The organism is Cellulosimicrobium funkei, assembly GCF_900155925.1.
GTDB lineage: Bacteria > Actinomycetota > Actinomycetes > Actinomycetales > Cellulomonadaceae > Cellulosimicrobium > Cellulosimicrobium funkei.
The window spans coordinates 739476-854818 of sequence record NZ_FTMI01000001.1 but is presented as its reverse complement, the minus strand read 5'-3'; the positions used below and the strand labels follow the sequence as shown (position 1 = coordinate 854818).

The 115343-nt window shown below is 75.3% G+C and carries 90 protein-coding genes and 2 pseudogenes (2 of these 92 cut by a window edge); 62 read left to right on the top strand and 30 right to left on the bottom strand.

Annotated features, from left to right (window positions below):
- Together lysX and BXA05_RS03685 are read left to right on the top strand one after the other, a co-directional pair.
- Positions 1-1334, top strand: partial view of a bifunctional lysylphosphatidylglycerol synthetase/lysine--tRNA ligase LysX gene (gene lysX / locus BXA05_RS03690; RefSeq protein WP_083711354.1) — the end only. The gene continues 2008 nt to the left of window position 1, outside the view; only the last 1334 of its 3342 coding nucleotides appear in the window; the start codon falls outside the window, past its left edge; its stop codon occupies positions 1332-1334.
- Between the two features lie 2 nt (positions 1335-1336).
- Complete coding sequence (locus BXA05_RS03685; RefSeq protein WP_076403938.1) at positions 1337-2527, top strand: alpha/beta hydrolase; 1191 nt, start codon at positions 1337-1339, stop codon at positions 2525-2527.
- Positions 2528-2534: 7 nt separating this feature from the next.
- Here BXA05_RS03685 and BXA05_RS19545 read toward each other — a convergent pair whose 3' ends face one another.
- The 3 genes from BXA05_RS19545 to BXA05_RS03670 all read right to left on the bottom strand — a co-directional run bounded on the left by BXA05_RS19545 (position 2535) and on the right by BXA05_RS03670 (position 5875).
- Positions 2535-2957: a hypothetical protein gene (locus tag BXA05_RS19545; RefSeq protein ID WP_076403937.1), complete on the bottom strand. Its 423-nt coding sequence runs from the start codon at positions 2955-2957 to the stop codon at positions 2535-2537.
- A 50-nt stretch (positions 2958-3007) separates the two neighbouring features.
- Positions 3008-4522 carry a glutamine/gamma-aminobutyrate antiporter GadC gene (gene gadC, locus BXA05_RS03675; RefSeq protein ID WP_076403936.1) on the bottom strand — a complete coding sequence of 505 codons (1515 nt, stop codon included), beginning with the start codon at positions 4520-4522 and terminating at the stop codon, positions 3008-3010.
- 78 nt (positions 4523-4600) lie between these two features.
- Positions 4601-5875, bottom strand: coding sequence for an amidohydrolase (locus BXA05_RS03670; protein WP_076403935.1), 1275 nt, complete (start codon positions 5873-5875; stop codon positions 4601-4603).
- Positions 5876-6420: 545 nt separating this feature from the next.
- Here BXA05_RS03670 and BXA05_RS03665 point away from each other — a divergent pair.
- The 8 genes from BXA05_RS03665 to BXA05_RS03630 all read left to right on the top strand — a co-directional run bounded on the left by BXA05_RS03665 (position 6421) and on the right by BXA05_RS03630 (position 12857).
- Positions 6421-6624 carry a cold-shock protein gene (locus BXA05_RS03665; protein WP_076404113.1) on the top strand — a complete coding sequence of 68 codons (204 nt, stop codon included), beginning with the start codon at positions 6421-6423 and terminating at the stop codon, positions 6622-6624.
- Positions 6625-6808: 184 nt separating this feature from the next.
- Positions 6809-7495 (top strand): Pr6Pr family membrane protein, encoded by a 687-nt coding sequence (locus BXA05_RS03660; protein WP_076403934.1) that lies wholly within the window; start codon positions 6809-6811, stop codon positions 7493-7495.
- A 10-nt stretch (positions 7496-7505) separates the two neighbouring features.
- Entirely contained in the window at positions 7506-8177 is a 672-nt protein-coding gene (locus BXA05_RS03655) for a hypothetical protein (protein WP_076404112.1), read from the top strand.
- Positions 8178-8266: 89 nt separating this feature from the next.
- Positions 8267-8974 carry a copper resistance CopC family protein gene (locus BXA05_RS03650; protein WP_076403933.1) on the top strand — a complete coding sequence of 236 codons (708 nt, stop codon included), beginning with the start codon at positions 8267-8269 and terminating at the stop codon, positions 8972-8974.
- An 88-nt stretch (positions 8975-9062) separates the two neighbouring features.
- Complete coding sequence (locus BXA05_RS03645) at positions 9063-9599, top strand: hypothetical protein (protein WP_137279932.1); 537 nt, start codon at positions 9063-9065, stop codon at positions 9597-9599.
- A 181-nt stretch (positions 9600-9780) separates the two neighbouring features.
- A complete protein-coding gene (locus tag BXA05_RS03640) occupies positions 9781-10515 on the top strand; it encodes a YcnI family copper-binding membrane protein (RefSeq protein ID WP_076404111.1) in 735 nt (244 codons plus the stop codon).
- Positions 10516-10518: 3 nt separating this feature from the next.
- The gene (locus BXA05_RS03635; RefSeq protein WP_083711348.1) at positions 10519-12231 is read left to right on the top strand and encodes a copper resistance CopC/CopD family protein; all 1713 of its coding nucleotides are present in this window, start codon (positions 10519-10521) and stop codon (positions 12229-12231) included.
- Complete coding sequence (locus BXA05_RS03630) at positions 12228-12857, top strand: YcnI family protein (protein ID WP_076403930.1); 630 nt, start codon at positions 12228-12230, stop codon at positions 12855-12857. The genes BXA05_RS03635 and BXA05_RS03630 overlap by 4 nt, the downstream gene beginning before the upstream one ends.
- A gap of 27 nt (positions 12858-12884) precedes the next feature.
- On the opposite strand, the gene BXA05_RS03625 is transcribed toward BXA05_RS03630, so the two are convergent.
- The 3 genes from BXA05_RS03625 to BXA05_RS03615 form a co-directional block, all read right to left on the bottom strand.
- Positions 12885-14813: a sigma-70 family RNA polymerase sigma factor gene (locus BXA05_RS03625; protein ID WP_076403929.1), complete on the bottom strand. Its 1929-nt coding sequence runs from the start codon at positions 14811-14813 to the stop codon at positions 12885-12887.
- A gap of 167 nt (positions 14814-14980) precedes the next feature.
- Positions 14981-22321, bottom strand: coding sequence for a DUF5979 domain-containing protein (locus BXA05_RS03620; protein WP_076403928.1), 7341 nt, complete (start codon positions 22319-22321; stop codon positions 14981-14983).
- A 322-nt stretch (positions 22322-22643) separates the two neighbouring features.
- Positions 22644-23756, bottom strand: a complete 1113-nt coding sequence (locus BXA05_RS03615) for a CobW family GTP-binding protein (RefSeq protein ID WP_244550370.1) — start codon at positions 23754-23756, stop codon at positions 22644-22646.
- Between the two features lie 281 nt (positions 23757-24037).
- On the opposite strand from BXA05_RS03615, the gene rpmB reads away from it, so the two are divergent.
- The 7 genes from rpmB to BXA05_RS03580 all read left to right on the top strand — a co-directional run bounded on the left by rpmB (position 24038) and on the right by BXA05_RS03580 (position 27155).
- Complete coding sequence (rpmB, locus tag BXA05_RS03610) at positions 24038-24274, top strand: 50S ribosomal protein L28 (protein ID WP_021483267.1); 237 nt, start codon at positions 24038-24040, stop codon at positions 24272-24274.
- Positions 24274-24441: a 50S ribosomal protein L33 gene (gene rpmG / locus BXA05_RS03605; RefSeq protein ID WP_021483268.1), complete on the top strand. Its 168-nt coding sequence runs from the start codon at positions 24274-24276 to the stop codon at positions 24439-24441. The genes rpmB and rpmG overlap by 1 nt, the downstream gene beginning before the upstream one ends.
- Complete coding sequence (gene rpsN / locus BXA05_RS03600) at positions 24441-24746, top strand: 30S ribosomal protein S14 (protein WP_076403927.1); 306 nt, start codon at positions 24441-24443, stop codon at positions 24744-24746. The genes rpmG and rpsN overlap by 1 nt, the downstream gene beginning before the upstream one ends.
- Positions 24747-24793: 47 nt before the next feature.
- A complete protein-coding gene (locus BXA05_RS03595) occupies positions 24794-25093 on the top strand; it encodes a type B 50S ribosomal protein L31 (protein WP_021483270.1) in 300 nt (99 codons plus the stop codon).
- Complete coding sequence (gene ykgO / locus BXA05_RS03590; protein ID WP_021483271.1) at positions 25090-25212, top strand: type B 50S ribosomal protein L36; 123 nt, start codon at positions 25090-25092, stop codon at positions 25210-25212. The genes BXA05_RS03595 and ykgO overlap by 4 nt, the downstream gene beginning before the upstream one ends.
- Before the next feature lie 112 nt (positions 25213-25324).
- Positions 25325-26719, top strand: a complete 1395-nt coding sequence (gene aztD / locus BXA05_RS03585; RefSeq protein ID WP_076404109.1) for a zinc metallochaperone AztD — start codon at positions 25325-25327, stop codon at positions 26717-26719.
- Between the two features lie 154 nt (positions 26720-26873).
- Positions 26874-27155: an HU family DNA-binding protein gene (locus tag BXA05_RS03580; protein WP_021482680.1), complete on the top strand. Its 282-nt coding sequence runs from the start codon at positions 26874-26876 to the stop codon at positions 27153-27155.
- Positions 27156-27249: 94 nt separating this feature from the next.
- Here BXA05_RS03580 and BXA05_RS03575 read toward each other — a convergent pair whose 3' ends face one another.
- A complete protein-coding gene (locus tag BXA05_RS03575; RefSeq protein WP_021482679.1) occupies positions 27250-27621 on the bottom strand; it encodes a hypothetical protein in 372 nt (123 codons plus the stop codon).
- Between the two features lie 167 nt (positions 27622-27788).
- Between BXA05_RS03575 and rpmF the strand changes: the two genes are divergently transcribed.
- From rpmF to BXA05_RS03560, 3 genes are all read left to right on the top strand, one after another.
- The gene (rpmF, locus tag BXA05_RS03570; protein ID WP_009864893.1) at positions 27789-27959 is read left to right on the top strand and encodes a 50S ribosomal protein L32; all 171 of its coding nucleotides are present in this window, start codon (positions 27789-27791) and stop codon (positions 27957-27959) included.
- Between the two features lie 94 nt (positions 27960-28053).
- Complete coding sequence (locus tag BXA05_RS03565; RefSeq protein ID WP_244550369.1) at positions 28054-29364, top strand: YibE/F family protein; 1311 nt, start codon at positions 28054-28056, stop codon at positions 29362-29364.
- A 67-nt stretch (positions 29365-29431) separates the two neighbouring features.
- Positions 29432-30349: a ketopantoate reductase family protein gene (locus BXA05_RS03560; protein WP_211435813.1), complete on the top strand. Its 918-nt coding sequence runs from the start codon at positions 29432-29434 to the stop codon at positions 30347-30349.
- 34 nt (positions 30350-30383) lie between these two features.
- On the opposite strand, the gene BXA05_RS03555 is transcribed toward BXA05_RS03560, so the two are convergent.
- A complete protein-coding gene (locus tag BXA05_RS03555; protein WP_076404106.1) occupies positions 30384-31244 on the bottom strand; it encodes an SDR family NAD(P)-dependent oxidoreductase in 861 nt (286 codons plus the stop codon).
- 114 nt (positions 31245-31358) lie between these two features.
- On the opposite strand from BXA05_RS03555, the gene BXA05_RS03550 reads away from it, so the two are divergent.
- The 10 genes from BXA05_RS03550 to BXA05_RS03505 all read left to right on the top strand — a co-directional run bounded on the left by BXA05_RS03550 (position 31359) and on the right by BXA05_RS03505 (position 49469).
- Entirely contained in the window at positions 31359-31952 is a 594-nt protein-coding gene (locus BXA05_RS03550; protein WP_061267078.1) for a TetR/AcrR family transcriptional regulator, read from the top strand.
- A 634-nt stretch (positions 31953-32586) separates the two neighbouring features.
- Complete coding sequence (locus BXA05_RS03545; protein ID WP_143311021.1) at positions 32587-36285, top strand: SCO7613 C-terminal domain-containing membrane protein; 3699 nt, start codon at positions 32587-32589, stop codon at positions 36283-36285.
- Positions 36286-36459: 174 nt separating this feature from the next.
- The gene (locus tag BXA05_RS03540) at positions 36460-37173 is read left to right on the top strand and encodes a LytR/AlgR family response regulator transcription factor (RefSeq protein WP_031317155.1); all 714 of its coding nucleotides are present in this window, start codon (positions 36460-36462) and stop codon (positions 37171-37173) included.
- Entirely contained in the window at positions 37170-38552 is a 1383-nt protein-coding gene (locus BXA05_RS03535; protein WP_043658016.1) for an ATP-binding protein, read from the top strand. The genes BXA05_RS03540 and BXA05_RS03535 overlap by 4 nt, the downstream gene beginning before the upstream one ends.
- 344 nt (positions 38553-38896) lie before the next feature.
- Positions 38897-41296, top strand: coding sequence for a glycoside hydrolase family 3 N-terminal domain-containing protein (locus BXA05_RS03530; RefSeq protein ID WP_076403925.1), 2400 nt, complete (start codon positions 38897-38899; stop codon positions 41294-41296).
- 128 nt (positions 41297-41424) lie between these two features.
- Positions 41425-41841 carry a hypothetical protein gene (locus tag BXA05_RS03525; RefSeq protein WP_021482261.1) on the top strand — a complete coding sequence of 139 codons (417 nt, stop codon included), beginning with the start codon at positions 41425-41427 and terminating at the stop codon, positions 41839-41841.
- Positions 41842-42039: 198 nt separating this feature from the next.
- Positions 42040-45033 carry a glycoside hydrolase family 3 C-terminal domain-containing protein gene (locus BXA05_RS03520; protein ID WP_076403924.1) on the top strand — a complete coding sequence of 998 codons (2994 nt, stop codon included), beginning with the start codon at positions 42040-42042 and terminating at the stop codon, positions 45031-45033.
- A 246-nt stretch (positions 45034-45279) separates the two neighbouring features.
- Entirely contained in the window at positions 45280-47769 is a 2490-nt protein-coding gene (locus BXA05_RS03515) for a glycoside hydrolase family 3 C-terminal domain-containing protein (protein WP_083711342.1), read from the top strand.
- Positions 47770-47790: 21 nt separating this feature from the next.
- Positions 47791-48429: a hypothetical protein gene (locus tag BXA05_RS03510; RefSeq protein WP_076403923.1), complete on the top strand. Its 639-nt coding sequence runs from the start codon at positions 47791-47793 to the stop codon at positions 48427-48429.
- Positions 48426-49469, top strand: a complete 1044-nt coding sequence (locus tag BXA05_RS03505) for a glycosyltransferase family 2 protein (protein ID WP_076403922.1) — start codon at positions 48426-48428, stop codon at positions 49467-49469. Before BXA05_RS03510 ends, BXA05_RS03505 begins: the two co-directional genes overlap by 4 nt.
- A gap of 15 nt (positions 49470-49484) precedes the next feature.
- Here BXA05_RS03505 and BXA05_RS03500 read toward each other — a convergent pair whose 3' ends face one another.
- Positions 49485-49961, bottom strand: coding sequence for an Lrp/AsnC family transcriptional regulator (locus BXA05_RS03500; protein ID WP_021482549.1), 477 nt, complete (start codon positions 49959-49961; stop codon positions 49485-49487).
- 142 nt (positions 49962-50103) lie between these two features.
- Between BXA05_RS03500 and BXA05_RS03495 the strand changes: the two genes are divergently transcribed.
- From BXA05_RS03495 to BXA05_RS03455, 9 genes and pseudogenes are all read left to right on the top strand, one after another.
- Positions 50104-51417, top strand: coding sequence for a thiamine pyrophosphate-dependent dehydrogenase E1 component subunit alpha (locus BXA05_RS03495; protein WP_083711441.1), 1314 nt, complete (start codon positions 50104-50106; stop codon positions 51415-51417).
- Positions 51414-52442 (top strand): alpha-ketoacid dehydrogenase subunit beta, encoded by a 1029-nt coding sequence (locus tag BXA05_RS03490; protein WP_021483500.1) that lies wholly within the window; start codon positions 51414-51416, stop codon positions 52440-52442. The genes BXA05_RS03495 and BXA05_RS03490 overlap by 4 nt, the downstream gene beginning before the upstream one ends.
- On the top strand, positions 52439-54028 hold the full coding sequence (locus tag BXA05_RS03485) for a dihydrolipoamide acetyltransferase family protein (protein ID WP_076403921.1): 1590 nt from the start codon (positions 52439-52441) through the stop codon (positions 54026-54028). The genes BXA05_RS03490 and BXA05_RS03485 overlap by 4 nt, the downstream gene beginning before the upstream one ends.
- Positions 54025-55665: a carboxyl transferase domain-containing protein gene (locus BXA05_RS03480; protein WP_076403920.1), complete on the top strand. Its 1641-nt coding sequence runs from the start codon at positions 54025-54027 to the stop codon at positions 55663-55665. The genes BXA05_RS03485 and BXA05_RS03480 overlap by 4 nt, the downstream gene beginning before the upstream one ends.
- Positions 55666-55669: 4 nt before the next feature.
- Positions 55670-57928 (top strand): ATP-binding protein, encoded by a 2259-nt coding sequence (locus BXA05_RS03475; RefSeq protein WP_076403919.1) that lies wholly within the window; start codon positions 55670-55672, stop codon positions 57926-57928.
- Positions 57925-59100: an acyl-CoA dehydrogenase family protein gene (locus BXA05_RS03470; RefSeq protein WP_076403917.1), complete on the top strand. Its 1176-nt coding sequence runs from the start codon at positions 57925-57927 to the stop codon at positions 59098-59100. The genes BXA05_RS03475 and BXA05_RS03470 overlap by 4 nt, the downstream gene beginning before the upstream one ends.
- A gap of 42 nt (positions 59101-59142) precedes the next feature.
- A pseudogene (locus tag BXA05_RS03465) lies at positions 59143-59616 on the top strand (MaoC family dehydratase); the annotation flags it as partial.
- A gap of 191 nt (positions 59617-59807) precedes the next feature.
- Entirely contained in the window at positions 59808-60710 is a 903-nt protein-coding gene (locus BXA05_RS03460) for an HpcH/HpaI aldolase/citrate lyase family protein (protein WP_280174296.1), read from the top strand.
- 115 nt (positions 60711-60825) lie between these two features.
- Entirely contained in the window at positions 60826-61413 is a 588-nt protein-coding gene (locus BXA05_RS03455) for a hypothetical protein (protein ID WP_051028391.1), read from the top strand.
- Between the two features lie 52 nt (positions 61414-61465).
- On the opposite strand, the gene pntB is transcribed toward BXA05_RS03455, so the two are convergent.
- From pntB to BXA05_RS03440, 3 genes are all read right to left on the bottom strand, one after another.
- The gene (gene pntB, locus BXA05_RS03450; protein WP_076403913.1) at positions 61466-62875 is read right to left on the bottom strand and encodes a Re/Si-specific NAD(P)(+) transhydrogenase subunit beta; all 1410 of its coding nucleotides are present in this window, start codon (positions 62873-62875) and stop codon (positions 61466-61468) included.
- On the bottom strand, positions 62872-64470 hold the full coding sequence (locus BXA05_RS03445; RefSeq protein WP_076404102.1) for a Re/Si-specific NAD(P)(+) transhydrogenase subunit alpha: 1599 nt from the start codon (positions 64468-64470) through the stop codon (positions 62872-62874). The genes pntB and BXA05_RS03445 overlap by 4 nt, the downstream gene beginning before the upstream one ends.
- A 171-nt stretch (positions 64471-64641) precedes the next feature.
- Entirely contained in the window at positions 64642-67440 is a 2799-nt protein-coding gene (locus tag BXA05_RS03440) for a flippase-like domain-containing protein (protein WP_083711338.1), read from the bottom strand.
- Between the two features lie 170 nt (positions 67441-67610).
- Between BXA05_RS03440 and BXA05_RS03435 the strand changes: the two genes are divergently transcribed.
- From BXA05_RS03435 to BXA05_RS03410, 6 genes and pseudogenes are all read left to right on the top strand, one after another.
- Positions 67611-68513, top strand: coding sequence for an HdeD family acid-resistance protein (locus BXA05_RS03435; RefSeq protein ID WP_076403911.1), 903 nt, complete (start codon positions 67611-67613; stop codon positions 68511-68513).
- A 294-nt stretch (positions 68514-68807) separates the two neighbouring features.
- Complete coding sequence (locus BXA05_RS03430; RefSeq protein ID WP_076403909.1) at positions 68808-70454, top strand: ABC transporter substrate-binding protein; 1647 nt, start codon at positions 68808-68810, stop codon at positions 70452-70454.
- Positions 70455-70568: 114 nt separating this feature from the next.
- Positions 70569-71690, top strand: a complete 1122-nt coding sequence (locus tag BXA05_RS03425) for an ABC transporter permease (RefSeq protein WP_083711336.1) — start codon at positions 70569-70571, stop codon at positions 71688-71690.
- Between the two features lie 145 nt (positions 71691-71835).
- Positions 71836-72691, top strand: a pseudogene (locus BXA05_RS03420) (ABC transporter permease); the annotation flags it as partial.
- A gap of 262 nt (positions 72692-72953) precedes the next feature.
- Positions 72954-74684, top strand: coding sequence for a dipeptide ABC transporter ATP-binding protein (locus BXA05_RS03415; protein WP_076403907.1), 1731 nt, complete (start codon positions 72954-72956; stop codon positions 74682-74684).
- Between the two features lie 103 nt (positions 74685-74787).
- Entirely contained in the window at positions 74788-75636 is an 849-nt protein-coding gene (locus tag BXA05_RS03410) for a hypothetical protein (RefSeq protein WP_076403905.1), read from the top strand.
- A gap of 26 nt (positions 75637-75662) precedes the next feature.
- On the opposite strand, the gene BXA05_RS03405 is transcribed toward BXA05_RS03410, so the two are convergent.
- The 3 genes from BXA05_RS03405 to BXA05_RS03395 form a co-directional block, all read right to left on the bottom strand.
- Positions 75663-76532: a CPBP family intramembrane glutamic endopeptidase gene (locus BXA05_RS03405; protein ID WP_425291911.1), complete on the bottom strand. Its 870-nt coding sequence runs from the start codon at positions 76530-76532 to the stop codon at positions 75663-75665.
- A 180-nt stretch (positions 76533-76712) separates the two neighbouring features.
- A complete protein-coding gene (locus BXA05_RS19540) occupies positions 76713-77123 on the bottom strand; it encodes a type II toxin-antitoxin system antitoxin (protein WP_143311020.1) in 411 nt (136 codons plus the stop codon).
- Positions 77120-78088, bottom strand: coding sequence for an SPFH domain-containing protein (locus BXA05_RS03395; RefSeq protein WP_021482834.1), 969 nt, complete (start codon positions 78086-78088; stop codon positions 77120-77122). Before BXA05_RS03395 ends, BXA05_RS19540 begins: the two co-directional genes overlap by 4 nt.
- A 181-nt stretch (positions 78089-78269) precedes the next feature.
- Between BXA05_RS03395 and BXA05_RS03390 the strand changes: the two genes are divergently transcribed.
- Genes BXA05_RS03390 through BXA05_RS03375 form a run of 4 tightly spaced genes read left to right on the top strand, consistent with a single transcriptional unit; the run spans position 78270 to position 81115 of the window.
- A complete protein-coding gene (locus tag BXA05_RS03390) occupies positions 78270-79040 on the top strand; it encodes a hypothetical protein (protein ID WP_076403903.1) in 771 nt (256 codons plus the stop codon).
- A complete protein-coding gene (locus BXA05_RS03385) occupies positions 79033-79338 on the top strand; it encodes a transcriptional regulator (protein ID WP_021482836.1) in 306 nt (101 codons plus the stop codon). The genes BXA05_RS03390 and BXA05_RS03385 overlap by 8 nt, the downstream gene beginning before the upstream one ends.
- Positions 79335-80327 carry an ABC transporter ATP-binding protein gene (locus tag BXA05_RS03380; RefSeq protein ID WP_083711332.1) on the top strand — a complete coding sequence of 331 codons (993 nt, stop codon included), beginning with the start codon at positions 79335-79337 and terminating at the stop codon, positions 80325-80327. Before BXA05_RS03385 ends, BXA05_RS03380 begins: the two co-directional genes overlap by 4 nt.
- Positions 80324-81115, top strand: a complete 792-nt coding sequence (locus tag BXA05_RS03375; protein ID WP_061267065.1) for an ABC transporter permease — start codon at positions 80324-80326, stop codon at positions 81113-81115. Before BXA05_RS03380 ends, BXA05_RS03375 begins: the two co-directional genes overlap by 4 nt.
- 109 nt (positions 81116-81224) lie before the next feature.
- Here BXA05_RS03375 and BXA05_RS03370 read toward each other — a convergent pair whose 3' ends face one another.
- The 3 genes from BXA05_RS03370 to BXA05_RS03360 all read right to left on the bottom strand — a co-directional run bounded on the left by BXA05_RS03370 (position 81225) and on the right by BXA05_RS03360 (position 84818).
- A complete protein-coding gene (locus tag BXA05_RS03370; protein WP_076403901.1) occupies positions 81225-83867 on the bottom strand; it encodes a heavy metal translocating P-type ATPase in 2643 nt (880 codons plus the stop codon).
- A 213-nt stretch (positions 83868-84080) separates the two neighbouring features.
- The gene (locus tag BXA05_RS03365) at positions 84081-84455 is read right to left on the bottom strand and encodes a heavy-metal-associated domain-containing protein (protein WP_076403899.1); all 375 of its coding nucleotides are present in this window, start codon (positions 84453-84455) and stop codon (positions 84081-84083) included.
- Positions 84456-84479: 24 nt separating this feature from the next.
- Complete coding sequence (locus BXA05_RS03360; protein ID WP_021483344.1) at positions 84480-84818, bottom strand: metal-sensitive transcriptional regulator; 339 nt, start codon at positions 84816-84818, stop codon at positions 84480-84482.
- A gap of 247 nt (positions 84819-85065) precedes the next feature.
- Here BXA05_RS03360 and BXA05_RS03355 point away from each other — a divergent pair, with 247 nt between their 5' ends.
- The 4 genes from BXA05_RS03355 to BXA05_RS03340 all read left to right on the top strand — a co-directional run bounded on the left by BXA05_RS03355 (position 85066) and on the right by BXA05_RS03340 (position 88506).
- Complete coding sequence (locus tag BXA05_RS03355) at positions 85066-85548, top strand: hypothetical protein (RefSeq protein WP_076403897.1); 483 nt, start codon at positions 85066-85068, stop codon at positions 85546-85548.
- 84 nt (positions 85549-85632) lie between these two features.
- Positions 85633-86730 (top strand): DUF2330 domain-containing protein, encoded by a 1098-nt coding sequence (locus tag BXA05_RS03350; protein ID WP_083711330.1) that lies wholly within the window; start codon positions 85633-85635, stop codon positions 86728-86730.
- Between the two features lie 159 nt (positions 86731-86889).
- The gene (locus BXA05_RS03345) at positions 86890-87492 is read left to right on the top strand and encodes an HdeD family acid-resistance protein (protein ID WP_061267059.1); all 603 of its coding nucleotides are present in this window, start codon (positions 86890-86892) and stop codon (positions 87490-87492) included.
- Between the two features lie 426 nt (positions 87493-87918).
- A complete protein-coding gene (locus tag BXA05_RS03340) occupies positions 87919-88506 on the top strand; it encodes an Abi family protein (protein ID WP_076403896.1) in 588 nt (195 codons plus the stop codon).
- Between the two features lie 121 nt (positions 88507-88627).
- Here BXA05_RS03340 and hemL read toward each other — a convergent pair whose 3' ends face one another.
- From hemL to hemE, 6 genes are all read right to left on the bottom strand, one after another.
- Positions 88628-90043, bottom strand: coding sequence for a glutamate-1-semialdehyde 2,1-aminomutase (gene hemL, locus BXA05_RS03335; RefSeq protein ID WP_083711326.1), 1416 nt, complete (start codon positions 90041-90043; stop codon positions 88628-88630).
- Positions 90040-91074 (bottom strand): porphobilinogen synthase, encoded by a 1035-nt coding sequence (gene hemB / locus BXA05_RS03330; RefSeq protein WP_076403894.1) that lies wholly within the window; start codon positions 91072-91074, stop codon positions 90040-90042. The genes hemL and hemB overlap by 4 nt, the downstream gene beginning before the upstream one ends.
- Positions 91071-92087 carry a uroporphyrinogen-III synthase gene (locus tag BXA05_RS03325; RefSeq protein WP_170963124.1) on the bottom strand — a complete coding sequence of 339 codons (1017 nt, stop codon included), beginning with the start codon at positions 92085-92087 and terminating at the stop codon, positions 91071-91073. Before BXA05_RS03325 ends, hemB begins: the two co-directional genes overlap by 4 nt.
- Before the next feature lie 98 nt (positions 92088-92185).
- Positions 92186-93313, bottom strand: coding sequence for a hydroxymethylbilane synthase (gene hemC / locus BXA05_RS03320; RefSeq protein ID WP_083711322.1), 1128 nt, complete (start codon positions 93311-93313; stop codon positions 92186-92188).
- A 148-nt stretch (positions 93314-93461) separates the two neighbouring features.
- Positions 93462-94934 carry a protoporphyrinogen/coproporphyrinogen oxidase gene (locus tag BXA05_RS03315; RefSeq protein WP_076403890.1) on the bottom strand — a complete coding sequence of 491 codons (1473 nt, stop codon included), beginning with the start codon at positions 94932-94934 and terminating at the stop codon, positions 93462-93464.
- A complete protein-coding gene (gene hemE, locus BXA05_RS03310; protein ID WP_425291909.1) occupies positions 94931-95971 on the bottom strand; it encodes a uroporphyrinogen decarboxylase in 1041 nt (346 codons plus the stop codon). The genes BXA05_RS03315 and hemE overlap by 4 nt, the downstream gene beginning before the upstream one ends.
- Positions 95972-96147: 176 nt before the next feature.
- Here hemE and BXA05_RS03305 point away from each other — a divergent pair, with 176 nt between their 5' ends.
- The 3 genes from BXA05_RS03305 to BXA05_RS03295 all read left to right on the top strand — a co-directional run bounded on the left by BXA05_RS03305 (position 96148) and on the right by BXA05_RS03295 (position 101457).
- Positions 96148-97521, top strand: coding sequence for a glutamyl-tRNA reductase (locus BXA05_RS03305; RefSeq protein ID WP_076403886.1), 1374 nt, complete (start codon positions 96148-96150; stop codon positions 97519-97521).
- Positions 97522-97720: 199 nt separating this feature from the next.
- Positions 97721-100423, top strand: coding sequence for a GH92 family glycosyl hydrolase (locus tag BXA05_RS03300; protein WP_076403884.1), 2703 nt, complete (start codon positions 97721-97723; stop codon positions 100421-100423).
- A gap of 98 nt (positions 100424-100521) precedes the next feature.
- A complete protein-coding gene (locus tag BXA05_RS03295) occupies positions 100522-101457 on the top strand; it encodes a Ppx/GppA phosphatase family protein (protein WP_076403882.1) in 936 nt (311 codons plus the stop codon).
- A gap of 15 nt (positions 101458-101472) precedes the next feature.
- Here the strand turns inward: BXA05_RS03295 and BXA05_RS03290 are convergent, their stop codons facing one another.
- Positions 101473-102837 carry a CoA transferase gene (locus tag BXA05_RS03290; RefSeq protein WP_076403880.1) on the bottom strand — a complete coding sequence of 455 codons (1365 nt, stop codon included), beginning with the start codon at positions 102835-102837 and terminating at the stop codon, positions 101473-101475.
- A 145-nt stretch (positions 102838-102982) separates the two neighbouring features.
- Here BXA05_RS03290 and BXA05_RS03285 point away from each other — a divergent pair, with 145 nt between their 5' ends.
- Positions 102983-104275: an SH3 domain-containing M23 family metallopeptidase gene (locus tag BXA05_RS03285; protein WP_170963123.1), complete on the top strand. Its 1293-nt coding sequence runs from the start codon at positions 102983-102985 to the stop codon at positions 104273-104275.
- A gap of 37 nt (positions 104276-104312) precedes the next feature.
- Here BXA05_RS03285 and BXA05_RS03280 read toward each other — a convergent pair whose 3' ends face one another.
- The 3 genes from BXA05_RS03280 to BXA05_RS03270 all read right to left on the bottom strand — a co-directional run bounded on the left by BXA05_RS03280 (position 104313) and on the right by BXA05_RS03270 (position 108494).
- The gene (locus BXA05_RS03280; RefSeq protein ID WP_076403876.1) at positions 104313-106106 is read right to left on the bottom strand and encodes a WXG100 family type VII secretion target; all 1794 of its coding nucleotides are present in this window, start codon (positions 106104-106106) and stop codon (positions 104313-104315) included.
- 126 nt (positions 106107-106232) lie between these two features.
- The gene (locus tag BXA05_RS03275) at positions 106233-106700 is read right to left on the bottom strand and encodes an NUDIX hydrolase (protein WP_076403874.1); all 468 of its coding nucleotides are present in this window, start codon (positions 106698-106700) and stop codon (positions 106233-106235) included.
- Positions 106701-106856: 156 nt separating this feature from the next.
- Complete coding sequence (locus BXA05_RS03270; protein WP_076403872.1) at positions 106857-108494, bottom strand: glycoside hydrolase family 10-like protein; 1638 nt, start codon at positions 108492-108494, stop codon at positions 106857-106859.
- A 265-nt stretch (positions 108495-108759) separates the two neighbouring features.
- Between BXA05_RS03270 and BXA05_RS03265 the strand changes: the two genes are divergently transcribed.
- From BXA05_RS03265 to BXA05_RS03255, 3 genes are read left to right on the top strand one after another with little or no spacing between them, the layout of a single operon-like run.
- Positions 108760-109173, top strand: a complete 414-nt coding sequence (locus BXA05_RS03265) for a PadR family transcriptional regulator (RefSeq protein WP_009862297.1) — start codon at positions 108760-108762, stop codon at positions 109171-109173.
- On the top strand, positions 109170-110279 hold the full coding sequence (locus BXA05_RS03260; protein ID WP_076403870.1) for a hypothetical protein: 1110 nt from the start codon (positions 109170-109172) through the stop codon (positions 110277-110279). Before BXA05_RS03265 ends, BXA05_RS03260 begins: the two co-directional genes overlap by 4 nt.
- Before the next feature lie 5 nt (positions 110280-110284).
- Positions 110285-111379 (top strand): hypothetical protein, encoded by a 1095-nt coding sequence (locus tag BXA05_RS03255; RefSeq protein WP_143311019.1) that lies wholly within the window; start codon positions 110285-110287, stop codon positions 111377-111379.
- A gap of 101 nt (positions 111380-111480) precedes the next feature.
- On the opposite strand, the gene purB is transcribed toward BXA05_RS03255, so the two are convergent.
- Positions 111481-112968 carry an adenylosuccinate lyase gene (gene purB / locus BXA05_RS03250; protein WP_076403866.1) on the bottom strand — a complete coding sequence of 496 codons (1488 nt, stop codon included), beginning with the start codon at positions 112966-112968 and terminating at the stop codon, positions 111481-111483.
- Positions 112969-113138: 170 nt separating this feature from the next.
- Between purB and BXA05_RS03245 the strand changes: the two genes are divergently transcribed.
- On the top strand, positions 113139-113453 hold the full coding sequence (locus BXA05_RS03245) for a hypothetical protein (RefSeq protein ID WP_061267047.1): 315 nt from the start codon (positions 113139-113141) through the stop codon (positions 113451-113453).
- Positions 113453-115144, top strand: coding sequence for a PGAP1-like alpha/beta domain-containing protein (locus BXA05_RS03240; protein WP_076403864.1), 1692 nt, complete (start codon positions 113453-113455; stop codon positions 115142-115144). The genes BXA05_RS03245 and BXA05_RS03240 overlap by 1 nt, the downstream gene beginning before the upstream one ends.
- Positions 115145-115214: 70 nt before the next feature.
- Here the strand turns inward: BXA05_RS03240 and BXA05_RS03235 are convergent, their stop codons facing one another.
- Positions 115215-115343: the end of a phage holin family protein gene (locus BXA05_RS03235; protein WP_021483630.1), read on the bottom strand. 261 nt of this gene lie beyond the right edge of the window; 129 of the gene's 390 nt are visible here — the last part of the coding sequence; the start codon falls outside the window, past its right edge; it ends in the stop codon at positions 115215-115217.

Genomic DNA, 115343 nt, shown 5'->3' with positions numbered 1-115343 from the left:
ACCTGCTGCTCGGGCACGAGGTGTCCGTCTCGGGGCGCGTCGTGCGGCTCCGGGACCTCGGGGGCGTCGTCTTCGCCGTCCTGCGCGAGGAGAACCACGAGCGCCAGGTGATGCTCACCGCCGACGGCGCCGCCGACCTCGCGCTCTGGCGCCGCGTCGTCGACCTCGCGGACCAGGTGAGCGTCACGGGGACCGTCTCGCGCAGCCGGACGGGGGAGCTGTCCGTGCACGCGGCGTCGTGGGTCATGGCGTCGAAGTCGCTCAAGGCGCCGCCGGACAAGTTCCGCGGGCTCGCCGACCCGGAGACGCGCATGCGCCTGCGCCACGTCGACCTCGCGCTCGACACGCGGTCGTCCGTGACGCTCCGCGGCCGCTCCGCCGCCGTGCACTCGCTGCGCTCGTCGCTCGTCGAGCGCGGCTTCATCGAGGTCGAGACGCCGATCCTGCAACGCGTGCACGGGGGAGCCAACGCGCGCCCGTTCCGCACGCACATCAACGCGTACGACATGGACCTGTACCTGCGCATCGCCCCGGAGCTGTTCCTCAAGCAGCTCGCGATCGGCGGCATCGAGCGCGTCTTCGAGCTGGGCCGCAACTTCCGCAACGAGGGCGCCGACGCGACGCACAACCCGGAGTTCACGTCGCTCGAGGCGTACCAGGCGTTCGGCGACTACACGACGATGCGGCACCTCACGCGCGAGCTCGTCGTCGCGGCCGCGGTCGCGGTGCACGGCGACGCCGTGTCGCGCCGGCCCGACGGCAGCGAGGTCCGGCTCGACGGCGAGTGGCCCGTCGTCACCGTGCACGACGCCGTCTCGCGCGCCGTCGGCGCCGAGGTCACCCCGGACACCCCCGACGCGGAGCTGCACGCCCTGTGCGCCCGGCTCGGCATCGAGGTCGGCGAGGACGAGACGCACGGCGCGGTGGTCAACGAGATGTACGACCGCCTCGTCGAGGGCCAGACGGTCGAGCCGACGTTCTACACCGACTTCCCGGTCGAGACGTCGCCGCTCACCCGCGTGCACCGCCGCGACCCGCGCCTCGCGGAGCGCTGGGACCTCGTCGCGTTCGGCGCCGAGCTCGGCACCGCGTACTCGGAGCTCATCGACCCGATCGACCAGCGCGAGCGGTTCACGCAGCAGTCGCTCCTGGCGGCCGCGGGCGACCCGGAGGCCATGGAGATCGACGAGAACTTCCTCTCGGCGCTCGAGTTCGCGATGCCGCCCACCGGCGGGCTCGGCCTCGGTGTCGACCGCATCTACATGACGATCATCGGGGCGTCGATCCGCGAGACGCTCGCCTTCCCGTTCGTGAAGCCGCAGCGCCGGTCCTGACCGTGGCGACCGGCCTCCCCGTCCCCGACACCGACCCGGCCCTGCCCGCGGCCGTGCTGCGCGAGCTGCAGCCCGCCGAGACGTACCTGACGAGCTACCCGGTCGCCGTCGTGCTGACGGTGCTCGGGGCGGGAGCGGTGGCGTGGGCCGTGGTGCGCGCACGGCGCGGCGCCCGGGCGCGGCGCGCGCGGCGGGCCCGGGGCGAGGACCCGCGCCGACCGTGGCGTTCGCGCGTCGCGACGGCGTCCCTCGCGACGCTCGGCGCGCTGTCCCTCGTGCTGGGCCTGGCGGTCGGCGCCAACGCCTACTCCGGCTACGTCCCGACGTGGGGGGCCGCCCGGGTGCAGCTCGTCGCGCTGGGTCTGACGGACCTGTCGGCCGACGCGCCGGGCGGCGCGCACCGGGGCCAGGTGCGGACGCTCGCGATCCCGGGGACGGCCGCCGAGCAGATCGCGGACGAGGACGCCTGGGTGTACCTCCCGCCGGGGTTCGACCCCGAGGGCTCGACCCGCTACCCGGTCGTGTACCTGATCCACGGGTCGCCCGACGACCCGAGCAGCTGGTTCGCCGCCGGGCGGGTGCCCCGCACGATGGACGTGCTCATCCGGCGCGGGCTCGTCGACCCGATGATCGTCGTCGCCCCCACGGTGAACGGCACGGGGCCGGGCGGGCTCGACACCGAGTGCCTCGACTCGACGACGGGCGGCGAGCAGGTCGAGACGTACCTGACGACGACCGTCGTCGACACCGTCGACGCGACGTACCCGACGGTCGCGGACCGCGAGCACCGCGTCCTCGGCGGCATGTCGTCCGGCGGGTTCTGCGCGCTCAACGTGGGTCTGCGGAACCTCGACCTGTACGGGGCGATCCTCGCGATCGAGCCCTACGGGAACCCGGGCCCCGGGCCGGAACGGACGATGCTCTCGACGCAGGCGGAGATCGACGCGAACACCCCGACGACGTACCTGCCCACGATGACGTTCACGCACCCGATGCCGGTCTTCCTCGACTCCGGGCAGGACGCGCCGCGGGAGGCGCTCACCACGGTGCGGCGGATGGCGCAGGACCTCGAGGACCAGGGGCAGACCGTCGAGCTCCGCGAGGAGCCCGGTCAGACGCACACGTGGGCCATGGCCGCGACCGCGCTCCCGTACGGGCTCGTGTTCGCGCAGCGGCAGATGGCGGGCGGCTGACGCCGCGTCACTCGTCGGTGAGGAACTGCCCGCCGATGCCCGCCTGGGTCTCGAGCAGGTCGCCGGTGTCGCCGAGCACGACCCAGTTCGGCCCGGCGAGCGCGGCCTCGCCCTCCTCGGTGGGCTGACGCGGCAGGAGCGCGAGGAACTCGTCCTCGGCGATCCCATCGGCGAACACGGCGAGGAGCGTCGTGTCGTCGCACGCGCCCAGCTCGACGTCCTCGCTGTCCGTGCTCTCGGTCGTGAACGACAGGCACGTGAGGCCGGCGGACGTGGCGGCGCGGTGGAGCGCGTCGAGCGAGTCGTACTCGACGTCCTTGTCGCCCGGGCCGGGGCCGGAGCAGGCGGCGAGCGCCCCGACGAGGACGACGAGACCGACGACCGGGCCGGTCGCGGCGCTGCGAGGGCGGGGAGCGGGTCGGGTAGGCATGTTCCGATGGTCCGCCGCCGCGCGGGTTCGCGCCACGGGAACCTCGCCCGTCATCCCGGCGGGCCGGGACCGCCCCGGTCGGGTTCGGCGTCCGCGGACTGCCGGGTGAAGGGCGCGAACGTCGACGAGTCGTCCCGCCAGGCCGGTGTGCGGGCGCGGTACAGGAGCAGCGGGAGGGCCACGAAGACGAGGGCGAGCGCGACGAGCAGCACGACGTACGTCGTCGGGCTGCCGACCGCGACCTGGCCGGGCGGGGCGAAGCTCGTGACGAGCGCGAGCAGCGACGCGACGAACCCGAGCCCGCCGACCGCCCAGACCCCGACGCGGCCCCCCGGCACCCGGTAGGGGCGCGGCCGGTCGGGCTGCGTGCGGCGCAGCACGACGACCGCGGCGAACATCAGGAGGTAGGCGACGAGGTAGAGGATCACGGTGAGCTGGCTGAGGAGCTGGTACGCGGACTGCACGGAGGGCATGACGACGAACAGCACCGACAGCACGGTCACGACCAGCGCCTGGACGAGGAGGATGTTCGTCGCCATGCCGCGGTCGTTCGTCCGGTGGAACCACCGCGGGAGGAACCCTGCTCGCGCGACGGCGTGCAGGCCCGTGGCGGGCCCGGCGACCCACGTCGTGACGCCGGCGAGGACGCCGACGGCGAGCATCGCCGCGACGACCGGCCCGGCCCAGCCGATCCCCGCCCAGGCGAGCAGGTGGTCGAACGCCTGGAGCAGGCTCGTCGTGAGGCTGATGTCCTGCTGCGGCACGACGACCGCGATCGTCAGCGTGCCGAGGGTCAGCACGACGACGGCCACGAGCGCGGCGACGAGGATCGCGAGCGGGTAGGTGCGCTCCGGCCGCCGGATCGAGCGCACGTGGACCGCGTTGACCTCGATGCCCGCGTAGAAGAGGAAGATCCCGGCGGCGAGCACGATGTTGTCGAGACGCGTGAGGTCCGGGACGAACGCGCCCCAGGAGAGCGTGGTCCGGGACGGCTCGCCGCGAAGGAGGTAGGCACAGCCGAGCCCGACGAGCAGCGCGGCGGGGACGAGCGTCCCGACGATCCCGCCCCAGCGCGCGGTGCGGGCGAACGCGGACGCGCCGCGCAGGGCGATGAGCGTCGCGGCCCAGAACACGACGAGCACGATCGCGAGGACGAAGAGCCGGTCGTCGGCGACCCGTTCGTCGAACCGCGCGTCGGGCCCGGTGTAGGCGAGCGTGACGGCGGCGAACGTGAGGACGGTCGGGAACCAGATGCAGCCCTCGACGAACACCATCGCGATCGCGAGGAAGCCCCACCTGCTCCCGAACGCCTCGCCGACCCAGCGGAACATGCCGCCCTCCTCGGGCCACGTGGACGCGAGCTCGGCCGCGACGACGGCGACGGGTGCGAGGAAGCAGACGGCGGCGAGCAGGTAGTAGAACGCGGAGGAGAGCCCGTACTCCGCCTCGGCGGGCAGACCGCGCAGGCTGACCACCGCGGCGACGTTGAGCATGACCAGCGACGTGGCCGTGATGGTCGCCGCGGCGGGCCGGGCGGGGTGCTGCGAGGTGGCGGTCCGGGCCATGGCGTCCCCCTCCGCGGGCGCGACGGCCCTCGGGGGAACGCTAGCGACGCCGCGCGCGACCGGCGAGCGGGGCCGGCGTCAGGCCCGGAAGCGCTCGCCGCGCTCGACGACTCGGCCCGCGCCGCGCCCGTCGGCCGCCGTCGCGTCCCACGTGTAGACCTCGGTGCCGGTGATCAGCACGTGCTCCGCGCGCGACGTCACGTCGAGCGGGTCGCCCGACCACACGACGACGTCCCCGTCGAGGCCGGGCGCGAGCGCGCCGACGCGGTCGTCGAGACCGAGGAAGGCCGCGGGGTTCACGGTGAGGGCGCGCAGCGCGGTGTCGCGGTCGAGGCCCTCCTTGACCGCGAGCGACGCCTGGTGCACGAGGAAGTTGATCGGCACGACGGGGTGGTCGGTCGTGATGGCGACGCGCACGCCCGCGCGGGCGAGCGCCCCGAGGTTCGCGATGTCGCGGTTGCGCAGCTCGATCTTCGAGCGCGACGTGAACAGCGGGCCGAAGATCACCGGCACGTCGCGCTCGGCGAGGACGTCCGCGACGGCCGCGCCGTCGGTGCCGTGGTTGACGACGAGCCGGTAACCGAACTCGTCCGCGAGGCGCAGCGCGGTCGCGATGTCGTCGGCGCGGTGCGTGTGCTGGTCCCAGTACAGCTCGCCCGCGAGGACGCGCGCGAGGGTCTCCTTCGCGAGGTCGCGGTCGAACGGCTCGCCCTTCGCCTCGGCCGCGTCACGCCGTGCGGCGTAGTTCTGCGCGTCGACGAACGCGGCACGGATGACCTTCGCGACGCCGAGGCGCGTCGAGGGCGTCTTCTTCTGGTCCCCGTACACGCGCTTGGGGTTCTCGCCGAGCGCCGACTTCACGGAGACCGCCTCGCGGATCACCTGCTCGTCGACGGTGCGGCCGCCCCACGTCTTGATCGCGACGGTCTGCCCGCCGATGGGGTTGCCCGAGCCCGGCTTCACGACGGCGCTCGTCACGCCGCCGACCAGCGCGTCGCGGAAGCCCTCGTCCTCGACGTTGATCGCGTCGATCGCACGCAGCGCCGCGCCGTTCGGGTCGGTCATCTCGTTCGTGTCGTTGCCGGCCCAGCCCTCGGCCTCCTCCATGACGCCCATGTGGGCGTGCGCCTCGACGAAGCCGGGCAGCACCCAGCGGCCGCGCGCGTCGAGGGTCGGGACGCCGTCGGGCACGACGACGTCCGCGCCGACCGCGGTGATGACCCCGTCCTCGACGAGGACGGTCCCGTTCTCGATCGGGTCGGACGCGACGGGCACGAGGTAGCCGTTCACGACGGCGACGCTGCGGCGCGCGGTGCGAGGGGCGGTGCGGGCGGGGGTGGAGGAGGTCGTCATGCCCCCATCATCGCCCGGGGCGACCGTCCGCCACACGCCATGGTGTAGCGTGAGGGCTGCGCCCAGGTCGCGAGCAGGGTCTCGCGACGATCTTCGGTCCTCGGCATCGAAGCACGACCGCGGGCGCCGGGCAGCAGACGCTGCCGACGACGATCTCCGCCCCAGAAGCGCGCGGAGCGAGAGCAGAGAAACACATCACTTCTTCCACCATCCTTGACCGCCCGGCGACCGCTCCTGCGGCCGCGGGCACGCCCGGACCAGACCTCGTGCTGCGCCGCGCCGACGACGACCTGTGGGTCGCGACGGCCGACGGCGAGTACGCCGGGATGGTCACCCGACGCCCGGACGGCTTCCACGTCCACGACCGCTTCACGCGGCCCGTGACCGTCGTCGCCGCCCTGGAGCACGCGCGGCGCCATCTGAGCGCCCCGCCCGGTCGCCCGGCGGGCTCCCGCCGCGACCACACCCCGAACTGCCGGCGCCCTGCAGGGCGCGGTACCCGGACCCGCGCACGTGGGCCGGTCGTCTCGACGAAGGAAAACACCATGGCTACAGGCACCGTGAAGTGGTTCAACTCGGAGAAGGGCTTCGGCTTCATCGCCCCCTCCGACGGCACCGCGGACGTGTTCGCCCACTACAGCGAGATCCAGTCGAGCGGCTACCGCTCGCTCGAGGAGAACCAGAGCGTCTCCTTCGATGTCACGCAGGGCCCCAAGGGCCCGCAGGCGACGAACATCCAGGCACTCTGATCCCGCTCCCGCCCGGCGCCTCGCGCCGGCGGGGGTGACGATCTCCACCGGAGGGCCGCGCCTCGTGCGCGGCCCTTCGGCGTGCCCGGACCTCGACGCGCGCGGCGGTGCCCGACGGCGGTCGTGCCCCGGCCGCGAGGACTAGGCTCTCGACCGGAGCCACACCGCGCGCGAAGGAGCCCGCATGCACGTCGTCGTCGGACTGTTCCGGCTGTTCCTCGTCGTCCTCGCCCTCGTCGGGACGCGCGCGATCTGGCGCGACGGGGACATCGAGGGCCTCGTCTACTTCACGAACCAGACGGGCTTCCTCATCGCGGTCGTCTTCGCCTGGGCGGGCCTCGCGTCCCTCCTGCGCCGCCGGCAGCCGCCGGGGTGGCTGAAGGGCGGCGTGACGCTGTTCGCCGCGATCACGGGCCTCGTGTCGTGGCTCGTGCTCGCGCCCGAGGACCCGGGCGCGCCCGCCGTCTTCCTCGGGCTCACCGACGGCCAGATCGAGCACGAGGTGCTCCCGCTCGCCGTGGTCGCCGACTTCCTCCTGCTCGACGCGCACCGGCGCCTGCGCGGCCTCGACGCCGCGCGCTGGCTCCTGTACCCGCTCGCGTACTTCGCGTTCACGACGATCCGCGGGTTCGTCAGCCCGGGCAGCGAGTACCCGTACGGGTTCGTCGACCTCGACGCGCTCGGCTGGACCGGGCTGCTCGTCAACGTCGTGCTCTACGGGGCGGGCTTCCTCGTGCTCGGGCTCGTGATCGTCGGGCTCGACCGGCTCCTGCCCACCGGCCCCGCGATCGGCCGGTACGCGGAGCGTCGGCCCGCCCCGGCCCCCGCGTCGCAGCGGTCCCGGGCCGAGGGCGTGGACACCTCGCGCTAGGGTGGCCGTCGTGCCCTCCCCGGTCGTCGGTCCGCTGCGCGTCGCCCGCGCCGCGCTCGTGGCGACCCTCGTGCTCGCGCTGACGGCGCTCGCGCACCGCGTCGCCGGGGGCGCGCTCCCGGACCCGCTGGTCCTCGCGGCGCTCGCCGCGTTCACGCTCGCCGGCACGACGGCGGCCGCCCGCCTGCGCTTCACGCCCGCCCGGCTCGTCGTGCTCCTCGGGGGTGCGCAGCTCGCGCTCCACCAGGCGCTCACCGTCCTGACCCCGGGGTCGTGCCACGCCGTCGGCGGGGGAGCCGGGCACGCTGCGCACCTCGCGGCGTCGTCGGGCGCGGTCGTGTGCGCGGTGCCGTCGGCCGACGGCGCGGCGTCCCCGCTGCACCCGGAGCACCTCGCGGCGTCGGGCGCGTGGATGGTCGCCGCCCACGCCGCCGCGACGGTCGTGCTCGCCCTCGTGCTGGCGCACGGCGAGCGCGCGCTCGAGCGGTTCCTCACCTGGGTGACCCCGCGCGCCGCGCTCCCGCTCCCGGCCCGTGCGGCGGTCCTCGGCCGCCGCGGCGTCGTCCCCGCGCGCCTGGTGCGCGTCGTCGGCGTGTGGCGGTCGCTCCGGGCGCCGACGCGCGGACCGCCGCGGGCGCACGGTCCGTCGGGAGCACTGCTGCGCCCCCTCGCCGCGTCCTGACGCGGCCCCCGACGAGGCCGACCCGGCGACGGCCGGGCCCCGGGGCACCACCGTGCGGCCACCGGCCGCGCCTCGGACGGAAGAACCTCATGACCCTCTCCCTGCGCCGACCGCTGTCGGCCCTGCCCACCCTGCTCGCCCTCCTCGCCGCCGCGGCCCTGACGCTCGGCCTCACCGCGACCGTCACGACGCTCACGGCCGGCCCGGCGTCCGCGCACGACCGGCTCCTCACCTCCGACCCGGCCGACGGTGCACAGCTCGAGGCCCCGCCCGCGGCGATCACGCTGACGTTCAACACCGAGCCGCTCCCCGTCGAGCCGCAGGTCGTCGTCTCCGACTCGGCCGGCACGGTCGTCACGCAGGGTGCGCCCACGATCGACGGCAGCACCGCGACCTACGCGCTCGACCCGGCCGTCGCGCTCGGCGGCGACACGTACACCGTCGCGTGGCGCGTCGTCTCGTCCGACGGGCACCCGATCGAGGGCACGTTCGCGTTCGCCGTCGCAGCCCAGCCGGAGGCGCCCGCGACGGACGACCCCGCGACGGACACGGCGACGCCGGAGGAGACCGCGACCGAGGAGCCGACGACCGGCACCACGACCGAGCCCTCCGCGACCACGACGACCGACGCCGCCGAGACCGCGGACGACGGCACCTCGTCGCTGCTGCCGGTGCTCGTGGGGCTCGGCGCGCTCGTCGTCGCCGCGGCGGTCGTCGTCGTGGTCGTGCTGCGCCGTCGGGGCCCCGGCCCGGACGCCGGCACCGACGACGGCGCCCCGCACGACCCGCAGGGCTGACCGTGCCGGCGCACGCCGCCCTCTCCCGCGCGGAGAGGGCGGCGCCGGCCCCTGCCGCCGGAGCCCCTTCTCCCGCTAGGGTGCGTCCGTGACGTCGCCCGGAGCAGGGGTGCTCCGCGGGGTGCGGGTGCTGCTGCTCGCCGCCGCGGTCGTCGGGCTGTCCGTCGTCGCGCACGGCCTCGCCGGAGGTACCGACCCCGGGGCGGTCCCGCTCGGGGTCCTCGCGGTCCTCACCGCCGTCGCCGTGCGACCCCTCACCCGGCGCGAGGTCGGGCTGCCGCGGCTGCTCGGCCTGCTCGGCGCGGGCCAGCTCGTGCTCCACGTCGTCTTCGACCGCTGCGCCGCGCTGTCCCCGGCCGACGCCGCCGCGCACGCGCACTCCTCCTCGCCGCTCGCGATGCTCGGCGCGCACGCCGTCGCGACGCTCGCCGTCGCGCTCGTGCTGCGGTACGGCGACGCCGTGCTGTGGCGCCTGTGGACGTGGCTCGCAGGACGCCGGGTCCCCGGCCGCCCGCGGCCCGTCGTCGTCCTCGCGGCCCCTCCCGCCGTCGGCGCGCTGCCGACGGTGCGCGACCTGCTCGTGCGCGGCGCCGCGCCCGGGCGTGGGCCGCCCCTTCCCGCCTGACCTCTCCCGGACGCCCCCGCGGACGCCGTCGCCCGACGGAGTCTGCGGCGTCCCGCTCCCGCGCGCCCGCGCGACCGCTCACCCGCCGCCGGCCGGCTCCGCCGACCCGTGGCGCGGCGCGCCGTCGTGCCCGCCGGAGCAGCGTCGCCTCTCCCCGCACCTCTCCCCGAAAGGCACCACCATGCGAAAGACCCTGCGCGCCGTCGGCGCCGCCGCACTGACCACCGGGCTCGTCGTGACCGGCACGGCCGCCGCGTCCGCCCACGTCACCGTCACCCCCGACACGACCGAGGCGGGCTCCTACGCCCTCCTGACGTTCGGCGTCCCGCACGGCTGCGGCGACTCCCCGACGACGAAGGTCTCCGTCCAGGTCCCCGAGCAGGTCGTCACCGTGACCCCCACGGTCAACCCCGGCTGGGACGTCGAGAAGGTCATGGAGGACCTCGCCGAGCCCGTCGACGACGGGCACGGCGGCCAGTACACCGAGCGCGTCGCGGAGGTCGTGTACACCGCGAAGGCGCCGCTGCCCGACGGCTACCGCGACGCGTTCGTGCTGTCGCTCAAGCTGCCCGACGCGGCGGGCGAGACCCTCGTCTTCCCGACCGTGCAGGAGTGCGCCGAGGGCGAGAGCGCCTGGGTGCAGGTCCCGGCGGACGGCGAGGACGGCGAGGAGCTCGACCTGCCCGCCCCGCTGTTCGAGCTGACGGCCGCGTCCGGCGGCGACGCGCACGGCACCCAGGACGCCGCGGCGGACGCGACCGCCGAGCCGGCCGCCGCGGACGGCGAGACGACGGAGGCCGCCGCGAGCACGTCGAGCGGACCGGCCCCCGCGGTCACGTGGACGGCGCTCGTCCTCGCGGCGGCCGGCCTCGTGCTCGGGCTGCTCGGGTTCGTGCGCTCGCGCCCGCGGGCCTGACCCGTGGGCCGCCCCCTGGCGCTGCGCCGGGCGGTGGCCGTCGTCGTCGGTGCCGCGGCCGCGGTCCTGCTCGCGATCCTCGCGAGCGGCCCGGCCGCGGCCCACGCCGTCCTCGTGGGCACCGACCCGCAGGACGGCACCGTCCTCGACGCGCCGCCCGACGCGCTGACCCTCACCTTCAACGAGCCCGTCCAGGTCGTCCCCGGCGGCACGACCGTCCTCGCGGCCGACGGCACCCCCGTCGACGTGGACGTCGCCGCGGTCGACGACGCGCTCGTCGTCACGCCCGGCACCGCCCTCGGCGACGGCACGTACGTCGTCAGCTGGCGCGTCGTGTCGCTCGACACGCACCCCGTGGCGGGGGCGTTCACGTTCTCCGTCGGCGCGCCGAGCACGACCGCGGTCGAGGCGCGTGTGGCCGAGCCGACGGCGGCGCTCGTCGCCGTCCGGGCGCTCGACCAGGCCGCCGTCTACGCCGGGACGTTCCTCGTCGCGGGGCTCGTCGTCTTCGAGCTCCTCGTGCTGCACGTCTCGCCCGGCGCGGCCCCCGTGTTGCGGCGGCGGCTCCAGTGCGTCCGGCGCGGGGCGCTCGGCGTCGCGGCCGTCGGGACCGTGCTCGCGGTCCCGCTCACGCCCGCCTGGCAGGCGGGCGGCGGGCTGGGCGCGCTCGCGGACCCGGCGACGTGGTCCGCGGGCCTCGCCTCCGACACCACCGTCGCGGGCGCGCTCGGGCTCGCGGGTCTCGTCGTCGCGACGCTGCTCGCGCCCCGGGCCGCGCGCGAGACCCGGGCCGCGTGGCCCGCGGGCACGGTGCTCGGCGCCGCCGCGCTCGCGCTGGGGTCGCTCGTGCTCGTGGGCCACACGCGGACCTTCGGGCCGCCGTGGCTCGTCGTCACGGCGGACGCGCTGCACGTCGCGGCCGGGGCGGTGTGGCTCGGCGGCGTCGTCGGGCTCGGGCTCGTGCTCGCGCCGTCCGCCCACGTGGACGCCCGCCGCGCGGGCGTGACCGTGGCGCGGTTCTCCGCGCTCGGCGCGTGGGTCGTCCTCGCGCTCGCGGTCACCGGGACCGTCCTCGGGTGGCGCATCCTCGGGACCTTCGACGCGCTCGTCTCGACGACGTACGGCCGGACGCTGCTCGTCAAGGTCGGCGTCGCGCTCGTGCTCGTCGGCATCGCGGCGTGGAACCGGTACCGGCTCGTCCCCGAGGTCGCCGGGCCGGGAGGTGCCGCTGCGGCGGGCGGCACGACCGCGACGACGGCGCGCCGTCGGCTCGGCCGGACCGTCGCGGTCGAGGCCGCGCTGCTCGTGCTCGTGCTCGCCGCGACGGGCGTGCTCGTCTCGCGCAGCCCGGTCGTCCCGGCGGCGCCGTCCGCGCAGGACGGCGTGACCTCCGGCGTCGAGGTGGTCGAGGAGCTCGGGGACGGCACGCTCCGCGCGCGCGTCACGCCGGGGCGCGTGGGCGTCAACGCGCTCGAGATCGAGCTGCTCGACGCCGACGGAGCGCCGTTCGAGCCCGTCGCGGTGCCGGAGCTGGCGACGACGCTCGCCGACCCGGCGCTGGGCCCGTTCTCGCGGCCGCTCACGCGCACGGGGCCGGGCGCGTACGAGGCGACGCTCGACCTGCCGATGCCCGGCTCCTGGACGCTCGAGGTGAGCGTGCGGACGTCCAAGTACGAGAACCCGATCGTCCGCGTCCCCGTGGAGGTGACCTCATGACCCCCGACCGACGGCCGCTCGGGCCGCACCGCGGTGCGCACCGCGGTGCGCGCGCCCTCGTCGCCCTGGCCGCCGCCGGGGCGCTCGCTCTGCTCACGGTCGCACCCGCGGCCGCGCACGTGCTCATCGAGACGGTCGAGCCGCGCGGCGACGGCACGTCGCGGCTCACGTTCACGTTCGACCACGGGTGCGACGGCGAGCCCACCGACGCCCTGCGCGTCACCCTGCCCGCGGGCGTCGAGGCGCTGGACGCGGGCCAGCCGGCCGGCTGGACCGCCGAGGTGACGGACGACGCCGTCGCGTGGGCGGGCGCGCCCGTGCCCGACGGCGAGCGCGCGGCCTTCACGCTCGACGTCCGCGTGACGGGCGAGCCTGGGCAGGCGTTCGTCTTCCCGGCGGTGCAGGAGTGCCCGTCCGGGGCGTCGTACGCGTGGACGGACACCGACCCGGCGGGCGCCCGTCCGGCACCCACGTTCGTCGCGACGGCGGCGTCGCTCGCCCCCGCGCCCGTCGCGCCTGGCGCTTCCCCGACGCCGACCGGCCCGCTCGTCGGGGCGGTCGTGCTCGGGGCGGGCGTCGTCGGCGTCGCGGGCGGGGCGTGGTCCCGGCGGCGCGTGCGGGGGTGACGCCCGCAGCCGTCGCGGGTCCCGTGCTCAGGGGCCCGCGACGGTGAAGCCGACGCTCACGGTCGGCCCGAACCCGGCGGCGTCCGACGCCGGCTCGACGAACCGGATCCCGAACGTGTGCGGCCCGGGCGCGAGGCCGTGCACCTGGCGCACCGCGGGCTCGTCGCCGAGCTCGTGGAGGTTGCCGGTCGAGCGTCCGTCGACGAACGCCTCGACGACCAGGCCCGCGGCGCCCGCGAAGGTCACGAGGACGGAGAAGCGCGGGTCCTCCCACGGCGCGGTCTCGCGCGCGCCGAGGACGGTCTCGCCGGGGCCCGGCGACAGCACGCGCGGGAGGTCGAACACGTAGGGGCCGAGCGGCGCGGCGGACGCGGAGACGACGCCGTCGACGTCCTGGACGACGTCGAGCACGTGCTCCCCGGCGGCACCGAGCCCGGTCGCGACGAGCGCCCAGCGGCCGTCGGACGCGACGGTCGTCGTGCCGACGACCGCTCCCGTCGCGTCGAGCGCCCGCACGCTCGCCCCGGGCTCCCCGCTGCCGCGCAGGGCGGGGTAGACGGTGAGCGTCCCGGCCGGGGGCGCCTCGTCGACGACGGGTGCCGGAGGCGCGGGTTCCTCGGGCCCGGGCTCTTCGGGCGCGGGTTGCTCCGGACCGGGCTGCTCGGGCTCCGGCGGGGCCGGCGTGGCCGGCTCGACCGACGGCGGGGCCGGCTCGGGCACGGTCTCGCCGGCTCCGGGCGCGTCCTGCCCGTCCGGACGGGGGGCGGGCGGGGCGTCGACGCCTGCGGCGGGCGGCTCGGGGCGGTCGCCCGCCCCGCCGGGGGCGTCCGGCTCGGTCGCGAGCGGCACGTCGTCCGCGCCGTTCTCCGCCGGGTCGCCGTCCGGCAGGACGGGGAGCGGCGCGGCGAGACCGGGTGCGGACGACTGCTGCCCGGCCGCGGCGGCGGGCGGCTCGGCGGCGGACCACGGCCGCGCCACGGCCAGCACGCCGACGACGGCCGCCACGACCACCGCGGCGAGCGCGCCGACGAGGACACCGGGGACCGCGGCCCCCGAGGCGGCGGCTCTCGCCCCGGTGCCGGGCGCCGGCCAGGCGGGCCCGCCCCCGGTCGCGCCGGTCGCCGGGCCCGTCGTGGCGCCGGTCGCCGGGCCCGTCGTGCCGGGCGCGGCGGCCGTCGCCGCGAGCGCGCCCGTGGCGGCGTCGACCGCGGCCGGGAGGCCGAGGACGAGCGGCAGGAGGACGATGCGCAGGCGCGAGGCGACGTCGTCGACCTCCTCCGCGAGGATCGAGCACGACAGGCACCCGGTGAGGTGCTCCTCGACGCGGTCCTGCGCCGCGCGCGACAGCGTCCCGCGCGCGTGGTCGCCCAGGCGCTCGACCGTCCAGCGGCACTCGGGGGCCACCGCGTCGCTGCTCACGTGGGCCTGGAGCCACTCGCGGCGCAGGCCCTCGCGGGCGCGGTAGGAGAGCGCGGCGGTCGCGCTCGCCGAGAGCCCGAGCAGGGGCGCCGCCTCGCGCGGCTCCATCCCCTCGACCTCGGTGTACCAGAGCACGGCCTGCCACCGCTCCGGCAGGCGGCGGAACGCGCGGACCGTCACCGAGCGCTCGAGGACCTCGGTCGACAGGTCGCGCGGATCGACGACCTCGGGCACGTCCTCGACGGGCGTCGGGTCCGGCGTGCGGGCCCAGCTCGCCGCGACGCTGCGCAGCGTCGTGTAGAGGTAGGGCCGGAACGGGCCGGTCGGCCCGTGGCCGGACTGCAGCGCGCCGAGCACGCGCAGGTATGCCTCCTGGACGAGGTCGTCCGGGTCGTACGTCGCCGTGAGGCGGCGGGCCGCCGCGCGTCCGGCGTCCGCGTGCCGCTCCCAGAGCACGGCGAACGCCTCCGCGCGGCCCGCGCGCACCGCGTCGGCGAGCTGCTCGTCGCCGAGCTCCGTCAGGTCCTGCGTGTGCACGCCGCTCCCGTCCCGGCCGCCTCCGTCCGGCGGCCCTCAGGGAGGAAGACGCTCCAGGGCCGCGATCATGACGCGGTTCCGGGCTTGAGGTACGCCTCGCCCACGGTCCCGGAGCGGGAGACGGCTCGGCCCCGGACCGCGTGGCGGTCCGGGGCCGAGCGGCCGCGTCAGGCGACGGGGCCCCTGCGCCGTCGCGTGACCACGAGCGCCGCGCCGCCGAGGGCGAGGAGCAGCGCGAGCGCGGCCACCGCCCCGAGACGTGCCCCCGTCGTCGCCAGCCCGTTCCCGGCGCCGTCCGTCGTGCCGCCGGGCGTCCCGGCGGGCGCGTCGAACGTGTTCGTCACGACGACTGCCGCGCCCGGCCGGACCGTGAGGTCCGCCGACGCGCCGTCGACCGTCGTCCCGGGCTCGCCGGGCGTGGTGACCGCGACCTGCGTGGCCGCGGCCCCGCCGGTCGCCGACTCCTCGACGGCGCAGGACGCGTCGAGCGGGAGGTCGGCGTACGTGACCGTCTCGTCCGCGCCGAGGTGGCGCACGCCGCCCCCGGGCACGTCGAGGGCGACCGACTCGCCGTCGACCTCGCGCGTGCAGGCCAGGCGGACCGTGAACGGCCCCTCGGCGCCCGGCGCGTCCGTCGCGCCCTCGACCCGCTTGGTGACGTCCAGCGACGCCACGTCGAACGTGTTCGTCAGCGTCACGACGGCGGGCTCGTCGCCACCCACCACGACGGCGCCGTCCGCGCTGATGGCGGTGGCGTTCGCCCCGCTGGTGCGCGTCTCGGTCACGACGCACCCCGCCCCGGCGGGCAGGTCGCGCAACGCGGCACGGTAGCCGCCGGCGGCCGTCAGGGCCAGGCGGCCCTCGGCCGGGAGCGCGAGGGTGCGCGTCTCGCCGTCGACGTCCCAGGTGCACACGGCCTGGGCCTCGAACGGGCCGGCGCCCCAGAGCTCGGCGCCCGCGCCCTCGACGGACTTGACGACCTCGAGGTCCGCGACGTCGAACGTGTTGGTCGCCGTGACGACCGCCTCGGGAACCGTCCCCGCCTCGGCGGGACCGTCCACGACGACCCGCCCGTCGGCCGGGGCGAGCGTCGAGCGCGTCGCCCCGCCCGCCGTCGTCTCCTCGACGACGCACTCCGTCCCGGCGACGAACGTCCCGAAGGTCCGGCTGCCGCCCGCGCCGAGGTCGAACGACTCCTCCAGCACCGTGCGTCCGTCCCGCGTGCAGACGATGTCGAACCCGAACGGCCCGACGCCGTACGCGGCGGCGCCCGCCCCGTCGACCTCCTTGGCCACGCGGACGACGCCCGCGTCGTACCCGTTGTGGACGACGACCTCGGCCGGGGTCGTGCCGACGAGCACGTCCGCGCTCCCGTTCCCGTGGTCGGTCACGCCGTCGCCCGTGACGACGACGCGCTGCGGCGCGTCCGTGGTCGTCTCGGTGACGACGCACGTGGCGCGCGCCGGGATCGTGCCCTCCGGCGCGGTGAACGTCTCCCCGGCCCCGATCGTGAACCGCAGCTCGGTCGAGCCGGCGGCGTCGAACGTGACGGGCGCGCCGGTGGCCGCCGTGCAGACGAGCGTGAAGTCGAACGGCCCCAGCTCCTCCTGCGTGGCCTCGGTGTCGACCTGCTTGGTGACGGACAGGCCCGAGAACGCGTAGTCGTTGCCGACCGTGACGACCTGGGTGGCCGGCACGTCGGACTCCGGGGACGTCGCGACGTCGACCGCGACGGTCGCCGGCGAACCGGTGCGCGTCGTCTCGCCGTGCTCGCCGAGGGCCCCGCCCTCGGACACGGTGCACTCCGCCCCCACCGGGAGGCCGTCGACGCGGGCCGTGAGCCCGCCCTCGACGGTCAGGGAGAGCCGTGCGGCGTCACCGAGGTCGAGCGTCACGCCGTCGACGGTGCACACGACGTCGACCGGGTAGGCGCCGGGCGCGTAGCCCGCGGCGTCGCCGGTGACCTGCTTGTCGACGCGGAGGGCGCCCGTCGGGAGCGCGACGCCGACCTGGCTCGGCGCGAACCGCTCGAACGTCGTCTCGCCCGTGTAGCGCCACTTGACGCCGAACTGGTTCCACGCGACGTCCGGGCCCGACGGGGCGACGGGCGCGATCCCGCCCGGCGTCGCGTCGGACGCCATGCGGTTGACCGTCGAGTAGGTGACGTCGACGACCTCACCGCTGTCGAGGCGTCCGCTCGCGGTCGTGCGGAAGTCGAGCGAGACGCGCAGACCCGTCACGGCGGACCAGTCGGTCGCGTCGTCGGCGGGGGCCCACGTCTCGCCGTTCTGCTCGCACACCGCCTGCGTCGTGAGGTCGCGCCACGTGCCCGCGCACACGTCCGGGCTCGTCGTCACCTCGACGACGGCGGTCGTGCCGTCGGGTGCCGTGAGGCCCGGCTTGCCGGTGAGGACCGGGCGGTAGGTCGACCCGCGCGACGCGCCGGTCAGGAGCATGCGGTCGCCCGCGGTGGGGAGCTGCTCGAACAGGACCATCTCCTCGACCGGGGTCGTGCCCGCGTTGACGACGTGCAGGACCCAGTCGTCCGTCCCGCCGACGACGCTGTTCGCGACGCACGGCGTGCGGTACCAGGAGCCGTCGGCCGCCTCGAGCGTCGGACGGCACGCGGTGCCCGGGGCGGACGGGTTCGTCGCACCGTCCACCGCGCCCCGCACGCCCTTGACGCTGTAGAGGTTCGGCCCGTCGACGGGGGCGACGAAGTCCGTCGTCCCGCACGTGCGCGGGTCGCTGCCCCAGGCCGGGGTCGTCGCGGCACCGTCGAGGCCCGAGCAGGTGTCGAGCGCCTCGTCGGTCCGCACCGTCATCTGGTTCGTCGCGCGCTGGCCCGAGGCGAGCCCCGGCTGGAGCTCGAGGAACAGCCGCACGCGGAACGTCTCGCCCGGAGCCATGACGCGGCCGTCCTCGGGCCACGTGAGGACCAGGTCCCGCCCGTCGACGGCGAGGGAGACGTCCGTGGACAGCAGCCCGCCCTCGGACGTCGCGTACGACGGCGCCGGGTCGCCCGGGTGCACGAGCGTGGTCGGCAGGGTGTCGCGCAGCTCGGTGAGCGTGAGGTAGCCCGTGCCCGTGTTGGTGAACGACAGGTCCCACGGGACGGCAGCGCCGACCGAGACCGTCCGGCTCCCCTCGTTGGCGACCTTGCGGACCGCGAGCTCGCGCGTCCCGGGAGACAGGGAGACGGTCGCGCTCGTGCTGCGCTCGGCCGACGCCTCGCCGTCCAGGCGCTCGCTGCGCACCGTCACGGTGTTGTCGACGGACCCGTCCAGGACGACCGGGTCGCCCGACGACCGGGAGGTGTCGCGCAGCACGACCGTGAACGCGGCCCGGGCGTCCCAGGCCGGCGCGGGGACGTCCGGGCTGAAGAAGCCGCCGTCGGCGCGCGAGAAGGTGATGCGCACGCCCTGGACGTCGGGGTACGCCTCGGCTCCCACGGGGACCACCGGTGCGTCCACGGCAGCCGGTGCACCCTGCGCCCAGGCGAGCGCGCCGTCCGTGCCGAACGGCCCGTAGACGTCGACCGCGACGCGGTCGGCGCCGTGCGGTGCGGTGAGCGCACCGAGCCCGGTGAAGCTGAACGTGTCCCAGAACTCCGGGGACGACGCGACGTCGTCGCGCAGCCAGACCGTGGCCGGCGCGAGCGTGCTCACGGGCCGGGTGCCGGAGGACGCGCCGAGCGTGACGGTCACCGGCGTGCGGCGCGACGGCTCGGTGAGCGCCGCGGGAGACACGGACTTGGTCGGCGCCACGTCGATGTCGCCGCCCGTGAGCACGACGCGCACGTCGTCGAGGTCGCCCGTCGCCGTGCCGGGCGCGAGCACCGGGTCGGACGACTGCGCGAACGCGCGGTTCGGGACCTCGGTGGTCTGGCCCGCCCGCAGCGCGATCGGCTCGCCCGTGCTGCGCACGTGCGTGCGCAGGACCGTGTCGAGGGTGAGCGTGAGGCGGTTCGCCGCGGAGATGGTCCCGCCGGTGACCGCAGGGTCGGAGCCCTGGAACGTCACGCTCACGCCGACGACGTCGGCGAGGCGCTCGGGCCCCCACGTCACGAGGTCGGCGACCGCCGTGCGCTCGCTCGCGTGCTCGCCGTCCGCCGTGCGGCGCAAGACCCACGCGGTGCTCGCCGCGAGGTCGACCTCGTGCGGGAGGCTCGCGTCGACCCGCACGCCGGTGACGTCGTAGCGGTCGAACGCGCTGGCCGCGCCGTCGGGCGCCAGCCAGTCCACGTCGGCCGTGAACGGGTCGCCGACGGCGGCCTCGGCCGTGCCCGGCACCTCGCAGCCCGCCACGCCGCTCGCCGTCTCGGAGCACGCGGCGGGGTCGGTGATGCGGACGAAGGACGCGCGCGAGACGGACGTGCTCCGCGCCTGGATCGTGAACGTCGCCGTGGGCTGCGGCGCGTCCGAGCCCTCGCGGGAGACGTGGACGGCCTGCGTCGGGGTCACGGACTTCGTCACTGCGACGCCAGGCGTGTGGTCGACGAGCGAGACGGTCGCGGAGTCGGTGTCGCGGACGGGGTCGCCGCCCGCGGCAGGGACCGCCTCGACGCTCGCCGTGTTGACGACGCTGCCCGCGACGTCGGCGTTGAGGGCGCTCTCCTGCGTCACCCACGCACCGGTCGAGCGGGTCGTGGAGCGCACCTGCCAGTCGAGCACGAAGCGGCGGTCGCTGCTGCTCGCGGCGACGCCCGTGCCGGGCCGCGGCGCGTACGGGTCGAGCGTGGCGCCCGGCTGCCGGGCGGCCTCGCGGGCGGCGACGTCCTCCGCGAGGACGAGCCGCACGCCGGTGGCCGTGGCGCGCTGTTCGCCGGTCAGGGTGTGCCCGACGAACCGGCCGTCCTGCACCCAGCCCCCGGCCGGGGGCGCGACGGCGGTCCACGTGCCGTCGACGAAGAGCTCGACCGCGGTCACGGTGTCGTAGCGCAGGTACCAGCCGGTGCTGAAGGGCACGTCGCTCGCGTCGACCGGCGCGACGCGCACCAGGTCGAACGCGTCGAAGACGGTGCCGGCGACGTCGGCGGGGTCTCCCGCCGGGTCGCTGATCGCCACCGACGAGAAGCCCTCGCGGACGCGCCAGTCCAGCGCCGTGCTGCGCTGCTCGCCCGACTGGGACGGGACCGTGCTCTGCAGCCAGGACTTGTCGATCCCGACCGGGCCGGTGCCCTCGCGGGTGACGACGCGCGCCGTCGCCGTGTCCTCGGCGTCGTCGGTGAGCGTGGTGCCGCCGCGGGTCACGCCCTCGGCCCGCACCGTCGCCGTGTTCAGGAACGCGGTCGGCTCGTCGGGCCGCGCGGTCACGTCACCGCCGGAGCGCAGCGTGCCGCGCGCCTGCATGACGACGTACGGCGTGAAGCTCGTGTCGACGGGCAGGCCCGTGGCCGACTCGAGCACGAACCGGACGCCCGTGAGGTCCGACGGCGAGACGCCCGCGGGGAGCGCCGCAGCCAGGTCGTCCGCCGTGAGCTCCGCGAGGAACGGGCCCTCCTGGGCGGGGAACGCCGCCACGCGCAGGGCCGAGCCGTCGGGGCCGATCGCCTCCACGGTCAGCGACGCACCGGACGGCACCTGGGTCGGCGCGACGCCGGCCAGGTCGAACGCGTCCCAGAACTCGCCCGCGCCGCCGGCCCAGACGTCCTCGACGACGAACGTCCGAGGGCTGACGTACTCGGACGTCCCGACCACCCGCGCGGCGAGGCCGGCGACGACCCGCGCGCCCGGCTCGACGGCGGTGCCCGGCCGGACCGTCTTGTCGAGCGTCGCGTCGATCGCGGGCCGGACGAGCTCGAGCGTGTCGCTCGCCTCGTCGGTCGCGGTCTGCCCGTTCGGGGCGACGACCTCGGCGCTCGCGGTGTTGCGGGTGGCACGCGAGGCGGCGTCGCCCGCGGCGTCCTCGGTGGTGACGACGTCGAGGACGAGCGTCGCGGCGGCGCGCGGCGCGATCGCCCCGGTGAACGTCACCGCGAAGCCGGTCACGTCGGTGCCGGGGACGTCGGGCGTCTCGCCGGGGGCCAGGATGACCGTCGTGGTGGAGCCGTCCGCGCGGTGGAGCACGACGTCGGCGGACTCGGCGCCCTCGGGCCACGAGAACGTGCTGAAGCCGCCGAGCACGACGCCGCCCGTGAAGTAGTCGCGGTCGGTGACGGTAAGAGTGCGGACGGGGACGTCGGACGTGCTCGTCGCCGTGATGGTGGCCGTGGCCGTCTCGCCCGCGGAGATGCGGTCGGGAGTGAGGTCCTTGACGACGTCGACGCCGACGCTCGCGGGCGTGACGCGGTGCTGGGCGGTTGCGGTGGCCGTCACGGGGTCACGACCCTCGGCGGTCGCGGTGGCCGTCGCGACGTTGTCGACGACGTGGGTCGCGGCCGACAGGTCGGCACCGTCCCGGTCCGTCGCGCGCTGCGTGAGGTCGAGGCGCGCCGTGGCGGTCGCCCCGGGGACGATCTCGCCGGCGTAGGTCAGCCGGAGGCCGCCGACGGCGGTCGGGTCCACACCGGCGGGGAGGGTTGCGCCGGGGGCGGGGGTGCCCGTGACCCAGGACCACGAGCCCGCGTCGGAGCGCACGTAGGCGTCGACCTGGACGCTCGTCGCGCCCTCGGGCAGCGGGTCGGCGGCGAGCGCCGTGAGGTCGGCGAGCGTGAACGGGTTGGTCGCGTCGAGCGCGCCCGCGCCGTCGGCCGACGCCTGCGGCTCGGTGACGACGAGCGTGCCCACCGGCACGTTCGAGGTGTTGGTCGCCGTGAGCGTGACCGTCGACGGCGCGCCCGCCTCGAAGGTCCGTGCCGCCGGGGCCCACGACTTCGCGAGGTCGACGCCCGTCTCGACGGGGACGCTCAGGTGCACGGTCGCGCTCGCGCTGTCCGGAGCGGAGTTCGCCGCGGTGGTCGTGGCGGTGTTGACGATGTCCGTCTCGCCGGGCCGGGCGTCGTCGGGCACCTGGAGCGTCAGGGTCAGGGTGAACGTCGCCCCCGGCGTCAGGCCGACGCCCGCGGGCGTCTCGTCGCGGAACGCGACGTGGACCGCGGTGGCGGCGCCGACGACGGCGGGCCGGCCCACGGGCTGGCCGGCCTCGGTCCACGACACCTCGTGCACGGGACCGGTCGTAGTGCGCACGGCCTGGAGCTCGTAGCCCGCGAGCTCGGCGGGGAGCGCGTCGGTGAGGAGGGCGCCGACGCACGTCGTCTCGGAGCACGTGACCCCGACGCTGTACGTGAAGACGTCGCCGGGGGAGAGGTTCTGCCGGTCGACCCGCTTGCTGACCTCGAGGTACTGCGGGTCGCCGTCCGCCGCCGTGGCGGTCGCGGCCCCGGCGAGGGCGAGGGGCGCGGCGAGCGCGACCGCGAGGGCCGCCGCCCACAGCCGTCGCCAGGTGTGTCGTCGCCTGTCGTGCCGTCGTGTGCCGAGCCGTCGCGTGCCGTGGTGCACCAGTGCGTCCTTCGTTCGGTGGTCGAGCGCGCGCCCGGCGATCTGGGCGCGCGTCCAGGAGGTCCACACGAGAGGACTCGTCCGGGCACGGGCCATGACGCGAACCCGCAGGTGAGGCGGGTCACGTCGGCGCGCGCCGACGCGCTTCCGGTCGTACTGTGATCCACATCACTGGCAACGCGCGTCACGAACGGGCGCCCCGGTGCTCTTGCACTAGTGGGGGACGTCGCCACGACGGGTCACGTGGCGACACACCTGGACCGGTGGCGGTCCGCGACGAGAGCTTCGCTGGGGGGAGCTCTCGCGGCGGATCGCCACCGGTTCTCCCGTCTCCGGGGGGTTTCCGTCCTTCCGGCACGCGCCCTCGCGTCCCGGTGGCAGCGCCCCGATCTCAGACGGCGTCCGTGCGCGCGCCGAGCCAGGGCGCGAGGACGTCGGTGCGCCCCAGCCAGCGCAGCCCGCCGTCGGCCAGCTCGTCCGGCGTCGCGAGCACGTCGCGGAACGCGTCGAGGACCCGCTCGCGCACGCCGTCGCCGGGCTCGCCCTCCGGCGGCGTCGCGCCGACGACCACCACGCGCGTGTGCGGCTCGACGGGCCGCCCCTCGGCGGTGGTCGCGTCGTCCCACGTGCCGAGCGTGCCGATGCAGAGCTGGCCGCCCGCGCCGTCCCACGCGCACAGCGAGTCCGGGCGGTTCGCGACGTGGAACACCCCGCGCGACCGGACCCGCCCCGTGCCCAGGTCCTCGATGCGGCGCAGCAGCCGCTCGGGGTCGAAGGGGCGGGCCGAGCGCAGCTCGACCGTCCAGCTCCGGTCGCCCGCGCGGCGCGCGCGCCGGGGGAGCGGGCCCCGCACGCCGAGCGGGTGGGCCCGGCGCTCGCCGGCCACCGGGTCGTGCGTGTGCCCCGCGAGGTCCGCGGCGGCGAGCGCGTGGAGGCCGTCGACCCGGCGGGTCCCGACGCCGCGCAGCCGGTCGACGAGCCCCGCCCCGGTCGCGGCGGCGACAGGATCGCCGGTCGTCACGACGAGGTCGGCGTGCTCGAGCTGCGCGGCGAGCACCTCCCCGACGGCCCGCTGGTCGTCCTCCGTGAGCCCCACCCCGCGCTCGGTGACGAGCTCGTCGTCGAGCAGGTCGTGCTCGAGCGTGTCGACGTCAGCGACGGCGAGCACGGTCGCGAGGCGCAGCCGATCGAGCTCGGCGCCGGGGGTGGTCTGCGCGGCGAGCGCGCGGACGACGGGCAACGACTCGGCCGCCACGGGGAGCGCGAGCACGACGTGGTCCCAGCGCCCGTCGTCCGCGAGCCGCCGCAGCGTCGGGACGGCGTCCTCCCGGACCGCGCACGACAGGCACGCGTGCTCGAGCGGCACGACCTCGTCCTCGACGACGCCGCTCGCGTCGACGACGACCCGGCGCAGCGCGCCCTCGGCGGCCCGGATGTCGTGGCGGAGCGCGACGACGCGCGGAGCCCCCACGACGAGCCCGAACACCGCGCTGTCGCGCAGCACGGGATCGATGGTCGCGAGGACGCTGAGGGCGACGCGGGTGTCGTCGGGCGCCGGGTCTGGCGAGGGATCCGGCGACGGGTCTGGCGAGGGGTGCGACGAGAAGGGCATGAAGCGCTCCGATCCGTGGTCTGGGGCGTCCCGGGAGGCTCGGCGGCCGGCTCGGGAACAACCTGCTCCTGAGAACTGTTCTCGACAGCGGGTCAGCATAGCGTCTTGACGGGAATGATTCTCACTATCTAGTGTCGTCCCCGTCGCCCCGACCGACCCCGAGAGGAACCGCCATGTCCGCCGTCTGCCAGGTGCTCGGCACCGCTCCCGGGTTCGGCCACGCGATCTCGCACTCCCACGTGCGGACCAAGCGTCGCTTCGACCCGAACATCCAGAAGAAGCGCTACTGGGTGCCGTCGCTGGGTCGCCACGTGACCCTGCGCGTCAGCGCCCGGGGCATCAAGACCATCGACCGCCAGGGGATCGACGCCGTCGTGGCGCGGATCCTCGCCCGAGGGGAGAAGCTCTGATGGCTACCCGCACCGACCTCCGTCCCGTGATCAAGCTCCGGTCCACCGCGGGCACCGGGTTCACCTACGTGACCCGCAAGAACCGCCGCAACGACCCCGACCGGATGGTCCTGCGCAAGTTCGACCCCGTCGTCCGCCGCCACGTCGACTTCCGCGAGGAGCGCTGATGGCGAAGCGGTCGAAGATCGCGCGCAACGAGCAGCGGGCGGCCGTCGTCGCCCGCTACGCCGGGCGTCGCGCCGAGCTGAAGCGCGTCGTCGCGTCGCCGTCGTCCTCGCCCGAGGAGAAGGCGGACGCGGTGCGCGAGCTCCAGCGCCAGCCCCGCGACGCGAGCGCCACGCGCACGCGGAACCGCGACGTCGTCGACGGCCGCCCGCGCGGCTACCTGAGGAAGTTCGGGCTCTCTCGCGTCCGCCTGCGCCAGCAGGCGCACCGCGGCGAGCTGCCCGGAGTCACGAAGTCGAGCTGGTGACCGCCGCCCCGAGCGGCGGCCGGCCCCGGCTCAGCAAGGAGACCACCATGAAGAAGGACATCCACCCCGTCTACGGGCCCGTCGTCTACCGCGACAAGTCCGCCGACTTCTCGTTCCTGACCCGCTCGACCCTCGCGGGCGACCACCCGCAGGGCCCGGGCGTCCCGCGCGAGACCGTGACCTGGACGGACGGGAACACCTACCCCGTCGTCGACGTCGAGATCTCGAGCGCGAGCCACCCGTTCTACACGGGGACGCAGCGCGTCGTGGACACGGCCGGCCGCGTCGAGAAGTTCCGCCAGCGCTACGGCGCCCGCGGCGGCGCGCAGGGCGGGGGCGCGCGATGAAGGTCCGCGCCTCGCTCCGCTCGCTCAAGGACAAGCCCGGGGCGAAGGTCGTGCGACGGCACGGCAAGACCTTCGTCCTCAACAAGGCCAACCCGCGCTGGAAGGCCCGTCAGGGCTGACCCGCGCACCACCACCACCGGAGAGGAGCGGCCGCCCGGGTGTCCGGGCGGCCGACCACGCATGCACCACACCGCACCCGACCCGACCGACGCCGCTGCCGATCCCGCCCGGGTGACGGCCCCTCCCGGCGCCCGTGCCCGACGCCGCCCGCTCGCCCTCGCGCTCGGCCTCGCCCTCCCGCTCACGCTCGTCGCGGCGTGCGCGCAGGGCGCGGGCTCCGAGGGCGAGCAGGGCGACGCGGCGGAGCCCGCGCCGTCCGCCACGTCCGACGTGAGCGAGGCCGCGGCGCTCACCCCGCGCCTCGCGATCACCTACGACGGCGGCGTCCAGGTCCTCGACGCGACGACGCTCGAGGTCGTCGACGACCTCGAGCTCGACGGCTTCAACCGCCTCAACCCCGCGGGCGACGGGCGGCACCTGCTCGTCTCGACGTCCGGCGGGTTCCAGGTGCTCGACGCCGGCACCTGGGCCGAGCCGCACGGCGACCACGCCCACTACTACACGGCCGACCCGGTCCTCACGGACGTGACGTACGCGGCCGAGAAGCCGGGCCACGTCGTCGTGCACGACGGTCGCACCGCGCTGTTCGACGACGGCACGGGCGACATCACCGTGCTCGACTCGGCCACCGTGGCCGACCCGCACGGCATCGACGACGCGCGCACGCTGACCACCCCCGCGGCGCACCACGGCGTCGCGGTCGAGCTGTCCGACGGCTCGCTCGTCGTCTCCGAGGGCACCGAGGACGCGCGCACCGGCGTCCGCCTCCTCGACGCCGCAGGTGACGAGGTCTCGGCGAACGACCAGTGCCCCGGCGTGCACGGGGAGGCCGTCGCCGCGGGCGAGGCCGTCGTCATCGGCTGCGAGGACGGCGTGCTCGTCGTCGCGGGCGGCGCGATCACCAAGGTCGCCGCCCCGGACGCCTACGGGCGCATCGGCAACCAGGCGGGCAGCGAGACGTCGCCCGTCGTGCTCGGCGACTACAAGTCCGACCCCGACGCGGAGCTCGAGCGGCCCACGCGCGTCTCCCTCGTGGACACGCGCGACGCGAGCCTGCGCCTCGTCGACCTGCCCGCGAGCTACACGTTCCGCTCGCTCGGGCGGGGCGACGCGGGCGAGGCGCTCGTGCTCGGCACCGACGGGTCGCTGCACGTCATCGACCCGGAGTCGGGCACGGTCGTGCGGTCCGTCCCCGTCGTCGACGCGTGGGAGGAGCCCGAGGAGTGGCAGGAGCCGCGGCCGGCGCTGTTCGTCCAGGACGGCATCGCCTACGTCACGGACCCGGCCGGTCGCGCGATCCACGCGGTCGACTACGTGGGCGGCGAGGTGTGGAAGAGCGCGGAGCTCGACGTCGTCCCGAACGAGCTCAACGGGGTCACCGGCAAGCCGGCCACCACGGGGGGCCACGAGGCCGACGAGCACGCCCACGAGGACGGCGAGCACGGTCACGACGAGCCCGCGCACGACGAGCACGAGGGCCACGACCACGAGCACGAGGACGGCTGAGCGAGGACACGCGACGACGAGAGCCGCGAGAAGTCGCGCGAAACTCCGCGTGTTCCCTAGTGTTGTCCCCGGTGCACGGCCCCGCGGCTGGCACACTGAGACCGTGACGACGGGTGGTGACCACCGCGCGTCGTGAACCGAAGAAGGGATTCGCATGTCGCTCAACAAGTCCGAGCTCGTCTCGGCCATCGCCAGCAAGGCCGACCTGTCGAAGGCGGACGCCGAGAAGGCTCTCAACGCCTTCCAGGAGGTGCTCATCGAGTCGCTGGGCAAGGGCGAGGCCGTCAAGGTCACGGGCCTCCTGTCCGTCGAGCGCGTCGAGCGTGCCGCCCGCACGGGCCGCAACCCCCGTACGGGCGAGGAGATCTCGATCCCGGCCGGTTACGGCGTGAAGATCAGCGCCGGCAGCCTGCTCAAGAAGGCCGTCGCCAAGTGACGTCCCGCTGACCGGCCGTCGCCGGCCCGGTCAGCAGCACGAAGGCCCGGACCCCCGTGAGGGGATCCGGGCCTTCGTGCGTGCGGGGGGCGGGTCAGGCGTGCACGACGTTCGCGAGGATGCCGTGCTGCGTGAGGCGCGTGCCGATCGCCTGGTCGACCTCGCCGAACGCCTTGTTCGAGCGCGCGACGCCGACGGCGCCGGCCATCGCGCCGTGCCCGGTCGGGCGGTCGATGCGCGCGACGAGCTGGTCGCCGTGGACCATGAAGTCGACCGTGAAGACGAGGTGCTGGGCCTTGCCGGCGAACGCGCCGAGCCAGAACGTCTTCTGCTTGCTGCCGCGCTCGGCGGCCCACTGGCCCGTGGGGCGCGTGGTCACCGTGAAGCCCTGCTCCTGGAGCGCGGCGTGCAGGTGCTGCTTGGCGACCTCCGGGTCACCGGAGAGGAAGTAGTCGACCGTGGCCATGAGGGCTCCTCGTGCGTCGTGGTGGTGGGTGCGGCGGTCGCGCCGGGTCGTGGCGGGGCGCGCGGCCCCGGGGATGCTACCGCCGGGCCGGATCGGCGGCCCGACTGTCTTGAGAATCGTTCTCACGAAACGGTAGGCTGGGCGCTCGCCCACCGGAAGGACTCCTCATGGCCGTGCCCAAGCGCAAGCTCTCCCGCTCGAACACCCGCGCCCGTCGCTCGCAGTGGAAGGCGCAGGTGCCCGAGCTCGTGACCGTCGTCGTCGACGGCCGGGAGGTCACCCTCCCGCGCCGCCTCGTCGCGGGCGTGCGCCGCGGCCACGTGACGCTCCCCGAGTGAGCCGGCGGGGGCCCCGGACGGCCCGGCCCGCGCGATCGGTGCCCGACGGCGCGTGCCGCCGGGCGTCGTCGGGCCGCCGTGGCAGCATCCTCGCGTGAGCGCACCGACCCCTCCCGAGACGCCCGGGCGCGGCGAGCGCCGCACGCGGTCCCGGCGGGTGCCCGACGTCCTGGCGCGCGGCACCGCACGCACCCCGGCGCACGCGCACGCCCACGCGCACGGCCCGGCCGCGCCCGCGACCCGGCGCGTGCGGGTCACGCTCGCCGCGCTCCTGGTGCCCGCGCTGCTCGTCACGCTCGCCGGGCTCGTCGCGCTGTGGCCCGCCGCGGCGGACGTGCCCGCACGCATCCCCGTCGCCGCGGAGGGCAGCACCGTCCTGCGCGCGACCGTCACCGGGCCGGTCGACGAGGCGACGAGCGAGGTGCCTGCCCGGCTCGACGCGGGCTCCCGCGCGGGCGGCGAGGACGTGGGCGGCGACGCGATCATCGTCAACGCGCCGCCCGAGTACGTCGCCTACGGGTTCGACGAGGGCGACCGCCTGCGCGTCCTGTACATCGCCGAGGCCGCGGGCGCGGGCGGCACGCCCTACGTCTTCATGGACTTCGAGCGCGGGTTGCCCATCGGCGTCCTCGCGGTCGCGTACGCCGTCGTGGTGCTCGCCGTCGCACGGTGGCGGGGGCTCGCGGCGCTCGCGGGGCTCGCGGGGGCGTTCGTCGTCATCACGTCGTTCACGCTGCCCGCGCTCCTCACGGGGCAGAACGCGCTGGGCGTCGCGCTCGTGACGTCGTCGCTCGTCATGTTCGTCGTGCTGTACGTCGCGCACGGATTCACCGCGCGGACGTCGACGGCGCTGCTCGGCACCCTCGTCGGCCTGGTGCTCACGGCCGTGCTGGGCTGGTGGGGATCCGGGGCGGCCAACATCACGGGCCTCACGTCGGAGGAGTCCCTGTGGATCCCGCAGTACGCGCCCGAGCTCTCGATCCGCGGGGTCGTGCTGTGCGGGATCGTGCTCGCCGGCATGGGCGTGCTCAACGACGTGACGATCACGCAGGCGTCCGCGGTGTGGGAGCTGCGCGCCGTCGCGCCGCTCGCGACCCGGCGCGAGCTGTACGCGCGCGCGATGCGCATCGGGCGCGACCACATCGCCTCGACCGTCTACACGATCGCGTTCGCGTACGTCGGCGCCGCGCTGCCGCTCCTCATGGCGGTCTACCTCTCCGACCAGAACCTCGCGACCAGCCTCACGTCGGGCGAGATCGCGGAGGAGGTCGTGCGCACCCTCGTCGGCTCGATCGGGCTCGTGCTCGCGATCCCCATCACCACGGGCATCGCGGCGCTCACCGTGCCCGGCGCCGGCTCGGCGCGGTCGGTCCCCGTGGGTAGGGTCGAGGTCCCCGCGACCTGACGGCGGGGCGCCCGCCCGCGCGGGCACGACGACCGGGGCGACCCGGCGGCACGACGAGAGGACGACGGTGACGGAGACGACGGACGGCCTGAGCGGCCGGGACGGCCGGGACGTGGCGGTGCTCGGGCCGGGCGGGGTCGGCGGGCTGGTCGGCGCGCTGCTCGTCCGGTCGGGCGCCCGGGTGACGTTCCTCGCGGGCGAGGCCACGGCGGCCACCCTCACGGAGCGCGGCCTGCACGTGCGCAGCCGCCAGGTGGGCGACCTCCACGTCCCGGCGCACGCGGCCACGCGCCTCGACGCACCGGTCGACGTCGTCGTGGTGGCGGTCAAGCAGACCGCGCTCGACGACGCGCTCGACCGCGTGCCGCCGGAGGTGCTCGGCGACGGGGTGGTCGTCCCGATGCTCAACGGCCTCGACCACCTCGACGCGCTGCGCGCGCGGTACGGCACCGCGCGCGTGCTCCCCGCGACGGTCCGCGTCGAGTCCACGCGCGTCGCGCCGGGCGAGATCGAGCACACGAGCGCGTTCGTCGAGGTCGACGTCGCGCCGGGTGGGGTGGACCCGGAGCGGGTCGAGGCGGTGCGCGCGCTCCTGGAGGGTGCGGGCATCCCCACCACCGTGCACGACGACGAGACGGCGCTGATGTGGGCGAAGCTCGGCTTCCTCGCGCCGTTCGCGCTGCTCACGACGGCGCACCGCGCCCCGATCGGCGAGGTGCGGACCACGCACCGGGCCGAGCTCGAGGCGCTCGTCCGCGAGGTCGCCGCCGTCGCGGCGGCGAGCGGCGCGCCGTCGGACCCGGACCGCACCCTGACGTTCTACGACCGCTTCGGGGCCGACGCGAAGTCCTCGATGCTGCGCGACGCCGAGGCGGGCCGCCCGCTCGAGACCGACGCGATCGGCGGCGCGATCGTGCGCGCCGCCGACCGCGCGGGGGTCGACGCGCCTCTGACGCGCGCGCTCGTCGAGCGACTCCGGGGCTGAGCGCGGCCGTCGTGAGGTCTCCCGGCGCGCGGGCTCATTCCGCGGCCGGGCCGGGCGCAGCGACGGCGTGCTCGGCGGCGCGGCTCACGTCCTCCCAGGCCGCCCACGTGTCCTGACGCTGCCGCGAGATCCCCTGGGCGAGGTCGTAGACCATGCTGCCGAGCAGGAGGCGCAGCGGCGGGTCCTCGCTGTCGACGAGCGTGAGCACCGCGTCGGCGGCGAGCCGCGGGTCGCTGTCGACCGAGCCGTCCGCCCACTGCTTCTCGAGCTCCGCGCGCAGGGGCGCGTAGGCGTCGAGCGCGGTCGTCGTCGTCATGCTCGTGTACAGGTCCGTCCAGTACCCGCCCGGCTGCACGACGGTGACCGAGACCCCGAAGGGCGCCGCCTCCAGCGCGAGCGCCTCGCTCATCCCCTCGAGCGCGAACTTGCTCGCGCTGTACAGGCCCGTGCTCGGGAAGCCGGCGACCGCGGCGACGCTCGACATCTGGAGCACGTGGCCCGAGCCCTGGCGCCGCAGGTGCGGCAGCGCCGCCTGGCTGACCCAGAGCGCCCCGAAGAAGTTCACCTCGAGCTGCGCGCGCGCCTGCGCCTCGGTGAACTCCTCGACCATGCCCATCGACATCGTCCCGGCGTTGTTCACGACGACGTCGAGCCGGCCGAGGTGCTCGACGGCGGTGTCGACCGCGGCCACCACCGCGTCGCGGTCGGTGACGTCGAGGGGGAGCGCGAGCACGCGGTCGTGGTGCTCCGGGGCGAAGGCGTCCCGGGACGCGGTGCGTGCGGCGGCCACGACGCGGTCGCCGCGCTCCAGCGCCGCGACGGCGATCGCGTGCCCGATGCCGCGGCTCGCGCCGGTGACGAACCAGGTCCGGGCTGGCGGGGAGGTGTGTCGCATGACGGTTCCCTTCGAGAATGAGACGAGACGGTCCGTCTCGTTCACCCGACCGTAGAGTGCTGCACGACTGCCGTCAAGACGAAACGGTCCGTCTCGCCGGGGTAGGCTGCCGCCATGGCCGCACCCGATCCCTCGCGCCGCAGCGAGTCCTCCCGCCGCGCCGTCCTCGCCGCCGCGCTCGACCTCCTCCAGGAGATCCCGTACCCGCAGCTGAGCATCGAGGGCATCGCGGCCCGCGCCCGCGTGGGGAAGCAGACGATCTACCGGTGGTGGCCCTCGAAGGCTGCGATCGTCCTCGACGCGTTCCTCACGCTCAGCGAGGGCGAGGACGGGGGAGCGCCGGTCCTGCCCGACACCGGAGACCTCGTCGCCGACCTGCGGCACGTGCTGCACGCGACCGTCGCCGAGCTGGAGGACCCGCGTCTCGCCGCGCCCATGCGCGCGCTCGCCACGGAGGCGGCGCACGACCCGGCGCTCGCGGACCTCTACCGCGAGCGCCTCGACGAGCCGCTCCGCGAGGCCAAGCGGCAGCGGCTCCGCAGCGCGCAGGAGTCCGGGGAGCTGGCCCCCGACGTCGACCTCGACGTCGCCGTCGACCTCGTCTGGGGCCCGGTGCTCAACCGCTGGCTCCAGCGGACGGGCCCGCTCACCGTCGAGTACGTCGACCGCGTCCTCGACACGGCGCTGGGCGGGCTGCGCCCGCGCTGACCCGCGGTTCCTCACGACGGCGGCCGAGCTCTTCACCGGACCGCCACGCGACCCCCTGTGGACGCGTCCACAGGCGCCTCGCAGGTTCGCCAGGATGTCCGTCATGAGAGAGCCGTGGGTCGACGTCGCGCTGGCGCGGCTCCCCGAGACGCGTTCCTGCCCCGCGTGCGCCGCGCCGTTGCGGTCGTCGCGGTGCGACCGGTGCCTGCTCGACCTCGTCGGGCCGCTCGCGTTCGAGGTGGCGGCGGCGTCGACCGACGCGGCCGACGCGCTCCGGCGGCGCCAGACCGCCCTCGACACGCTCCGCGCCGCTCAGCCCGAGGCGGCCGCGTGGGCCGCGCGTGCCGCCGTCGCGGCCCCGCCCGGCACGTTCCCTGGCACCCTGCGCGGTGGCCGGCCCGGCGCAGCAGCGGGCGGTGGCTGGGGGACCCCGGCGGGCCCCCCGCCGATGCGCCCGCTCGACACGGCCGGGCGCGGGGCGGCGGGGCCTCGCTCGTCGACCCTGTCGCCCGTGGCCGGACCGGATGGGCCGACGCGTCCCGGAACGGCCGGCCCGGTCGTGCCGGTGCCGGTGCCGGTGCCTGTGCCTGTGCCGGGGCCCGCGGGCCCGCGCGCCGGTGGCGTCGGTCCGGATATGGCCCCCGCGCGGTCCGTCGGCCTCCAGCCCGTGCTCGCCGGGGCGGGCGCCGGGCTGCTCGCCGTGGCCGCCGTCGTCTTCGTGTTCTTCACGTTCGCCGACGACCTCGCCCTGCGCGCCCTCGTCACCGGGGTCGTCACCGCGCTCACCGTCGGGGCCGCGGTGCTCCTGCGGTCGCGCGGCCTGCGGTCGTCCGCGGAGGCCGTCGCGGCGCTGGCCGTCGTGCTCGCCCTGGTCGACGTCGAGCTCGCGCTCAGCGCGTGGGCGCTCGACCCGGTGGGTGCCGCCGCGGCGCGCGCGACGCTGCTCGCCGTCGTGCTCGTCGGCCTCGGCGTCGTGGGCGAGCGGGCGCGCGTCCGGGCCTGGGTGACGGGCGCCGTCGTGCTCGGTCCTCTCGTGCCGCTGGTCGCGGCGCCCGCGGCGCAGGCGTCGTGGGGCTGGGCCGTCGCGCTCCTCGTGACGGCGTGCCTGACGGCGGTCGCCGGCCCCGTCGCCGCGGCGGCGGGCGCGCGCGTGGGCGGCACCCTCGGCGCGGAGCGCGGGTTCCTGGGCGTCGTGCGCACGGTCGCCGTGCTCCTCGCGGTCCTCGTCGGCCTCACCGTCCCCGCGCCGCCGGGGCTGCCCGGGGGCGCAGGTGCGGCGCTCGTCGCGCTCGGTGCGGCGCTCGTCGCGACGCTGCTCCGGGTCACGACGGGCGAGCGGCGCTGGTACGCGGTCGGCGGCGCCGCGGCGGTGCTCGCCGGCGCGCTGCTCGGCACGGGCGACGGCGTCGGCTTCGTGGGTCTCGCGCCCGCGCTCGGCGCGCTCGCGTGGGTCGTCGTGCTGGTGCTCACCGGCCGCCGCGTGTCGGCGGGGGTGCTCCGGGTGCCGGTCCCGCCGATCGGGCGCTCCGACGCGCTGCTCGGGGGCGCCGTCGTCGTGCTCGTCATGGCGGGCCCCGCCCTCGCGCTCGCGGGCCTGCGGGCCGCCGAGGTGCTCGTGACCCCGACCGCGGGGACGAGCGCCGTGCGCGACGCCGCGCCGCTCGGCGTGGGCGTCCTGTCCGCCGGGCTGGCGGGCGAGGGCACGGCGCCCGGGACCGTCGGCGCGACGCTGCTCGACGGCACGCTCGTCGGCCTCCTCTCCGTGCTCGTCGTCCTGCTCGTCGCGGCCCGGCTCCCGCTGCGCACGTCGCGGACCGCGCCGCCCCTCCTCGGTGGGACGCCCCGGCTCGGGACGGCGCCGCTCGTCGTGACGGGGCGCGCGCTCGCGCCCTGGGCGGCGCTCGCGCTCGTCCTCACCCTCGTGCTCGACCCGCGGCTCGCGGGCGTCACGTCACTCGTCCTGCTCGGGCTGCTCGCCGCGGCGCTGCTCCTCGTGACGGCGCGGCCGGCCCCGGCCGCCGCGCCCGCCGGCACCGATCCCTCCGCGGGCGCCCCGTCGCCCGGCGCCGTCGTGCGTGCCGTCCGACGCGGGCTCGGACGCGCCCTGCGCCCCGTCGCGCGTCTCGTGCCCGGCGCGCGCACCGCCGTCCGCCACGGTCTGCTGCCCGTCGGCCGGTCCGAGCGGCGGTCCGCGCACGCCGCCGCCGTCGCGGGCACCGTCCTCGTGCTCGTCCTCCTCGTCGCCGGGTCGTGGGTCGCGCGCCCGACGGCGACCGCCGGGGCCGTCGTCGTCGGCCTGCTCCTGCTCGCGGCGCGCGCCGCCGCGCCGCGGTCCCTGCACGCGCCCCTCGTCGGGGTCGCCTACGGGTACGCCCTGCTCGTGCTCGGGGTCACGCTCGCATGGAGCGGCGCCGGGACGGTCGTCGTGCTGTGCGGGGTGTCCGGCGTCGCCTCGCTCGCGGCGCTCGCGGTGACGCTCGCCCCGCGCGTCGACCGGGACTCGTGGTGGGCGGTCCTCGGCGTGACGGCCGTGCCGTTCGGGCTCGGCGTGCTCACCGTCGTCGACGAGCGCAGCACCTGGTCCGTCGCGGCGTGCCTCGCGATGCTCGCGCTCGAGGTCGTCCTGGTCGGCTCCCGGCGCCCCGGCTCGGTGACGGCGCTGCGCGTCCTCGCCGCGGCCCTCGTGCTCCCGACGGCGGCCGTCGCCGTGGTGAGCGCGGGCGCGCTCGTGCTCCCGGGCAGCGGCTCGCCCGTCGTCCTGCCCGTCGTCGCCGTCCTCGTCGCGGCGGCGCTCGCGGGAGCCCGGCCGCTCGCGGCACGGCTCGACCTCGGCGCCGGCCGCGTCGCCGTCGAGGCGAGCGCGGCCGTGACGGGGGCCATCGCGGTCGGGCTCGCGTACGGGCGCCCCGCCGCGGGGCCGACGATCGCCGTCGCCGTGCTGCTCCTGCTCGCCGTCGGCGCAGGGCTCGCCGCGCGCGACCGCGACCGGCGGGGGGAGTGGTGGCTCGCCGCCGTCCTGGGCACCGCGGCGCTGTGGACGGCCCTCGCGGCCGCCGAGGTCGGGCTCGTCGAGGCGTACACCGCGCCCCCCGCCCTCGCCGCCGTCGTCGTCGGCGCGCTCCTCGCCCGCCGTGCGCGGCGCTGGTGGGAGCTCGCGGGCGCGGGTCTCGTGCTGCTCGTCGTGCCGTCGGTGCTCGTCCTGGGCGCGGCCCCGGGCGCGGGTGACGTCCGCGCGTCGCTGCTCGTCGTCGCCGGTGCGGTGGCGGTGGCCGGTGCGGTGCTGCTCCGGCAGGGCACGACGGCGGGCGGCGTCGCCTCGGCCGAGACGACCCGCAGCGCGTGGCGGCGTGCCGGTGCGCTCCGGCTCGCCGGAGCCGCGGTGCTCGCCGCGGTCGCCGGGACGGTGGAGTCGCTGCACGTCGCGCACGTGCCCGGCGGTGGTGCGCTGTCCGTCCTCGGGTTCGCGTGGGCGGTCGCGGCGGGCGGCGTGGCGCTCGGCGCGGGGCTCGTCGGGGCGCGCGCGGCCTCGGGGCGGGGTGCCGCGGCGGCGCGCCGCTGGGCCATCGCGCCCGCCCTGGCGCTCGTGGTGGTCGGCGCCGTCGCGAACGTGCGGCCCGTGTGGGGCGTCATCGCGACGGTCTGGCTCGTCGAGGTCGCGCTGCTCGCGGTGCTCGTGGTGGGAGTGCGTCGCGCCGTGCGCGGGCGGCTCGACCTCCCGCCCGCGTGGTTCCTGTGGCTGCTCGCCCTCGTCGCCGCGATCGGTGCGTGGTCGCCGCGCGAGCTGCGCGTCGAGGTCTTCTCCCTGCCCCTCGGCGCCGGGCTCCTCGTCGCGGGCTACCTCGCGCTCGCGGCGGGAACCGCGGGAACCGCGGGCACGGCGGGAACCGCGGGCACGGCGAGCGCGGCCGCGGGCGGACCGAGCGGTCTCCCGGCGGCGCGCGCGGCCCGGCCCCTTGGCGGCTGGCCCGTCGGCGTCGTCGGGTCGTGGCGCACCCTCGCGCCCGGGCTCCTCGCGCTCGTCGGGCCGTCGGTGCTCGCGACGTACACCGACGCGCGCACGTGGCGCGCGATGCTCGTCGTCGTGCTCGCGCTCGCGGCGGTCCTCGTCGGGACGCGCAAGCACCTCGCGGCCCCGTTCCTGCTGGGCGTCGCCGTGCTGCCGGTCGAGATCCTCGTCGTGTTCGTCTCGCAGCTGGGCACGCGCATCTCCGCCGGGCCGTGGATGCTCACGCTCGCCGCGGCGGGCGGCCTGCTGCTCATCATCGCGACGTACTACGAGCGGCGGATCGCCGCGTACGACGGCGCCGCCGCGTACGTCCGGGACCTGCGCTGACCGAAATCCCTACCGGGTGGCCCGTTTCTCCGCCGGGTGGCCCATAATGTTCGGGATCCGCCGCACGACGGCGGGCTCATCGGCAACGTAGGCGGGGGCGAGGCCGCGACGGCACACGGAGGTGTCCGGTCGTCGGGCCACGCCCCGGGGGCGCAGTCCCTGGAGAACGGCATCGTGATCAGGATCGGCATCGTGGAGGACGACCCCGCGAGCAGCGCGCTGCTCGTGGAGTACCTGCGACGCTACGAGCAGGAGCACGGCGAGCAGTTCGCCGTCGCGCTCTTCGCCGACGGCGAGCAGGTGGTCACCGGGTACCGGCCGGACTTCGACATCCTGCTGCTCGACGTCGAGATGCCGAACCTCGACGGCTTCAGCGCCGCCCGCCGCATCCGCCAGGTCGACGCGGACGTCGTCCTGATCTTCATCACCAACATGACCCAGCACGCGATCAAGGGGTACGAGGTCGACGCGCTGAGCTACATGCTCAAGCCGCTGCGGTACTTCGCGTTCTCCCAGGAGCTCAAGCGGTCCGTGGCCCGGCTCCGACGGCGGTCGGCCGACTACCTGCTGCTCGCGGTCGACGGCGGCCTGGCCCGCGTCGCGACGGACGACATCGTCTTCCTCGAGAGCGCGAAGCACCGCACCACCGTGCACACGGTGGACGGGAGGCACTCCGTCGTCGGGCCGCTCAAGGCGCTCGAGGCCCAGCTGGAGGGCCGGGACTTCTTCCGGAGCAACAGCGGCTACCTCGTGAACCTGCGGCACGTGCTCGCGGTCCAGGGCAGCAGCGTGCTCCTGGTCGGCGGGCACGACCTGCTCATCAGCCGGGCGCGGAAGAAGGCGTTCCTCGCGGCCCTCACCGACTACCTCGGGGCGCGACGGGCATGAGCGCCGCGACCGACCTCATGGCGACCCTGCCCGACATCCCGCGCGCGCTGACCGGCCTCGCGGAGTGGCTCGCGTGCCTGGTCTACGTTCTCCTGCGCCGACCCCGCCTGCCGCGGGCCCGGCTCGTGGCGCTCGCCGTCGCCGCCCTCGCCGCGCAGGTCGGGGTGCAGGCGCTCGCCGACCTGCTCCCGCGTCAGCTGTGGACCGTCGGGATGGCCGCCGCGGTCGCGTGCATGTACGGGTTCATCGTCGCGGCGGCGCGCGTCTCGGCGCGCGACGCGGGGTACTTCGCGGCGCGCGCGCTCGTGCTCGCCGAGCTCGTGGCGGCGCTGCACTGGCAGGTCCACTGCTTCTTCTTCCTGCCCGACGGCCGACCCGGCACGGCCTGGCAGGTCGCGTTCTTCGTCCTCGTGTACGCGGTGGGGTACGGGGTCGCGTACGTCGTCGAGTCCCGCCACTTCCGCCCCGACCAGGAGCTCGACGTCACGGTCGGCGAGCTCGCGTCGGCGGTCGCGATCGCGCTCGTCACGTTCTTCATGAGCAACATCAGCTTCCTCAACGCGAACACGCCGTTCAGCGGACGTCTCGGGCTCGAGATCTTCTACATCCGCACGCTCGTCGACCTGTGCGGGTTCGTCGCCCTCTACGCCCAGCAGGGCCAACGGCTCCAGCACCAGGCGCGGTCCGAGGTGCGCGCCATCGACGAGATGCTGCGGCGGCAGCACGAGCAGTACCTGCAGTCGAAGCGGAACATGCAGATCGTCCACCGCAAGTACCACGACCTCAAGCACCAGATCGGGGTGATCCGCGCCGAGGCGGACCCGGGCCGGCGCGCGTCCTACCTCGACCACCTGGAGGCCAGCATCTCCGGCCACGCCCGGCAGGCCGACACCGGCAACGGCGTGCTCGACGTGATCCTCACGACCAAGAGCCAGGAGTGCGCGGAGCGGGACATCGACCTCACGTGCGTGGTCGACGGCGCCCTGCTCGACTTCATGTCCGCGATGGACGTCGCCGCGGTGTTCGGCAACGCCCTGGACAACGCGATCGACGGCGTCATGGCCGTCCCCGACCCGGAGCGGCGGATCATCAAGGTCGCGGTCTACGCGCGCGACCGCTTCGTGCTGCTCACGGTCGAGAACTACTTCTCCGGCGAGCTCCGCACCGAGGGCGGGGACATCGTCACCCGGCGCGCCGACCGCACCCGGCACGGGTACGGGCTCAAGTCCATCCGGTACACCGCGGAGAAGTACGGCGGGTCGATGACGGTGAACACCGAGGACCGCTGGTTCCTCCTGCGCGTCCTGCTGCCCATGCCGGAGGACCGCCCGCCCACGGGCTCGCCGCGGCAGGCGGCGTCGGCCACGCACCCGGCGTAGACCCGCGCCCCGCGGCCACGGACCCCGGCCGGGGTCACGGGCCGTCGCACGGCCACGGCCGCCGCCCCGGAGGCCGCCGGACGGCCCGTCCGGGCGGGACCTGGGACCCGCCCACCGTGACCCCGCCGTGACCTCGACGACCGTTCGTGGACGCAAAGCGACGGTTCGTGCACCCGGCCGCCCCCGCCGTCCGCCGCGTCCATAGCGTGACGGCGCGGCTCAGGGACCACGACGTCCCGGGCCTCGACGGGTTCGCAGAGCTCGCTGCGCCACGCACGCGCCTCCGGGTGGGTCGCCGGGGTGGGTGCGGAGCGGGTGGGCGCGGAGACGACAAGGGAAGGTCGATGAAGACAACGACAACGGCGGGACACCGCGACAACCGGGCGGGCCGCGTCAAGGGAGCGGCGGCGCTCGCGAGCCTCGCGCTCGTGGCCGCGGCGGGATGCACGGCGGGCACCACGGACGACGAGAGCGCGGCCGACGCGTTCACGACCCGGGAGGTCACGGACGGGACCACGTCCTTCGTGGTCGTCGACAACCCGGGCGACGGGCCCACGCTCTCCTACGCCAAGGACAGCGCGGTCGAGCTCCTCACCGAGGAGGTCGACGGCCAGGAGCTCGCGTTCAAGGACATGAACGCGAACGGGACGCTCGACACGTGGGAGGACTGGCGCGAGCCGGCCGAGGAGCGCGCGGCGGCCCTCTCCGAGGAGCTCACGATCGAGCAGATCGCGGGGCTCATGCTCTTCAGCTCGCACGAGCGGTCGCAGGCCGACGGCCTCACGGACGCCCAGAAGGAGTACCTGACGGACTCCCACCTGCGCAACGTCCTGCACGCGGGCCCGAGCGACGTCGAGGCGACCGTCACGTGGGCCAACGAGATGCAGGCGTACGCCGAGTCGCTCGCGACCGCCGACGAGCCCTACGTCCCGGTGAACTTCGCCTCCGACCCGCGCTCGACCGCGGGCTCCGGCGGCTACAACGCCGAGGGCGCCGACATCTCGCGGTGGCCGTCGAACCTCGGCCTCGCGGCGACGTTCGACGTCGAGCACATGGACAACTTCGCCGAGATGTCCTCCGCGGAGTACCGCGCGCTGGGCATCACGACGGCCCTCAGCCCGCAGATCGACCTCGCGACCGAGCCGCGGTGGCTGCGCGTCGGCGGCACGTTCGGCGAGGACGTCGAGCAGAACACGGAGCTGGCCGCCGCCTACGTGGACGGTTACCAGAGCACGAGCGGCCAGGACGGCTGGGGCCCCGAGTCCGTCAACGCGATGATCAAGCACTGGGCGGGCGACGGCCCCGGCGAGGGTGGCCGCGAGGCCCACACCGACGCCGGCAAGTACGGCGTCTACCCGGGCGGCAACTTCGACGCGCACACCGAGGCGTTCCTCGGGTCGCTCGACTCCGCGGCCGTCATGTCGGCGTACTCGATCGCGCTCGACGGCGCGGGCGAGCCGCTGTTCGGCGAGCGCGTCGGCACGGCGTACGACGACACGCGCATGAACCTGCTCCGTGAGGAGAACGGCTACCAGGGCGTCGTCGTCACCGACTGGGGCGTCACGACCGGGATGAACGACGAGGGCGCGGTCATCGCGACCGGCTGGGGCGCCGAGGACCTCACCAAGGAGCAGCGCCACTACGAGATCCTCAAGACCGGGCACGACATGTTCGGCGGCAACAACGACGTCGCGCCGGTCCTCGCGGCCCACGAGATGTGGCAGGCCGACTTCGAGGCCGGCACGAACGACGTCGACGCCGACACGCGGTTCCGCGAGTCCGGCGCGCGCATCCTCACGATGTTCTTCAACCCGGGCCTGTACGAGAACGCGTACCTGGACCTCGACGAGTCCACGTCGATCCTGGCGAGCGACGACAAGGTCGACGCGGGCTACGCGGCGCAGCTCGACTCCGTGGTCCTGCTGAAGAACGACGGCGAGACCGTCACCGCCGCGGACGCCGAGGCGTGGAAGGACAAGACCGTCTACATCCCGCGCAGCTACAACACCGGCTTCGCGAGCTCGTTCGGTCCGGGCGAGTACACCGAGGGCGCCGGGATCGACCTCGAGGTGGCCGAGCAGTACTTCGGCACCGTGCTCACCGACGAGGCCGTCACGGACGCCGACGACAAGGTCACGAGCTACACCGCTCCCGACCTGTCGGACGTCGACCTCGTGCTCGTGGGCATGGACAGCCCGGACAACGGCGGTACGTTCTCGAACATCGGGCACGACCTCGAGAACGACACCTGGTACCCGCTGTCGCTGCAGTACCGCCCGTACACCGCGGACGGCCCGAACGTGCGCCAGACCTCGATCTCCGGCGACCTGCTCCCGGACGGCACGCGCCAGAACCGCTCGTACTTCGGGAACACGTCGAAGATCGCGAACGAGTCGGACCTCGACGCGTTCGAGCGCGCCGTGGCGGCCGTCGAGGCGTCCGGCAAGGACATCCCGGTCGTCACCGTCCTCAAGGCGACCAACCCGGTCGTCCCGGCCGAGTTCGAGCCCGCGTCCGACGCGATCGTCGTCGGCTTCGGCACGAGCGACCAGGCGCTCCTCGAGGTCGTGCTCGGCCTCCACGAGCCCCAGGGCCGCCTGCCCGTCCAGCTCCCGAAGGACATGGACACGGTCGAGGCGCAGCAGGAGGACGTCGCGAAGGACATGACGCCCTACACCGACGCCGCGGGCAACGCCTACGACTACGGCTTCGGGCTGAGCTACGGCGGGCCGATCACGGACTGACGGACCGCACGGGCGGGCGGTCGCACGAGCGGCCGCCCGCCCGGGGCGGACGGCGCCCGTCCGGCACCGTCCGACCCCGACCAGGCCGCGGGGTGGGCCCGCGGCACGAACGAACCAAGGAGCAGGAAGTGAAGCGGAACAAGGCGCTGACCACGGGGATCGGGCTGCTCGTCGCCGTCACGGGGGCCTTCGGGCTGACGGCGTGCGGGAGCGGCGACGACTCCGCCGCCGGGCCGTCGTCGTCCGAGAGCCAGGCGACCGACGTCGACGTGGCGACCGACCTGGAGAACGCGCGCACGGCGGTCGCCGACGCGCTCGCGGAGGACGACAGCTGGGCGCAGATCATGCTCGCCAGCGACGTCAAGGAGCCGACGGTCAAGTACGGCCTCCTCGTGGTGCCGTTCGTCCCCTCCGACGCCGCCTCGCGCGTCCAGGGCACGGTCGACATCAAGGACGGGAAGTACACGATCGAGGCCGACTCCGCCGAGACCGGCGAGACGTGGCAGATCGACCAGGACGGCACCATCACCCCGGCCGGGGAGTAGCCGCACCGCTCCCCGCCGTCCGCCTCCCCGCCCGCCTCGCCGGGCGGACGGCGAGGCGGACGGCGGGGGCACCGGACGGCACGGGTCGAGCACGGACGACCGTCCGTGCCGCAGAAACGACCGATCGTGCAGCCGCGGCGGGCGGCGCCGTACCCCGCTCCTAGCCTGAGGAACGGGCCGCACTCGAGGAGGAATGCAGTGAACGCCAGGGCGAAGAACGCCGACGGTGCCAGGACACCGATGTCGAACAAGAAGTTCCTGTGGATCTGGGTCCCCGTGCTCGCGACGGTGACCGTGCTCGTCGTCGTCGCGAACGTCGCGCTCAACGTCGCGGGCGGCTGGGTCGCGTCCCAGCTCGGGTCCGGCACCTACACGTTCACCAACTCCGAGGAGTCCTCGGGCTGGGACACCGCGTACTACACGGCCGAGCACGACAGCCAGGAGTCCGTCGACGAGGCCGCGAAGGCCCTCGTCGAGGAGATCGCGGCCGGCGGCATCGTCCTCGCGAAGAACGAGGCCGGCGCGCTGCCCCTCACGCCCGACGCCCGCGTGACCATGCTGGGCCGCGCGTCCGCGGACCCGGTGTTCGGCGGCTCGGGCTCCGGCTCGGTCGACACGAACTCGGCCGTGACCGTCCGCGGGGGCCTCGAGAACGCGGGCCTCACGGTCAACGACGAGGTCTACGCCACGATCGAGGCGTTCGCGGCGGAGAACCCGCGCGGCCACATCGAGATGGACAACCCCGACGCGTCGAGCTACACCGTCGGCGAGCTGCCCGTCGGCGACTACGAGGCCCGGTCCGGGACGTTCGCCGAGTTCGGCGACGCCGCGATCGTCACGATCGGCCGCCCCGGCGGCGAGGGCGGCGACCTCACGCGCGACATGACCGGCTGGGACGACCACGCCGAGCCCGGTCAGCACCAGCTCGAGCTGAACAAGGACGAGAAGGACCTGATCGCGCTCGCGAAGTCGAGCTTCGAGACGGTCGTCGTGGTCGTCAACGCGTCCACGACCCTGGAGCTCGGCGAGCTGCAGGCCGACCCGGAGGTCGACGCGATCCTCCTCGCGGGCTCGCCCGGCGCCACCGGCTTCAACGCCCTGGGGTCGGTCCTCACCGGCGAGGTCAACCCGTCCGGCCGCACGGTCGACGTGTGGGCCGCGGACTTCACGGCCGACCCGACGTTCGCCAACTTCGGGAGCTTCTTCTACTCGAACGTCGAGGCGTCCTACCCCGTCTCGGCGGTCGAGAAGGCGACGTCCAACGCGACGGTCACGAGCAACGCGCCGTTCGTGAACTACAGCGAGGGCATCTACGTCGGGTACCGCTACTACGAGACCGCGGCGGCCGAGGGCTTCATCGACTACGACGACGCGGTGGTCTACCCGTTCGGCTACGGCCTGAGCTACACCGACTTCGCGTGGGCGGTCACGGGCACCGAGGCGGGCGACGTCGACGGGACCGTCGCGGTCACGGTCGAGGTGACGAACACGGGCACGGTCGCCGGCCGCGACGTCGTCGAGCTCTACTACTCGGCGCCGTACACGCCCGGCGGGATCGAGAAGTCCGAGGTCGTCCTCGGCGACTTCGCCAAGACCGGGACGATCGAGCCGGGCGCGAGCGAGACGGTGACCCTCGAGCTCGCCGTCGAGGACATGGCGTCCTACGACCACCTGGGCGCGAAGGCGTACGTCCTGGAGGCGGGCGACTACACGCTCAGCCTGCGCACGGACTCCCACACCCTCGCGGCGGGCACCGAGCCGATCACCTACCCGGTCGCGTCCGACGTCGTGTACACGGGCGAGGAGCACCGCGCGTCGGACCTCGCCGAGGTGACGAACCGGTTCGACGACGTCTCCGCGCGCTTCAGCGCCGACGGCGCGGACGGCACGGTCGTCCCGATGTCCCGCGCCGACTTCGCGGGCACGTTCCCGCAGGCCCCGACGGCCGAGCAGTCGGTCGCGGACGAGGCCACCCAGGAGGGCTTCGCCGCCTGGGACCACGAGGCCGAGGCCGCCGCGTTCGACGGCGAGATGCCGGCGACCGGCGAGCGCTCCGACCTGACGCTCGTCGACCTGCGCGGCCTGCCGAAGGACGACCCGCGGTGGGAGGAGCTGCTCGACTCCCTGACGGTCGGCGACATGACGGACATGCTCCTCAACGGCGCGTACCAGACGGCCGCGATCGCCTCGATCGCCAAGCCGCAGACGGTCGAGCCGGACGGCCCGGCGGGCTTCTCGTCCTTCATCAACTCGTCGATCAACGGCGTCGCCTACCCGTCCGAGGTGCTCATCGCGCAGACGTGGGACGTCGACCTCGGCACCGCGATGGGCACGATGATCGGCGAGGAGGCCCTGCAGAAGGGGCTCAACGGCTGGTACGCGCCCGCGGTGAACCTGCACCGCTCGCCGTTCGGCGGCCGCAACTTCGAGTACTACTCGGAGGACCCGCTCCTCTCGGGCCGCATGGCCGCCGCCGTGTCGAACGGCGCGGCGAGCAAGGGCGTCTACACGATGCTCAAGCACTTCGCGCTCAACGAGCAGGAGACGAACCGCGTCGACAACGGCCCGGCGACCTGGGCGACCGAGCAGACGATCCGCGAGATCTACCTCAAGCCGTTCGAGCTCGCGATCAAGGACGTCTCCCTGGACGTCCGCTACATCGCGGACGACGAGGGCACGATCGAGGAGACGACGGTCGGGGCGCTCGGCATCATGAGCTCGTTCAACCGCATCGGCGCGACGTGGACGGGCGGCTCGAAGCCGCTCATGACGGACGTGCTGCGCGGGGAGTGGGGCTTCGAGGGCTTCGCGATCACGGACTTCAACCTGTACCCGTACATGAACCCCAACGAGGGTCTCGACGGGGGTACGGACCTGACGCTCACCTTCCAGCCGTCGAAGTCGTTCGGCGACACGACGTCCGCGAAGGCCGTCACGGACATCCGGAACGCGACCCACAACATCCTGTTCACGGTGGCCAACTCGAACGCCATGAACGGGCTCGCCCCCGGCGCGACGGTCACGTACACGCCGCCCAGCTGGGTCTACGTCCAGATCGGCGTGTCGGTCCTGCTCGGGCTGCTCGTCCTGGTCGGCGCCTTCCTCGTGGTCCGGCGCGTCCGCCGGCACCGGTCGGCGGCCGAGGAGGTCGCCGCACCCGCCTCCGAGCCGGCGGTCCCCGCCGCCCGGTAGCCGGTGACCACGGGCCTCCCGGGCGGGCGACCGCCCGGGAGACCCGGCACCCGGCGCCGTCGGGCCGGCGGCGCCCACCACCGCCGGCCCGACGCCGGGGCCCGGACCGCCGTCCGGCACCGGGCCCCCGCCCCGCACGTCCGACCAGCCGCCGTCCGCGGCGCACCGCCGACGGCCGGCCCCGGCCTGCCCGGGACCGCCCTGACGCACCCCCGCACGACCCCACGACCACGCAAGGAGAGCACCGTGCAGCTCCACGGCGAGACCACCGCCGCGGCCGGCGAGACGGCCGCGGCCCCGGGGACGACGACCGCCGTCGTCCCGACCGCGAGCCTGACGCTCCTGGAGAAGGCGGCCCTGCTGACGGGGAAGACCGTGTGGGAGACGCACGACCTCCCGCGGCTCGGCGTCCGCTCCCTCTGGCTGGCCGACGGCCCGCACGGCGTCCGCAAGCAGCTCGGGGCGGCCGACCACCTCGGCATCGCGGCCTCGCAGGAGGCCACGTGCTTCCCGACGGCGGCCGCCGTGGCGAACACGTGGGACGTCGAGCTGGCCGAGCGTGTGGGCTCCGCGCTCGGCGCCGAGGCCGCGGCGCAGGACGTGGACGTGCTGCTCGGCCCGGGCCTCAACATCAAGCGCTCGCCGCTCGGCGGGCGCAACTTCGAGTACTTCTCCGAGGACCCGCTGCTCGCGGGCCGGATGGCCGCCGGCTACGTGCGCGGGATCCAGTCCCACGGCGTCGCCGCGTGCCCCAAGCACTTCGCGGTGAACTCCCAGGAGCTGCGTCGCATGGTCTCGGACTCCGTGGTCGACGAGCGCACGCTCCGGGAGGTCTACCTCTCGGCGTTCGGGATCGTCGTCGCGGAGGCCCGGCCCCGGACGGTCATGTCGTCGTACAACCTCGTCAACGGCGTCTACGCCCACGAGGACCCGTTCCTCCTCACCCAGGTCCTGCGCCGGGAGTGGGGGTTCGACGGCGCCGTCGTCTCCGACTGGGGCGGCTCGAACGACGTCGTCGCCGCCGCGGCGGCCGGTGGCACCCTCGAGATGCCCGCGGCCGGCCTGGGCTCGGCGCGCCGGCTCGTCGATGCTGTGCGGTCGGGCCGCCTCGACGCGGCCGACCTCGACGCGCGCGCCGAGGAGGTGCTGCGGCTCGTCGCCGCGGCCCGCGAGCCGGGCACCGCCCCGGCCGTCGACGCCGACGCCCACCACGCGCTCGCCCGCGAGGTCGCGGCGCGCTCGGCGGTGCTGCTCAAGAACGAGGACGCGATCCTGCCGCTCGCCGCGGGGACCCGGGTCGCGGTCGTCGGCGACTTCGCGCGCACCCCGCGCTACCAGGGCTCCGGGTCCTCCGCGGTCAACCCGACGCGCCTCGACAGCGTGCTCGACGTGATCGACGACTCGGGGCTCGAGCTGACGACGTTCGCCCCCGGCTTCCGCCGGGACGGCACGCCCGACGCCGCGCTGCGCGAGCAGGCGGTCGCGGCCGCGCAGGGCGCGGACGCGGTGCTGCTGTTCCTCGGCCTCGACGAGATCGCCGAGTCGGAGGGCCTGGACCGCACGACGCTCGCGCTGCACCCGGCGCAGGTCGAGGTCATCGAGGCCGTGGCCGCGGTCAACCCCGCGACCGTCGTGGTCCTCGCGGGCGGGGGCGCGATCTCCACCCCGTGGCTCGGCGCGGCTCGCGCGCTCGTGCACGGCTACCTCGGGGGGCAGGCCGGGGCCGGGGGCGTCCTCGACGTGCTCACCGGCGCCGTCAACCCGTCGGGACGGCTCGCCGAGACGCTGCCCGTGCGGCTCGCGGACACCCCGACCGCCGCGTCGTTCCCCGCGACCGGGCGCACCGCCGTCTACCGCGAGGGCCTGTACGTCGGCTACCGGTACTACACGAGCGCGGACGTCCCGGTCGCGTTCCCCTTCGGGTTCGGGCTGTCGTACACGACGTTCGCGCACTCCGACCTCGTGGTCGACGCGGACGCGGGAGCCGTCGGCGTGACGGTCACGGTCACCAACACCGGGCCCGTCGCGGGGGCGGACGTCGTGCAGGTCTACGTGCGCCGGGAGACGCCGGGCGTCCACCGCCCGGACCGCGCGCTCGCGGGGTTCGCGCGCGTCGAGCTCGACCCCGGCGAGTCGCGCACGGTCACCGTGGCCCTCGGGGACGCGGCGTTCCGGCACTGGGACGTGGCGACCGGGGCGTGGCAGGTCGAGCAGGGTGCCTGGTCGGTGCTCGTCGGCTCCCACGTCGACGACCTCCCGCTGCGTGCGACGGTCGAGCTCGACGGCACGGTGCCTCCGCGCACCGAGGACGACCTGCCCGAGCCGTACCGCACCGGACGCGTCCACGACGTGTCGGACGCGCAGTTCGCGGCGCTCCTCGGCCGGCCGGTCCCGACCGCGGCGTGGTCCGGGGTGCTCGGCGTGAACGACCCGCTCTCGCGCCTCGCCGACGCGCGCTCGCCCCTGGCCCGGCTCGCGTTCCGCGTCCTGTCCTGGCGGCGCGACGCGGCCGACCGCAAGGGTGCGCCGGACCTCAACGTCCTCTTCCTGCTCAACATGCCGTTCCGGGCCATCGGGAAGATGACCGGCGGCATGGTCGACGACGCCATGGTCGACGGCATCGTCCGCATCGTCAACGGCCACTTCTTCCGCGGCACCGGCGCCGTCGTGCGCGGGTTCGTCCGCAACCGCCGTGCCGACCGTCGTACCGCCCGCACGCTGCGCGGCGACGCCTGACCCGCTCGAAAGGGAACACCCATGCTCACCCGCCTCCGCGACGCCTGGCGCCGGTTCTCCGAGAAGCGACCGGGGACCGCGCAGTTCGTCGTGTTCCTCGTGCTGAGCAACGGCATCACCGTGCTGCAGCTCGCGCTCATGCCCCTCATCAAGTGGGTCTTCGGCATGACCGCCCTGGTCGACGTGGCGTTCCAGGTCTGGCCGGTCGGGACGAACCCGGACGGGTCGACGTTCTACGTCTTCGACTACGCCGCCGGTCCGCTCCCGGGCGGCGGCGGAGGGCTGGCATACTTCCTCGCCGTGCAGATCACCTTGCTGGTGGCGCAGGTGATCAACTTCTTCGCTCAGCGCACCATCACGTTCAAGTCGAACTCGTCGGTCGCGAAGGCCGCGCTCTGGTACGCCATCGCGTACGTCGTCATCTCGATCGCGGCGGCCGCCGCGCAGGGCCTGTACAAGACGCCGATCTACGAGCTGTTCATCGACACGTGGGGCCTGGGCGGCGCCGGCGAGACCCTCGCGGACTTCACGACGATGATCATCAACGCCGCGATCTCGTTCTGGGTGTTCTTCCCGATCTTCAAGGTCATCTTCAAGCAGGTGCCCGAGACGCCGGCCGCGCCGGAGGCGGAGCACGCCGGAGAGGTGCGTGCGTCGTGACCCCGCTCCTGACCGTCGTGGTCCCGGCGTACAACGCCGAGCCGTACCTGGCGCGTGCCCTCGACTCGCTCGTCGGGTTCGGTCCCGAGGTGGAGGTGCTCGTCGTCGACGACGGCTCCACCGACGGGACGGCGGCGCTCGCCCAGGGCTACGCGGACCGGTTCCCCGGCGAGGTGCACGTGCTGCGCAAGGCCAACGGCGGGCACGGGTCGGCGATCAACACCGGCCTCGACCACGCGCGCGGGGAGTACCTCAAGGTCGTGGACGCCGACGACTGGGTGGACCGCGCCGCGCTCGCCCAGGTGCTCACGACGCTGCGCCGGTTCGTGCGCCGGTTCGTGGACGCCGGCACCCCCGGCGGGGAGCCCGTCGACCTGCTGGTGAGCAACTTCGTGTACGAGAAGGTCGGCAAGCGCGTGAAGACGGCCGTCCGGTACCGCGGCGCGCTGCCGCGCGGACGCGTGCTCACGTGGTCGCAGACCCGCCGCTTCGCCAAGCGCCAGTACATGATGATGCACGCCCTCATGTACCGGACCCAGGTGCTGCGCGACGCGGGCCTGCGGCTCCCCGAGCACACGTTCTACGTGGACAACCTGTACGCGCTGGTGCCGCTCGCGCACGTGCGCACGCTGTACTACCTCGACGTCGACCTCTACCGGTACTTCATCGGCCGCGAGGACCAGTCCGTGCACGAGGCGGTCATGCTCAAGCGGCTCGACCAGCAGCTCCGCGTCAACTGGCTCATGCTCGAGCACGTCTCCCGGACCCCGGTGACCGACCGGCGCCTGCGCCGCTACCTGCTCCACTACGTGGAGATCATCTGCGCGGTGTCGTCGATCCTGCTCGTGCGCGCGGGGACGCCCGCGTGCCTCGTGGAGAAGGAGCGGCTCTGGTCGCGCCTGCGCGCCCAGGACCCCCAGCTCTACCACCAGGTGCGCTGGTCGGGCCTCGGGCAGATCGCCAACCTACCCGGTCCGGCGGGACGGCGCGTGACGGTCCTGGCCTACCGGGTCGCGCAGCGCGCGATCGGCTTCAGCTGACCGTCCGAGTCCCCGTCACCGCGGGCCGCGGCGCTGCTTCTCGATGAGCGGCCGCAGCCGGTAGGGGATGAGCTCTCCCATGGAGAGCGACGTCTCGGTGCGCTCGACGCCGTCGATCGCGAGGATCGCGGCGTCGATTCGGAACAGGTGGTCCGTGTCGCGGCAAGCGACGGTGACGCGCAGGTCCGCGGTGCCGCTGCGCCCGAACGCCTGCACGACCTCCGGGATGCGCGCGAGGTCGTCGACGATGCGCGCGAGCTCCTTCTGCCGGAGCTGCACCTCGACGAACGCCGTGAGGGGGTGTCCCAGCACGTGCGGGTCGATGCGCCGGTCGAGGTCGAGGAACGCGCCCTCGGCCTCGAGGCGTGCGAGCCGCGCGGCGACCGTGTTGCGGGAGAGCCGCAGCCGGTCGGCGAGCGCGACGATCGTGGCCCGCGGGTCGTCGGCGAGCGCGAGCAGGAGGTCGAGGTCGACAGCGTCGGCGCTGTGCATGCTGCTCACCCTAACCGAGTGACAGCGGTCACAGTGCACGGTGCGGCAGGCGTCGGTGGAGCCATGTGCGTGACGCGGGTTACGTTCCCCCTACCTCGGTCCTCGACGGAGAGGACCGGCTCCCCGAGGTGAGGTGGCGACGATGCCCAGCGAACCTGCGGTGCGGACCGGACCGACGGCGGCGACCCCGCCGAAGGCGTACGACGGTCACCGGGCGGCAACCCCGCGCGACGCACGAGCAGACCGGAAGAACGTGGTGCGCGACGTGCGCAAGGACGCGCCGCGGCAGGACCCGCCCGACCCGAGCCCCGGGTCGACGCCGACCCTGCGCGTGCTCGACGAGGACGGCACCCGCCATCGCGACCCGGACCTGGACCGGTGGCTCGCCGACCTCGACCCGACGGCGTCCGACGACGCCGCGCGCGCGTCGGCCCGGTCGACGCTGCTGCGGCTCCACGAGGACATGGTCGTGGCGCGTCGCATCGACGCGGAGGCCACGGCGCTCCAGCGGCAGGGCGAGCTCGCGCTCTGGCCGCCGCTCCTCGGCCAGGAGGCGGCGCAGGTCGGCTCGGCACGCGCGCTGCGCGACGACGACTTCGTCTTCTCCTCCTACCGCGAGCACGCCGTCGCGCGGGTGCGCGGCGCGGCCCTCGTCGACCTCGTGCGCGTGTGGCGCGGCGTCGCGGTCTCCGGCTGGGACCCGTACGCGATCGGCATGGCGTCGCCGCAGGTCATCATCGGCGCCCAGGCGCTGCACGCGACGGGCTGGGCGATGGGCGTGCAGAACGACGTCGACGCCGGCCGCGTCGACGCCGCCGCAGGGCTGCCGGTCGGGGTGTCGTACTTCGGCGACGGCGCGATGAGCCAGGGCGACGTGAACGAGGCGTTCGTCTTCGCGTCCACGTACCGCTCGCCGGTGGTGTTCTTCTGCCAGAACAACCAGTGGGCCATCTCCGAGCCGGTCGCGCTCCAGTCGCGCGTCCCGCTCGCGGAGCGCGCCCGCGGGTTCGGCCTGCCGGGCGTGCGCGTCGACGGCAACGACGTCCTCGCCGTGCTCGCCGTGACCCGCGCGGCCCTCGACCGCGCCCGGCACGACGGCGGCCCGACCTTGATCGAGGCCGTCACCTACCGCATGGGCCCGCACACCACGGCCGACGACCCGAAGCGCTACCGCGACGCGACCGAGGTGGAGGAGTGGACGCGCCGCGACCCGATCGCGCGCTTCGAGGCGTACCTGCGCGCCGTCGGGGTGCTCGACGACGCGGGCGCGGCGCACGTGCAGGAGGTCGCCGACGCGGCGGCCGCCGAGCTGCGCGCCGGGTGCGTCGCGCTCACCGACCCGCCGCCGCTCTCGCTCTTCGACCACGTCTACGCGGAGCCGCACCACGCGCTGGACCGCGAGCGCGCGGAGTACGCGCACTACCTCGCCGGCTTCGACGGGGAGGAGGCGCGATGACGACCCTCACGCTCGCGAAGGCGCTCGGCGCCGGGCTGCACCGCGCGATGACGGACGACGACCGCGTGGTCGTCATGGGCGAGGACGTCGGCCGCCTGGGCGGCGTCTACCGCGTGACGGACGGGCTCCAGGCGGAGTTCGGACCGCGGCGCGTGCTCGACACCCCGCTCGCGGAGTCGGGGATCATCGGGACGGCCGTCGGGCTCGCGTACCGCGGCTACCGGCCGGTGTGCGAGATCCAGTTCGACGGCTTCGTGTTCGTCGCGTTCGACCAGATCCTGTCCCAGCTCGCGAAGATGCACGCCCGCACCGGCGGGAAGGTGCGCCTGCCGATCACGATCCGCATCCCCGTGGGCGGCGGCATCGGCGCGGCCGAGCACCACTCGGAGTCGCCCGAGGCGCTGTTCGCGCACACGGCCGGGCTGCGCGTCGTGTCGGTCGCGAACCCCCAGGACGCGTACACCGTGCTCCGTCAGGCCGTCGCGTGCGACGACCCGGTGATCTTCTTCGAGCCCAAGCGGCGCTACCACCTCAAGGGCGAGGTCGACCTCGACCCCGTCGACCCGCCGCCCATGGACCGGGCCCGCGTCGTGCGCGAGGGCCACGACGTCACGCTCGTCACGTGGGGCGGCCTCGTCGGGACCGCGCTCGACGCGGCCGTCGCCGCGTCGGACGACGGCGTCTCCGTCGAGGTGGTCGACCTGCGCTCGCTGTCGCCGATCGACCACGACACCGTCGCGGCGTCGGTCCGCAAGACCGGGCGGGTCGTCGTCACGCACGAGGCCCCGCGCCAGGCCGGGCTCGGCGCGGAGATCGCCGCGACCGTGACGGACCGCTGCTTCGAGTACCTCGAGGCCCCGCCCGTGCGGGTCACGGGCCACGGCATGCCGTACCCGCCCGCGAAGCTCGAGGGCCACTACCTGCCCGACCTCGACCGCATCCTCGACGGCGTCGACCGCGTCCTGGGGCGGGTGGAGCCGTTCGTGCCGTCGTCCGGGCGTCCCGTCGCGGAGGTGGCCCGATGACGGCGCTGCGCGAGTTCCGCCTCCCCGACCTGGGCGAAGGGCTCACCGAGTCCGACATCGTCAGCTGGCACGTCCACGCGGGCGACCGCGTCGAGCTCAACCAGGTCATCGCGGAGGTCGAGACCGCGAAGGCCCTCGTCGACCTCCCGTCCCCGTACGCGGGCGTCGTCGCGTCCCTCCACGCCGAGGAAGGTCAGACGGTGAGCGTCGGCGAGCCGCTGGTCACCTTCGAGGTCGACGACGGCGCGGCCCCCGTGTCCGGCGGCGGTGCCGCCCCCGTGACGGACGGCGCCGCGGCGCCCGGGGCCGCCAAGGTCCCGGCTCGGGTGCCCGACGCCGTCCCCGCCCTGGTCGGGGCGGTCGCCGCGGTGGGAGCCGCCCCGGCCGACCCCACCGACGCGCCCGAGCCGAACCTCGTCGGCTACGGGGCCCGACCCGACCGGGTCGGGCGGCCCGCGCGTCGACCCCGGCGGGCGGCGACTGAGACCCAGGTTTCACGGCCCGACGTCGCCGAGGCACCCCGCCGCACCACCGTGACCGGCGAGCGGCCCCGGTCGACACCGCCCGTGCGCGCGCTCGCGAAGAAGCTCGGCGTGCGGATCGACCGGGTCGAAGGCTCCGGCCGCGACGGGCTCATCACGCGCGAGGACGTCCTCGCGGCGGTGAGCTGCCATCGCGACGTCGCCCGCCGACCGCGCGACGAGCACCACGCGCACCCCGCGACGTCCGCCGGCCCGGGGGCATCGAGCGGCGAGAAGCGAGAAGTGGCCCCTCCGGACCGCGGCCGCGGGGCCACTTCTCCCCTCTCGGCGCCGGGTGCGGCGACGGGCGTGGCCGCCGACCGCGCGGCCGGCCTCGAGGCGGAGGTCGTGCCCGTGCGGGGCGTGCGCAAGCACACCGCGGCGGCGATGGTGGCGAGCGCGTTCACCGCGCCCCACGCGACGGTGTTCCTCACGGTGGACGTGACGCGGAGCGTCGAGCTCCTGGAACGGCTGCGCACCCACCGCCTCGCGCGCGGCGCGCGGATCACCGTGCTGGCGCTCGCGGCCCGCGCGCTGTGCCTCGTGCTGCCGCGCCACCCTGCGCTCAACAGCGCGTGGCGCGACCTCCCCGACGGCTCGGCGGAGATCGTGCGGCACCGACGGGTGCACCTGGGGATCGCGGTCGCGACCGACCGGGGGCTCGTCGTGCCGCACGTGCCCGACGCGCAGGCGCTCGACCTGCCCGACCTCGCCGTCGCGCTGACCGACCTCACGACCACCGCGCGCGACGGCCGCACGACGCCCGAGCGCCTGACCGGCGGGACGATCTCGATCACCAACGTCGGGGTGTTCGGCGTCGACGCGGGCACCCCGATCCTCGTCCCCGGCGAGGCGGCGATCCTCGGCCTGGGGGCGGTGCGGCGTCGGCCCTGGGAGCACGACGGCGAGGTCGCGCTGCGCGACGTCGTCACGCTCAGCCTGTCGTTCGACCACCGCGTGGTCGACGGCGAGCAGGGCGCGCGCTTCCTCGCCGACCTGGGCGCGCTGCTGGAGGACCCGGCGCTCGCGCTCCTCGCCGGGAGCCGGCAGGAGGTGGTCGCGTGACCGTCCTGACGAGCGCCGTCGAGCCCGGGTCGGACGCGGCCCGGGCGAACGACGCCGCGCAGCGCGGGCTCGCTCAGGAGCTGCGCGAGCGCACGGCGGACGTCGCGCGCGGCGGCCCGGCGTCGGCGCGCGACCGGCACGTGGCTCGCGGCAAGCTGCTCCCGCGCGACCGCGTCGACCGCCTGCTCGACGAGGGCAGCCCGTTCCTGGAGATCGCGCCGCTCGCCGGGTACGGCGTGGACGACGGCGCGTGGCCGGCCGCGGGTGTCGTCGCCGGGATCGGGGTGGTGAGCGGGCGGCAGATCATGGTCGTCTGCAACGACGCGACCGTGAAGGGCGGCACGTACCACCCGCTCACGGTGAAGAAGCACCTGCGGGCGCAGGAGATCGCGCTGGAGAACCGGCTGCCGTGCGTCTACCTCGTCGACTCGGGCGGTGCCTTCCTGCCCCGGCAGGCCGAGGTGTTCCCGGACCGCGACCACTTCGGCCGCATCTTCTACCACCAGGCGCGTCTCTCGGCGGCGGGGATCCCGCAGATCTCCGCGGTGCTCGGGTCGTGCACGGCGGGCGGCGCCTACGTGCCCGCGATGAGCGACGAGACGGTCATCGTGCGCGGGCAGGGCACGATCTTCCTCGGCGGTCCGCCGCTCGTGAAGGCGGCGATCGGCGAGGTCGTCACGGCCGAGGAGCTCGGCGGCGGTGAGCTGCACGCGCGCCGCAGCGGCGTCGTCGACCACCTCGCCGACGACGACGAGGACGCGCTCGACACCGTGCGGCGCATCGTCGCGACGCTCCCGCCCGACCCGGAGCCCGCGTGGGACGTGGCGCCCAGCGAGCCTCCCCGTGTGGCGGGTGCCGCCGTACAGGACCCGGGGGAGGATCTGTACGCCGCCGTCCCGGCCGACGTCCAGGCCCCCTACGACCCGCGCGAGGTCATCGCCCGGATCGTCGACGGGAGCCGGTTCGACGAGTTCAAGCGCGAGTACGGCGACACGCTCGTCACGGGCTTCGCGCGGATCCACGGGCACCCCGTCGGGATCCTCGCGAACCAGGGTGTGCTGTTCTCGGCGTCCGCGCTCAAGGGGGCGCACTTCGTCGAGCTGTGCGACCAGCGCGGCATCCCCCTGCTGTTCCTGCAGAACATCTCCGGCTTCATGGTCGGCACGGACGCCGAGGCGGGCGGGATCGCGAAGGACGGCGCGAAGATGGTCACGGCCGTCGCGACGACGCGCGTCCCGAAGCTCACGGTGATCGTCGGCGGGTCGTTCGGGGCGGGGAACTACTCGATGTGCGGGCGCGCGTACTCGCCGCGCTTCCTGTGGTCGTGGCCCGCGAGCCGCATCTCCGTGATGGGCGGCCCGCAGGCCGCGTCCGTGCTGTCGACCGTCAAGCGCGACCAGCTCGCGGCGCGCGGCGAGACGTGGGACCCCGACGAGGAGGCCGCGTTCTCCGCCGGCATCCGCGCCGACTACGACGAGCACGGCAGCCCCTACTACGCGACCGCGCGGCTGTGGGACGACGGCGTGATCGACCCCGCCGACACGCGCCGCGTGCTCGGCCTCGCCCTCGGCGTGTGCGCGCGCACGCCCCTCGCCGAGACCTGGACCGGTGACCGGTTCGGCCTCTTCCGGATGTGAGCCGATGACCTCCCGCACCCTCCACGACGCGACCGCCCGCCCGACCGGCGGTCCCGGGTTCCGCACGGTCCTCGTCGCCAACCGCGGCGAGATCGCGTGCCGCGTGATCGGCACGCTGCGCCGCCTCGGCGTGCGGTCCGTCGCCGTCTTCTCCGACGCCGACGCCGACGCGCGCCACGTGCGCGAGGCGGACGTCGCGGTCCGGCTCGGGCCCGCGCCCGCCGCGCAGAGCTACCTCGACGTCGACGCCGTCGTCGCCGCGGCCGTCGCGACCGGGGCCGAGGCTGTCCACCCCGGCTACGGCTTCCTCTCGGAGAACCCGGCGCTCGCCCGGGCGTGCGAGCGCGCGGGGATCGCGTTCGTCGGGCCGGGCGTCGACGCGCTCGAGGCGATGGCCGACAAGCTCGCCGCGAAGAGCATCGTCGGCGCGCGGGGCGTGCCCGTCGTGCCGGGGGCGGGCGAGCCCGGGATGTCCGACGACGACCTCCTCGCCGCCGCGGGCGCCGTCGGGTTCCCGCTGCTCGTCAAGCCGTCCGCCGGGGGCGGGGGCAAGGGCATGGTCGTCGTGCGCGCGGAGGCCGACCTGCCGGGCGCGCTCGCGTCGGCGCGTCGGGTCGCGGCGTCGTCGTTCGGCGACGACACGCTCCTGCTCGAGCGGCTCGTCGAGGCGCCGCGCCACATCGAGGTGCAGGTGCTCGCCGACACGCACGGGACCGTGGTCCACCTCGGCGAGCGCGAGTGCTCGCTCCAGCGCCGCCACCAGAAGGTGGTCGAGGAGGCGCCGTCGCCGCTCCTCACCGCGGAGCAGCGCGCCCGCATGGGCGAGGCCGCGTGCGAGGTCGCGCGGTCGGTCGGGTACGTCGGCGCCGGGACGGTCGAGTTCCTCGTCCCCGCCGCGAGCCCCGACGAGTTCTTCTTCATCGAGATGAACACGCGCCTCCAGGTCGAGCACCCCGTGACCGAGATAGTCACCGGCCTCGACCTCGTCGCGCTCCAGCTCCGCGTCGCGGCGGGCGAGCCGCTGGGCCTGGCGCAGAGCGACGTCGTGCTCCGCGGCCACGCCGTCGAGGCGCGCCTCTACGCCGAGTCGCCCGACCGCGGCTTCCTCCCGGCGACCGGGTCGGTGCTGGTCTACGACGACGGTGGCGTCCCGTCCGGGCCCGGCGCCTCGCCGCTGCGCCTCGACTCCGGGATCTCCGCCGCTGCCGTGGTGGGTGGGCACTACGACCCGATGCTCGCGAAGGCCGTCGCCTGGGGCGAGACGCGCGACGAGGCCGTGGAGCGCCTCGACGGCCTGCTCGCGCGGACGGTCGTGCTGGGCGTCGAGACGAACACGGCGTTCCTGCGGTCTCTCCTCGCGGACGACGACGTCCGTGCCGGTCGGCTCGACACCGGCCTGATCGACCGGCTCGTGGCGTCGGTGGTCGGGCCCGGCGAGGGGCCGGGCGGTCCGGACTGGGTCGACCTCGTCGCCGCAGCCCTGTTCCTCGTCGAGCAGGCGGTTGTGGCTCGTCCGGGGGGCGGGACGGGCCATAGCCGCCTGCTCGCCGCCGGGATGGCTGCCGCCGGCGATCCCTGGCGGGTGGGGGACGGGTGGCGGCTCAACGGGGGCGCGGCGCCGCGGCGGGTTCTGCTCGTCGATGCGGCCGGGAGCGCGCACGAGGTGCGGGTGTCCGGGGTGGTGGGGGACGCCGTCGTGCACGTGCCGGCAGCCGACGACGGCGCGTGGCCCGGCTCGACGACGCACGCGGCGCGGGCGTCGCTCGTCCGCGACCCCGGGGCCGACGGCGCGTGGTGGCTCACCCTGGACGGTGTCCGGGAGCGCGTGCGGCTCGCCCTCGACGCACCCCCCGCCGACGGGGAGCCCGCGACGGTGTGGGTGTGGCGCGACGGGCGGACCGTCGCCCTGGCCGCCCCGGACCGGGAGCAACGCGCCGCACGGGCGCGGGCCGACCGCCGTCGGGCACGGGGCGACGCGCCCGGCGCGACCGACCCCGAGGTGCGCGCCGCGATGCCCGGCACGGTCGTCACGGTCGCCGCGGACGGCGAGCCCGTCACCGCCGGGGACGTCCTCGTCACCGTCGAGGCCATGAAGATGGAGCACCCGCTCCTCGCCCCGCACGACGGCGTCGCCGACGTGCGCGTGCGCCCCGGCGACCTCGTGCGCCGGGACCAGGTGGTCGCCGTCGTCCACCCTCACGACTCCGGTGCGGCACAACCCGCCGCCCCGGTCCCGCAACCCGACACCCAGGGAGCATCATGATCGAGGCCGACGTCCTGCTCGACGACGAGCAGCGGAAGCTCAGCCAGGTGGTGCGCGACTTCGCGGACAGCGTCGTCGCCCCCGCCGCCTACCGCTACGACACGGAACGCCGCCTGCCGATGGAGATCATCGCGCAGATGGGGGAGCTGGGGCTGTTCGGGCTGCCGTTCCCGCGCGACGTCGGCGGCCAGGGCCAGGACTACGTGTCGCTGTGCCTCGCCGTCGAGGCGCTCGCGCGCGTCGACCAGTCGATCGCGGTGACGCTCGAGGCCGGGGTCGGGCTCGGGATCGTCCCGCTCTACCGGCACGGCTCGCGCGAGCAGCAGGAGCGGTGGCTGCCCGACCTGCTCGCCGGGCGGGCGCTCGCGGCGTTCGGGCTCACCGAGGCCGGGGCAGGGTCCGACGCGGGCGGCACCCGCACGACCGCGCGGCTCGACGGCGACGAGTGGGTGATCGACGGGTCGAAGCAGTTCATCACCAACTCGGGGACGCCCATCACGAGCCTCGTGACCATCACCGCCGTGACGGGCGAGACGGTCGGCCCGGAGGGCGAGCTGCGCAAGGAGCTGTCGAGCATCATCGTCCCGGCGGGGACGCCCGGGCTCGAGGTCGGGCCGTCGTACGACAAGGTCGGCTGGCACACCTCGGACACGCACCCCCTCACGCTGACCGGCGTCCGCGTGCCCGCCGGGAACCTGCTCGGCGAGCGCGGTCGTGGGTACGCGAACTTCCTCCGCGCGCTCGACGAGGGCCGCATCGCGTTCGCCGCCCTCGCGACCGGCGCCGCGCAGGGCTGTCTGGAGGAGGCGCTGCGGTACGCGCGCGAGCGCGTCGTGTTCGGGCGGTCGATCGGGGAGAACCAGCACGTCGCGTTCACGCTCGCCCGCATGCAGGCGCGCGTGCACACCGCGCGCCTCGCGTGGCTCGACGCCGCGCAGAAGCTCGTGCGTGGCAAGCCGTTCAAGGCGGAGGCGTCGGTCGCGAAGCTCGTCGGTGGCGAGGCCGCGATGGCGAACGCGCGCGACGCTTCGCAGATCTTCGGCGGCTACGGGTTCCTCAACGAGAACCCCGTCGCGCGGCACTACCGCGACGCGAAGGTGCTCGAGGTCGGCGAGGGCACGACCGAGGTGCAGCTCATGGTCATCGCGAGGAGCCTGGGACTGGACGGCTAGCGGGGGACCGACGCCGACGTCAGGGACGAGGGGAGGAGCAGCATGCGCGAGGTGGTCCAGCGGGGCCTGTACTACGACGAGCTCGAGACGGGCGTGGTGTACCGCCACCGGCCCGGCCGCACGCTCACGGAGGCGGACGACGTCGTCTTCTCCACGCTCACGATGAACCACCAGGCGCTGCACCTCGACGCCGCGTGGGCCGCGACCCAGCCGTTCGGGCAGCGGCTCGTCAACTCGATGATGACGCTGTCCACGCTCGTCGGGCTGTCCGTCGGGCAGGTCACGCAGGGCACGATCGTCGCGAACCTCGGGTTCCGCGAGGTCGAGTTCCCCCAGCCGCTGTTCCACGGCGACACCCTCTACGCCGAGACGGAGGTCGTGGAGAAGCGGCTCTCCGCGTCGCGGCCGGGGCAGGGCGTCGTGACCCTCGAGCACCGCGGCTACAACCAGGACGGCGTGCTCGTCGCGCGCGCCGTCCGCACCGCGCTCTTCTGGACGCGCGCCGCCCACGAGGCGGCGTCCGCGCCGGTGCCCGACGACGCCCGGTCCCCCGGGGCGTCCACCGGACCCGGGGCTGTGGGCACGGTGGGTACCGATCCCGCTGAGACCCCCGGGCCCGGCACCGGGCGCGACGACGGCCCCGGGCCCGGCGAGCACGTGGCCGGGGTGCACGAGCCCGTCCTCGAGCGCGGCGACGAGGAGAGCGCGTGGTGAGCGACGGCGTCGGGCACCGGGCCGCCTCCCCGCCAGGGTTCGGGCTCGGGCCCGCGGTGCTGTTCTGCCCCGCCGACCGGCCCGACCGCTTCGCCAAGGCCGCGGACCGCGCGGACGCCGTGATCCTCGACCTCGAGGACGCCGTCGCCCCGCACGCCAAGGACGCCGCGCGGCGAGCCGTCGTCGAGGCGTCCGCGACGCTCGACCCGGCGCGCACCGTCGTGCGCGTGAACCCCGTCGGGACGCCCGAGCACGCGCTCGACGTGGCGGCGCTCGCGGACACGCGCCTGCGCACGGTCATGGTCGCCAAGGCCGGGCCGGAGCTGCTCGCGTCGCTCGGTGGGCTCGCGACGACGCTCCCCGGCGTGCGAGTGCTCGCGCTGTGCGAGACGGCCGCCGGTGTCGTGGCGGCGCCGGAGCTCGCCCGCAGGCCCGAGGTCGTCGCGCTGATGTGGGGCGCGGAGGACCTCGTCGCGTCCCTCGGGGGGACGTCGAGCCGCCGCCCCGACGGCACGTACCGCGACGTCGCGCGGCACGCCCGCGCCGCGGTGCTGCTCGCGGCCGGTGCGGCGGGGAAGGCCGCGGTCGACGCGGTGCACCTCGACGTGGGCGACCTCGACGGGCTGCGCGCCGAGGCCGAGGACGCCGCCGCGTCGGGGTTCGCCGCGACGGCGTGCATCCACCCGAGCCACGTCCCCGTGATCCGCGCCGCCTACGCACCGACCGCCGAGCAGGTGGCCGACGCCCGCGCGCTGCTCGACGCCGCGGCCGCGAACCCGGGCGGCACGGGCGCCGTCTTCACGTTCGCGGGCCGCATGGTCGACGAGCCGGTGCTCCGGCACGCGCGGGCGGTCCTCGACCGGGTGGTTCTCGACCGGGCGCCGTCGGACGGATGAGCGCGGGGATCTCGCGCTCGCGGGCCCGGCCGACCGCGCCTCGTCGCGGCTGACCGGACAAATACCCCGCTCCGCCCGTTCCGCTTGCGGGCTCGGGCATCGTATGGTCACTCGCGTGAACGTCTACGTCGTCCTGTCCCGCAGTCGTACGGTCCTGTCCCGGACGATCGCGCTGGCGACGCGCGACGAGTTCACGCACTCCTCCCTGGCGCTCGACCAGGGGCTCGACCTCATGTTCAGCTTCGGTCGACGCCGGGCGGGCAACCCGTTCGTCGGCTGCTTCCGGCGCGAGCGGTTCGACGACGGCCTGTACCGCGGCATGGACGTCGTGCCGGGGGTCGTGCTCGCGGTGCCCGTGACCCCCGAGCAGCACGAGGCGATCCGCGTCCGGATCACCGAGTTCCTGCTCGACTCGCACGCGTTCTCGTACAACGTGCGCGGCCTCGTCGGCGCGCGGTTCGGCCGCGGGCACGAGGCCGAGGACCGGTTCTTCTGCTCGGAGTTCGTCTACCACGTGCTGCACGGCGCGGGCGTGTGGGACCTCGGGGTCGAGCGGTGGCAGGTGCGGCCCCAGACGCTGCTCGACCTGCCGGGTCGCGTCGTCTTCCGCGGGGACCTCAAGGACTACGTCGCCGCGCACCGGACGCTCGAGACGCTGCCGTCGCTGACCTTCGCGCCCGCCCGGGAGCGCGTGCCCGGCTGATCGCCGACGCGCGCTCCGCGGGCCCCGCGCCGTCCCGGTCGCCCGCGGCCCCTCAGCCCGCGCGGAGCGCCGCCACGATGTCCTCGACCCGCTGCTTGGCGTCCCCGAAGAGCATCCCGGTGTTCTCGCGGAAGAACAGCGGGTTCTGCACCCCGGCGTAGCCGGCCGCCATCGACCGCTTGAAGACGACGACCTGCTTCGCCTCCCACACGTGCAGCACGGGCATCCCCGCGATGGGCGAGCCGGGGTCGTCGAGCGCGGCCGGGTTCACGGTGTCGTTCGCCCCGATGACGAGCACGACGTCCGTCCCCGCCAGGTCGTCGTTGATCTCGTCCATCTCGAGCACGATGTCGTACGGGACGCGCGCCTCCGCGAGCAGCACGTTCATGTGCCCGGGGAGCCGGCCCGCGACGGGGTGGACGGCGAAGCGGACCTGGGCGCCGCCGTCGCGCAGGAGCTGCACGAGGTCGGCGACGGGGTACTGCGCCTTGGCGACCGCCATGCCGTAGCCCGGGGTGATGACGACGCTCCGCGCGTCGCGCAGGAGGGCCGCGACGTCGTCGGCGCTCACCTCGCGGTGCTCGCCCTGCGGGCCCTCGCCGCCCGCGGGGGCCGCGCCCTCCTCGGCCCCGAAGCCGCCGAGGATGACGGACACGAACGACCGGTTCATGGCCCGGCACATGATGTAGCTGAGGATCGCACCGGAGGACCCGACGAGCGCGCCCGTGACGATGAGCAGGTCGTTCCCGAGCATGAAGCCCGCCGCGGCGGCGGCCCAGCCGGAGTACGAGTTGAGCATCGAGACGACGACGGGCATGTCACCGCCCCCGATCGACGCGACGAGGTGCCAGCCCAGCGCGAGCGACACGACGGTGAGCAGGAGCAGCGGCCACACGGACGGCGCGACGACGAACCACGCGACGAGCCCGAGGCTCGCCACGAGCGCCCCGAGGTTGAGCAGGTTCCGGCCGGGGAGCTGGAGCGGCGCCGACCGCGTGCGGCCGGACAGCTTGAGGAACGCGACGACGGAGCCGGTGAACGTCACGGCGCCCACGAGCACGCCGAGCGAGACCTCGACGAGGTGCGCGACGTCGTCGTGCCCCGCGGCCTGCGCGGTGAGGTACGAGTTGAAGCCGACGAGCACGGCCGCGGCCCCGACGAAGCTGTGCAGGATCGCGATGAGCTCGGGCATCTGCGTCATCTCGACGCGGCGGGCCCGCCACGTCCCGACGGCGGCGCCCACGAGGAGCACGACCGCGACGAGCAGCGCGGTGACGAGGACCGGGCGGGCGCTCGTGCCGAGCGCGAGGACGATCGTCGCGGCGAGCGCGAGGACCATGCCGACCATGCCGAGGACGTTGCCGCGGCGCGCGGACTCCTGCTTCGACAGGCCCGCGAGGCTCAGCACGAACAGGACGGCCGCGAGGACGTAGACGGCCTGGGCGACGGACGTGGCGGTCATCGGGCCACCCCCTGCGCACGGGCGGGGACGTCCTTGCGGAACATGCCGATCATGCGGTTCGCGACGAGGAAGCCACCGAACACGTTGATGCTCGCGAGCGTCGCCGCGACGAGCGCGAGCGTCGTGACGACCCAGTCGTCGGAGCCGAGCTGCAGGAGCGCGCCGACGAGGATGATGCCGGAGATCGCGTTCGTCTGGGCCATGAGCGGCGTGTGCAGGGAGTGCGTGACGTTCGAGATGACGTAGTACCCGACGATCACCGCGAGCGTGAACACCGTGACGTGCCCGACGAGCGACGGCGGCGCGAACGACAGCGCGAGCGTGACGAGCACCGCGGCGAGCGCGGCGCCGACGGTCCGACGGCGGCGGCGCAGGCTCGCGGCCGCGGCGGCCTCCGCGGCGGCGCGCTCGCGGTCCGCGGCCTCCTGGGCGGGGTCCGGCGGTGGTGGCGCGGCGGGGGACGGCGCGGCGCTCACCGCGACGGGCGGCGGCGGCCAGAGCACCTCGCCGGCGCGCGCGACGGTCATGCCGCGCTGGACCGGGTCGTCGAGGTCGAGCACGGGCACGCCGTCCTTGCCGGGCGTGAGCAGCTCGAGCAGGTGCACGACGTTCGTCCCCAGGAGCTGCGACGTGTGCTGCGGGAGCCGGCCCGCGAGGTCGGTCCAGCCGACGACCACGACGCCGTTCTCGGTGACGACGCGCTCGCCCGGCACGGTGAGCGCGCAGTTGCCGCCGCCCGAGGCCGCGAGGTCGACGACGACGCTCCCGGGCCGCATCCCGGCGACCGCCTCGGCCGTGAGGGTGCGCGGCGCCCGGCCGCGCACGAGCGCCGTCGTGACGACGACGTCCGCGTCGGCCGCCTCGCGCGCGTAGACGGCGAGGGCCGCCGCCTCCTGCTCGGGCGTGAGCGGCTTCGCGTAGCCGTCGGCCGACATGCCCTGCTGCGCCGCGGGCTCGCGCACGGCGGTGCCGCCCATGGACTCGATCTGCTCGGCCGCCTCCGACCGGACGTCGAACGCGCGGACCTGCGCGCCGAGGCTCGCGGCCGCGCCGACCGCAGCGAGGCCCGCGACGCCGCCGCCGATGACGAAGACCTTCGCGGGCGGCGTCTTGCCCGCGGCGGTGACCTGCCCCGCGAACATGCCGCCGTACTCGGCCGCGGCCTCGACGACGGCGCGGTAGCCCGCGACGTTCGACAGCGTGCTCAGGACGTCGAGGGCCTGGGCACGCGAGATGCGGGGCACGGCGTCGAGCGCGAGCGCGGTCACGCCGTGGTCGGCGAGGCGCCGCACGAGGTCGGGGTCGTTCGCGGGACCGAGCATCGCGACGAGGGTCGCGCCCGGGCGCAGGAGCGCCACCTGCGCGTCGGTGGGCGCGTTCACGGCGGTGACGACGTCGGCCCCCCACGCCGTCGCGGCGTCGACCACCGCGGCGCCCGCAGCCTCGTACGCGGCGTCGGAGAACGTGGCCCCCGCGCCCGCGTCGTGCTCGACGACCACCTCGTACCCGAGCGCCCGCAGGCGCTCGACCGTGCGCGGGGTGGTGGCGACCAGCCGCTCCCCGTCCCTCACCTCGCGGGGGACACCGATCCTCACGTGCGGGCTCCTCACCTCGTCGGGCGTCGTCGGCACGCGCGCGACCGGTGGGGACGGCGGGTGCGCGGCGAGCCTATCGGGGGCCGCCCGCGCCGTCCCGGGTCGAACGTCCCCGGGCCTGCGGCGTCCGCCCACGCGGTGCGCGGACCGCGACGGGGCCGGTCGTGCGGGCTAGAGGTCGCCCTTCTTCTGCAGGAAGCGCATGGCGAACCAGCCGATGGGGATGCGCGCCCAGTACGTCGCGACGCGGAACAGCATCGCGACCGACGTCGCGATGGCGGGCGGCACCTGGGCTGCGGTGAGGCCGGCGATGAGGGCGAGCTCGATCGCGCCGAGGCCGCCCGGCGTCGGGACGGCCGCGCCGGCCGCGTTGCCCACCAGGTAGATGACCGCGACGTCGACGAGGTCGAGCTCCTGCCCGAACGCCGCGAGCGCGGCGTCGAAGGCGAGCACGTAGCCGAGCGTCATGACGATGTTGCCCGCGAACCCGAGCGCGAGGCGGCCGGGCTGGCCCAGCATCTCCGAGAGCCGCGGCCAGACCTGCTGGACCGTCGGCCGGATCTTGGCGAGCGCCCAGGTCCGCACCGCCGGCACGAGCAGCGTCGCGAGCACGGCGAGCGCGACGCCGCCGATGGCGAGCAGCACCGTCGTCGAGGGGAGCTGGACGAGGCCGCCCTCGCCGGTGAAGACGGACAGGACCACGAGGATGAGGATCGTCACGACGAACTGCGACACCTGGACGAGCGCGACGGTGGCGACCGCCATGGGCGTCGAGATGCCGCGCTTCGTGAGCAGCCGCAGGTTGAGCGCCGCCGGGCCGATACCGGCGGGCGCGGCGAGCGCGATGTACGACCCGGCGGCCTGCGTGAGCGTGACGCGCCACATCGACAGTCGCTTCGGGGAGAACGCGGCGAGGGTGAGGGCCGCGCCGACCCACGTGAGGATGCCGAGCGCGAAGGACAGGACGGCGAACCAGGGGTTTGCCTCCGTGACGGCTGTGGCGATCTGGTCGAAGTTGAAGGACGTCACCAGCGCCGTGACGGCCGCGATGACGAGGACGAGCGTGAGGATGGTGCGGCCGCCGAAGCGGGTGATGCGCTGCGGCTCGACGTCGGCTTCCGGCAGCCGCTCCACGAGCGCCGCGCGCAGCTCCTTGAGCAGCTCCTTGTCCTGCCGGATCTCCTCGCGCGTGCTCGGCGGCAGGGCGACGGACTGGAGCAGCGGACCGATGGCGGCGATGTCGTCGTCGGGCAGCACGCTCACGGCGGACTCGACCGCGCGCTGCGCCCCGACGCGCAGCGCCAGCAGCGCGACCATCTGGGCGAGGTCCATGCGGCGCGCGAGCTCGGACGACGCGATGTCGCCCTGCTCCCACCCGGTGAGCCACACCTCGGGGGCGCCCGTCGCCGGCTCGTGCGAGACGAGCACGACGTCGGAGGTCAGGGCGCGGTGGGCGATCCCCGCGGAGTGGGCGAGGCGGAGCTGGCGCCACGCCTCGTTGAGCACCGAGCCGGTGAGGTCCTCGACGGGGAGGTCGCGCAGCGACACGGCGGCCGTCGCGTGCTCCTGGACCAGCACCATCGAGTCGGCGGACTCGGCGACGCCCAGGAGCCGCGGCGTGCGGACGCCGGCCGCCCGGGCCGCGTAGGACAGGAGGGCCGTGCGCTCCGCGGCGGCGCGCAGCGAGATCGCGGCGCGGCCCTCGCTGCCGCGCAGGCGCAGCGACCGCCAGAAGCGGGTGAGGAAGCCGACGACCTGGCGGTCGCCGTCGAGCACGACGACGTCGCGGCGCACGTCGTCCTCCGCGAGCATCGCGTAGACGCGGTTGTCGCCCGCGCGCGTCAGCGCGATCGCGGCCGGGTCGGACGGGGCGTCCTGGGGCTCGGGGGCGGCGTCCGTGCCCTGCGGTGCGGCGCCCTCGTCGGGGTGCGCGGCCCCGAGGTGGTGCGCCGCGAGGGCGGCGTCGGCGGTGAGCACGGTCCCGCCGTCGTCGTCCGCGCCGGGCGCGCGCAGCACACCGACGTGCACCTCGGCCGTGATGCGGCCCTCGGCGTCGACCTCCGTGATGGGGTCGTCCGCCGCCTCGGCGAGCTCGTCGTCGTCGGTGACGTCGCGCACGCGGACGAGCGCCACGGGAGAGAACCCCGCGCGCCGGACCCCGGCCACGAGGTCGGGCCCGTACGCGCGCTCGCTGCGCACGCCGGAGACATAACGCACGGCCAGCCCGGCGAGCCGTCCGAGCAGCAGCGTGATGAGGATGCCCGGCAGCGAGACCTGGCCGGTGATGAGCACGACGCCGATGCCGACGAACAGCAGGTTCCACGACCACTTGACGGTGCGCCGCCGGGTGCGGGTCCCTGCGGCGGTGAGCAGCCCGCCGATCGCCGCGACGTAGCCCGGGACGGTCAGGCGCCACGCGCCCTGGGAGTAGACGGAGAGGCCGCGCACCAGCTCGTCGGAGCCCCAGGCGCCCAGGGCCAGCACGACGAGCACCCCGAGCAGCAGGCCGAGACCCGCGGCGACGATCGACTCGACGACCTGGCGACCGAGCCGGCGCACGCCGAGCTCGGTGAGGACCGCGATCGGGACGAACAGGGTGATGAGGCCCTCGAGCACCGCGACCGGCACGAACAGGATCCGCGCGAGCAGGTCGGAGAAGTTGCGGACGTCCTCGGCCACGCCGGCCGTCGTGCCGTGCGCGTACACGGACATGAGGAGCACCACGGCGACGCCGATCGCGCACAGCACGAGGTTGACGAGGTCGATCGGGTGCCGGACCCGCTGCTCGGCGGTGTCGACGACGCGGACCGTGCCCTCGTCGTCGCCGTCGCGCGGGGCGAGCAGCGCCTCGAGCGCGCCGGTCTGGGGACGGGCGTCACGCCGGCCCGACGCGGTGAGCGACCCGACCTCGACGACCGCGCCCACGTGGGGCGTGTCGCCCGTCGTCGGCTCGGGCGCGGGGGAGGACATGCCTGCGAGTCTAGGTCCGGGGGTCCCGGCAGGCGCGGTATTTGGCCGATTCCTCCGGGCGATTCGCCCGGTTCGACCGGTTGTCCGATGCACGTGGGGGGTTGTTCGACGGGCGGGTGTGAGGAAGGCCTCCCTAGCATGGGGGTGCGAGCACCCCTGGGGAGGTCGGCATGGCACGTGGCACGACGACGCAGCGCGACGAGGCCGGAGGCGCCGCACCCGCGACGCCGGACGAGAGCGGGCAGGAGCGCAACCCCTTCCGACGGGTGTGGTGGCTCCCCGTCGTCCGGGGCACGCTCCTCGTCGTCCTGGGACTGCTCCTCATGATCGAGCCGCTCGAGCAGCTGGGGACCCTGCGGGTCGTGCTGGGGGCGTTCCTCGTGGCCGACGGCGTGCTGGTCGCCGTCCAGGGGTTCGTGCACCGCAAGCAGGTCGGGTCGGCGTGGTGGCTCGCGCAGGCCGGGGTCAACGTCGTGTTCGGCGTCGTGGTGGCGCTGTGGCCGGACCTCGGCGCGACGGCGCTGTACTACGTCCTCGCCGTCTGGGTGCTCGTCCTCGGCATCACGACGATCGCGGGGGCGGCGGCGCTCGTGCGCAACCGCGACCTCGGCTGGGCGTGGATGCTCGCCGTGGGGATCGTGTCGGTGCTCTTCGGGATCCTCCTCGTCACGCGCCCGCTCGACGCGTTCGACGTGCTGCGCCTCGTGACCGTGGTGTTCGCCCTGTACGCCTTCGTGTCGGGGGCGATCCACGTGGTGTCCGGCTTCGCGGTCCGGGCGGTCGCACGCGAGCTCGCCGACCTGCGCGCGCAGGCGGTCGCGGCCGGTGTCGTCGTGACGGGCGGGTCGGTGCTGGGCGCCGCCGCGGTGCACCCGGGCGTGGCTCCGCCGTCGGCCGTGAGCGGGGCGCCCGCCGGGACCCCGGTGGCTCCTGCGCCCGACGCGTCCCCGACGAGCGACCTCGCTCCGGCCGAGCCCGCCCCGGTGGAGCCCGCCCCGGGCGAGCCTGGCCCGGGCGACCCGGCGGCGGGTGGTCCCGGGGCGGCAGGACCGGAGGACCGCGCGGGCTCCTGATGCCCGGTCGGCCGTCGTCCGCCAGGGCCGGGCGCCCCGAAAGGGGCGGGACTTTACACCCACGACGCGACCGCTGTGAGTGTGTCTCACGTCACGACCGTTGCCCGGGGCGCAGGGTTACGACCGGGTAACAACGCTGGCGTTCTGTCCGGGTTTCTGTCGATCCTGACACCTGTGCGACACGGCACTGTGCTAGAAATCACGGCACTCCGCCGACAGGTCGGGGTCCTGGTGCGTGCAAGGTCGCGCCACCGGTGTCTCGCACCCCGAGAAACCCGAGAAAGAGGTAGACACATGACAGCGGTGTCCAGGAAGCGGCTCCTCGCCGCGGCCGCCGGCATCACGGCGGTGACGCTGACCCTGACCGCGTGCGGCGGGGGCTCGAGCGACGGCGAGGGCGACGGTGACGGCGGCGGTTCGGCGAGCGGCTCGCTCGTCATCGGCACCACCGACAAGGTCACGGTGCTCGACCCGGCCGGCTCGTACGACAACGGCTCGTTCGCCGTGATGAACCAGGTCTTCCCGTTCCTCATGAACACCCCGTACGGCAGCCCCGACGTCGAGCCCGACATCGCGGAGTCGGCCGAGTTCACCTCGCCGACCGAGTACACGGTCAAGCTCAAGCCGGGCCTGAAGTGGGCCAACGGCAACGACCTCACGTCGTCCGACGTGAAGTTCTCGTTCGACCGCCAGGTCGCGATCAACGACGAGAACGGGCCGGCGTCGCTGCTCTACAACCTCGACAGCGTCGAGACGCCCGACGACACGACCGTCGTCTTCCACCTGAAGAGCGAGAACGACCAGCTCTTCCCGCAGATCCTGTCCAGCCCGGCGGGCCCGATCGTCGACGAGGACGTCTTCGCGGCCGACGCGCTCACCTCGGACCAGGACATCGTCGACGGCAAGGCGTTCGCCGGCCAGTACACGATCACGGGCTACAAGTTCAACGAGCTCGTCTCCTACGAGGCGTACGACGGCTACGAGGGACTCCTCGGCCCGGCGAAGACCGACAAGGTCGCGGTGAAGTACTTCGCCGAGGCGTCGAACATGAAGCTCGAGATCCAGCAGGGCAAGATCGACGTCGCGTGGCGCAGCCTGTCCGCGACGGACATCGAGGACCTGCGCGGCAACGACGACGTCAAGGTCGTGGACGGCCCCGGCGGCGAGATCCGCTACATCACGTTCAACTTCGACACCCAGCCGTTCGGCGCGAAGACGCCGGAGGCCGACCCGGCCAAGGCGCTGGCCGTGCGCCAGGCCGCCGCGTCGCTCATCGACCGCGACGAGCTCTCGGACCAGGTCTACAAGGGCACCTACACCCCGCTGTACTCCTACGTGCCCGCGGGCCTGACCGGCGCCGCCGAGCCGCTCAAGGAGATGTACGGCGACGGCGCGGGCAAGCCCGACGCCGCGAAGGCGCAGCAGCTCCTGGCCGACGCGGGCGTCGAGACGCCCGTGACGCTCAACCTGCAGTACTCGAACGACCACTACGGCCCGTCGTCGGCCGACGAGTACGCGCTCATCAAGGACCAGCTCGAGAAGGACGGCCTCTTCACGGTCAACCTGCAGACCACCGAGTGGGTCACGTACGCCAAGGAGCGCACGTCCGACGTCTACCCGGCCTACCAGCTCGGCTGGTTCCCGGACTACTCCGACGCGGACAACTACCTCACGCCGTTCTTCCTCACGGAGAACTTCCTCGTGAACCACTACGCCAACCAGGAGGTCAACGACCTCATCCTCCAGCAGGCGGCGACGCCCGACGCCGACGAGCGCACCGCGCTCATCGAGGAGATCCAGAGCAAGGTCGCGGCGGACCTGTCCACGCTCCCGTACCTCCAGGGCGCGCAGGTCGCGGTCGTCGGGACGGACGTGGAGGGGGCCGAGGACACGCTGGACCCGTCCTTCAAGTTCCGCTACGCGGCGCTGTCCAAGGGCTGACCGGCAGCTGCCCCAGCCGCCCGGCCCTCCCCGCGCGACCCGCGGGGAGGGCCGGGCACCGCTCGTCCGGACCGGCGACGACGCCGACGCCCGGGCACCTGAGGAAGAGACGACATGACGACCACCACCACCGACGTGCCCGTCGGCGAGGACGCGCCCCACGGCCCCGGCCGCGCGGGGCGGGTGCGCACCCCGCGCACGACCCGCCGTCGCGGCGGCGGGCTCGGGAGCTACATCCTGGTCCGCGCGCTGCTCATCATCCCGACGGTCTTCATCCTCGTGACCACGGTCTTCGTGGTCATGCGGGCCACGGGCGACCCGATCACCGCCGCGCTCGGCGGACGGCTCACGCCGGACCAGCTCGCCGAGCGCATCCACGAGGCCGGGTACGACCGCCCGGTGGTCGTGCAGTACCTCGAGTACCTCGGCGGCATCGTGCGCGGCGACTTCGGCACGACGATCAGCGACAACCGCCCCGTCACCGAGGTGCTCGCGACGTACGGCACCGCGACGCTCGAGCTCGCGGTCTACGCCCTGCTCGTCGCGTTCGTCGTCGGCATCCCGCTGGGCATGCTCGCGGGCTACCTGCGCGACCGCGTGCCCGACGCGATCCTGCGCGTCTCCGCGATCCTCGCCTACGCGACCCCCGTCTTCTTTGCCGGCCTCATGCTCAAGCTCGTCTTCTCGGTGTGGCTCGGCTGGCTGCCCGTGTCCGGGCGCGCGTCCACCGACGCGGAGATCGAGCTGCAGTTCCTCGACGACCCTTCCGGCTTCTACCTGATCGACGCGATCCGGACGGGCGACCCGGCGATCGTCGGCGACGTGCTCCAGCACGCCGTGCTCCCGGCGCTCGCGCTCGGGCTGCTCACCGCGGGCGTGTTCCTGCGGCTCGTGCGCACCAACGTCATCGGGACGCTCTCGACCGACTACGTGGTCGCGGCGCGGTCGCGCGGCGTGCGCGAGTCCCGGCTCGTGCGCGCGCACGCGTGGCGCCCCGCGCTCATCCCCATCATCACCGTCATCGGGCTCCAGGTCGCGATGCTCCTCGCGGGCGCCGTGCTCACCGAGACGACGTTCGAGTGGAAGGGGCTCGGCTTCCAGCTCGCCGAGTACCTCCAGGCGCGCGACTTCGTCGCCGTCCAGGGGATCGTCGTGCTCATGGCCGTGATCGTCGCGGTCACGAACTTCCTCGTCGACATCATCGCGGCGCTCATCGACCCGAGGGTGAGGTACTGACATGGTCGCGGAGACCGTCGTCCCGGCCGGTCCGGGCACCGGGGGCCCCGTCCCCGTCGTCGTCCCCGAGCGCGGGCGCGTCGCGTGGTGGAAGCGCCTGCCCGTCGTCCACCAGCTCCGGCAGAGCGTCGGGCTGCAGCGCGGCATGCTCGTCACCGGCCTCGTCATCACGGGCCTCTTCCTGCTCACCGCCGCCCTCGCGCCCGTGCTCGCCCCCTACGGGTACAGCCAGCTCCGCACGGCGGACGGGCCGTTCGGCGCGCAGCAGCCGCCGTCGGCCGAGCACCTGCTCGGCACGACCGTCGGCGGCTACGACGTCCTGTCGCGCGTCATCTGGGGCGCGCAGACGGCGCTCCTCGTCATCGTCGTGGCGATCCTCGCCTCGATCGTCGTCGGGGTGCTGCTCGGGCTCGTCTCCGGGTACTTCGGCGGCTGGGCCGACCGTCTGCTCGTCGTGGTCTGCGACGCGATCTACGCGTTCCCGTCCCTGCTCCTCGCGATCCTCATGGCGATCGTCATCTCCGGCGGCCAGTCGAGCATGTGGGGCGGCATCCTCGCCGCGGCGTTCTCGATCACCGTGGTGTTCGTGCCGCAGTACTTCCGCGTCACGCGCGCGGAGGTCGTGCGGATCAAGGGCGAGGCGTTCGTCGACTCGGCGCGCGTGCTCGGCACGCCGCACCGGCGCATCATGGTGCGCCACGTCCTGCGGAACTCGACCCGCACGCTGCCGCTCATCGTCACGCTCAACGCGTCCGAGGCGATCCTCACGCTCGCCGGGCTCGGGTTCCTCGGGTTCGGCATCGAGCCGACGGCGGCCGCCGAGTGGGGCTACGACCTCAACAAGGCCGTGTCCGACGTGACGAGCGGCATCTGGTGGACCGCGCTCTTCCCGGGGCTCGCGATCGTGCTCGTGGTGCTCGGCATCACGCTTGTCGGCGAGAGCCTCAACGACCTCGCCGACCCGCGGCTGCGCTCCCGCCGCGCGTCCGCCGAGGTGTCGGGCGACGTCGCGGAGACGTCGGTCGTGCCGGGCGGGACGCTCACCGCCGGCCCCGGCGGCCTCGACGCGATCGAGGGCGCGGGCTCGCGCTCCGACGAGCTCGCGGCCACCCCCGGGCAGCGCGACCCCGACGCCGTCGGGCTCGACGGGCGGGCCGGCAGCACCCCGGACGACGACCCTCCGACAGGTCCGGCGACAGGCCCCGCGGCCGGTCCTGCGCCTGCTCCGGCGGACGCGCCCCACGACGAGACGGAGGACCGGCGATGAGCGCCGTGACCGAGACGACCCGCCGCGAGAGCGGTGACGCCGCACGCCCCGTCGTGACGATCCGCGACCTCGCGGTGTCGTTCGCGACCGACGCCGGGGCCGTGCGCGCCGTCGACGGCGTCGACCTGGAGGTCGCGCCCGGAGAGGTGCTGGCCGTCGTCGGCGAGTCCGGGTCCGGCAAGACGGTGACCGCGAAGACGATCCTCGGCCTGCTGCCGTCGACCGCGACGGCGCGCGGCGCCGTCGTGCTGACGAACAAGGCCGGGACGGCCGACCACGACGTCGTCACGCTCGGCGGGGAGCGGCTGCGTCAGGTCCGCGGGACCGACGTCGCGATGGTCTTCCAGGAGCCGTCCGCCGCGCTCAACCCGGTGTACACGGTGGGCTGGCAGATCGTCGAGGGCATCCGCGCGCACACGAAGGTGTCGCGGCGCGAGGCGCGCCGGCGCGCGGTCGACGTGCTGCGGCGCGTCGGCATCCCCGACCCGGAGACGCGCGTCGACCACTACCCGCACCAGTTCTCCGGCGGGCAGAAGCAGCGCATCGTCATCGCCATGGCCCTCGTGCTCGACCCGGGGCTCATCGTCGCGGACGAGCCCACGACCGCGCTCGACGTGACCGTCCAGGCCGAGATCCTCGACCTCCTGCGCCGGTGCCGCGACGAGTTCGGCACGGCCATCGTGCTCATCACGCACAACATGGGCGTCGTCGCGGACCTCGCCGACCGGGTCGCGGTCATGTACCAGGGGAAGGTCGTCGAGCAGGCGCCCGCGCGCGAGCTCTTCGCCGCCCCGCAGGCCGCGTACACGCGCGCGCTGCTCGACTCGGTGCCGCGCGTCGGCGAGGGGACCGCGCGGGCCGAGGCCCGCGCGTCGGCCCGCGACGCCGGGTGGGCGGACGCGGAGCCCGTGGTGGCGGCGCAGGGACTGACCGTCACCTACCCGGGCCGCCTGCGCCGTCCCGGCTTCACCGCGGTCGACGACGTCTCGCTCACCATCCGGCCCGGCGAGGTGCTCGGCCTCGTGGGCGAGTCCGGCTCCGGCAAGACGACGTTCGCGCGCGCCGTCGCCGGCCTCACCCGGGTGACGGGCGGGTCGCTGCGCGTGCTCGGCGTCGAGATGAACGGCGTGAGGGAACGCGAGCTGCGCCCCGTGCGGCCGCGCATCGGGTTCGTGTTCCAGGACCCCGCGACGAGCTTCAACCCGCTGCTCACGATCGCGGACTGCGTCGCGGAGCCGCTCGTCGTGCACGGGCGCGCGGAGTCGCCCCAGGCGGCGCGCGGGCGCGTCGACGAGCTCCTGGAGGCCGTGCAGCTCCCGCGGTCGTACGGCGACCGGTTCCCGCACGAGCTCTCCGGCGGGCAGCGCCAGCGCGCGTCGCTCGCCCGGGCCCTCGCGCTCGACCCGGAGCTGCTCGTGGCCGACGAGCCGACGTCGGCGCTCGACGTCTCCGTGCAGGCGCGCGTGCTGGAGCTGTTCGCCGAGCTCCAGCGCGAGCTGGGCTTCGCGAGCTTGTTCGTGTCGCACGACCTCGCCGTCGTGGACCTGCTGTCCGACCGCATCGCGGTGCTCTACCGCGGGCGGCTGGTCGAGGAGGGCACGGGCGCCGAGGTGCTGGGCAGCCCGCGCGAGGAGTACACGCAGCGTCTCCTCGCGTCCCTGCCCGTGCCCGACCCGGTGCTCCAGGCGGAGCGCCGCGAGCAGCTCCGAGCGCTGCGCGGCGCCTGACCCGATCCTGGCCCGGCCCGAGCTCCGCGCGTCGGGCCGGGCCGGCCCCGGGGGTGGCTGCCCCTAGCATGTGAGTCCCGTCCGTCGAGAACCAGGAGCACCGGTGGCCACTGCGTACGACATCCTGTTCGGCCTGACCCCGCAGGACGCGGTGGACGGGTCGCCGGTCGGGACGGCGGACCTGCTGCCGCCGCCCGTCGCTCCCTGGGGCGAGGTGGCCTGGGGGTGGATCGGCGACGGCGGCCCGGGGATCGAGCCACGGACGTGGCCGCGGAGCCCGAGCACCGGGCTGCCGATGCGGCACGCCGTCACGCTGCGGCTGCCGGCCGAGTACCAGCGTCGGGGCCCCGGGTTCCCCGGCGTCGCGTACTTCCTCGGCGAGGGCCAGTTCGCCACCGAGCACGACGCGAGCGACCCGGAGGACCCGTTCGTCGTGGACCTGCGGGCGGCCCGGGAGCACCCGCAGGCGCTCGTGCTCAGCGACATCATCGGCCAGAGCTTCGCCCTGGTCTGGCTGACCGAGCGGGAGCTCTCGGCCGGTCCCACCGCCGCCCCGCCCGACACCCGTCGGCCGGGCGAGCACGTCGCGACGGACGACGGGCAGAACGCGTGGGACCCGCCCCTCGGCACGCGTCGCGGGGAGGACATGACCGTCACGCGGTGGGCCTACCTGGTCCCCCGGGTCGACGACCCGAACGCGGGCCTCGCCCCGGGCCAGGAGGAGGACGGCTGGGTCTCGCCGTGGGACGAGGACTGGACCGGGCTCCCGGAGGAGGAGCGGACCTGGGCGGACGACCATCTCGGAGGGTCGTCGGAGGCGATGGTCGACTCGCTCCCGAGCGGCTTCACGCCCCACTACCTCGAACTGTCCACACCCACGTGGGGGGTCGACTACGGCAACCGCGAGACCCACCTGGTCGACCTCGAGACGGGCGCGTTCGGGATCGCCTGACCGCCCACGGCACGCGAGCGCGGCCGTCACGCGAGGCCGAGCGACTGCTTCCACTCCAGAGGCAGGAGCGCGTACCCGACGAACGCGACGACGTCGAGCAGGGTGTGCGCGATCACGAGCGGCATGACGCGGTGCCGGCCCCAGCGGGACGTGTAGAACCACGAGAACACGACGCCCATGACGACGTTCCCGAGGAACGGTCCGAAGCCCTGGTACAGGTGGTACGCCCCGCGCAGGAGCGAGCTCCACACCACGAACTTCACGCGCCCCCAGCCGAGGTCGCGCGTGCGCTCGAACAGGTAGCCGACCGCGATGACCTCCTCGAGCAGGCCGTTCTGCAGCGCGGCGAGGATCAGCACGGGCACCGTCCACCACGCGGCGTTGAGCGCCGACGCCTGCACCTCGACCGTGATGCCGAGGACGCGGCCGAGCGCGTAGAACCCCAGGCCGGGAATGCCGATGGCCGCGGCGAGCGCGAACCCCCAGCCGACGTCGCGCAGGGGCCGGGCGCCGTCGAGCCCGATGGCGCGGACGGCGGAGCGGCCGCGCGTGCTGAGCAGGTAGAGCGCGAGCGCGACGGGCAGCACGGCGAAGAAGATCCCGACGAGCTGGTAGGTGAGGTCGAGGTACGGGCGGGCCGACCGGCTCACGTTGAGGCTCGCGGACTGCTCGCCGAGCGGGGTCCCGGCGGTGAGCCGCGCGACGATGGTGATGATCGCGTAGACCGCCGACTTGCCGAGGCTGAGCCCGAGCACGATCCAGATCTCCGCGCCGATACGACGGCGCGTGGCGCGGTCCGGGCGCGCGGGAGCGCCGTCGGCGGTGCCGGGGACGACGGCGGCGGGGGCGGCCGTCGGGCCCGGCACGGGCGCGGCGGGGGAGCCGGGAGCGGTCAGGTCGGACACCGTCCGGTTATAGCACCGCTCACCGGAACCCACCTCGGTGCCCCCTGGACGAAACCTGTCCGCCGACCACGGGCGGAGCGCCCCGCGAGCACGCGATCCGCGACCGGATCGGGGCGAGAACGGTCGCGTACCCCGTGCTCGGCGGGTGGAGGGTGGAGGGTGGGGAGGGGGTCAGGGGCGGGGTGGGCGGCCCGGGCGGCGGGGCGGGCGGACGTCGCGGGGGAGGCGGCCGGCGTCGTCGAGCGCTCGGCGCAGGAGCATCTCGATCTGGGCGTTGACGCTGCGCAGGTCGTCGCCGGCCCAGCGGGCGAGGGCGTCGTGCACGGCGGGGTCGAGGCGCAGGAGGACCGACTTGCGCTGCGGCCGCTGCGCTCGGCCCGCGCCCGGGGTCGTCTCCGTGTCCGTGTCTGCGCCCGCGCCCGGGGCTGCGCCCGTGCCCGACGACGCCTGCTCGCCCGGCGAGGGTGCGTCGCCCTCCGGCGTGGCCGGCTCCCCCGCGGGCACGCCGCGGCCCGACGACGGCTGGTCGCCGTCGCCGGGCGCGTCGCGCTTCTCGGGCGGCGTGGGCCCGACGGGCGTCACTGGTACAGGGACCCCGTGTTGACGACGGGCGTCACGCGGCTGTCGCCGCAGAGCACCACGAGGAGGTTGGAGACCATCGTCGCGCGGCGCTCGTCGTCGAGCGTGACGATGTCCTCGGCCTCGAGGCGGGACAGGGCGTCCTCGACCATGGACACCGCGCCCTCGACGATGCGCGAGCGTGCCGCGATGATCGCCCCGGCCTGCTGGCGCTGGAGCATCGCCTGCGCGATCTCGGGCGCATAGGCGAGGTTGGAGATGCGGGCCTCGATGACCTCGACTCCCGCCACGACGACGCGCTCCGCGACCTCCGCCGCGATCTCGGCCGAGACGACCTCCGTCGCGCCGCGCAACGACTCCTCGCCGGCCTCGGCGTCGTCGTACGGGTGGGACATGGCGACGTGGCGCAGCGCGGACTCGGCCTGGACCACGACGAAGTCGTCGTAGTCCTCGACCGCGAACGACGCCTTGGCGGTGTCGGCGACCTGCCAGACGACGATCGCGGCGATGTTGATGGGGTTGCCGTCGGCGTCGTTGACCTTGAGCTCGCTCGTCTCGAAGTTCCGGACGCGCACGGACACGCGGCGGCGGGTGCTGAGCGGCACCGTCGCGACGAGCCCCGTGGTGCGGACGGTGCCGAGGTAGCGGCCGAAGAACTGGACGACGACCGTCTCGCCGGGGTTGATGACGGCGACGCCGGTCGGGACGAGCACGCCCGCGAGGAACGCCAGGACGCCGAGCGTGATGAGCACGGCGGGGTTGCCGGCCTCCGCCGCGGCGGCCACGACGAGCCCTGTGCCGCCGAGGAGCAGGACGATGCTCAGCGCGATGACGGCGGCCGCGCCGCCCGCTCCGAGGGACCAGGCGGGCCGCTCGGTGACGTCGACGCGCGTGCCGTCGTGACCGACGGGGCGGCCGGTCGGTTCGCCGCCGACGGACTCCTGCGGGGGTGCTGCGCTCTCGGTCACGGTGGTCGTCCTCTCCTGCGGCGGGGCCGCGTCGTGTATAGCAAAGTGATATCACATTTCTGCGCTGCGCCGCCATCCGTCCCGCGGGGCCTTGCGCGACGGCGTTCGCGTGTGGGAATCTACAAACAGGTTTGCAGTGCAAAGTAGTTTCCGGAACGACCCGCACCACCGAGAGGCCACCATGACGACCGACCACGGCGACGCCGTCCACGACGGAGCCGTCGGCGAGCCCGACGAGCCGTCCCTCGGCGCCGCCGAGACGCTCCGCCTCATCCGCGAGCAGCAGGAGCGCGCGCGCCAGGCGACCGAGCCCGACTCCCGGCTGCTGTTCCTCGCGTGGGGCGTCGCGTGGCTCGTCGGCTACCTGTGCCTGTGGACGAGCGCGGTCCGGGTCGCGGACGGGACCGCGACGGTCCGCGTCACGAACGGCGCCGGCCAGGTCATGGGCGCCCAGCCCGAGCCGTGGGCCTTCTGGGTCTTCTTCAGCCTCATCGCGGCCGCCGTCGCGTTCACGATCGTCCACAGCGTCACGCGCACCGCCGGGACGCGCGGCGTGAGCGCCCGCACCGGGGCGATGTACGGGTGGTCGTGGATGCTCGGGTTCCTGTGCTTCGGCCTCGTGCTCGGCGGGCTGGCCCGCGCCGGGGCGTCGGAGGAGGTCATGGCGCTCGCGAGCAACGCCTTCGCGTGCGTCGTCGTGGGTCTCCTCTACCTCGGCGGCGCGGCCGCGTTCGGTGACCGTGGGCTGTTCGTCCTCGGGGTGTGGATCCTCCTCACCGCGGCCGTCGCGACGTTCGCCGGGCTGCCGCTCACCTACCTCGTCATGGCGCTCGCGGGCGGCGGCGGCTTCCTCGTCATGGCCGCGATCGAGCAGGTCGTGCGCGTCCGACGACGGCGTCGCGCGTCCCGCCCCGTGCCCGCCCGGCCGGCGGAGGGTGCGGCCGATGCCTGAGACCGAGCTCGACCCCGTCATCCACGCGCCCGCGCGGCTGCGCGTGGTCGCGACGCTCGCCACCCTCCCGACGGGCGACGAGCTGTCGTTCCCCAAGCTCCAGAAGCTCCTCGACATGACCGCCGGCAACCTCTCGACGCACCTGCGCAAGCTCGAGGACGCCGGCTACGTGACCGTCACCAAGACGCACGAGGGCCGCACGCCCGCCACCTACCTGTCCCTCACCGCCCGCGGTCGCGTCGCCTTCGAGGACTACACGACCGCCCTCGACGCCCTCCTGAAGGGAGCCCGACCATGAGCGACGAGCGCACCGAGCGCGCCCCGCGCACCGGCCCGGTCCGGACCGCCCGAGCCGAGCCCGCGCCGTCGGGCACAGACCGCACCCCGCCCGTGGTCGCCGTCGACCGCGTGACGCGTCGCTTCGGCGCGGTCGTCGCGCTCGACGACGTCTCCCTCACCGTCGGGGGCGGTGAGCTTGTCGGGCTGCTCGGCCCGAACGGCGCCGGGAAGTCGACGCTGCTGTCCCTGGTCAGCGGGCAGCGGCGACCCGACTCCGGGACGGTGCGGCTCCTCGGGGGCGACCCGCGCGACGCGCGCAGCCGCGTCGGCCTCGGCCTCACGCCGCAGGAGACGGGCCTGCCCGCGACGCTCAAGGTGCGGGAGGTCGTGGACTTCGTCGGCGGCCACTACCCCGACCCGGTCCCGACGGCGGAGCTGCTCGAGCAGTTCGGCCTCACCGAGCTCGCGGGCCGCCAGACGGGCGCGATGTCCGGCGGGCAGAAGCGCCGCCTCGCCGTCGCGCTCTCGCTCGTGGGCCGCCCGCGCGTCGTGCTGCTCGACGAGCCGACGACGGGCCTCGACGTCGGCGCGCGGCAGGCGCTGTGGGACGCGATCCGCGCGTACCACGCGGGCGGCGGGACGGTGCTGCTCACGAGCCACTACCTCGAGGAGGTGCAGGCGCTCGCGCAGCGCGTCGTCGTCATCGACCAGGGCGTCGTGAAGGCCGACGACTCGCTCGACGCGATCCTGCGGCGCGTGTCCCTGCGGCGCGTCGTCGTCGGGTCTGCCGTCGACCTGCGCGACCGTCCGGGCGTCGTGCGGGCCGATCGCCTCGGCGACGGCCGCCAGGAGCTGTACACGCCCGACGCCGACGCGCTCGTGCGCGAGCTCGTCACCTCGGGCGTCGACTTCCACGACCTCGAGATCCGGGGGGCGAGCCTCGAGGAGGCGTTCGAGCAGATGGTCGCGCGCGGCGCGGCCCCGACGACGGAGGCACGGGCCCGATGACCACCACGACCACCACCCCGCGGACGGCGACGCTGCCCGGGCCGCTGCGCCTCACGTGGCTGCACCTCAAGTACCAGTTCCTCGAGACCGTGCGCGTCCCCGTCGCGGTGCTCGGCAACTTGCTGTTCCCGGCGCTCGCGATGTTCTTCTTCGTCGTGCCGCAGAAGGCCGTGGCCCAGGACCCGGTGGCGGCGACCATGGCCGTCGCGTCGCTCGGTCTGTTCGCGATCTGCTCGGCGAGCCTGTTCACGTACGGTCTCGGCGTCGCGGAGGACCGGCAGCTGCCGTTCGACCCGTTCGTCCGCACGCTGCCCGCGGGGCCCGCGCCGCGCATGGCGGCGCGGGTGCTCAACGGCGGGATCTTCTCGCTGTTCGGCCTCGTGCCGCTCATCCTCATCGGCTGGCTGTTCACCGACGCGAGCGTCACCGCGACCCAGCTCCTCGCGGGCGTCGGGACGGTGCTGCTCGTGTCCGTGCCGTTCGTGCTGCTCGGCATGGCGATCGGCTACTCGCTGTCGGCGAAGGCGGCGCTCCCGGTGGTCCAGGTGATCCTCTTCCCGCTCGCGTTCGCGGGCGGCCTGTTCCTGCCGCCGTTCCTCTTCCCCGACTGGCTCGACGCGATCTCGAAGGCCACCCCGACCCGCGCGGGCCGCGACCTGCTCGTCCAGGCCCTCACGGGCGAGCCGGCGTACGGCGCGGCGTGGTTCGTGCTCCTCGGCTGGACGGTGCTGTTCGCCGTCCTCGCGGTCGGCGCCTACCGCCGCGACGAGGGCCGCCGCTTCCGCTGACCCTGGGACTCCGTCCCCCACCCCTCCCGCCGAGCACGGGATTGGCGACCAGATCTGAGCGATTCCGGTCGCGGATCCCGTGCTCGCCGGGCGATCCCGTCGACGAGTGTCAGGCAGCGCGGCGGAGGCGGAGGGAGTTGCCGACGACGAGCACCGAGCTCGCGGCCATCGCCGCGCCCGCGATCATCGGGTTGAGCAGGCCGGCCGCGGCGAGCGGGATCGCCGCCACGTTGTAGGCGAAGGCCCAGAAGAGGTTCTGCTGGATGACGCGCAGCGTGCGGCGCGACAGCCGGATCGCGGTCGCCGCGCTGCGCAGGTCGCCGCGGACGAGCGTGAGGTCGCTCGCCTCGATCGCGACGTCCGTGCCGGTCCCCATCGCGAGCCCGAGGTCAGCCGTCGCGAGCGCGGCGGCGTCGTTCACGCCGTCCCCGACCATCGCGACGACGCGGCCCTCGCGCTGGAGCCGGGCCACGACGTCGACCTTCTCGTCGGGGAGGACGCGCGCGACGACGTCCGTCTCCGCGATGCCGACGGCGCGCGCCGCCTCGAGGGCCGCGCCCTCGCCGTCGCCCGTGAGCAGGTACGGCCGCAGGCCGAGCTCCCGGAGCTCGCGCACGGCCTCGGCCGACGTGGGCTTCACCGGGTCGCGCAGCACGAGCACCGCGCGCGCCCGGCCGTCCCACGCGACGACGACGGCGCTCGCCCCCGACGCCTCGGCCGCCGCGAACGCGTCGTCGAGGACCGGCTCCGGGGTCACGCCCTCGCGCGCGAGCCACGCGGGCTGCCCGACGAGCACCCGGCGCGCGGTGAGCCCCGCGGCCCCGGCGCCCCGCGAGAGGCCCGAGTGCGCGGTCCGGACGACGGCCTCGACCCCGCCGCCCGGGGCGCTGCGGAAGTCGAACGCCTGCAGCGATCCCACCGCGACGCCGTCGGCCCCGACCCGGGGGCCGTCGTCCGACGCCGGGGCGCCCGCGGGCAGGTCGCGCGCGGCCGCGGTGATCGCGCTGGCGATCGGGTGCTCGCTGAGGGCCTCGACCGCGCCCGCGTGGCGCAGGGCGTCGCGCGCGTCCGCAGCCGCGGGGTCGTCGGCCACGAGCCTGTCGAGCGGCGCGCGGCCCGACGGCGTGACGACCGCCTCGAGCGCCATCGCGCCCTGGGTGACCGTGCCCGTCTTGTCGAGCACCACCGTGTCGACGCGGCGCGTCGACTCGAGGATATCCGGGCCCTTGATGAGGACGCCGAGCTGCGCGCCCCGGCCCGTGCCGACGAGCAGGGCCGTCGGCGTCGCGAGCCCCAGCGCGCACGGGCACGCGATGATGAGGACCGCGACCGCGGCGGTGAACGCGAGCTGCGTCCCGGCGCCCGCGAGGAGCCACGCGGCCAGGGTCCCCACCGCGAGCACGAGCACGACCGGCACGAACACCGCGGAGATACGGTCCGCGAGCCGCTGCACCGGCGCCTTGCCCGTCTGGGCCTGCGTGACGAGGCGGCCGATCTGCGCGAGCGTCGTCTCCTCGCCCACGCGCGTCGCGCGCACCAGGAGAGCGCCCGCCGCGTTCACCGTCGCGCCGGTCACGGCGTCGCCGGGTCCGACGTCGACCGGCACCGGCTCGCCCGTGAGCAGCGACGTGTCGACGGCGCTCGACCCCTCGAGCACGACGCCGTCCGTCGCGACCTTGTCGCCCGGCCGCACGAGGAACACGTCGCCCACCGCGAGGTCGGCGACGGGCACGCGCTCGGTGACGCGCGCGCCGTCGGGCCCGGTGCGCGGGGTGCCGTCGGGGGCGAGCAGCACGCGCTCCGCGTCCTTCGCGCCCAGCGCGAGCAGCGACCGCAGCGCGTCGCCCGCGCGCCGCTTCGAGCGGTGCTCGGCGTACCGGCCCGCGAGCAGGAACGTCGTGACGACGGCCGCGACCTCGAAGTAGAGCTCGGGCGCGGCGCCCGCGTGGCCGCGCGACGGGACGAGCGTCGGCTCCATGCGCATCCCGAGCGCGCCTGCGCCGCCCAGCAGCAGCGCCCACAGCGACCAGAGCGTCGCGGCGACCACGCCGAGCGACACGAGCGTGTCCATCGTCGACGCGCCGTGCCGGGCCGCGCGGAACGCCGCCGCGTGGAACGGCCACGCGGCCCACGTGACGACGGGCAGCGAGAGCGCCGCGACGACCCACTGCCAGCCGGTGAACTGCAGCGCCGGGACCATCGACAGCGCGACGACCGGCACGGTGAGCACCGCCGCGACGCGCAGGCGCTGCGCCAGCACGGCGCCGCGGTCGGTCGGGGCGGCGCCGTCGTCGGGTGCGGCGGTGGCGCGGTCAGGCCCGACGGCGCGGTCGGGCTCGATGGCGGGGGCCGGCTCGGTGGCGGGGTCGGCGGGGGTGCGCGGGCCCGGCTCCGGGGCCTCCGGCCGCGCCGCCTCCTCGGCGGTCGTCTCGCCCTGGTCCGCCGGGGGAGTGCCCCGGTCGGCCGTGGCGGCTGCGCGGCGGGTCGTGACGCGGGCCGTGTAGCCGGCCTTCTCGACGGCCTCGACGAGGTCGGCGTCGGTGACGTCCGCCGCGAGGACGACGTGCGCGGTCTCCAGCGGGAGGTTGACCGTCGCGGTGACGCCCTCGACGCGGTTGAGGCGCTTCTCGACGCGCGCGACGCACGACGCGCACGTCATGCCGCCGATCGCGAGGTCGACCTCGGCGACGGGCCGGGCCTCCGCGGCTCCGCCGGGTGCGGCGGTCGGCGTGGGCGCGGGCTGTGCGGTCATCGGTGGGGCTCCTCGACGGGGTGCGGGGCGAGGTCGCCGCGGTGGTCCGGCGTGGTGGCCGTCGCGGCGTGCGCGGCGCTGCTCGTGCGCGCGGGGGGGGGGGGGGGGGTCGCGGTGGCGACCGGGACCCGGGGTGCCCGACGACGGTCGCGGCCTCGTGCGGTCGAGGCGCGTCCCGCCGTCGGGCGCCGGGGAGGTGCGGACCGGGAACGGTCAGGCGCGGGGCGGGACCTGGAGGTCGTACGTCTTCGTCGCGGGGGCGGCGTCCGCGGCCGGCTCGGTGCCGCAGCCGCACGCGCAGGCGTGCGCCTCCTGCTTGTCGGCCGCCTGCTCGGCGTACTGGGCGGCGAGCGCGTCCTGCTGGACCTCGACCGACGCGACCTCGTACCCGGCCTCGTCGACGGCCTCGCGCAGCGCGGCCTCGTCGAGCGGGTCGTCGGAGAAGACCGTGACCTCGGACGTGCTGCCGACGCGGAGCTCGACGCTCACGTTCTCGACGCCGGCGACGGCCTCGAGGTCCTTCGTGACGTGGGCGACGCAGTTGCCGCAGGTCATGCCGGTGACGCCCAGGGTCGTGACGGTGCTCATGGTGCTCCTCGGGTGGTGGGGTGGTCAGCTGCGGACGAGGCGGGCGATGGCGTCGGCGGCCTCCTTGACCTTGGCCGCGCCCTCCGCCTCCGACTGGCGGGCCGCGTCCACGACGCAGTGGCCCAGGTGGTCCTCGACGAGGCCGATGCTCACGGCCTGGAGCGCCTTGGTGACGGCGGAGACCTGCGTGAGGATGTCGATGCAGTAGACGTCCTCGTCGATCATGCGGGCGATGCCGCGCACCTGGCCCTCGATGCGGCGCATGCGCTTGAGGTACGCCTCCTTGTCGGACGCGTAGCCGTGCGGACCGGTGTGGACCGCCTGCTCCTGCTCGACGGCCGTCGCCTCGGTCGTGTCGGTCATGCTCTCCTCCTCGTCCAGGACGCGATAGCGCGCCCGCCGCGCGGGTGGTGCGGCGGTGATACCCCGTCAGGGTACGCCCCATAATACCCCCGTGAGGTATCCGCGGGGAGGCTCGCCGAACGCCTCCTGGGCCGTGACACGTGTCATGCCCGTCGGGTGAGGACTCCACCCCGTCCGGTGACGGGCCGCACTGCCGCAGGCGCCGTACCGGCGCGAGGCTGGAGGCACCACCAACGAGAGGCGCACCATGACCGACATCGTCACCGGGCTCCAGGACCTCACGCAGGGCCTGCCGCCCTTCCTGCGCTGGGTCGGGGTCCTGCTCGCCGGCGCGATCCCCTACGTCGAGGCCGAGGGCGCGGCGGTCCTCGGGGTCGTGGCGGGCGTCAACCCGTTCGTCGCCATCCCGGTCGCGATCGTCGGCAACGCGATCGCGCTCGCCCTGGTCGTCTGGGTCATCGGTGCCGCGCGCAGCGGGATCACGCGCGGACGGACCGTCGAGACCACGCCCAAGCGCCAGCGGATGCGGCAGGTGTTCGACCGCTACGGCGTGCCCGGCGTCAGCCTCCTCGGGCCGCTGCTCCTGCCGAGCCACGTCACCGCCGCGGCGATGGTCGGGTTCGGGGCTCCGCGTGCCCGCGTCTTCGCGTGGGGAGTCGTGGCGGTCGCCGCCTGGGCGCTCGTGCTGGGCGTCGTCGTGCACCTCGGGGTGAGCGCCGCCGTCGGCTGACGGCCGATCACGACGCCGTCACGACGGGATCACGATTCGTCGCCCGCCGCGCGGTGCCCCGGGTGCGCACCTACCCTCCCAAGCATGGGCACGGGAGCCGGAGCACGACGCGCGCTGCGCGTGGCGGTGGTGTCGGTCGCGCTCGCGGGGACGGGCGTCGTCGCGGCGCCGCCCGCGGGCGCGTGCGCGTGCGGCGGCCTCGTCGACGGGCCCGCGTACGACACGGCGGTCTCCCACGAGACCGCGGTCCTCCAGTGGGACGGGACCACCGAGACGATGCTCGTCGAGCTCTCCACGCTGTCGAACGCGCCCGAGGTCGGCCTGCTGCTGCCCACGCCCGCACCGGCGCAGGTCGCGCTCGCCGACCCGCAGGTGTTCCGCGAGCTCGACGAGCTCACCCAGCCGCGCGCCGTCGTCTCCGACACCCGGTGGTGGCCCGAGCTCGGCTTCGGGAGCGGGGCGGACGCCGTGGCGGGCGCGGGCGTCACGGTGCTCGAGGAGGTCCGCCTCGGGCCGCTCGACGTCACGACGCTCGGCGCGAGCGACGCCGGCGCGCTCGACGCCTGGCTCACCGAGCGCGGGTTCCAGCTCCCCGAGACGATCCGGACGGCCCTCGCCCCCTACGTCGGCGAGGGCTGGTCGTTCGTCGCGGCCCGGCTCGCGCCCGAGGAGGCGGCCGCGTTCGACGGCACGCTCCAGCCGCTCCGGGTCACGTTCCCGAGCGGCTCGCTCGTCTACCCCATGCGCATGTCCGCCGTCGCGGAGGACACCCAGAGCACGCGCACGTACGTGCTGGCCGACCACCGCGTCGACCGCGTCGACCCGACCGCCGAGGCGCAGGAGCCGACCGTGCGCTTCGCCGGGCGTCTCGACCCGGCGGACGTCGTGTCGCAGGAGCTCGCCGCGCTGCTCGCCGGCGGCGGCTTCGTCACGGCCCACGAGCAGGTGTTCACCGCGCCGGCGACGCAGATCGTCTCCGACTTCTCCTTCGCCCCCGCCGCCGCGGACGTCGCCTTCACCCCGACGTACGCCGTGGTCGCCGAGAAGCGGATCGGGCCGTTCTTCGCCGGGCCCGTCCTCGCGTTCGCCGGCGTGCTCGCGCTCGCGGCGCTCGTCGTCTGGCGAGGCCGACGACGCCGCGCGCCCTCGCCCGCCCTCGCGCCGCACCCCGCGCGCGCCTGAGCGACGCGACCCGGCCCGCTGCCCGGGTCACCCCGGACGGGCGAGACGCGCGGTTCGCCGCGACACGCGGCACCGCCGGGTGTTCCATGGAGGCGAAGCGGGAGGCGCCCGGGCCCAGGCCGTCGGGAGCCGGCCCGTCACCTCGGCAGGGGAGTGACCATGACGATCCAGGACCCGATCCTCACCGCCTTCTCGCGCACCGCGAAGCAGGTCTGGTACTGGCCGGTGATCCGCGGCGTGCTCGCCATCCTCTTCGGCATCATCGCGCTCGCGTGGCCGGACAAGACGGCGGCCGTCGTCATCTGGGTGATCGGCATCTTCGCCGTCGTCGACGGCATCGTCGAGATCGTCGAGGGCGTCCGGCGCCGCGGCACGGGCAGCGGCACCGCGTTGCTCGTGACGATGGGCGTCCTGAGCCTCGCGGTCGGCGTCGTGCTGCTCGTGTGGCCGGGCAAGACCGCGATCGTGCTCACCTGGATCGTCGGGTTCTGGGCCGTGGTCTACGGCCTGTTCCAGACGGTCGCGAGCCTCGACCTGCGCAAGGTGCCCGGGAGCGGGTGGGGCTGGGGCGTCGTCGCCGGCCTGCTCGGCATCGTCTTCGGTCTGCTCGTGCTGTTCAACGTCAACGCCGGCCTGGTGTCGATCGTGTGGCTGCTCGCGCTCTTCGCGATCGTCTGGGGCGTCATGCTCATCGCGTTCGGCATCCAGATCCGCTCGCTCGGCCGACAGGCCGGACGCGCGGCCACCCCCGGCACGTACTGACCCGACCGGCTCGCGACGAGGCAGGCGCGCTCCGGTCGAGCGGGCGTCGTGGCGGCAAGAGCGACCGCGTGTCTCACGACCGCTGCGCCGGTCGTCGCGATCGGGCGGCTTCCCGCGGGTGAGCGCGCCGGGTGGCTCGCCGTCGGCAGGCCTGCTGACGCGCTCGCGTCGACCGGATCAGGCGCGATCGCAGAGACTCTCGTCCTGCGGAGGCGGGGTGGAGGGCCGTATCGCGAGCGACTGTCCGTGCCGGGAGACAACAAGGCCCCGGGGGGTCTCTCACCGAAGTGAGTCGCCATGATTCCCGGGGCTCTCTGTTGGCTACAGTCTAGCGACTCGCACGCACGTCGCTCAACAGGGGGCCCACGGATGTCGATGTACCCGCCCGTCCAACGCACGATGGTCGGGCTGCTGTCACGACCACGGATGTCCACGTACGAGCAGGCGTCCGGGGGCGACGTGCCGGCCGCGGTCGACCTGTACAGGTGGAATCTGGACATCTCGATGGCGCTGTTCGAGGCGATCCACTACCTGGAGGTCGCGGTCCGCAACCGGATCGACGACGCGCTGACGCAGCGTGCAGGAGCCGGGGTGGACTGGCTCGACTCACCGCCCACCGTGCCGTTCAACGGGGGGACGAGGGCGAGGATCGCCAGGGCGCGGGAGTTCGCGTCCCGGAATGGCAGGGTGCCCACGCACGGTCACGTCATCGCGGAGATCACGTTCGGCTTCTGGCCGTACCTGTTCGCCGACAACTACAACCGCACGCTGTGGCAGCCTGCGCTGAAGAGAGCCTTTCCCACGGCGCAGCGGACCGCGCTCCACGCGCAGCTGACGGCCGTGAGCGACCTGCGCAACCGGATCGCGCACCACGAGCCGCTGCTCGGCCTGGACATCCCTCGCGAGTACCAGGGGATCATCTCGCTCGCGGAGCTCGTCGAGCCGCGGCTGGGGTGGTGGATCGACACGACGTCGCGCGTCGACGCGGTGCGTCGCGCCGATCCCCGCCTCTGACGCGGCGACAGGCCGTCTCAGACGTCGCCACCGCCCCGCCGACCACGGGGTTGCTGTCGTTCTGAGCGCCAGAACGACAGCAACCCCGTGCTCGACGGGTGGGATGCTCCGGCCGGACGCGTCAGGCGGGGCGGGCCTCCGCGGCCGCGCGGGCGGCGGCGGGGAACGCGTCGAGGATGCGGGCGACGGCGGTGTCGTCGTGGGCGGCCGAGACGAACCACGCCTCGAACACCGACGGCGGCAGGCTGACCCCGGCGTCGAGCATCGCGTGGAAGAACGCGCGGTACCGGAACGTCTCCTGCGCCTGGGCCTGCGCGTAGTCGCGCACGCCCGCGGTCGCGGCGAGCTCGCCGAACATCACGGAGAAGAGCGAGCCCGCGCGCTGCACGCGGTGCGGCACGCCCGCGGCGTCGAGCGCGGAGCTCACCGCCGCCGACAGCACGCCCGCGACCTCGTCCACGCGCGCGTACACGGTCTCGTCGGCGAGCCGCAGCGTCGCGAGACCCGCCGCGACCGCGACGGGGTTCCCCGAGAGCGTGCCCGCCTGGTAGACGGGGCCGAGCGGCGCGAGCTGGTCCATGACGCTCGCCGGCCCGCCGACCGCGGCGACGGGCATCCCGCCGCCCACGACCTTGCCGAAGGTGAACAGGTCGGGCGTGTAGCCGTCCGCGCCCTGGCCGCGCAGCACCGCGTTCTCGAGGCCCCACCAGCCGCTCGGCCCGACGCGGAAGCCCGTGAGCACCTCGTCGAGGATCAGCAGCGCGCCGTGCGCCGCCGTGATGCGGCGCAGGCCCTCGTTGAAGCCCTCCGCGGGCGGGACGACGCCCATGTTCGCGGGCGACGCCTCGGTGATGACGGCCGCGATCTCGGAGCCGCGCTCCGCGAACGCCGCCTCGACCGCCGCGAGGTCGTTGTACGGGAGCACGAGCGTCTCGGCCGCCGTCGCCTCGGTGACCCCGGCCGAGCCGGGCAGGGCGAGCGTCGCGACGCCGGACCCCGCCTCGGCGAGCAGCGCGTCCACGTGCCCGTGGTAGCAGCCGGCGAACTTCACGACGACGTCGCGCCCGGTCACGCCGCGCGCGAGCCGGATCGCGGTCATCGTGGCCTCCGTGCCCGTGGACACGAGGCGCACGCGCTCCGCGGCGGGCACCCGGCGGCGGATCTCCTCCCCGAGCTCGACCTCGCCGAGCGTCGGCGCGCCGAACGACAGCCCGCGGGCCGCCGCCTCCTGGACCGCGGCGACGACGTCGGGGTGCGCGTGCCCGAGCAGCGCCGGGCCCCACGAGCACACGAGGTCGACGTACTCGCGGCCCGCGACGTCGGTCACGTACGGACCGCGCGCCGAGGCGAGGAACCGCGGGTCGCCGCCTACGGACCCGTAGGCGCGCACGGGCGAGCTCACGCCGCCCGGGAGCACGCCCTGCGCGCGCACGAACGCGGCGTGGTTGTCCGCCCCGCCCGCGCCCGGCGCGCCGAACAGCGCCGCGTCCTGCGCCTGCACGGCCTCCGCCGTCCCGAAACCGCCCGTGTCCGTCATGCCCGCGTCCTTCCGTCGTTCTCGTCCAGCCAGCCCGCGAGCTCCGTCGCCCAGTAGGTGAGGATCACGTCCGCGCCGGCGCGCTTGATGCCGAGCACCGACTCCGTGACGGCGGCGCGCCGGTCGATCCAGCCGTTCGCCGCGGCCGCCTCGATCATCGCGTACTCGCCCGACACCTGGTACGCCGCGACGGGCACCGCCGACATCTCCGCGACCGCCGCGAGCACGTCGAGGTACGACCCGGCGGGCTTCACCATGACCATGTCCGCACCCTCGGCGAGGTCGAGGTCGGCCTCGCGCAGGCCCTCCCGGGCGTTGCCCGCGTCCATCTGGTAAGTGCGGCGGTCGCCCTGGAGCGCCGAGTCCACGGCCTCCCGGAACGGCCCGTAGAACGCGCTCGCGTACTTCGCGGAGTACGCGAGGATGCCGACGTCGTCGAACCCGGCGGCGTCGAGCGCCTCGCGGATCACGGCGACCTGGCCGTCCATCATGCCCGACGGCGCGACGACGTCCGCGCCCGCCCGCGCCTGCGCGACGGCCATCGAGGCGTAGCGGTCGAGCGTCGCGTCGTTGTCGACGACGACGCCCCCGTCCCGGCCCTCGGCCAGCACGCCGCAGTGCCCGTGGTCGGTGAACTCGTCGAGGCACGTGTCCGCCATGACGACCGGCCCGCCGCCCGCGTGCTCACGCGCCGCCTCGACCGCGACCCGGATGCCGCGCTGCAGGATGCCGTCCTCGGCGTCCGCCTGGGTGCCGGTCGCGTCGCGCTCGGCCGGGATGCCGAAGAGCATGACGCCGCCGACCCCGGCGCGCGCGGCGTCGCGCACGGCGTCCGCGAGCGTCGCCTCGGTGTGCTGCACGACGCCCGGCATCGACGAGATGGGGCGCGGGGCGTCGAGGCCCTCCTTGACGAACAGGGGGAGCACGAGGTCGGACGCGTGCACGCGCGTCTCGCGGACGAGCCGTCGCACGCGCGGGCTCGTGCGCAGGCGGCGCGGCCGGTGGTGCCCGACGGGGAGCTGGTGGGTCACGAGGGGTCTCCTTCGGGAGTCGGGTCGACGCCGGTCGTGCCGGCGGCCGGGGGAGCGGCCGGGTCGTCGGGCAGGGCGGCGGAGCCGGCGGTGGTGCGGGTGGCGGCGATCGCGCCGACGAGCGCGGCGGCCAGCGCGGCGTCGGTCGGGCGCTCCGCGACGGCATCGAGCCGCAGCCCGACGTCGCGCGCGGCCCGGGCGGTCGGGTCGCCGATCGCGACGCCCACGACGTCGTCGCGCGGGCCGAGCTGCCGCGCGACCTCGCGCGCGACGCTCCCCGAGGTGAGCACGACGGCGTCCACCGCGCCCGCGCGCCACGCCGCGACGACGTCCGGCGCGAGCGTGTGCGTGACGGTGCGGTAGACGGTGACGACGTGCGGGACGTACCCGAGGTCGTGCAGGCCGTCGTGCATCGTCGGCGCCGCGAGGTCCCCCTGCGGCAGCAGGACCACACCTCTACCTCGCGAGGTAGAGCCCTGGTCCCCCGAGGTAGAGCCCTGGTTCCCCGAGGTAGAGCCGCGGTCCGCCGGGGTAGAGGCCTGGTCCGACGGGGGGAGGGCGGCGAACGCGGCGACGAGGCCGTGGGCGGAGTTCTCGTCGGGCTCGAGCTCGACGGTGACGCCGACCGCCTCCAGGGCGCGGCGCGTCGCGGGCCCGACGGCGGCCCAGCGGGCCCGGCGCGCGGCGTCGCCGAGGTCGACGCCCTGGCGGGCGGCGCTCGCGAGGAGCTCGTCGATCGCGTTGACGCTCGTCACGACGACCCACGCGAAGTCGCCGTGGACCAGGCGGGCGAGGGCACCGTCGACGGGCGCGGTGTCCTCGACGGGCGCGCGCTCGATCGCCGGGCTGACGAGGACGTGGGCGCCCGCGCCGCGGAGCGTCGCCGCGAGGCCCGCGGCGCGCTCGGGCGCACGCGGGACCAGGACGGTCCGACCGGCGAGCGCGTCGGCCCGGCGGGCCGCGTCCAGGTCGTCCACCGGCCCCACGGCGTCCACGGGGTACCCAGCGTCCACCGGGGCACCAGGGTCCACCGCGCCCGCCGTGCCACGCGCCGGGAGCGGGGGCACCACGGGCGCGGGCCCCCGCGACGGGTCGCGCAGCGGTCCGGGGCTCATTCCGCCGCGCCGCGGTAGCCGCCGTCGCGGAGCTGCTCGCGGGCAGCCTCCACGGCGCGGTCGGTCGCCGGGGCCTCCGCGGCCGGGGCGTCGAGGACAGGGGTGCCCGCCCCGGTCTCGCGCAGCGGCGCGAGGCGCGCGGCGCCGTCGGCGAGGAGCGCGTCGGCGACGCGGGCACCCAGCCCGCGCGCGACGTCGTCCCGGGCGGTCGCGGCCGCGGCGAGCGATCCGGCGCTCGGGGGGAGCGCGGCGCGCGCGGAGTGCGTGAGCTGCTCGGCGCCGTCGACCCGCGCGACGACGGCCGTCAGCGCCACGTCGCCGTCCTCCACGACGGCGTGCGCGCCGACGGGGGCCGCGCACCCGGCCTCGAGCCGGCCGAGGAGCGCGCGCTCGGCGAGCACGGCGAGGCGCGTGGGCTCGTGGTCGAGGTCGTGCAGGGCGCGGGCGAGGACCGGGTCGTCGAGCGCCGACGTGCGCACCTCGACGGCGAGCGCGCCCTGCCCGGCGGCGGGCGCCATGATCGCGGTGTCGATCACCTCGGACACGGCCTCGAGCCGGCCGAGGCGGGCGAGCCCCGCGTACGCGAGCACGACGGCGTCGAGGTCCGCCTCCTCGCCGAGCGCCCGAGCGAGGCGCGTGTCGACGTTGCCGCGGATGTCGACGACGTCGAGGTCGGGCCGGACGGACCGGAGCTGCGCGGCGCGCCGCGGCGACCCGGTGCCGACGCGCGCGCCGCGCCGGAGCGTCGTGATGGTCAGGCCGCCGCGCGCGCACAGGACGTCGCGCGGGTTCTCGCGCTCGGGCGTGACGACGGTGAGCCCCGGTGCGGGCTCGGTCGGGAGGTCCTTGAGGGAGTGCACCGCGACGTCGCACCGGCCGTCGAGCAGCGCCTCGCGGAGCGCGGTCACGAAGACGCCCGTGCCGCCCATCTGGGCGAGCGAGCCGGTGAGCACGTCGCCGTCGGTGCGGATGCGCACGATCTCGACGTCGCGGCCGGTCAGCTCTTCGAGGCGGCGGGCGACGTGGCCGGTCTGGGTCGTCGCGAGGGCGCTGCCGCGCGTGCCCACGCGGAGGGGCGTCGTACCTGCAGGACTCACGGAACCAGTCTCTCCCCACTTCGGCATTCCACGAAAATGTGCACGTCACGGCGCGGGAATGATGCGGGGAGTGACGTGGTCCTGACGCCCGGTCAGGAAGTTGCGGACAATGTGTCAGGTCATTTCACGCGGAATTCTCGGGACTATTCCGGCGTGCAATCCGGTGAGGATTCCCTCACCCCGCCGCCGCGAGGCCGCGGGCACATTCCTGCGCGTGGCCGACGATCGACGCGAGCCCCGTCCCGGCGATCCAGCCGCCGGTCACGGCCAGCCCGGGCACGGCGTCCACGCGCGCGACGAACGCCGCGACCTCGCGCCGGAACGCGGGCGTGGGCGGGGGCAGCGCGCCGTTCCACCGCGTGACGACGTGGCCGAGGACGCGCCCGTGCAGGTCGACGCCGAAGAGGCGCGACGCGTCCAGGATGACGCGGTCGAGGTCCGGCGCCGTCGTCGCGCCGATGCGCCCGTAGCTGAGGCGCACCACGTGGTGCCCCGGCCCGGCGGCGGCGCGGACGCGGTCGCGCAGCCAGGGCCACTTGGCGGTCGAGTGCGTGAGCGCCTTGGCCTCGACGTCCGACGGCGGCGCCGCACGCCCGGCGTCGCGGTGCGGCGGGGCGACGAGCAGGCCGGTCCCGCGCGGGGCGTCGTCGAGCTCGGGCGCGCGCAGCAGGAGCGTCACGAGCCGCACGTCCGCGCCGGGCTCCGGGTCCGGCAGGAGGTCGGCCGCCGTCCCGACGAGCGGGCCGAGCGCGTCGACGAGCGCCGGGGTCGTCACGACGAGGCGCGGCGCGGCGAGGTCGACCGAGCCGCTCGGGGTCTCGGCGCGCACGAGCCAGGTCCCGGGGCCGCCGTCCGGGGCCGCGGCGCGCGAGATCCCCGTGACCTCGTGGCGCAGCCGGACGTCGGTCCCCGCGGCGAGCCCCTCGACGAGCCGGTGCATCCCGCCGTCGATGCCGCGCACGGCCGACCCGGCGGGGGCGAGGGCGCGCATCGACGCGACGGCGCGCGCGAGCGACCCCTCGCGCTCGAACGCCTCGCGCAGCCCGGGCGCGACCGCCGCGACGTCCAGCCGGTCGAGCGGGGCGGAGTGCACGCCGGAGGCGACCGGCGCGACGAGCCGCTCGGTCACGCGCGCCCCCATGCGGGACCGCGCGAACGTCTCGAGCGTCCGCAGATCGGTGAACCGGCGGGGCAGCACCCGGTCGAGGCTCGCGCGCAGCGACCCGCCGAGGCCGACGGCGCGGCGCACGTCGCGCGACCACGGGTCCGCGGGGATGCCGAGGACGCCCGCGCGCGGCAGGGGGTAGGCGTGCCCGGCGGCGTAGCCCCACGCGCCCGCGCCCGACGGCTCGACGACGTCGAGCCCCAGCTCGCGCACGAGGTCGCCGACGGCGGTGCCCCGGGCTGCGAACGACTCGGCCCCGAGGTCGACGCGCACGCCGTCGAGGCCGGGCAGGTCCCCGCCGCGGACGGGCCCGCCGGGCACCTCGGCGGCGTCCAGCACGACGACGCGCAGCCCCTGCGCGCGCAGCGTCCGCGCGGCGGTGAGCCCGGCGACGCCCGCGCCGACGACGACCGCGTCCGCGGTCTCGACCCCCTCCGGTGCGGGGGGTGCGGGCGGACGGGGCGTCGTCGGCTCGGTGCTCACCGTCGGGTCGCCTCCTCGGTGGCGGTGTCGGCGGCGCTGCCGGGAGCGTCGTCCGCGAGCGCGTGGACGAGCGCGACGACGCGCGTCAGCACGTCGGGGTCGGTGTCCGGCGGGACGCCGTGGCCGAGGTTGACCACGTGCCCCGGGGCCGTGCGGCCGCGGCGCACGACCTCCCGGACGTGCGCCTCGAGCACGTCCCACGGCGCGGCGAGCAGCGCGGGGTCGATGTTGCCCTGCACCGGCACGGGGGCGTGGCCCTCGGCGAGGAGCCGGGCGGCGTCGTCGAGCGGCGTGCGGTAGTCGACGCCCACGGCGACGTCCTGCACCCCGGCCGCGGTGACGGCGTCGCGCATCGCGGGGAGCAGGTGGCCCGTGCCCGTGCCGAAGTGGACGACGGGCACGCCGAGGTCCGCGACGTGGGTGAGCGCGCGCGTGCTCGCCGGGGCGGCGCCGGCCGCGTAGTCCGCGAGCGAGAGCGAGCCGGCCCACGAGTCGAAGAGCTGCGCCGCGCTCGCGCCCGCCTCGACCTGCGTGCGCAGGAACGTGCCGGTGATGTCGGCCGCCCAGTCGACGAGGCGCTGCCACGTCTCCGGGTCGCCGCGCAGCAGGGCGCGCGCCGCGAGGTGGTCGCGCGACGGCCGGCCCTCCACGAGGTAGGCGGCGAGGGTGAACGGCGCCCCGGCGAACCCGATGAGGGGCGTCGTGCCGAGCGCGTCGACCGTCAGCGCGACGGCCTCGCGGATAGGGGCGAGCGCGTCCTCGGTGAGCTCGCTCTCCACGAGCCGGGCGACGTCGTCGGGCGTGCGGTACGCCTGGCCCATGACGGGGCCGACGCCCGGCGCGATCTCCACCTCGACGCCCGCGAGCCGCAGCGGGACCACGATGTCCGAGAAGAAGATGCCCGCGTCCACGCGGTGCCGGCGCACCGGCTGGAGCGTGATCTCGGACGCGAGGTCGGGGCGCAGGCACGAGTCGAGCATGCTCACGCCCTCGCGCGCGGCGCGGTACTCCGGCAGCGAGCGGCCGGCCTGGCGCATGAACCACACGGGTGTGATTTCCGGGCGCTTTCCGGTCGTGCCCGCGCGCAGGGCCTGCACGAGCGGGGAACGGTCCGTGCGGCCGTCGGTCAGGGGATGGCCCGGGGAAAGGGCGACAGGAATCACAGCTACCGATTCTGCCTCTCTCCCGGGGGAATGATTAAATCGGAGGCACTGTGGCTCTTCTCTCCCTCACGGCCAGCCACCACGAGCTGGACCTCGACGCCCTGGAACGACTCTCCACCGGGGCCCACTCGATCGGCGGCTCCGCGGTCGCGGCGTGCGACGTCATCACCGGTGCGGTCGTCCTCGCGACGTGCAACCGGTTCGAGCTGTACCTCGACGTGGACGCCCCCCTCGACGGCACCGGCGTGCAGCACGCGACCGAGCACGTCGCGCGCATGGTCGCCGACGCGTCGGGCGTGGAGGTGGCCGAGGCGCTCGCGTCGTTCCGCACGCGCGCCGGGACCGAGGTCGCCGAGCACCTGTTCGCCGTCGCGTCGGGCCTGGACTCGATGGTCGTGGGAGAGCGCGAGATCGCCGGCCAGGTGAAGCGGGCGCTGGAGACCGCGCACGCCGACGGCGTCACGTCCTCGACGCTCGAGCTCCTCTTCCAGACGGCGTCGCGCACCTCCAAGAAGGTCAGCACGCAGACGACGCTCGGCGGGGCCGGTCGCTCCGTCGTCGCGCTCGGGCTCGACCTCGCCGCGGCCGAGCTGCCGCCGTGGCCGCAGGTCCGCGCCGTCCTCATCGGCACCGGGTCGTACGCGGGCGCGAGCCTCGCCGCGCTGCGGGCGCTCGGGTGCGACGACGTGCGGGTCTACTCGCAGTCCGGCCGCGCCGAGGAGTTCGCCGCCGCGCGCGGCGTGGAGGCCGTGACGGACCTCGTCGCGGCGCTCGAGGACGCGGACCTCGTGGTGTCGTGCAGCGGCGCGCGCGGTCGGGCGCTCGCGGCGGACGCCGCGCGCCCGGGCCCCGAGCGGCGCGAGCAGGCGATCGAGCACGTGCTCGACGCCGCCGCCGTGGTGCGGGCGCGCGAGCGGGCCGCGGTGCGGGCGGGCGAGGAGCCCGTCGCGCGCCCCACGGTCGTGCTCGACCTCGCGCTGCACCGCGACGTCGACCCGCGGGTGGCCGACGTCGAGGGCGTGCTCCTGTACGACCTCGCGACGCTCGCGGCGCACTCGCCGTCGATCGCGTCCGAGCTCGTGACCCAGGCCCGCGCGATCGTCGACGAGGCCACGCGGGCGTTCGAGGAGACGCGCCTCGGCCGGGCGGCGGACACCGCGGTCGTCGCCCTGCTGGCCGACGCCGAGCGGCGCGTCGCGCTCGAGGTGGCCGACGTCGTCGCGCTGCGCGAGGCGGACGGCGACCCGGTGGAGCCGGACGAGGCCGACGAGATCGCGCGCGGCGTGCGGCGCCGCGTGCACGCCGACCTGCACCGCGCGATCGTCGCGGCCCGCGCGGAGGCCGTCGCCGCGGCGCAGGCCGAGGAGCGTGCGGTCGTCGCGGACGCCCAGGCGCTCGTCCACGAGGCCGCCGCCGCACGCTGAGCACTGTCCGCTGGACGGACCCGCTGCCTCAGGCACGCGATTGACAGCGCAGTCATAGCCGGGAGAGGGTGGCCGACGGACGCCCGTCGTCGACCAGGAGCACCGTCGCCCCGCCACGAGCGGCCCGGGCGGCACCTGACCGACGGCCCCGGGGCGCCCCGGGCGACGACGCCCGGTCGCACGTCGAAGAGGACATGGCATGAGACGACCACGACTCGCCCTGCTCGCCGCAGGGCTCGCGCTCGCCGTCGCGCCGGGCACGCTGCTGCCCGCCGCCGCGGGCGCCGCCCCCGCCGACGAGGGCACCGTCACAGCCGCCGCGAGCGACGACCTCACGCTCGAGGTCAACCCGTTCGTCGGCACCGAGAGCGAGGGCAACGCCTACCCGGGCGCGACCGTGCCGTTCGGCATGGTCCAGCTCAGCCCGGACAACACCAACTCCTACGCCTCGACGTCGTACAGCACGAACGCCGGGCGCGTGTGGGGCTTCAGCCACCGGCACGTGAACAGCGCGGGCTGCCCCGCGGCGGGCGAGCTGCTCGTCACGCCGGACACGAGCACCACCCCGCGCACGTCGCGCTCCTTCATCGCGATCAAGGACCAGAAGAGCACCGAGCGCGCGTCGGCCGGGTTCTACGAGGTGACGCTCGCGAACGACGTGCGCGCCGAGCTCACCGCGACCACGCGCGTCGGCGCGCACCGCTACACGTTCCCCGCGTCGACGACGTCGCACCTGTCGTTCAACGTGGGCCAGACCCTGCGCGACGCGGGCGCGAGCTCGGTGACGTGGGTCGACGACCGCACGCTCGAGGGCTGGGTCGACAACGGCGGCTTCTGCGGCGGCACGCCGGACAAGCAGCGGTACTTCTTCAGCGCGACGTTCGACCGCCCGGTCGCGTCGAGCGGCACGTGGGGCACCGACGCGCGCTACGTCGCGGGCTCCACGACGAGCGAGGTCGCGGGCGGCAACAACGGCGCCGTCGCGGTGTTCGACACCACGACCGACCGCGACGTCGAGGTGAGCGTGGGCGTGTCGTTCGTGAGCGTCGACGGCGCGCGCGCCAACCGCGAGGCCGAGGCCACCGACGAGGGCGGGCAGGTCGCGTTCGACACCGTGCGCGAGGAGGCCCGCGACGCGTGGAACGCCGAGCTGGGCCGTGCCGCGATCGACGCGTCGCCCGACCAGCGCCGGATCTTCTACACCCAGCTCTACAAGACCCTGCTGTCCCCGACGATCGGCAGCGACGTCGACGGCCGGTACCGCGGCATGGACCTCGAGGTCCACCAGGCCGACGGCTGGGACTACTACCAGAACTTCTCGCTCTGGGACACGTACCGCACGCAGGCGACGCTGCACGCCCTCCTGCTGCCCGAGCGCGCGCAGGACATCGTGCGCTCGATGTACCAGCACCGCGTCGAGGGCGGCTGGCTGCCGCGCTGGTCGCTCGGCGCGCTGGAGACCAACATCATGGCGGGCGACCCCGTGACGCCGTGGCTCGCGGAGAACTTCGCGCTCGGCACCGTCCCCGACGACATCGCCGACGAGCTGTGGGACTACCTCGTGGAGAACGCCACGACGACCCCGCCGGACGACGTCGCGTCCGTCGGGCGGCGCAGCACCGAGTTCTACGCCGAGCACGGCCACGTGCCGTTCTACCCCGAGAACGAGGGCGGCCTCGGCGGCCAGTTCGAGGAGTACCGCCACGGCGGCTCGGCGACGCTCGAGCTCGCGCTCGCCGACGCGAGCCTCGGCGCCGCGGCCGAGCGCACGGGCCGCGAGGGCAGCCAGGCGTTCCTCGACAAGGGTCGCAACTGGCGCAACCTCTGGAACCCGGACGTCCAGCTCTCGGGCGGCTTCCAGGGCATGGTCAACGCGAAGCGCCCGACGGGCGATTTCGTCACCCTGCCCGAGCTGACGGACGTCACGCGCTCCGGCTTCCACGAGGGCGTGCCGTGGCAGTACCAGTGGATGGTGCCGCAGGACGTCACGGGCCTCCAGGAGGTCATGGGCGGCGAGGGCGGCTTCGTCGAGCGTCTCGACTACTACTTCGACCAGCCGGCGCTCGCCGCGAACCCCGGCGTCTCGCCGAGCACGTGGGCCAAGGGCGGCAGCTCGTACTACACGACCATCCGCTACAACCCGGGCAACGAGCCGACGATCATGAACGCGTGGCTCTACGGCTACGTGGGCCAGCCGTGGAAGACGAACGACGTCCTCGCCGCGAACCTCAACCGCTTCCCGGACACCCCGGGCGGCGGCGTCGGGAACGACGACCTCGGCACGCTCGCCGCCTGGTACGTCATGGCGTCGCTCGGGTTCGAGCCCGTCATGCCGGGCTCGGGGATCCTCGCGCTCAACGCGCCGAAGGTGCAGGCCGCGACGCTCACGACCGACGCCGGGGCGACGCTGCGCATCGACGCGGCGGGCGCGAACGAGAAGCTCCCGAGCTACGTCGCCGGCCTGGAGGTCGACGGCGTCGCGCACACCGCCGCGTGGCTCGACGTCGCGGCGCTGCAGGACGGCGGCACGCTCGACTTCGACCTGTCCGACACGAGCGCCGGACTGACGTGGGGCACCGCGGCGGCCGACCGCATCCCGTCGGTCTCCGCCGTCGCCCCGCCCGCGCCGGTCGAGGTCGAGGCGAGCGCGCGCTGCCTCGGCGGTCGGGCGTTCGTCGCGGTCCGCGCGACCAGCACGGCCGACGCGCCGGTGGACGTGACCCTCACGACGCCGTTCGGCGAGCGGACGGTCCGGCACGTGCAGCCGGGCAGGAGCGCCTACCAGTCGTTCACGACGCGCGCGACGTCCGTCGAGGCCGGGACGGCGACCGTCACGGTCGTCGCCGCGGACGGCACGACCACGACGGTCGACGCGGCGTACGACGCGCTGGCCTGCGGCTGACCGCCGCGTCACCGCGGGTGCGCGCCGCGCACCGGACGAGGGCCGTCGTCGGGCAGGACGCCCGACGGCGGCCCTCGCCGCGCCGCTAGGCTCGCCGCGTGAGCACCACTACGCGCCTCGGCGTCCTCGACATCGGCTCGAACACCGTGCACCTCGCCGTCGTCGACGCCGCGTACGCGGCGCGTCCCGTGCAGGCCGCGGGGGCGCGCACGGTCGTGCGCATCATGCGCTACCTCCGGCCCGACGGGTCGCTGTCCCCGGAAGGGGTCGCGGCGATGCTGGCCGCCGTCGACGACGCGATGGCGCTCGCGCGCGAGTCGGCCGTCGACGAGATGCTGCCCATGGCGACGTCGGCGCTGCGGGACGCGACCAACGGGCCCGAGGTGCTCGCCGCGATCGGCGAGCGCGTCGGGCAGCCGGTCCACGTGCTCTCCGGCGAGGACGAGTCGCGCCTGACGTTCCTCGCCGCGCGCCGCTGGCACGGCTGGGCCGCGGGCCGGCTGCTCGTCCTCGACATCGGCGGCGGGTCGCTCGAGATCGCGTCGGGCGTCGACGAGGAGCCCGACCTCGCCGTGTCCCTCCCGCTCGGCGCGGGGCGCATGACCATGGCCTTCCTGCCCGACGACCCGCCCGCGCCCGAGCACGTCGAGGCGCTGCGCGAGCACGTGCGCACGACGCTCGCGCCCGCGGTCGCGCGGTTCGCCCGGCTCCCGCGCCCGGACCACGTCGTCGCGACGTCCAAGACGTTCCGCTCGCTCGCCCGGCTCGCGGGCATGCAGACCGAGGCGGTCGGTCCTGACGACCGGTGGCGGATGCGCCGCGCGCAGCTCGCGGACTGGGTGCCGCGGCTCGCGCGCATCACGGCCGAGGGCCGCACCGCGCTCCCGGGCATCACGCCGGAGCGCACGTTCCAGATCGTCGCGGGCGGGGTGGTCGCGGTCGAGACGATGCGCGCGCTCGGCGTGGACGAGGTCGAGATCTGCCCGTGGGCGCTGCGCGAGGGCGCGATCCTCCGCCGCCTCGACCACGCCTGACGCCCGGCGAGCGGCTCAGCCGTCGGCTCCGCGCGCGCCGGGCGGGTTCGCCCACCGCGGCGCGTCCGCGCCCCACGGCCGGGCCGGCGCGGGGTAGTCGTCGACGGGCTCGCCCGCGAGGCGGTCGAGCGCGGGCCGGGTCGTCGTCGCCTCGACGTCCCGGCCGTCGAGGCGCACCCTGTGCCCGACGACGCACCGCGCCCCCGGCGTCCGCGGCGGCCCGTGCGCGGGGTCGCGCCCGGGCGCGGCGAGCAGCGCGTGCGCGGTGCGGGCGAGCGCGCCGTCGACGTCGCGCCCGCGGCCGTCGGCCGCGCGGTCGGCGAGGGCGTCCACGACGGCCGCGGCCAGGAGGTAGCCCGTCGCGTGGTCGAGCGCCTGGGCGGGCAGGGCGCCGGGCGCGGCGGTCGAGGCGCCGCCCACGGTCCCGTCCCGCGTGCCCTCCACGAGCGCGATCCCGCTGGCCGCCTGCACGATCGAGTCGAAGCCGCGGCGCGGGGCCCACGGGCCGTCGTCGCCCCACGCGCTGACGCGCGCGTGCACCGCGCCGCCCGGCAGGCGCAGGCCGAACGCCTCGACCGCACCCGGGCGGTAGCCCGTCACGAGGACGTCGGCCGCGTCGAGCAGCTCCTGGGCCCGGGCCCGGCCGTCGGGGGTCGCGAGGTCGAGCAGCGCGGAGCGCTTGCCCTGCCCCGTGTCGAGGTGCTGGACCTCGATCTCGGGCAGCCCCGGCGGGTCGACGCGCAGGACGTCCGCGCCGAGCAGGGCGAGCGTCCGGGTCGCGACGGGCCCGGCGATGACCCGGGTCAGGTCCAGGACGCGGAGGCCGACGAGCGGCCGGGGCCCGACGGCGAGCGGGCGCGGGGGAGCGGCGTCGTCGCGCACCGCGGTCCGCACGGGAGGGCCTGACGCCGCGGCCCGGCCCGGCGCGGACGCGCGCCACTCGTCCGCGGAGCGCACGCGCACGGCGATCGCGCCGACCGAGGCCGCGAGGTCCTCGACCTCCTGGGCGGACCGCGCGGCGAGCGCCGTCGCGACGTCGTCCCGGGACGGGTGGTCCGCGACCGTGGCGGGCAGGTCGAGGAGCGCAAGCAGCCGCGCGCGGTGGTGCGGGTAGTTCGCGTGCGTGCGAACCCAGCCGTCCGCCGCGCGGAAGAAGCCGGACAGCGGCGCGAACCCGTCCACCGGAGCGCCGTCGACCCGCAGCAGCCGGTCGCTCGCGAACGCCGCCGCGACGCGCTCGGGGTCCGGGGCCGGTCCGGGGTCGAACCCGCCCGCCCGCGCCGCGGCGTCGCGCACGGCCGCGACCGACGCGAGCGCGAGGCCCAGCACGGGCAGCGTCGCGGCGAGGAGGTCGTCCGCGTGTCCCGTCCCGTCGGTCATGGCACGACGGTACGCCCCGCGTCGTCGAGCCTCGGGCGCTGTTGGACGGTCGTCCATCTGGCGGTCCGCGCGGACGGGACTTAGCGTTCCTGAGGCGTGTCAACCCGACACGCCGGGCATGTCGGATCTCTTCAGGGGGCAGCAGATGGTTCGGAACGCGAGGCGCTGGTCGGGCGTGGCGGGCGTGGCGATGGCGACGGCGCTCGCCACGGGGCTCGGCGGTCTGCTCGTCGCTCCGAGCGCGAGCGCGGCGGGCGCCGTCGTGGCGCCGCTGGGCGCGCGCACCTACTCGGTCTCCTCCTACTACGGCCCGCGCTGCATGCCCGTCGCCGGTGCGTCGGCGTGGCACCTCGGGCAGGACCTCGGCGCGGCCTCCGGCACCCGGATCAACGCCATCGCCGACGGCACCGTCCTGCGCGCGGGCAGCGTCACCGGGTTCGGGCAGTGGGTCGTCCTGCGGCACACCATCGGCGGGAGGACGGTCTCGAGCGTGTACGGGCACGTCATCGACGGCGACAAGTACGTCAAGGCCGGGCAGACGGTCAAGGCCGGGCAGCGCATCGCCGACGTCGGGTCCAGCGGCTTGTCCACGTCCCCCCACCTGCACCTCGAGGTCTGGAACGGCACCTACGGATCGGGCGCGTCGCACACCGACCCGCTCGCCTACCTCACGGGCCAGGGCGTCGACCTCGGGCGCGACGCGACACGGGTGGCCGCCAGGTCGACCGCGACGTCGTGCACCTACTACACGAACGCCGTCGTCGACCTCCGGGCCGGGGCGGCCACCGGCTCCGCCGTCGTCGCCCGGATCCCGCACGGGGCGACCGTCGTCGGCGCCCCCGGGGACGAGAGCGGTTCGTGGCGCCGGGTCACGTCGGGGCAGGCGACGGGCTGGGTCCCTGCGGCGAGCATCGGGCCGACCAGGCCCGCGCCGATCGGCACACCCCCGGCACCCCAGCCGCCCGCATCCCAGCCCCCGGCGCCCCAGCCGTCGGCACCTCAGCAGGCGACCCGGTACGTCACGGCCGCGTCGCTCAACCTCCGGGCGTCGGCGACGACGGCCTCGGCCGTGGTCGCACGGCTCCCGAAGGGCACGACGCTCTCCGTCGCGACCACGTCGGGCGGCTGGCTCAAGGTCACCGCGAACGGCCGGACCGGCTGGGTTTCCGCCCAGTACACCTCGACGGGCGCCCCGTCGGCGCCCGCGACGCCGACCCCTGCCCCGGCGACGCCCCAGGCCGGGACGTCGTACGTCACCGCCTCGAGCCTCAACCTGCGGGCGTCGGCGTCGACCTCGTCCAAGGTCGTCGCGCGGCTCGGGCGCGGCACCGTGGTGACGCACGTGGGCACCGCCTCGAAGGGGTGGCTCAAGGTGACCGCCGGGGGCAGGACGGGCTTCGTCTCCACCGCGTACCTCTCGGCGCAGAAGCCCCGCTGAGCCGATCTCCGCGCCGCGCCCCTCCGGGGGCGCGGCGTCAGTTCCCCAGCGTCACCGTGCCGGGGAACCGGGCGGCGGACCGGTCCGTGACCGAGCCGTCGCCCGCGGCGTTGATCTCGCTGATCATCATGACGAGGTCCAGGTCGGAGTCGGCCGCCCGGGCGAGGCTCGTGGCGAGCTGGTACGGGTCCGAGAGCGGCTTCATGTCGTAGTCGGTGACGATCGCCCGCGTCTGCATGCCGAGGGCGTCGTTCTCGACGGCGGTCCGCACGCTGTCGGCGAGGCGGTTCATCTGCGACTCGGTGAGCGTCATCGTCACCTGCTGGCCGGGCGACACCTCGCCGGACGGCGAGAAGCCGGAGAAGTCGCGCGTGTTGAAGTACTGCGACGACATGTCGTCGGCCGTGACGTCGAACGAGTACGTGCGCGCCGACAGGTCCTCCGTGCCGGACGCGTCGAACGACTGCGACAGGCGGAAGTCGCCCCGGTCGCCGTACGTCGCGGTCATGAGCTGCTCGGTGCTGCCGTCGGGGTAGGTCGTCGCGACGAGCGAGCCCGTGTTCTGGCCGAGCTGCCACTCGGCCCCGCCGACGGGCGTGTCGAAGCCGACGGTCGACGTCGAGTCGTAGTTGACGCGCTCGATGGTCGTCGTGCCGGAGATCCCGGTCGACGGGTCGCCGGGGATCTCGCCGGTGACGAGGTAGGTGTCGTAGGCGGCCTGGCCCTCGGGCGTGGACAGGTCGAACTCGGCGCTGCGCAGGGACGCGCCGTCGAGCGACGTCGTGTTGCCGAGCATGACCTTGACCGCGTCGAAGTCGAGGCCGAGGCCCGCATGGTTCGCGATCGCCTCCGTCGGGCCCGCGGTGACGCGGACGGTGTCGTCGCCCGTGCGCTCGATGAGGCTGCTCACGCCCTCGGAGTCCTTGACGGACGACTCCAGCGCGATGTGCCGGAACGCGGCGTCGAGCTCGGTCTTGGAGTAGCTCCCGCCGTCCATCGTCACGGACGAGCCGACCGGCATGCTCCGCGGGTCGAACGGGTTGACGGACCCGGGGTCGACGTCGGTGCCGTCGGGCATCTTCAGGGTGTACTCGGACGTGACGCCGGTCGTGTACCCGCCGCTGACGCCCGTGCCGCCCTTCGAGACGCCGCCCTCGACGCCGATCGAGACGTCCGACTTCGACGTGTAGGTGGTGAAGCCGTCCTCCGACTTCTCCCCGACCGTGTACTCGGCGCCGCCGTTGACGCCGAACGAGACCTTGGAGCCGTCGGTCGTCTTGAACCAGTCGGCGAGCGACCCGCTGCCGGAGTACGTCGTCTCGCCGCTGTCCGGGTCGTGGGAGACGCCGAAGCCGACCTTCGAGTCCGTGCCCTCCGTCGCGGGGCTCCCGAGGCCGCCGTTGTCGGAGCCGCCGCTCTGGCTGCCCTTCACCGAGACCGTCGGGCCGCCGGGGCCGTCGCCGCTCTCGCCCGGGCCGCCGTCGCCCGACCCTCCGGAGCCCGAGCCGCCGGACCCCGACCCGGACCCGCCCGACCCGCCAGCCCCGCCGGCACCCCCGCCCGTGCCGTCGGAGCTGGCGCTCTCCTGCTGGTCGGCGTTCGTGCGCACCTTGTCGGCAGCGTCGCGCAGCGTCACCGCGGCCGCGGCGAGCGCGGGGCCGAGCTCGGAGGTCCAGCGGCCGCGCAGCTCGTCGCCGTCCGGACCGGCCCAGCGGGCTCCGCTCACCGTGGACTGGAGGCCGGCGCGCGTCGTCTCGAGCGACTCCGACGCCGTCGTCAGGCTCTGCGCGAGCCTGCGCAGCTCGCCGATGTCGGCACCGTAGAACCCCATGGTCGTCCCTCTGTCGCGGCGGATCGTGCTTCCGGAGCGTACGTGGACGGGCGCCCCCGCGTCTCGGGGTGCCCATGGGGCGAGGTCCCCATGCCGCGTCCGAGCGGCCTGCCTGGGGGCGCGCGGTCAGGCCGAGAGGACGTCCGCGAGGCGTTCGAGGACGATGCGGCCGGCGGGCGGGACGCGGTCCGCGTCGGCCGGCGTGAGCCACGCGAGCTCGGCGATCTCGGCGTTCGGCGCCGGCTCGGGAGACCCGGGCAGCGGCTCGGCGTACAGGCAGTGCATCCGCACGACGCGCCCGCCCAGCCCGTGCCCCGGGGCCTCGGCGACGAACGCGGGCCGGACCGTCCCCGGGTCCAGGCGCACGCCGAGCTCCTCGTGGATCTCGCGCACCAGCGCCTCGCTGTCCGTCTCGCCGGGCTCGACCTTGCCGCCCGGCATGAAGAAGCGGTCCTTCCCGGTCGTCCGCACCGCGAGCAGGCGTCCGTCGCGGACGTTCACCCACCCGACGGTGCGCAGGGGCGGGAGGTCGGACGGCGGGGCCGACGCTCCGGCGGTCGAGGGGTCGGCGGGGCGGAGGTCGGGCGTGCTCACGCGTCCCACTGTGCCACCCGCCACCCACGGCGGGGCCGGGAAACCCCGACGGCGCGTGGCGCACCCAGCGAACCACGCGCCGTCGGGCTGCCCCTCGCGCGGCCCCAGTTCCGGCGAAGGGCGATCGTGCCGGGCCGAGGCCCGGCACGACGATCGTCACACCGACCAGCGGACCCTGCTCGGTGCGGACTCGTTCCAGACGCGGTCGAGCGCGGTCACGGCGTACGTGTACCGGCGCCCGCGCACGGCGGTCGGGTCGAGGAAGTCCTGGACCACCCGGCCCTCGGCCCGCTGCGTCGCGACGAGGTTCGCCGGGTTCTCGGTGTCCACGTGCTGCACCCACCCGTCGGCACGGTAGATCGCGAACGACGTCGCCGCGAACCGGCGGCCGCCGGCGTCGGTCCAGTGCACGCGGACGCCGTCGTCGCGCCAGCCGGCCCACGCGAGCACGGGCGTGCGGACCTTCGTGCCCGGGAGGTGCGGCATGGCCGGGACGAGCGCCGGGTACCGGTAGTGGTCGTCGCGCACGCGCGTCATCGAGCCCTGCGGGTCGGCCGGGACGTGCTTGGCCGAGAAGTAGACGTTGCCGTGCACAGGGTGCTCCTGCTCCTGGCAGAACGTCAGGTGGTTCGACAGCTCGGCCGGGTCCGTGAAGACGCCCGACGTCACCTTGTACAGCGCCTCGCCGATGTACAGGTGCGTGCCGGACTGCGCGGCGACGTCGGCCCACCACGGGGCGAGCTTCGCGTAGTCCGCGACGGCGAGCCCCAGCTGCCAGTAGATCTGCGGGTTGATGTAGTCGAGCCAGCCCTCGAGGACCCACTTGCGCGTGTCGGCGAACTGCATGTCGTACGACTGCGAGCCGCCCGTCTGCGAGCCGCGCGGGTCCGTGGAGGCGTTGCGCCAGATGCCGAACGGGCTGATGCCGAACTTGACCCACGGCTTCGCCTGCTTGATGCGCTGCGAGATGGACTGCACGAACGTGTCGACGTTGTGGCGCCGCCAGTCCTCGACCCGGTCGAAGCCGGCGCCGTGGGTCGCGAAGGTCGCGGCGTCCGGGATCGTCTCGCCCGCGACGGCGTAGGGGTAGAAGTAGTCGTCGAAGTGCACGCCGTCGATGTCGTAGTTCTCGACGCTGTGCAGGATCGCGCTCTTGATGTGCTCCTGCGCCGCGGGCAGGCCGGGGTCGAAGTAGAGCTTTCCCCCGTAGGCCCACACCCACTCCGGGTGCTGCCGCGCGGGGTGCTCGGGGACGAGCCGCGCCGGGTCGGCCTGCATCGACACGCGGTACGGGTTGTACCAGGCGTGGATCTCCAGGTTGCGCCGGTGGCACTCCTCGACGACGAACGCGAGGGGGTCGTAGCCGGGGTCCTGGCCCTGCACGCCCGTGAGGTACTGCGACCACGGCTCGTAGGGGCTGGGCCAGAACGCGTCGGCCGTCGGGCGGACCTGGACGAACACGGCGTTGAGACGGAAGTCGCGCGCGACGTCGAGCCAGCCGAGGAGCTCGGCCTGCTGCTGCTCCGCCGAGAGCCCGGACGCCGACGGCCAGTCGATGTTCACGACGCTCGAGATCCACATCGCGCGCAGCTCGCGCTTGCGGGGCGCCGGGGCCGCGGTCGGTGCGGCGTGGGTCGCGCCGGGGGTGGTGAGCGCGGCGGCCGGGGTGAGCGAGCCGACCGTCACGGTGAGCGTGCTCGCCGCGACGCCCGCCGTGGCGAGGGTGAGGAACTGTCGTCGTCCGACGCCGGCCGGAGCCGGGGCGGGAGACGTGGGGGAGCCGTCGAGCGTCATTGCTGATCCTCCGGGTCGTCGAGTATGTGGCAGATAGTTTCACAGAACATCGTGTCTGTGAAGGTTTGCGCCACGCGTTCCTGGCGGCGGCGCCGCGCGTGGGGTCGTCGGCGCTCGCGGGTCCGGCGCGGTGCGGGACGCCAGAGGCGCCGAGATCGAGGTTCTCGACCGTGGTGGACCCTCCCGGCCTGTGCCCGGCGGGCCGCGACGCGCCGTGCGGTGCGGGTCCTGCACATGCCTTCGCGGCGAGAGTATGGTCGCCGCCATGGCATCGAAACCGCTCCAGGAACCCGCGTTCCTCGTGCTGTCCGCGCTCGCCGCCGGGCCGCTGCACGGGTACGGCATCGCGCAGGACGTCGAGTCCAGCTCCGACGGACGCGTCACCCTGCGCGCCGGCACGCTCTACGGCGCGATCGACCGGCTCGTCGCCGCCGGGCTCGTCGAGGTCGACCACGAGGAGGTCGTCGACTCGCGGCTGCGCCGGTACTACCGGCTCACCACCGAGGGCGGATCGCGCCTCGCCGCCGAGGCCGAGCGCGCCGAGGCGCAGGCGCGCCGCGCGCTCGAACGTCTCGGTGCCCGACGCCGCACGGCCGCCCCGGCGGGCGACCGCACCGCGGCCCGGCCCGCGCGGGGGATCGGCGGGGGAGTCGTCGACGGCGGGGCGGTGCCGGCATGAGCGGCCACGACGGCCACCCCGAGCCGGACGCCGTCGGCTCGGTGCTCGTGGCGCCGGTCCTCGTGCGGGACTACCGGCGGCTGCTGCGCCTGTTCCCGTACACCTACCGTCGGGCGCACGAGGCCGAGATGCTCGGGCACCTGGTCGACGGCGCGCGGCCCGGGCAGTCGAGCCCGACGCGGGCCGAGCGGTGGGACCTGCTGCGCGCCGCCGCGCGCGAGTGGCTGCTCGCACCGCTGGGCCCGACGGAGCGCCAGCGCGCCTCCGCCTCGGTGGTCGTGCTGGTCGTGCTGACCGCCGTGCTCGCGGTCCCCGCGGCGTACGACCTCCTGCGCGCCGTCCAGGCGGTGACGGACGACGCGGCGCGAGAGGCGCTCGGGTCGCTCTCCTCACCGGTGCTGATGGCGACCGTGGCGGCACTGGTCGCGGCGCCCCTCGCGCCGGCCTGGCTGGCGTGGCTCTCCGCGCTCGTCGCCGTCGCCGTGGGAGCACGGCGGACGGCGCTCGTGCTCGTCGCGCTCGCCGCGACGGCGGGAGTCGTAGCCGTCGGGGCCCTCGTCTCGGTGGAACGGGCGTTCGTCGCGTTCCAGGCGGTCGGCTGGGTCGTCGTCCTCCTGGCCTTCCTCCTGACCCTCGTCGCGCGGGCACGGCAGGAGGCGCCCGTCTTCGGCGCGCGAGCGGGAGCGGTGGCGTTCTGGATGACGGCGGCCACCCTCGCGCTCTCGGCACGGGGCGGTGCGTCGGCGGTCTCGCAGGAGCACGTCTGGGTGGCGCCGAACTCCTTCTTCTCGGCCAACGCCGTCGTGGTGCTCTGGTTGAGCACCGTGGCGCTGCTCGTGCTCGTCCGCCCGGTCCGGCAGGCCGCTCCCGTCCTCGGCGGCGCGCTCCTGGCCATGACCCTGAGCCGGTCGGACGTCTTCTGGTCCGGCGCGCTCGACACGACGGCCGTGAACCTCGGCAACGTCCTGGGGGTGGTCGGGATCTCGGTGGCGCTGACCCTCGCGACCCGCTGGGTCGTCAACCGTCTCGACGAGCTCGCCGCCGCCCGCGCCGCGCACCGCGCGTTCCTGGCGGCGGCGGCCGACGGCACGGCGGCTGCCGCGTGACCGGGGTGGCGGCATCGCCCGCGGACCCGCTCCTGCCGGTGGCGCCGGTCCTCGTGCGGGACTACCGGCGGCTGCTGCGCCTGTTCCCGTGCACCTACCGGCGGGCGCACGAGGCCGAGATGCTCGGGCACCTGGTCGACGGCGCGCGGTCCGGGCAGTCGCGGCCGACGCGGGCCGAGCGGTGGGACCTGCTGCGCGCCGCCGCGCGCGAGTGGCTGCTCGCGCCGCTGGGTTCGTCCCCGCGGCAGCGGCGCGCGGCGACGGGGCTCCTGCTCGTGGTCCTGCCCGCCGTGCTCGTGGTCATGGCCGCGCGCGTCCTCGCGTTCGCCGCGGCGATCGTCGGGGCCGTGCTCGGCCCGAGCGGGCACGCACCGCTCCTGACGACCGTCCCGGCGGCGTCGATGTGGACCCTCTGGCTCGCGGCGGTGGCCCTCACGCTCGCCGGGGCGCAGCGCGTCGGCCTCGCTGCTGCGGTGCTCGCCGCCGTCGCCGGGATGGGCGGGCTCGCGGTCTCGCTCGGCGCGGGGAGCAGCTATGCGGCGTACCTCGACGCGCCGTGGGTCGCGGCGGTGTCCGTCTACGCGGGCGTGCTCGCCGCACGTCGGGCGTGCCGGGTCGGGCCCGAGCCGTGGACGGTCCGGGCCGTGACCCTCGGGGCGATGGCTCTGGCCGTCGGCGGGTTCGCCGCGGCGACCGCTGCCGACGCGGCGAGCTTCGGGGTGCCGTGGTGGTCGGGTGTCGCGCTGAGCCCGTGGACGCCTCCCGCGCTGGCTGCGCCGGTCGTTCTGCTCCTCGGGGTCGCGCTGCCGTGGCGCCGGACGCGGCCGGCCGTCCCGGTGCTCGGCGGTCTCGCCCTCGCAGGCGTGCTGAGCCGCTCGACCTTCTTCTGGTCGGGGACCGTGAAGGTCCAGACCGCGGACCTCGGCGACGTGCTCGGGCTGCTCGCGCTCGCGGCCGCCGCGACGCTCGTCCTGACCTGGGTCGTCAACCGCCTCGACGAGCTCGCCGAGGTGCGCGCGGCGCACCGCGCCCGGCTCGCCGCCGCGGGTGGGATGCCGGGCCGGGGCGGCCCCCGCCCGGGCGAGCCGACCGCCGTCTGACCCGGGCGCCGTCGAGCACGACGCGGGGTGCGGACGAGAACGGGGTCGGCGACCGAGATCCCGAGGATTCGGTCGCCGACCCCGTGCTCGGCACCGGCCGGTCAGTCCAGGTAGGTCTCGACCAGGCGGGAGGCGAGGCCCGTGTACGTCGCGGGGGTGAGGTCCGAGAGGCGCTGTGCGACGTCGTCGGGCAGGCCGAGGCCCGCGACGAACTCGCGGAGCCGCGCCGCGTCGACGCGCTGGCCGCGCGTGAGGTCCTTGAGGCGCTCGTACGGGTTCTCCATGCCGGGGACGCCCGCGACCGACGCCGCGCGCATGGCCGACTGGATGGGCTCGCCGAGCACCTCCCAGTTCTCGTCGAGGTCCGCCGCCATGAGGTCGGCGTTCGCGGCGAGGGCCTTCAGGCCGCGGCGCACGTTGTCGATCGCGAGGAGCGAGTGACCGAACGCGGGGCCGACGTTGCGCTGCGTCGTCGAGTCCGTGAGGTCGCGCTGGAGGCGCGACGTCACGAGCGTCGCGCCGAGCGTGTCGAGCAGCGCGGACGAGATCTCGAGGTTCGCCTCGGCGTTCTCGAACCGGATCGGGTTGACCTTGTGCGGCATGGTCGACGACCCGGTCGCGCCCGGCACGGGGATCTGCGTGAAGAACCCGAGCGAGATGTACGTCCACACGTCGGTCGCGAGGTTGTGGAGGATCCGGTTGAACCGCGCGACGTCCGCGTACAGCTCGGCCTGCCAGTCGTGCGACTCGATCTGCGTCGTCAGCGGGTTCCACGTGAGACCGAGGCCCTCGACGAAGTGCTTCGAGACCGACGGCCAGTCCACGCCCGGGACGGCGACGGTGTGCGCGCCGTACGTGCCCGTCGCGCCGTTGAGCTTGCCCAGGTACTCGGCCGCGCCGACGCGGCGGAGCTGGCGGCGCAGCCGGTGCGCGAGGACGGCGAGCTCCTTGCCGAGCGTCGTCGGCGTCGCGGGCTGGCCGTGCGTGCGGGAGAGCATCGGCACGCCCGCGTGCTCGCGCGCCATGTCCGCGAGCTGGTCGGCGAGCGCCGTCGCGGCGGGCAGCCACACGTGCTCGACGGCGCCGCGCACCATGAGCGCGTAGGACAGGTTGTTGACGTCCTCGCTCGTGCACGCGAAGTGCACGAGCTCGCCGACGCCGGGCAGCACCGTGTCGGGGCCCAGCGTGTCGGGCGCCGCGGCGAGGCGGCGCTTGACGAAGTACTCGACCGCCTTGACGTCGTGCACCGTCTCGCGCTCGATCGCGGCGAGCTCGGCGATCTCGTCGCCCCCGAACGTCGCGGGGATGCGGCGCAGGTAGGCGACCTCGGCGTCGGAGAGCTGGGGCGCGCCGGGCACGACCGGGCGGACCGCGTTCTCGTCGACCGCCTGGACGCCGTTGCACAGCGTGATGAGCCACTCGACCTCGACGTGGATGCGCTCGCGGTTGAGCGCTGCCTCGCTGAGGTGGTCGACGAGCGGGGCGACCGCGGCGCGGTAGCGGCCGTCGAGCGGGCCGAGCGCGATCGGCGGGGTCACCTCGGCGAGGCTCACGCGGGCAGGGGCGGCTGCGGCAGGGTTCTCGGGCACGCCCCTGATTCTCCCACGCGTGCCCGACGGCGGTCGGTGCCGCCCGCAGTCCGGGCAACGGAGCCGTCGCGCGGCCCGTGGCCGTCCCCAGCGTCCGGGCGCGAGGGTTCGGTCCACAGCCTGGCGACCTGCCGCGCCGTCGGCCGGCGGGGCTCCGTACGGTCGCCGCCATGCCGACCCCGCCACCACCGCCGTGCCTCGCCGCACCCTTCGGGATCACCCGTGCCCGCGACAAGGTCCGCACGGCGACCGACGACGCCGCGCGCGCCGGCGCCGCCCTGGAGACCCCCGACCTCCCGTGGGCCGGGCAGGCGCGGCACGCGTACGACGACGCGACGGCGGAGGGTCGGGCAGCCCTGCTCCGGCTCGACGAGACGCTCGGCACGTGCCTCGTGCGGCTGGACGCGCTCACCGTGCTCGCGGAGGCCGACGTCACGAGCCTGCGGGCGGGGCTGGCCGCGGGGCTCGCCGCGGGAGGTGGCTGATGAGCGGGTCGCCGCCCGGTCCGTCCGTCGTGATCCGTGGCGGGACGGAGCCGACGGTCGTCGAGACGGCGGGGGTCGTCGCGCAGGCCGCGGTGCTCGCGGCCCGGGCGGACCTCCTTGCGGGAGCGGCAGGGGCGCTGCGGGACGCGCGGCACGCGGTGGAGGTCACGACGGCCACGCCGACGGCGTACGCCGGGCGGCTCGTCCCGGCCGAGCCGCTCGGGTCGGCCGCAGGTGCGAACCTGACGACGACGCCGTTCTGGTCGGCGGAGGTCCGGGCCGCGCGCGCGGCTCTCCTCGACGACCTCGACGCGGCGGCCCTGCACACCGGGCAGGAGGAGCAGCGGTTGCGCGGGCTCGCCGGGCGGCTGCACCAGGCGGTCCGGGTGTACGACGACGCGGACGCCGCGGCCGCCGCCGGGTGGTCCGACACCGCGCTGGTCGTGGTGGGACGGCACTACGGGCTGGCGGGGGCGGGCGCCGCCGGGCTCGGGATGATCGTCGCGCAGGGCCTCGCCGGGCTCGCGCAGTCGCTGCTGCACGGAGGGCCCGCTCTCGGTCGGCTCGTCACGACGGGCGAGGCGCTGCACCCCGCGACCGTCCGCGCGCTGGGTCGCACGATCGGCATGCTCGACCCGGACCGCCCCTGGTACGCCGTGCCGACGGTCGGGAACGCGGCGGCGGTGCTGCGGGCGTCCGTCCAGCCGCTGCGCGACCGGTTCCTGCCCGACCCGGAGGTGCGGCGGGTCGACGCTGCGCCCTACGACCTGCCGACCCCCACGGACACGCGGTCCGCCCTCGGCGCCGTGGCGGCGCTCGGGAGCACGGACTCGGTGCTGAGCGTCCAGCGCATCGTCAAGGACGGCGGGACGCCCACGTGGGTCGTCGCGATCCCGGGCACCCAGCCCGGCAACCTCCGGACGGTGTGGAACATGACGTCCAACTACGACCTCATGTCCGACGACGAGTCCCAGCGCGCGCGGGCGGACAGCGTGCGGGCGGTGCTCGACGCGATGGGCCAGTCGGGCATCGGGCCCGAGGACGACGTCGTGCTCGTCGGGCACAGCCAGGGCGGCATGGTCGCGGCCACGATCGCGGCGGCGACGGTCGGGACCTACCAGGTGCGCCACGTCGTGACCGCCGGGTCACCGGTCGGGGGGCACGGCCTCCCGCCCGGCGTGCGCGCCACGCACCTCGAGACCAGCGGGGAGGGGGTCTCCGGCCTCGACGGGAAGCCGAACCCGGCGACGCCTGAGCGCGTGACGGTGACCGGTACCGTCTTCGCGCCCGGCGGCGGGCCGCCGCTCGACGTGCCGCACTCCGTCGGCTACCACCAGGACGTGCTCGACGCCGCGGTCGAGGTGGGCGACCGCGGCCTCGAGGAGCACCTCGCCGACGTGGAGCACTGGCTCGACGGGGAGGCGGAGGACCCGCTCGTCTACGAGGCACGTCTCGTCCCGGACCCCGAGACGACGTTCTGCGTCGGTGAGCTCGCGGTGCCGAGGCCGCCGTGGCCCCCGTGGCAGGCACCGGACGGCGTCGTGACGGCGCCGGGCCCGTCTCTCGGCACGCCGGGCCCGTCCCTCGGCACGCCGGGGACGTCCGGGACGGCGGGCGGCTCCGGCACGCTCGGCGGCACGGGCACGCTCGGGGGCGCCGGGGCGGGTGGTGGCGAGGACGATGCGCGGTGACGGCCCGGTGCCGCCTCCCGGCGGGCCGGTCGGGAGGGTGAGCGGCGGCGCGCGCGGCAGAGCGCTCGGGTCAGCGGTCCTGGGCCTTCGGCACGACGGCCGAGACGAGGAAGTTGATGACCGCGATGATGAGGGCCGCGAGCAGCGCCCACCAGAACCCGCCGATGATGCGGATGCCCCAGTCCGTCTGCTCGGTGAT

What these genes read in the sequence shown, in the direction of transcription:
- pntB (WP_076403913.1), bottom strand. Translation starts at nt 62,875, where the DNA reads ATGACCGCCACGTCCGTCGCCCAGGCCGTCTACGTCCTCGCGGCCGTC.
- BXA05_RS03575 (WP_021482679.1), bottom strand. Translation starts at nt 27,621, where the DNA reads ATGGCCACGGTCGACTACTTCCTCTCCGGTGACCCGGAGGTCGCCAAG.
- ykgO (WP_021483271.1), top strand. Translation starts at nt 25,090, where the DNA reads ATGAAGGTCCGCGCCTCGCTCCGCTCGCTCAAGGACAAGCCCGGGGCG.
- BXA05_RS03365 (WP_076403899.1), bottom strand. Translation starts at nt 84,455, where the DNA reads ATGAGCACCGTCACGACCCTGGGCGTCACCGGCATGACCTGCGGCAAC.
- rpmG (WP_021483268.1), top strand. Translation starts at nt 24,274, where the DNA reads ATGGCTACCCGCACCGACCTCCGTCCCGTGATCAAGCTCCGGTCCACC.
- gadC (WP_076403936.1), bottom strand. Translation starts at nt 4,522, where the DNA reads ATGGCCCGGACCGCCACCTCGCAGCACCCCGCCCGGCCCGCCGCGGCG.
- BXA05_RS03355 (WP_076403897.1), top strand. Translation starts at nt 85,066, where the DNA reads ATGACCGACATCGTCACCGGGCTCCAGGACCTCACGCAGGGCCTGCCG.
- BXA05_RS03345 (WP_061267059.1), top strand. Translation starts at nt 86,890, where the DNA reads ATGACGATCCAGGACCCGATCCTCACCGCCTTCTCGCGCACCGCGAAG.
- BXA05_RS03240 (WP_076403864.1), top strand. Translation starts at nt 113,453, where the DNA reads ATGAGCGGGTCGCCGCCCGGTCCGTCCGTCGTGATCCGTGGCGGGACG.
- BXA05_RS03370 (WP_076403901.1), bottom strand. Translation starts at nt 83,867, where the DNA reads ATGACCGCACAGCCCGCGCCCACGCCGACCGCCGCACCCGGCGGAGCC.
- BXA05_RS03630 (WP_076403930.1), top strand. Translation starts at nt 12,228, where the DNA reads ATGACCCCCGACCGACGGCCGCTCGGGCCGCACCGCGGTGCGCACCGC.
- BXA05_RS03660 (WP_076403934.1), top strand. Translation starts at nt 6,809, where the DNA reads ATGCACGTCGTCGTCGGACTGTTCCGGCTGTTCCTCGTCGTCCTCGCC.
- BXA05_RS03350 (WP_083711330.1), top strand. Translation starts at nt 85,633, where the DNA reads ATGGGCACGGGAGCCGGAGCACGACGCGCGCTGCGCGTGGCGGTGGTG.
- BXA05_RS03535 (WP_043658016.1), top strand. Translation starts at nt 37,170, where the DNA reads ATGAGCGCCGCGACCGACCTCATGGCGACCCTGCCCGACATCCCGCGC.
- BXA05_RS03530 (WP_076403925.1), top strand. Translation starts at nt 38,897, where the DNA reads ATGAAGACAACGACAACGGCGGGACACCGCGACAACCGGGCGGGCCGC.
- BXA05_RS03485 (WP_076403921.1), top strand. Translation starts at nt 52,439, where the DNA reads ATGACGGCGCTGCGCGAGTTCCGCCTCCCCGACCTGGGCGAAGGGCTC.
- BXA05_RS03280 (WP_076403876.1), bottom strand. Translation starts at nt 106,106, where the DNA reads ATGGGGTTCTACGGTGCCGACATCGGCGAGCTGCGCAGGCTCGCGCAG.
- BXA05_RS03470 (WP_076403917.1), top strand. Translation starts at nt 57,925, where the DNA reads ATGATCGAGGCCGACGTCCTGCTCGACGACGAGCAGCGGAAGCTCAGC.
- BXA05_RS03670 (WP_076403935.1), bottom strand. Translation starts at nt 5,875, where the DNA reads ATGACGACCTCCTCCACCCCCGCCCGCACCGCCCCTCGCACCGCGCGC.
- BXA05_RS03300 (WP_076403884.1), top strand. Translation starts at nt 97,721, where the DNA reads ATGAGACGACCACGACTCGCCCTGCTCGCCGCAGGGCTCGCGCTCGCC.
- BXA05_RS03650 (WP_076403933.1), top strand. Translation starts at nt 8,267, where the DNA reads ATGACCCTCTCCCTGCGCCGACCGCTGTCGGCCCTGCCCACCCTGCTC.
- BXA05_RS03580 (WP_021482680.1), top strand. Translation starts at nt 26,874, where the DNA reads ATGTCGCTCAACAAGTCCGAGCTCGTCTCGGCCATCGCCAGCAAGGCC.
- rpmF (WP_009864893.1), top strand. Translation starts at nt 27,789, where the DNA reads ATGGCCGTGCCCAAGCGCAAGCTCTCCCGCTCGAACACCCGCGCCCGT.
- BXA05_RS19545 (WP_076403937.1), bottom strand. Translation starts at nt 2,957, where the DNA reads ATGCCTACCCGACCCGCTCCCCGCCCTCGCAGCGCCGCGACCGGCCCG.
- BXA05_RS03385 (WP_021482836.1), top strand. Translation starts at nt 79,033, where the DNA reads ATGCCTGAGACCGAGCTCGACCCCGTCATCCACGCGCCCGCGCGGCTG.
- BXA05_RS03665 (WP_076404113.1), top strand. Translation starts at nt 6,421, where the DNA reads ATGGCTACAGGCACCGTGAAGTGGTTCAACTCGGAGAAGGGCTTCGGC.
- BXA05_RS03595 (WP_021483270.1), top strand. Translation starts at nt 24,794, where the DNA reads ATGAAGAAGGACATCCACCCCGTCTACGGGCCCGTCGTCTACCGCGAC.
- BXA05_RS03260 (WP_076403870.1), top strand. Translation starts at nt 109,170, where the DNA reads ATGAGCGGCCACGACGGCCACCCCGAGCCGGACGCCGTCGGCTCGGTG.
- hemE (WP_425291909.1), bottom strand. Translation starts at nt 95,971, where the DNA reads ATGCGCCAGGCCGGCCGCTCGCTGCCGGAGTACCGCGCCGCGCGCGAG.
- BXA05_RS03495 (WP_083711441.1), top strand. Translation starts at nt 50,104, where the DNA reads ATGCCCAGCGAACCTGCGGTGCGGACCGGACCGACGGCGGCGACCCCG.
- BXA05_RS03390 (WP_076403903.1), top strand. Translation starts at nt 78,270, where the DNA reads ATGACGACCGACCACGGCGACGCCGTCCACGACGGAGCCGTCGGCGAG.
- BXA05_RS03555 (WP_076404106.1), bottom strand. Translation starts at nt 31,244, where the DNA reads ATGCGACACACCTCCCCGCCAGCCCGGACCTGGTTCGTCACCGGCGCG.
- BXA05_RS03425 (WP_083711336.1), top strand. Translation starts at nt 70,569, where the DNA reads ATGACGACCACCACCACCGACGTGCCCGTCGGCGAGGACGCGCCCCAC.
- BXA05_RS03380 (WP_083711332.1), top strand. Translation starts at nt 79,335, where the DNA reads ATGAGCGACGAGCGCACCGAGCGCGCCCCGCGCACCGGCCCGGTCCGG.
- BXA05_RS03435 (WP_076403911.1), top strand. Translation starts at nt 67,611, where the DNA reads ATGGCACGTGGCACGACGACGCAGCGCGACGAGGCCGGAGGCGCCGCA.
- BXA05_RS03375 (WP_061267065.1), top strand. Translation starts at nt 80,324, where the DNA reads ATGACCACCACGACCACCACCCCGCGGACGGCGACGCTGCCCGGGCCG.
- BXA05_RS03245 (WP_061267047.1), top strand. Translation starts at nt 113,139, where the DNA reads ATGCCGACCCCGCCACCACCGCCGTGCCTCGCCGCACCCTTCGGGATC.
- BXA05_RS03430 (WP_076403909.1), top strand. Translation starts at nt 68,808, where the DNA reads ATGACAGCGGTGTCCAGGAAGCGGCTCCTCGCCGCGGCCGCCGGCATC.
- BXA05_RS03265 (WP_009862297.1), top strand. Translation starts at nt 108,760, where the DNA reads ATGGCATCGAAACCGCTCCAGGAACCCGCGTTCCTCGTGCTGTCCGCG.
- BXA05_RS03415 (WP_076403907.1), top strand. Translation starts at nt 72,954, where the DNA reads ATGAGCGCCGTGACCGAGACGACCCGCCGCGAGAGCGGTGACGCCGCA.
- BXA05_RS03550 (WP_061267078.1), top strand. Translation starts at nt 31,359, where the DNA reads ATGGCCGCACCCGATCCCTCGCGCCGCAGCGAGTCCTCCCGCCGCGCC.
- BXA05_RS03285 (WP_170963123.1), top strand. Translation starts at nt 102,983, where the DNA reads ATGGTTCGGAACGCGAGGCGCTGGTCGGGCGTGGCGGGCGTGGCGATG.
- BXA05_RS03545 (WP_143311021.1), top strand. Translation starts at nt 32,587, where the DNA reads ATGGCCCCCGCGCGGTCCGTCGGCCTCCAGCCCGTGCTCGCCGGGGCG.
- hemL (WP_083711326.1), bottom strand. Translation starts at nt 90,043, where the DNA reads ATGACGGACACGGGCGGTTTCGGGACGGCGGAGGCCGTGCAGGCGCAG.
- BXA05_RS03270 (WP_076403872.1), bottom strand. Translation starts at nt 108,494, where the DNA reads ATGACGCTCGACGGCTCCCCCACGTCTCCCGCCCCGGCTCCGGCCGGC.
- BXA05_RS03475 (WP_076403919.1), top strand. Translation starts at nt 55,670, where the DNA reads ATGACCTCCCGCACCCTCCACGACGCGACCGCCCGCCCGACCGGCGGT.
- BXA05_RS03290 (WP_076403880.1), bottom strand. Translation starts at nt 102,837, where the DNA reads ATGACCGACGGGACGGGACACGCGGACGACCTCCTCGCCGCGACGCTG.
- BXA05_RS03340 (WP_076403896.1), top strand. Translation starts at nt 87,919, where the DNA reads ATGTCCACGTACGAGCAGGCGTCCGGGGGCGACGTGCCGGCCGCGGTC.
- rpmB (WP_021483267.1), top strand. Translation starts at nt 24,038, where the DNA reads ATGTCCGCCGTCTGCCAGGTGCTCGGCACCGCTCCCGGGTTCGGCCAC.
- rpsN (WP_076403927.1), top strand. Translation starts at nt 24,441, where the DNA reads ATGGCGAAGCGGTCGAAGATCGCGCGCAACGAGCAGCGGGCGGCCGTC.
- BXA05_RS03360 (WP_021483344.1), bottom strand. Translation starts at nt 84,818, where the DNA reads ATGACCGACACGACCGAGGCGACGGCCGTCGAGCAGGAGCAGGCGGTC.
- BXA05_RS03500 (WP_021482549.1), bottom strand. Translation starts at nt 49,961, where the DNA reads ATGCACAGCGCCGACGCTGTCGACCTCGACCTCCTGCTCGCGCTCGCC.
- BXA05_RS03510 (WP_076403923.1), top strand. Translation starts at nt 47,791, where the DNA reads ATGCTCACCCGCCTCCGCGACGCCTGGCGCCGGTTCTCCGAGAAGCGA.
- BXA05_RS03640 (WP_076404111.1), top strand. Translation starts at nt 9,781, where the DNA reads ATGCGAAAGACCCTGCGCGCCGTCGGCGCCGCCGCACTGACCACCGGG.
- hemC (WP_083711322.1), bottom strand. Translation starts at nt 93,313, where the DNA reads ATGCCGAAGTGGGGAGAGACTGGTTCCGTGAGTCCTGCAGGTACGACG.
- BXA05_RS03440 (WP_083711338.1), bottom strand. Translation starts at nt 67,440, where the DNA reads ATGTCCTCCCCCGCGCCCGAGCCGACGACGGGCGACACGCCCCACGTG.
- BXA05_RS03490 (WP_021483500.1), top strand. Translation starts at nt 51,414, where the DNA reads ATGACGACCCTCACGCTCGCGAAGGCGCTCGGCGCCGGGCTGCACCGC.